Source organism: Microbacterium sp. 10M-3C3 (genome assembly GCF_003931875.1).
In the GTDB taxonomy this organism is placed as follows: Bacteria; Actinomycetota; Actinomycetes; order Actinomycetales; family Microbacteriaceae; genus Microbacterium.
The window spans coordinates 1,247,355-1,360,250 of sequence record NZ_CP034245.1; the positions used below are offsets into that span (position 1 = coordinate 1,247,355).

Annotated in this window: 107 protein-coding genes, 2 tRNA genes and 1 pseudogene (2 of these 110 running past the window's edge); 71 read left to right on the plus strand and 39 right to left on the minus strand. The window is 72.0% G+C overall.

Annotated elements, in window-relative coordinates:
• Positions 1–777, plus strand: partial view of a LacI family DNA-binding transcriptional regulator gene (locus tag EI169_RS05940; RefSeq protein ID WP_125131512.1) — the 3' portion only. The gene continues 234 nt to the left of window position 1, outside the view; the window shows 777 of its 1,011 coding nt (coding positions 235–1,011); its start codon lies beyond the left edge, outside the window; it ends in the stop codon at positions 775–777.
• Positions 778–857: 80 nt separating this feature from the next.
• Here the strand turns inward: EI169_RS05940 and EI169_RS05945 are convergent, their stop codons facing one another.
• The 5 genes from EI169_RS05945 to EI169_RS05965 form a co-directional block, all read right to left on the minus strand.
• Positions 858–1,322 carry a histidine phosphatase family protein gene (locus EI169_RS05945; protein WP_125131513.1) on the minus strand — a complete coding sequence of 155 codons (465 nt, stop codon included), beginning with the start codon at positions 1,320–1,322 and terminating at the stop codon, positions 858–860.
• Entirely contained in the window at positions 1,319–1,669 is a 351-nt protein-coding gene (locus tag EI169_RS05950; protein ID WP_125131514.1) for a gamma-glutamylcyclotransferase family protein, read from the minus strand. The genes EI169_RS05945 and EI169_RS05950 overlap by 4 nt, the downstream gene beginning before the upstream one ends.
• Positions 1,670–1,685: 16 nt before the next feature.
• Entirely contained in the window at positions 1,686–2,957 is a 1,272-nt protein-coding gene (locus EI169_RS05955; RefSeq protein ID WP_125131515.1) for a DUF445 domain-containing protein, read from the minus strand.
• A gap of 4 nt (positions 2,958–2,961) precedes the next feature.
• A complete protein-coding gene (locus EI169_RS05960) occupies positions 2,962–4,125 on the minus strand; it encodes an acyl-CoA dehydrogenase family protein (RefSeq protein ID WP_125131516.1) in 1,164 nt (387 codons plus the stop codon).
• Between the two features lie 207 nt (positions 4,126–4,332).
• Positions 4,333–5,082, minus strand: coding sequence for an alpha/beta hydrolase (locus tag EI169_RS05965; protein WP_125131517.1), 750 nt, complete (start codon positions 5,080–5,082; stop codon positions 4,333–4,335).
• Between the two features lie 177 nt (positions 5,083–5,259).
• Here EI169_RS05965 and EI169_RS05970 point away from each other — a divergent pair, with 177 nt between their 5' ends.
• Positions 5,260–5,664 carry a pilus assembly protein CpaE gene (locus tag EI169_RS05970; RefSeq protein WP_125131518.1) on the plus strand — a complete coding sequence of 135 codons (405 nt, stop codon included), beginning with the start codon at positions 5,260–5,262 and terminating at the stop codon, positions 5,662–5,664.
• 1 nt (position 5,665) lies between these two features.
• Here EI169_RS05970 and EI169_RS05975 read toward each other — a convergent pair whose 3' ends face one another.
• A complete protein-coding gene (locus tag EI169_RS05975) occupies positions 5,666–6,871 on the minus strand; it encodes an MFS transporter (RefSeq protein WP_125131519.1) in 1,206 nt (401 codons plus the stop codon).
• Positions 6,872–7,243: 372 nt separating this feature from the next.
• On the opposite strand from EI169_RS05975, the gene nrdH reads away from it, so the two are divergent.
• The 4 genes from nrdH to nrdF all read left to right on the plus strand — a co-directional run bounded on the left by nrdH (position 7,244) and on the right by nrdF (position 11,158).
• Positions 7,244–7,477: a glutaredoxin-like protein NrdH gene (nrdH, locus tag EI169_RS05980; RefSeq protein ID WP_125131520.1), complete on the plus strand. Its 234-nt coding sequence runs from the start codon at positions 7,244–7,246 to the stop codon at positions 7,475–7,477.
• A 79-nt stretch (positions 7,478–7,556) separates the two neighbouring features.
• On the plus strand, positions 7,557–7,997 hold the full coding sequence (nrdI, locus tag EI169_RS05985) for a class Ib ribonucleoside-diphosphate reductase assembly flavoprotein NrdI (RefSeq protein ID WP_125133343.1): 441 nt from the start codon (positions 7,557–7,559) through the stop codon (positions 7,995–7,997).
• The gene (nrdE, locus tag EI169_RS05990; RefSeq protein ID WP_164515449.1) at positions 7,979–10,147 is read left to right on the plus strand and encodes a class 1b ribonucleoside-diphosphate reductase subunit alpha; all 2,169 of its coding nucleotides are present in this window, start codon (positions 7,979–7,981) and stop codon (positions 10,145–10,147) included. Before nrdI ends, nrdE begins: the two co-directional genes overlap by 19 nt.
• Before the next feature lie 36 nt (positions 10,148–10,183).
• The gene (gene nrdF, locus EI169_RS05995) at positions 10,184–11,158 is read left to right on the plus strand and encodes a class 1b ribonucleoside-diphosphate reductase subunit beta (RefSeq protein ID WP_125131521.1); all 975 of its coding nucleotides are present in this window, start codon (positions 10,184–10,186) and stop codon (positions 11,156–11,158) included.
• Between the two features lie 88 nt (positions 11,159–11,246).
• On the opposite strand, the gene EI169_RS06000 is transcribed toward nrdF, so the two are convergent.
• On the minus strand, positions 11,247–12,359 hold the full coding sequence (locus EI169_RS06000) for a methyltransferase (protein WP_125131522.1): 1,113 nt from the start codon (positions 12,357–12,359) through the stop codon (positions 11,247–11,249).
• Positions 12,360–12,579: 220 nt separating this feature from the next.
• On the opposite strand from EI169_RS06000, the gene EI169_RS06005 reads away from it, so the two are divergent.
• Positions 12,580–13,044 carry a DUF3817 domain-containing protein gene (locus EI169_RS06005; protein ID WP_125131523.1) on the plus strand — a complete coding sequence of 155 codons (465 nt, stop codon included), beginning with the start codon at positions 12,580–12,582 and terminating at the stop codon, positions 13,042–13,044.
• Between the two features lie 102 nt (positions 13,045–13,146).
• Here EI169_RS06005 and EI169_RS16545 read toward each other — a convergent pair whose 3' ends face one another.
• The gene (locus EI169_RS16545; RefSeq protein WP_164515450.1) at positions 13,147–13,302 is read right to left on the minus strand and encodes a hypothetical protein; all 156 of its coding nucleotides are present in this window, start codon (positions 13,300–13,302) and stop codon (positions 13,147–13,149) included.
• A gap of 110 nt (positions 13,303–13,412) precedes the next feature.
• Between EI169_RS16545 and nhaA the strand changes: the two are divergent.
• Positions 13,413–15,260, plus strand: a pseudogene (gene nhaA, locus EI169_RS06010) (Na+/H+ antiporter NhaA).
• Here nhaA and EI169_RS06015 read toward each other — a convergent pair.
• The gene (locus EI169_RS06015) at positions 15,214–15,981 is read right to left on the minus strand and encodes an EI24 domain-containing protein (RefSeq protein ID WP_240640677.1); all 768 of its coding nucleotides are present in this window, start codon (positions 15,979–15,981) and stop codon (positions 15,214–15,216) included. The pseudogene nhaA and the gene EI169_RS06015 overlap by 47 nt on opposite strands.
• Before the next feature lie 41 nt (positions 15,982–16,022).
• Positions 16,023–16,394: a VOC family protein gene (locus EI169_RS06020; RefSeq protein ID WP_125131524.1), complete on the minus strand. Its 372-nt coding sequence runs from the start codon at positions 16,392–16,394 to the stop codon at positions 16,023–16,025.
• A gap of 67 nt (positions 16,395–16,461) precedes the next feature.
• On the opposite strand from EI169_RS06020, the gene EI169_RS06025 reads away from it, so the two are divergent.
• From EI169_RS06025 to EI169_RS06045, 5 genes are all read left to right on the plus strand, one after another.
• Complete coding sequence (locus EI169_RS06025) at positions 16,462–17,301, plus strand: hypothetical protein (protein ID WP_125131525.1); 840 nt, start codon at positions 16,462–16,464, stop codon at positions 17,299–17,301.
• An 88-nt stretch (positions 17,302–17,389) separates the two neighbouring features.
• Entirely contained in the window at positions 17,390–19,942 is a 2,553-nt protein-coding gene (locus tag EI169_RS06030; protein WP_125131526.1) for an ATP-dependent Clp protease ATP-binding subunit, read from the plus strand.
• A 110-nt stretch (positions 19,943–20,052) separates the two neighbouring features.
• Positions 20,053–20,943: an LLM class flavin-dependent oxidoreductase gene (locus EI169_RS06035; protein ID WP_125131527.1), complete on the plus strand. Its 891-nt coding sequence runs from the start codon at positions 20,053–20,055 to the stop codon at positions 20,941–20,943.
• The gene (locus EI169_RS06040) at positions 20,940–21,710 is read left to right on the plus strand and encodes an LLM class flavin-dependent oxidoreductase (RefSeq protein ID WP_164515451.1); all 771 of its coding nucleotides are present in this window, start codon (positions 20,940–20,942) and stop codon (positions 21,708–21,710) included. Before EI169_RS06035 ends, EI169_RS06040 begins: the two co-directional genes overlap by 4 nt.
• Positions 21,707–22,117, plus strand: coding sequence for a hypothetical protein (locus EI169_RS06045; protein WP_125131528.1), 411 nt, complete (start codon positions 21,707–21,709; stop codon positions 22,115–22,117). The genes EI169_RS06040 and EI169_RS06045 overlap by 4 nt, the downstream gene beginning before the upstream one ends.
• Before the next feature lie 31 nt (positions 22,118–22,148).
• Here EI169_RS06045 and EI169_RS06050 read toward each other — a convergent pair whose 3' ends face one another.
• The gene (locus EI169_RS06050; protein WP_125131529.1) at positions 22,149–22,556 is read right to left on the minus strand and encodes a DUF6157 family protein; all 408 of its coding nucleotides are present in this window, start codon (positions 22,554–22,556) and stop codon (positions 22,149–22,151) included.
• Positions 22,557–22,640: 84 nt separating this feature from the next.
• Here EI169_RS06050 and EI169_RS06055 point away from each other — a divergent pair, with 84 nt between their 5' ends.
• Together EI169_RS06055 and EI169_RS06060 are read left to right on the plus strand one after the other, a co-directional pair.
• Positions 22,641–24,182: an ATP-dependent DNA ligase gene (locus tag EI169_RS06055; protein WP_125131530.1), complete on the plus strand. Its 1,542-nt coding sequence runs from the start codon at positions 22,641–22,643 to the stop codon at positions 24,180–24,182.
• A gap of 5 nt (positions 24,183–24,187) precedes the next feature.
• Positions 24,188–24,832, plus strand: coding sequence for a hypothetical protein (locus EI169_RS06060; protein ID WP_125131531.1), 645 nt, complete (start codon positions 24,188–24,190; stop codon positions 24,830–24,832).
• Positions 24,833–24,903: 71 nt separating this feature from the next.
• Here the strand turns inward: EI169_RS06060 and EI169_RS06065 are convergent, their stop codons facing one another.
• From EI169_RS06065 to EI169_RS06085, 5 genes are all read right to left on the minus strand, one after another.
• Positions 24,904–26,178 carry an ABC transporter permease gene (locus EI169_RS06065; protein WP_125131532.1) on the minus strand — a complete coding sequence of 425 codons (1,275 nt, stop codon included), beginning with the start codon at positions 26,176–26,178 and terminating at the stop codon, positions 24,904–24,906.
• Complete coding sequence (locus EI169_RS06070) at positions 26,175–26,966, minus strand: ATP-binding cassette domain-containing protein (protein WP_125131533.1); 792 nt, start codon at positions 26,964–26,966, stop codon at positions 26,175–26,177. The genes EI169_RS06065 and EI169_RS06070 overlap by 4 nt, the downstream gene beginning before the upstream one ends.
• Before the next feature lie 71 nt (positions 26,967–27,037).
• Complete coding sequence (locus EI169_RS06075; protein WP_125131534.1) at positions 27,038–28,114, minus strand: substrate-binding domain-containing protein; 1,077 nt, start codon at positions 28,112–28,114, stop codon at positions 27,038–27,040.
• Between the two features lie 145 nt (positions 28,115–28,259).
• Positions 28,260–29,123, minus strand: coding sequence for an NYN domain-containing protein (locus EI169_RS06080; protein WP_125131535.1), 864 nt, complete (start codon positions 29,121–29,123; stop codon positions 28,260–28,262).
• 17 nt (positions 29,124–29,140) lie between these two features.
• Positions 29,141–30,124 (minus strand): Gfo/Idh/MocA family oxidoreductase, encoded by a 984-nt coding sequence (locus tag EI169_RS06085; protein ID WP_125131536.1) that lies wholly within the window; start codon positions 30,122–30,124, stop codon positions 29,141–29,143.
• A 79-nt stretch (positions 30,125–30,203) separates the two neighbouring features.
• Between EI169_RS06085 and EI169_RS06090 the strand changes: the two genes are divergently transcribed.
• A complete protein-coding gene (locus EI169_RS06090; RefSeq protein ID WP_125131537.1) occupies positions 30,204–31,544 on the plus strand; it encodes a M20/M25/M40 family metallo-hydrolase in 1,341 nt (446 codons plus the stop codon).
• On the opposite strand, the gene EI169_RS06095 is transcribed toward EI169_RS06090, so the two are convergent.
• Entirely contained in the window at positions 31,531–32,085 is a 555-nt protein-coding gene (locus tag EI169_RS06095) for a hypothetical protein (protein WP_125131538.1), read from the minus strand. The genes EI169_RS06090 and EI169_RS06095 overlap by 14 nt on opposite strands.
• Before the next feature lie 135 nt (positions 32,086–32,220).
• Between EI169_RS06095 and EI169_RS06100 the strand changes: the two genes are divergently transcribed.
• The 5 genes from EI169_RS06100 (at position 32,221) to mmsB (ending at position 38,124) form a co-directional block, all read left to right on the plus strand.
• Entirely contained in the window at positions 32,221–33,240 is a 1,020-nt protein-coding gene (locus tag EI169_RS06100) for a LacI family DNA-binding transcriptional regulator (RefSeq protein WP_125131539.1), read from the plus strand.
• Between the two features lie 119 nt (positions 33,241–33,359).
• Positions 33,360–34,094, plus strand: coding sequence for an L-ribulose-5-phosphate 4-epimerase (locus EI169_RS06105; RefSeq protein WP_125131540.1), 735 nt, complete (start codon positions 33,360–33,362; stop codon positions 34,092–34,094).
• A gap of 43 nt (positions 34,095–34,137) precedes the next feature.
• Positions 34,138–35,262, plus strand: coding sequence for a multiple monosaccharide ABC transporter substrate-binding protein (chvE, locus tag EI169_RS06110; protein ID WP_125131541.1), 1,125 nt, complete (start codon positions 34,138–34,140; stop codon positions 35,260–35,262).
• A 91-nt stretch (positions 35,263–35,353) separates the two neighbouring features.
• Entirely contained in the window at positions 35,354–36,880 is a 1,527-nt protein-coding gene (gene mmsA, locus EI169_RS06115; RefSeq protein WP_125131542.1) for a multiple monosaccharide ABC transporter ATP-binding protein, read from the plus strand.
• Positions 36,881–36,903: 23 nt separating this feature from the next.
• The gene (gene mmsB, locus EI169_RS06120) at positions 36,904–38,124 is read left to right on the plus strand and encodes a multiple monosaccharide ABC transporter permease (RefSeq protein ID WP_125131543.1); all 1,221 of its coding nucleotides are present in this window, start codon (positions 36,904–36,906) and stop codon (positions 38,122–38,124) included.
• A 57-nt stretch (positions 38,125–38,181) separates the two neighbouring features.
• Here mmsB and EI169_RS06125 read toward each other — a convergent pair whose 3' ends face one another.
• Both EI169_RS06125 and EI169_RS06130 read right to left on the minus strand, forming a co-directional pair.
• Positions 38,182–39,123, minus strand: a complete 942-nt coding sequence (locus EI169_RS06125) for an NADP-dependent oxidoreductase (RefSeq protein ID WP_125131544.1) — start codon at positions 39,121–39,123, stop codon at positions 38,182–38,184.
• Entirely contained in the window at positions 39,120–39,773 is a 654-nt protein-coding gene (locus EI169_RS06130) for a TetR/AcrR family transcriptional regulator (RefSeq protein WP_125131545.1), read from the minus strand. The genes EI169_RS06125 and EI169_RS06130 overlap by 4 nt, the downstream gene beginning before the upstream one ends.
• A 136-nt stretch (positions 39,774–39,909) precedes the next feature.
• Here EI169_RS06130 and EI169_RS06135 point away from each other — a divergent pair, with 136 nt between their 5' ends.
• From EI169_RS06135 to EI169_RS06145, 3 genes are read left to right on the plus strand one after another with little or no spacing between them, the layout of a single operon-like run.
• Positions 39,910–40,503, plus strand: coding sequence for a DUF6230 family protein (locus tag EI169_RS06135; RefSeq protein ID WP_125131546.1), 594 nt, complete (start codon positions 39,910–39,912; stop codon positions 40,501–40,503).
• Entirely contained in the window at positions 40,503–40,871 is a 369-nt protein-coding gene (locus tag EI169_RS06140) for a DUF6114 domain-containing protein (RefSeq protein WP_125131547.1), read from the plus strand. Before EI169_RS06135 ends, EI169_RS06140 begins: the two co-directional genes overlap by 1 nt.
• On the plus strand, positions 40,868–41,596 hold the full coding sequence (locus EI169_RS06145; RefSeq protein ID WP_125131548.1) for a hypothetical protein: 729 nt from the start codon (positions 40,868–40,870) through the stop codon (positions 41,594–41,596). The genes EI169_RS06140 and EI169_RS06145 overlap by 4 nt, the downstream gene beginning before the upstream one ends.
• A 123-nt stretch (positions 41,597–41,719) precedes the next feature.
• Here EI169_RS06145 and hrpA read toward each other — a convergent pair whose 3' ends face one another.
• A complete protein-coding gene (gene hrpA, locus EI169_RS06150; protein WP_125131549.1) occupies positions 41,720–45,727 on the minus strand; it encodes an ATP-dependent RNA helicase HrpA in 4,008 nt (1,335 codons plus the stop codon).
• Between the two features lie 67 nt (positions 45,728–45,794).
• On the opposite strand from hrpA, the gene EI169_RS06155 reads away from it, so the two are divergent.
• The 3 genes from EI169_RS06155 to EI169_RS06165 all read left to right on the plus strand — a co-directional run bounded on the left by EI169_RS06155 (position 45,795) and on the right by EI169_RS06165 (position 49,775).
• Positions 45,795–47,030, plus strand: coding sequence for a M23 family metallopeptidase (locus EI169_RS06155; RefSeq protein WP_205783883.1), 1,236 nt, complete (start codon positions 45,795–45,797; stop codon positions 47,028–47,030).
• Between the two features lie 65 nt (positions 47,031–47,095).
• Positions 47,096–47,929 carry an aldo/keto reductase gene (locus tag EI169_RS06160; protein ID WP_125131550.1) on the plus strand — a complete coding sequence of 278 codons (834 nt, stop codon included), beginning with the start codon at positions 47,096–47,098 and terminating at the stop codon, positions 47,927–47,929.
• Between the two features lies 1 nt (position 47,930).
• Positions 47,931–49,775 (plus strand): DUF255 domain-containing protein, encoded by a 1,845-nt coding sequence (locus EI169_RS06165; protein WP_125131551.1) that lies wholly within the window; start codon positions 47,931–47,933, stop codon positions 49,773–49,775.
• Positions 49,776–49,856: 81 nt separating this feature from the next.
• Here the strand turns inward: EI169_RS06165 and EI169_RS06170 are convergent, their stop codons facing one another.
• Positions 49,857–51,440: a phospholipid carrier-dependent glycosyltransferase gene (locus EI169_RS06170; protein WP_240640687.1), complete on the minus strand. Its 1,584-nt coding sequence runs from the start codon at positions 51,438–51,440 to the stop codon at positions 49,857–49,859.
• A gap of 22 nt (positions 51,441–51,462) precedes the next feature.
• Here EI169_RS06170 and rsmI point away from each other — a divergent pair, with 22 nt between their 5' ends.
• From rsmI to EI169_RS06185, 3 genes are all read left to right on the plus strand, one after another.
• The gene (rsmI, locus tag EI169_RS06175) at positions 51,463–52,281 is read left to right on the plus strand and encodes a 16S rRNA (cytidine(1402)-2'-O)-methyltransferase (protein WP_125131552.1); all 819 of its coding nucleotides are present in this window, start codon (positions 51,463–51,465) and stop codon (positions 52,279–52,281) included.
• Between the two features lie 50 nt (positions 52,282–52,331).
• Positions 52,332–53,909 (plus strand): methionine--tRNA ligase, encoded by a 1,578-nt coding sequence (gene metG / locus EI169_RS06180; RefSeq protein WP_125131553.1) that lies wholly within the window; start codon positions 52,332–52,334, stop codon positions 53,907–53,909.
• A 79-nt stretch (positions 53,910–53,988) separates the two neighbouring features.
• The gene (locus EI169_RS06185; RefSeq protein WP_240640688.1) at positions 53,989–54,948 is read left to right on the plus strand and encodes a TatD family hydrolase; all 960 of its coding nucleotides are present in this window, start codon (positions 53,989–53,991) and stop codon (positions 54,946–54,948) included.
• Between the two features lie 15 nt (positions 54,949–54,963).
• On the opposite strand, the gene EI169_RS06190 is transcribed toward EI169_RS06185, so the two are convergent.
• Positions 54,964–56,424 (minus strand): sugar porter family MFS transporter, encoded by a 1,461-nt coding sequence (locus EI169_RS06190; protein WP_125131554.1) that lies wholly within the window; start codon positions 56,422–56,424, stop codon positions 54,964–54,966.
• Between the two features lie 70 nt (positions 56,425–56,494).
• Here EI169_RS06190 and rsmA point away from each other — a divergent pair, with 70 nt between their 5' ends.
• Together rsmA and EI169_RS06200 are read left to right on the plus strand one after the other, a co-directional pair.
• Positions 56,495–57,373, plus strand: coding sequence for a 16S rRNA (adenine(1518)-N(6)/adenine(1519)-N(6))-dimethyltransferase RsmA (gene rsmA, locus EI169_RS06195; protein ID WP_125131555.1), 879 nt, complete (start codon positions 56,495–56,497; stop codon positions 57,371–57,373).
• Between the two features lie 103 nt (positions 57,374–57,476).
• Positions 57,477–58,412, plus strand: coding sequence for a phosphodiesterase (locus EI169_RS06200; RefSeq protein WP_125131556.1), 936 nt, complete (start codon positions 57,477–57,479; stop codon positions 58,410–58,412).
• On the opposite strand, the gene EI169_RS06205 is transcribed toward EI169_RS06200, so the two are convergent.
• Positions 58,363–59,946 carry a stealth family protein gene (locus EI169_RS06205; RefSeq protein ID WP_125131557.1) on the minus strand — a complete coding sequence of 528 codons (1,584 nt, stop codon included), beginning with the start codon at positions 59,944–59,946 and terminating at the stop codon, positions 58,363–58,365. The genes EI169_RS06200 and EI169_RS06205 overlap by 50 nt on opposite strands.
• Positions 59,947–60,087: 141 nt before the next feature.
• Between EI169_RS06205 and EI169_RS06210 the strand changes: the two genes are divergently transcribed.
• The 8 genes from EI169_RS06210 to EI169_RS06245 all read left to right on the plus strand — a co-directional run bounded on the left by EI169_RS06210 (position 60,088) and on the right by EI169_RS06245 (position 67,673).
• Complete coding sequence (locus EI169_RS06210; protein WP_276312931.1) at positions 60,088–61,152, plus strand: aldo/keto reductase; 1,065 nt, start codon at positions 60,088–60,090, stop codon at positions 61,150–61,152.
• Positions 61,149–62,078, plus strand: a complete 930-nt coding sequence (locus EI169_RS06215; protein ID WP_125131558.1) for a 4-(cytidine 5'-diphospho)-2-C-methyl-D-erythritol kinase — start codon at positions 61,149–61,151, stop codon at positions 62,076–62,078. The genes EI169_RS06210 and EI169_RS06215 overlap by 4 nt, the downstream gene beginning before the upstream one ends.
• A gap of 141 nt (positions 62,079–62,219) precedes the next feature.
• A complete protein-coding gene (locus EI169_RS06220) occupies positions 62,220–62,522 on the plus strand; it encodes a DUF427 domain-containing protein (RefSeq protein ID WP_125131559.1) in 303 nt (100 codons plus the stop codon).
• A 16-nt stretch (positions 62,523–62,538) separates the two neighbouring features.
• On the plus strand, positions 62,539–63,363 hold the full coding sequence (locus EI169_RS06225) for an ATP-binding cassette domain-containing protein (protein WP_125131560.1): 825 nt from the start codon (positions 62,539–62,541) through the stop codon (positions 63,361–63,363).
• The gene (locus EI169_RS06230) at positions 63,360–64,049 is read left to right on the plus strand and encodes an ABC transporter permease subunit (RefSeq protein WP_125131561.1); all 690 of its coding nucleotides are present in this window, start codon (positions 63,360–63,362) and stop codon (positions 64,047–64,049) included. The genes EI169_RS06225 and EI169_RS06230 overlap by 4 nt, the downstream gene beginning before the upstream one ends.
• Positions 64,046–64,792, plus strand: a complete 747-nt coding sequence (locus EI169_RS06235) for an ABC transporter permease (RefSeq protein ID WP_125131562.1) — start codon at positions 64,046–64,048, stop codon at positions 64,790–64,792. The genes EI169_RS06230 and EI169_RS06235 overlap by 4 nt, the downstream gene beginning before the upstream one ends.
• 31 nt (positions 64,793–64,823) lie before the next feature.
• A complete protein-coding gene (locus EI169_RS06240) occupies positions 64,824–65,747 on the plus strand; it encodes an ABC transporter substrate-binding protein (RefSeq protein WP_125131563.1) in 924 nt (307 codons plus the stop codon).
• 120 nt (positions 65,748–65,867) lie between these two features.
• Positions 65,868–67,673 (plus strand): ABC-F family ATP-binding cassette domain-containing protein, encoded by a 1,806-nt coding sequence (locus EI169_RS06245; RefSeq protein ID WP_125131564.1) that lies wholly within the window; start codon positions 65,868–65,870, stop codon positions 67,671–67,673.
• Positions 67,674–67,679: 6 nt separating this feature from the next.
• On the opposite strand, the gene EI169_RS06250 is transcribed toward EI169_RS06245, so the two are convergent.
• Entirely contained in the window at positions 67,680–68,198 is a 519-nt protein-coding gene (locus EI169_RS06250; RefSeq protein WP_125131565.1) for a hypothetical protein, read from the minus strand.
• The gene (locus EI169_RS06255; protein ID WP_125131566.1) at positions 68,195–68,692 is read right to left on the minus strand and encodes a MarR family winged helix-turn-helix transcriptional regulator; all 498 of its coding nucleotides are present in this window, start codon (positions 68,690–68,692) and stop codon (positions 68,195–68,197) included. Before EI169_RS06255 ends, EI169_RS06250 begins: the two co-directional genes overlap by 4 nt.
• Positions 68,693–68,759: 67 nt before the next feature.
• Here EI169_RS06255 and EI169_RS06260 point away from each other — a divergent pair.
• The 6 genes from EI169_RS06260 (at position 68,760) to EI169_RS06285 (ending at position 74,303) form a co-directional block, all read left to right on the plus strand.
• Positions 68,760–68,831 (plus strand) — tRNA-Gln (locus EI169_RS06260).
• 1 nt (position 68,832) lies between these two features.
• Positions 68,833–70,293 (plus strand): bifunctional UDP-N-acetylglucosamine diphosphorylase/glucosamine-1-phosphate N-acetyltransferase GlmU, encoded by a 1,461-nt coding sequence (gene glmU, locus EI169_RS06265; RefSeq protein WP_125131567.1) that lies wholly within the window; start codon positions 68,833–68,835, stop codon positions 70,291–70,293.
• Positions 70,268–71,302, plus strand: coding sequence for a ribose-phosphate diphosphokinase (locus EI169_RS06270; RefSeq protein ID WP_125131568.1), 1,035 nt, complete (start codon positions 70,268–70,270; stop codon positions 71,300–71,302). The genes glmU and EI169_RS06270 overlap by 26 nt, the downstream gene beginning before the upstream one ends.
• Before the next feature lie 112 nt (positions 71,303–71,414).
• Positions 71,415–71,879 carry an FMN-binding protein gene (locus EI169_RS06275; RefSeq protein ID WP_125131569.1) on the plus strand — a complete coding sequence of 155 codons (465 nt, stop codon included), beginning with the start codon at positions 71,415–71,417 and terminating at the stop codon, positions 71,877–71,879.
• Positions 71,880–71,883: 4 nt separating this feature from the next.
• Positions 71,884–72,750, plus strand: a complete 867-nt coding sequence (locus tag EI169_RS06280) for an FAD:protein FMN transferase (protein WP_125131570.1) — start codon at positions 71,884–71,886, stop codon at positions 72,748–72,750.
• Positions 72,747–74,303, plus strand: a complete 1,557-nt coding sequence (locus EI169_RS06285; protein ID WP_125131571.1) for a flavodoxin reductase — start codon at positions 72,747–72,749, stop codon at positions 74,301–74,303. The genes EI169_RS06280 and EI169_RS06285 overlap by 4 nt, the downstream gene beginning before the upstream one ends.
• Positions 74,304–74,396: 93 nt before the next feature.
• On the opposite strand, the gene EI169_RS06290 is transcribed toward EI169_RS06285, so the two are convergent.
• From EI169_RS06290 to EI169_RS16915, 5 genes are all read right to left on the minus strand, one after another.
• Positions 74,397–75,803, minus strand: coding sequence for a HAMP domain-containing sensor histidine kinase (locus EI169_RS06290; RefSeq protein WP_240640689.1), 1,407 nt, complete (start codon positions 75,801–75,803; stop codon positions 74,397–74,399).
• 59 nt (positions 75,804–75,862) lie between these two features.
• Positions 75,863–76,597, minus strand: a complete 735-nt coding sequence (locus EI169_RS06295; RefSeq protein ID WP_125131573.1) for a response regulator transcription factor — start codon at positions 76,595–76,597, stop codon at positions 75,863–75,865.
• A 76-nt stretch (positions 76,598–76,673) separates the two neighbouring features.
• A complete protein-coding gene (locus tag EI169_RS06300) occupies positions 76,674–77,666 on the minus strand; it encodes an NAD-dependent epimerase/dehydratase family protein (RefSeq protein WP_125131574.1) in 993 nt (330 codons plus the stop codon).
• 84 nt (positions 77,667–77,750) lie between these two features.
• Positions 77,751–79,154, minus strand: coding sequence for an NADP-dependent phosphogluconate dehydrogenase (gene gndA, locus EI169_RS06305; protein WP_240640720.1), 1,404 nt, complete (start codon positions 79,152–79,154; stop codon positions 77,751–77,753).
• A gap of 174 nt (positions 79,155–79,328) precedes the next feature.
• On the minus strand, positions 79,329–79,451 hold the full coding sequence (locus tag EI169_RS16915) for a hypothetical protein (RefSeq protein ID WP_276312932.1): 123 nt from the start codon (positions 79,449–79,451) through the stop codon (positions 79,329–79,331).
• Positions 79,452–79,690: 239 nt separating this feature from the next.
• Here EI169_RS16915 and EI169_RS06310 point away from each other — a divergent pair, with 239 nt between their 5' ends.
• Positions 79,691–80,347 (plus strand): 50S ribosomal protein L25/general stress protein Ctc, encoded by a 657-nt coding sequence (locus tag EI169_RS06310; RefSeq protein WP_125131576.1) that lies wholly within the window; start codon positions 79,691–79,693, stop codon positions 80,345–80,347.
• Between the two features lie 77 nt (positions 80,348–80,424).
• Positions 80,425–81,006, plus strand: a complete 582-nt coding sequence (pth, locus tag EI169_RS06315) for an aminoacyl-tRNA hydrolase (RefSeq protein ID WP_125131577.1) — start codon at positions 80,425–80,427, stop codon at positions 81,004–81,006.
• Between the two features lie 2 nt (positions 81,007–81,008).
• Here the strand turns inward: pth and EI169_RS06320 are convergent, their stop codons facing one another.
• Complete coding sequence (locus tag EI169_RS06320; protein WP_125131578.1) at positions 81,009–81,554, minus strand: hypothetical protein; 546 nt, start codon at positions 81,552–81,554, stop codon at positions 81,009–81,011.
• A 119-nt stretch (positions 81,555–81,673) separates the two neighbouring features.
• Between EI169_RS06320 and mfd the strand changes: the two genes are divergently transcribed.
• Positions 81,674–85,261: a transcription-repair coupling factor gene (gene mfd / locus EI169_RS06325; RefSeq protein ID WP_164515452.1), complete on the plus strand. Its 3,588-nt coding sequence runs from the start codon at positions 81,674–81,676 to the stop codon at positions 85,259–85,261.
• A gap of 90 nt (positions 85,262–85,351) precedes the next feature.
• Here mfd and EI169_RS06330 read toward each other — a convergent pair whose 3' ends face one another.
• Positions 85,352–86,305 carry an NAD(P)-dependent alcohol dehydrogenase gene (locus EI169_RS06330; protein WP_205783885.1) on the minus strand — a complete coding sequence of 318 codons (954 nt, stop codon included), beginning with the start codon at positions 86,303–86,305 and terminating at the stop codon, positions 85,352–85,354.
• Between the two features lie 99 nt (positions 86,306–86,404).
• On the opposite strand from EI169_RS06330, the gene EI169_RS06335 reads away from it, so the two are divergent.
• Positions 86,405–86,839, plus strand: a complete 435-nt coding sequence (locus EI169_RS06335) for a hypothetical protein (RefSeq protein WP_125131579.1) — start codon at positions 86,405–86,407, stop codon at positions 86,837–86,839.
• Positions 86,839–87,054 (plus strand): helix-turn-helix transcriptional regulator, encoded by a 216-nt coding sequence (locus tag EI169_RS06340; protein WP_125131580.1) that lies wholly within the window; start codon positions 86,839–86,841, stop codon positions 87,052–87,054. Before EI169_RS06335 ends, EI169_RS06340 begins: the two co-directional genes overlap by 1 nt.
• Before the next feature lie 514 nt (positions 87,055–87,568).
• Here EI169_RS06340 and EI169_RS06345 read toward each other — a convergent pair.
• Positions 87,569–90,238: a phosphoenolpyruvate carboxylase gene (locus EI169_RS06345; protein ID WP_125131581.1), complete on the minus strand. Its 2,670-nt coding sequence runs from the start codon at positions 90,236–90,238 to the stop codon at positions 87,569–87,571.
• A 129-nt stretch (positions 90,239–90,367) separates the two neighbouring features.
• On the opposite strand from EI169_RS06345, the gene EI169_RS06350 reads away from it, so the two are divergent.
• The 13 genes from EI169_RS06350 (at position 90,368) to EI169_RS06410 (ending at position 103,025) form a co-directional block, all read left to right on the plus strand.
• Positions 90,368–91,540: a Na+/H+ antiporter NhaA gene (locus EI169_RS06350; RefSeq protein WP_125131582.1), complete on the plus strand. Its 1,173-nt coding sequence runs from the start codon at positions 90,368–90,370 to the stop codon at positions 91,538–91,540.
• A gap of 41 nt (positions 91,541–91,581) precedes the next feature.
• Positions 91,582–92,235: a MazG family protein gene (locus EI169_RS06355; protein WP_240640721.1), complete on the plus strand. Its 654-nt coding sequence runs from the start codon at positions 91,582–91,584 to the stop codon at positions 92,233–92,235.
• 31 nt (positions 92,236–92,266) lie between these two features.
• Entirely contained in the window at positions 92,267–93,517 is a 1,251-nt protein-coding gene (gene hisS / locus EI169_RS06360) for a histidine--tRNA ligase (protein ID WP_240640722.1), read from the plus strand.
• Between the two features lie 43 nt (positions 93,518–93,560).
• Positions 93,561–94,391, plus strand: coding sequence for an SGNH/GDSL hydrolase family protein (locus tag EI169_RS06365; protein WP_125131585.1), 831 nt, complete (start codon positions 93,561–93,563; stop codon positions 94,389–94,391).
• A gap of 31 nt (positions 94,392–94,422) precedes the next feature.
• On the plus strand, positions 94,423–95,136 hold the full coding sequence (locus EI169_RS06370) for an O-methyltransferase (protein ID WP_125131586.1): 714 nt from the start codon (positions 94,423–94,425) through the stop codon (positions 95,134–95,136).
• 61 nt (positions 95,137–95,197) lie between these two features.
• Positions 95,198–96,478 carry a phosphopyruvate hydratase gene (eno, locus tag EI169_RS06375; RefSeq protein WP_125131587.1) on the plus strand — a complete coding sequence of 427 codons (1,281 nt, stop codon included), beginning with the start codon at positions 95,198–95,200 and terminating at the stop codon, positions 96,476–96,478.
• A gap of 33 nt (positions 96,479–96,511) precedes the next feature.
• The gene (locus tag EI169_RS06380) at positions 96,512–97,060 is read left to right on the plus strand and encodes a septum formation initiator family protein (protein ID WP_240640690.1); all 549 of its coding nucleotides are present in this window, start codon (positions 96,512–96,514) and stop codon (positions 97,058–97,060) included.
• 371 nt (positions 97,061–97,431) lie between these two features.
• Positions 97,432–98,661: a type II toxin-antitoxin system death-on-curing family toxin gene (locus tag EI169_RS06385; RefSeq protein WP_164515453.1), complete on the plus strand. Its 1,230-nt coding sequence runs from the start codon at positions 97,432–97,434 to the stop codon at positions 98,659–98,661.
• Positions 98,662–98,895: 234 nt separating this feature from the next.
• Positions 98,896–99,333: a Fic family protein gene (locus EI169_RS06390; protein WP_125131589.1), complete on the plus strand. Its 438-nt coding sequence runs from the start codon at positions 98,896–98,898 to the stop codon at positions 99,331–99,333.
• Positions 99,334–99,613: 280 nt separating this feature from the next.
• Positions 99,614–100,132 carry a DUF501 domain-containing protein gene (locus EI169_RS06395; protein ID WP_125131590.1) on the plus strand — a complete coding sequence of 173 codons (519 nt, stop codon included), beginning with the start codon at positions 99,614–99,616 and terminating at the stop codon, positions 100,130–100,132.
• Positions 100,129–101,415 (plus strand): S8 family serine peptidase, encoded by a 1,287-nt coding sequence (locus tag EI169_RS06400; protein WP_125131591.1) that lies wholly within the window; start codon positions 100,129–100,131, stop codon positions 101,413–101,415. Before EI169_RS06395 ends, EI169_RS06400 begins: the two co-directional genes overlap by 4 nt.
• Before the next feature lie 27 nt (positions 101,416–101,442).
• Positions 101,443–102,849, plus strand: coding sequence for an FAD-dependent oxidoreductase (locus EI169_RS06405; RefSeq protein ID WP_125133354.1), 1,407 nt, complete (start codon positions 101,443–101,445; stop codon positions 102,847–102,849).
• A gap of 103 nt (positions 102,850–102,952) precedes the next feature.
• Positions 102,953–103,025: transfer RNA gene (locus tag EI169_RS06410), tRNA-Leu, on the plus strand.
• Between the two features lie 63 nt (positions 103,026–103,088).
• On the opposite strand, the gene EI169_RS06415 is transcribed toward EI169_RS06410, so the two are convergent.
• The 3 genes from EI169_RS06415 to EI169_RS06425 form a co-directional block, all read right to left on the minus strand.
• Positions 103,089–103,925, minus strand: a complete 837-nt coding sequence (locus tag EI169_RS06415) for an alpha/beta hydrolase (RefSeq protein WP_125131592.1) — start codon at positions 103,923–103,925, stop codon at positions 103,089–103,091.
• 67 nt (positions 103,926–103,992) lie between these two features.
• Positions 103,993–104,706: an alpha/beta hydrolase gene (locus EI169_RS06420; RefSeq protein WP_125131593.1), complete on the minus strand. Its 714-nt coding sequence runs from the start codon at positions 104,704–104,706 to the stop codon at positions 103,993–103,995.
• Positions 104,707–104,803: 97 nt separating this feature from the next.
• Positions 104,804–105,763, minus strand: coding sequence for a helix-turn-helix domain-containing protein (locus tag EI169_RS06425; protein WP_125131594.1), 960 nt, complete (start codon positions 105,761–105,763; stop codon positions 104,804–104,806).
• Between the two features lie 68 nt (positions 105,764–105,831).
• Here EI169_RS06425 and EI169_RS06430 point away from each other — a divergent pair, with 68 nt between their 5' ends.
• Genes EI169_RS06430 through EI169_RS06440 form a run of 3 tightly spaced genes read left to right on the plus strand, consistent with a single transcriptional unit; the run spans position 105,832 to position 107,020 of the window.
• Positions 105,832–106,356 carry a TetR/AcrR family transcriptional regulator gene (locus EI169_RS06430; protein ID WP_125131595.1) on the plus strand — a complete coding sequence of 175 codons (525 nt, stop codon included), beginning with the start codon at positions 105,832–105,834 and terminating at the stop codon, positions 106,354–106,356.
• Between the two features lie 5 nt (positions 106,357–106,361).
• Entirely contained in the window at positions 106,362–106,721 is a 360-nt protein-coding gene (locus EI169_RS06435) for a hypothetical protein (RefSeq protein WP_125131596.1), read from the plus strand.
• Positions 106,712–107,020: a hypothetical protein gene (locus EI169_RS06440; RefSeq protein ID WP_125131597.1), complete on the plus strand. Its 309-nt coding sequence runs from the start codon at positions 106,712–106,714 to the stop codon at positions 107,018–107,020. The genes EI169_RS06435 and EI169_RS06440 overlap by 10 nt, the downstream gene beginning before the upstream one ends.
• Positions 107,021–107,058: 38 nt before the next feature.
• On the opposite strand, the gene EI169_RS06445 is transcribed toward EI169_RS06440, so the two are convergent.
• The 3 genes from EI169_RS06445 to EI169_RS06455 are packed head-to-tail and all read right to left on the minus strand — an operon-like array spanning position 107,059 to position 108,670.
• Positions 107,059–107,358 (minus strand): DUF6510 family protein, encoded by a 300-nt coding sequence (locus EI169_RS06445; protein WP_125131598.1) that lies wholly within the window; start codon positions 107,356–107,358, stop codon positions 107,059–107,061.
• Complete coding sequence (locus EI169_RS06450) at positions 107,358–108,080, minus strand: ferredoxin reductase (protein WP_125133355.1); 723 nt, start codon at positions 108,078–108,080, stop codon at positions 107,358–107,360. Before EI169_RS06450 ends, EI169_RS06445 begins: the two co-directional genes overlap by 1 nt.
• Positions 108,077–108,670 (minus strand): sulfite oxidase-like oxidoreductase, encoded by a 594-nt coding sequence (locus EI169_RS06455; RefSeq protein WP_125131599.1) that lies wholly within the window; start codon positions 108,668–108,670, stop codon positions 108,077–108,079. Before EI169_RS06455 ends, EI169_RS06450 begins: the two co-directional genes overlap by 4 nt.
• A gap of 213 nt (positions 108,671–108,883) precedes the next feature.
• On the opposite strand from EI169_RS06455, the gene EI169_RS06460 reads away from it, so the two are divergent.
• The 4 genes from EI169_RS06460 to EI169_RS06475 form a co-directional block, all read left to right on the plus strand.
• The gene (locus EI169_RS06460) at positions 108,884–110,041 is read left to right on the plus strand and encodes an alanine racemase (protein ID WP_240640723.1); all 1,158 of its coding nucleotides are present in this window, start codon (positions 108,884–108,886) and stop codon (positions 110,039–110,041) included.
• Entirely contained in the window at positions 110,038–111,351 is a 1,314-nt protein-coding gene (locus EI169_RS06465) for a D-arabinono-1,4-lactone oxidase (protein ID WP_125131600.1), read from the plus strand. The genes EI169_RS06460 and EI169_RS06465 overlap by 4 nt, the downstream gene beginning before the upstream one ends.
• An 83-nt stretch (positions 111,352–111,434) precedes the next feature.
• Complete coding sequence (locus EI169_RS06470) at positions 111,435–112,004, plus strand: LemA family protein (RefSeq protein ID WP_125131601.1); 570 nt, start codon at positions 111,435–111,437, stop codon at positions 112,002–112,004.
• A gap of 70 nt (positions 112,005–112,074) precedes the next feature.
• Positions 112,075–112,896 carry the 5' portion of a crosslink repair DNA glycosylase YcaQ family protein gene (locus EI169_RS06475; protein WP_125131602.1) on the plus strand. The gene runs 270 nt beyond the window's last position, so only the first 822 of its 1,092 coding nucleotides appear in the window; it begins with the start codon at positions 112,075–112,077; its stop codon lies beyond the right edge, outside the window.

Sequence of the window (112,896 nt, forward strand, 5' to 3'; positions counted from 1 at the left end):
GTCGTGCTCGACCGATTCGTCCACGCGCTGACCGAGCGCGCGAGCGAGCGGGGCATGCGGATGCTGCTGTACGCGGCGCGCACGCCGGAGGAGGAGATCGCCCGCATGGGGGAGCTCCTGGACGGCGGCGAGATCGACGCGACGATCGTCACGGGCACGTTCCACGGCGACCCGCGCACCGGGTGGCTCACCGCCCGCGCGCTGCCGTTCGTGTCGTTCGGGCGCCCGTGGGGCGAGGACGACGTCGCGGCGCCCGCGCACCTGTGGGTCGACGTCGACGGGGCGGCCGGCACCGCCGCATCCACGCGTCACGCGCTCGGCGCGGCCGGGCCGCGCATCGCGTTCCTCGGGTGGCCGGCGGGCTCGGGCACCGGCGACGAGCGCGAGCGCGGGTGGCGCGAGACGATGACCGCGCACGGGCTGGCCGCTCCCCGGTGGACCGTCGAGGAGCACGTGCCGGCGGCCCGTGCCGTCGTCGCCGACGCCCTCGCCGCAGGGGCGGAGGTCGACGCGATCGTGTGCGCGAGCGACTCGCTCGCGATCGGCGCGCACCTGGCCGCCGTCGCCGCCGACCGACACGACCTGCTCGTGGTGGGGTTCGACAACACCCCCGCCGTCGAGGCGCTCGGCATCTCGAGCGTCGAGCAGCTGCCCGAGAAGGTCGCCGCCGGCGCGCTCGACCTGCTGATGGGGCCGACGGGGAGCGTCGTCGCGCCGCGGCCCGCCGCATCCGGATCGGCCCACGTGCTCGTGGAGCCGCGCCTCATCGTCCGCTGAGCCGGCCGTCCGGCTCGCGAGAACGCGGCCGTGCACGCTTTCTCGGACGCAGAGCGTGCACCCGCGTGTTCTCGCGAGGATCAGGGGGTCGTGAGCTCGAACGAGTCGGGCGGCGTCGCGCCGATCTCGTCCCACGTCGCGCTCTCCCACGTGAAGACCGCGACGGCGGCCGTCGTCATGCGCACGTCGTCGCCGGCCAGCTCGCTCACGACCTCGCTCATGCCCGGGTCGTGGGCGACCACCATGACCTCGTCGACGCCGCTCGCACGCGCCGCGGCGAGCAGGACGTCCGGATCCGCGCCGTAGAGCTCCGGGTCTTCGCGCAGCTCGGCGTCGAAGACCTCGGCGAACACCTGCGCGGTCGTGCGCGCGCGCAGCGCGGTCGAGGTGAGCACGACCTCGGGACGCACGCCGCTGCGCAGCAGGCGCTTGGCGACCTCGGGGGCGTCGCGCCGGCCGCGGTCGTTGAGCGGTCGGTCGTGGTCGTCGAGTCCGTCGTCGGCCCAGTCGGACTTGGCGTGGCGGGCGAAGGCGATCTGGATCATGCCGGCACGTACACCCATGCGTCGCGGCCGCTGCCGAGGGTGACCCGGGCGCGCCGGTACAGCGCGACCTCGTACTCGTCGGCCGCCTCGAGCTCGGCCTCGCTCAGCCAGAGCACCATCCCCACCACCTTGTCCCTCGCATCGCCGGTCTCCCGGAGTATCGGATGCACCGCCGTCGCCGAGAGCGCGACGACACGCGGGTCGTCGATCTCGACGTAGTCGATCCGGTAGCCCGGCAGCACGTCCTCCTCGCCCGTCACGAGGCGTCCGAAGGTGTCCTGCTGGACGGCGGGGGACTGCAGCGTGCCGTACGTGAAGAGCGCCTGGTCGCCCCGCGCATCGTCCACGACTCCAGGCTATCGCTCAGCCCAGGAGAAACTCGGCGATCGAGAAGATCGCCACGCCCGCGAGCGCGCCCACGATCGTGCCGTTCAGGCGGATGTACTGCAGGTCGCGCCCGACGAGCAGCTCGATCTTCTCGGTCGTCTCGGCCGGATCCCACCGCTCGACGGTGTCGGTGATGATCGAGGCGATGTCGTGGCGGTAGCGCTCGACGGCGAAGACCGCCGCATCCGTCACCCACCGGTCCACGCGCTCCTGCAGCGCGGGCTCGGTGCTCAAGCGTTCGCCGATCTCGACGAGCGCCTGGGTGGCGCGGCGGCGCAGGCCGCTCTCGGGGTCGGCGAGCGAGCGCAGCAGACCCGACTTCGCCGTCGCCCACGCCTCGGCCGCGAGCGCGCGCACCCGCGGGCTGTCGAGCACGGCCGCCTTCGCGTCTTCGAGCCGCCCGATCGTCTCGGGGTCGTGCTGGAGGTTGTCGGCCAGGCGCGCGAGGTAGCCGTCGATCGCATGGCGGGCCGGATGCTCCGGATCGGCGCGCACGGCGTCGACGAACGACACCGCCTGACGGTAGAGGGCGTCGTCGACGAAGCGGTGTGCAAGGCTCGGCACCCACGACGGGAGCCGGCGGGACACGAGCCCCGTGAACGCCTCCTGGTTGGCCGCGAGCCACGTCGCCACGGAGTCGGCGGCGAGGTCGACGGCGCCGGTGTGCGCGCGCGAGGCCACGACGCGCTCGAGCCACACGCCCACCGACGGCCCCCAGTCGGGCGCGAGCAGGTGCTCGCGGGCGAGGTCTTCGATGACGTCGCGCACGTCGTCGTCGGACAGCGCGCGCAGCACCCCGGATGCGGCGGTCGCGGCCTCGTCCGAGACGCGCGCGGCGTGCGCGGGGTCGGACAGCCACGCACCCAGCCGCGCGGCGATCGCGGTCGACTCGAGCTTGCCGCGCACGACGGGGGCCGAGAGGAAGTTCGACTCGACGAACTCCCCGAGGCTGCGGCCGATCTCGTCCTTGCGCCGCGGGATGATCGCGGTGTGGGGGATCGGGATCCCCAGCGGGTGGCGGAACAGCGCCGTCACGGCGAACCAGTCGGCGAGCGCGCCGACCATGCCGCCCTCGGCCGCGGCACGCACCCACTGCAGCCACGCGATGCGCTCCTGCAGCGCGAACGACACCGCGAACAGCACCGCCATGAACACGAGCGCGCCGAGGGCGACCGCCTTCATCGTGCGCAGGCCCCGGCGCCGAGCGCGGTCGGCCGGCGTCAGGAGGGCGTCGGGGGTGCGAGGCATCCGCTCAGCCCCCGACCGGGCCCAGCCACGCGGTCGCCGACGCGGCGTGGGCCGACTCGGGGTCGGAGGGGTGGAACATCCCCGCGAGCACGTCGCGGTACAGGCGCGACAGCTCGGTGCCGGCGAAGTACGACGAGCCGCCCGAGACGAGGATCGCGTCGTCGACGATGCGCTTGGCGGTCGTCACGGCGCGATGCTTGACGCCCGAGAGCAGCGCGAACCAGTGCGCGCCGTGGTCGACCCGCGCGTCGACGTCGTGCGCGAGGGCAGCCAGCTGCGGCGGCAGGGCCTCGTAGGCGATGCCCATGTCGGCCACGCGCCACCGGATGTCGGGGTCGTTCGCGAGGGTCGTGCCCGACCGCTTCGACCGCCGTGTCGTGGCAGCGTGCACGGCGAGGTCGATCGCGCGGCGCGCGACGCCGGTGTACACGGACGCGAGGAGGATCTCGAACACCGCGAAGATGCCGAACACGAGCGGATCGGGCTGCGGCCCGGGGGCGACGCGGCGCACCACGCGGTCGGCCGGGGCGAGCGCGCCGTGCAGCTCGGTCGTGCGGCTCTGCGTGCCGCGCATGCCGAGCGTGTCCCAGTCGTCGCGCGTGACGACCGCCTCGGTGCGCGGCACGAACCCGTACACGATGCGCGGCGCGTCGGGCGACGTCGTGTCGAGTCCGTGGACGCCGAGCTGTGTCCAGACCGGCGCGAGGCTCGTGAAGATCTTCGTGCCCGTGAACGCGTAGCCGCCGTCGCCGGTGGGCACGGCGGCGGTGTCGCTGCCGAACAGCACGAGGTCGTTGCCGGCCTCGCTGATGCCGAACGCGAAGACCTCGCCGGACGCGGCGCCGGTCTGCACGAACGCGAGGTCGTCGATGCCGCGATCCTGCAGCACCTTGGCGACCCCGGTCCATACGAGGTGCATGTTGACGGCGAGGGCGGTCGCCGGCGCGGCGGTCGCGAGCCGCTGCTGGAGCACGGATGCCTCGGCGAGACCGAGGCCCGCGCCGCCGCGCGCGCGCGGCACGAGGATCGCGAGGTACCCCGCATCCCGGAGCTCGGCGAGATCCTGCTCGGGGAACGTGTTCTCGCGATCGTGCGCCGCGGCGCGCTCGCGGATGCGCTCGAGCAGCTCGTCGGGGAGGTGGTGCGCAGGGTCGAACGCGGCCGTCATGTCCCCATTCTCGCCCGCGTCCGCCTGGCCCAGGGCCGCCGTCCCGCTCGGCGCGCCGCCCCTCCCGACGCGGCCGCTCCCCGCGCGGCACGACGCGCTCCGGCGCGTGGGGACCGGGCGAATCGGTCGGATGCAGCATCGGACGAGCGCGAAGGTACTGCATCCGCCTGATTCGCCTGTCCTCGCGGCGGCGGCGCGGCGGGGTGCTCAGCCGAGCGCGGCGAAGAACGCGGCGATCGTGTTCTCGGGACGATCGCGGTGGGGCGAGTGCCCGGCGCCGGAGACGACCGACATCGTCACGTGCGGGTTGCCGAGCACTTCCTCGGCGAGGGCGCCGCGGAAGATCGAGTACACGGCGGGGTCGGCGGCGAGCACGTGCGTGGGAACAGTCAGCCGCGCGGCCGCCTCGCGCACGTCCCATGCCGCGTTCTGCGCGCTCGTCTGCTCGACCGCCCAGCGGCTCGCCTGCTGGGCCGACAGCGCCTTCAGCTCGATGTCGTGCGGATGCCACGTCGGGTGCTCGGCCCGGACGGCCGTGACGGACGGGTCGGCGAACGCGCGCTCCTGGCTCGCGCGCACGATGTCGCGATCCCGTGGCGACAGGTGGATCGCCGGGTCGACGAGGACGAGCCGGTGCGTCCACGCCGCATCCGCCGCCGCAGCGACGGTCGCGGCCGCGCCGCCCAAGGAGTGCGCCACGACGAGATCCCATCCGTCGTCCGCGCGCACCTCGGCGAGATCGGCCGCGTACGCGTCGATCGTGTAGTCGAGAGCGCGGGGCGCGGTGCCGTGCCCGCGCAGGTCGACGGCCTCGGCCCGCCACCCCGCATCCGCCAGGGCGACGCCGTAGCGCCACATGAGGGCGCCGTTGGAGCCGAGGCCGTGGACGAGGAGGGCGCGGCGAGGGGCGGACGCGGCGCCCCATGAGAGTCGGGGCAGCTCGACGGGGGAAGGCATACATCCATGCTAGGGAGCGGCGGCCGTGCCGCGGTCTCCTCCAGTCCGGCCGGTGGCGAGCGTGCGGAGGTGGATGTGGCCCGCATCGGCTCGATCAGGAGGAGTTCGGAACCGATGGGTGCCGCCGTCGTCGCCGAGCGGCCCTCGGGTGCGCCCGGCGCCCGCACAATAGGACGCATGATCTCCACGGAAGCCGCCCTCGCGCTGCGCGAGGCGGGACTGGTGTGGCGGCCGCGATCGGGCGATCGCTTCCAGCTGGACGAGCCGGAGTTCGACGCCGACGTCTTCACGGTGAGCGAGATGACGATCGAGGCGCGCGACTACCCGACCGGGACGATCCTCGCCTTCAACGGCACCACCGAGTGGGCGCTCGACTCGGTCGCGCTCGCGGACGCGCTGTGGCTGCCCACCGAGGAGCAGCTGCGCGAGATGCTGCGCGGCGGGTTCCGGGCGCTGCGCCGGCTCGCCGACACGTACGAGGTCGAAGTCGCGGTGGGAGACGAGGTGCGCCGGCTCCAGCATCCGGAGCCTTCGGACGCCTACGCGCAGGCGGTCCTCGCGCTCCTCGCCCGCATCGCGTGACTCACGTGATCGTCGGAACGGGCTCCGTGTCGGGGATGGGGCTCGCGTCACGGCCGCGGAGGTCGGGGAACCCGCGCACGCACGCGACGGCCACCAGCGCGCCGATCGCGGCGAACCCGAGCGCCGCGACGTAGGCACCCTGCGGCCCGACACCGTCGATGAGGAAGCCCGCGACCGCCGAGCCGGCCGCCGCGCCGATGAGCTGACCCGTGCCGATCCACCCGTAGGCCTCGGCGGTCTCGCTGAAGCGCACGCTCGCAGACGTGATGGCGAAGATGACGGCGAGCGCCGGGGCGATCCCGATCCCCGCGACGAACAGCGATCCGCCGAGCCACCACACGTTCAGCGACACGAGGGTCAGCAGCAGGCCGCCGGTGACGATGGCCATGCGCCGGGCCATCGCCCAGCGCCCGATCGGGATGTGGCCGAAGGAGAGGCCGCCGGCGAGGCTTCCGATCGAGAAGACCGCGAGGACGAGGCCCGCCTCGGCGCCGCCGTGGCCGAACGTCGCGACGACCCCGGCCTCGACGGCGGAGCACGCCGCGATGAGGAGGAAGCCCGACACCGTGGCCAGGAGCACGGCGGGCTTGGCGAGCACCCGACCGAACCCGCGGCGGCTGCGCGGGATGCGCACACGCCCCACCTCGGGGGAGAGGATGAACCACGCGCCGCCCGCGAGGAGGATCGCAACGATGAGCAGGAGCGCCTCGACCGTGCCGATCTGCGTCGCGACGAACGTGATCACCACGGGCGCGACGATCCAGATGATCTCCTGCAGCGACGCGTCGAGGGAGAACAGCGGCGTGAGCTGGCGCGACGACACCATCTTCGGGTAGATCGTGCGGACCGCCGACTGCACCGGCGGCGTCGACAGGCCCGCGACGAGTCCGAGCGCCATGTAGCCGGGGACGGGGAGGGCCACGAGAGCCAGCAGGGTGATCGCGATCGCGCACACCGTCAGGGTGAGGGTCAGCACGCGACGCATGCCCCAGCGGCCCATCCACCGGCTCGTGATGGGGCCGGCGATCGCCTGGCCGATCGAGGTCGCGGCCAGGACGAGGCCGGCCGCGCCGTACGAGCCGGTCACGTGCTCGATGTGCAGGAGCACCGCGAGGCTCGTCATGCCGTTGGGGAAGCGGGCGGCCAGCTGTGCCGCGATGATGCGCGCGACCCCGCGCGTTCGCAGGAGATCTCCGTAGCCGGCCACGACATCCCACGGTAGCGACTGCCGCCGACGCCGGCGACCACGTGCGCGCGTCGCGCGACACGCCGGGGCGCCGAATTCCACAGGCGCCGGCGTGTCGGAGGGTGCCCCTAGCGTGCGGTCTGTGGACAGGGCGACGGGGGCGGCCGGAAAAGCGCGTGATTCAGCCTTTTTCCAGTCTTCTCCGACACCCGCCGCCTGTGGATGAAACGGTGGACAACGTGTGTTGTATCTGGGGAGAGCGGTGCAAAACTACACGAATGTAACTACTACCCCTTGTGGTGCCTTCCAATGTCGGCACCCATATGTAGTATTGAGCTCCCGGTGCACCGCGGTGGCCGGAATGACAGACCTTGAGGGGAGAAACGGGTAATCATGGCGATCACGGTGTACACCAAGCCCTCGTGCGTGCAGTGCACGGCGACCTACCGCGCGCTGGACTCGAAGGGCATCGAATACGAGGTCCACGACCTCTCGCAGGACCCCGCCGCGCTCGAGCAGGTCAAGGCCCTCGGCTACCTGCAGGCGCCCGTCGTCATCACCGACGAAGACCACTGGTCGGGCTTCCGCCCCGACAAGATCGACGAGCTCGCCGGCCGCCTGGCCTGAGCTCCGAGGCTCTCGGCCGGCCGGGACCGATCGTGCTCCCGGCCGGACCGACTCGGACATCGAGGTGAGCGAGACCGACATGAGCGCCCTCATGACCGCGTCGCAGACGCCGCTCCTGGTCTACTTCTCGAGCGTGTCGGGCAACACCGCGCGTTTCATCGAGAAGCTCGGTCGTCGCTCCGTCCGCATCCCGCTCCACTCCACCGACGCACCGCTCGTCGTCGACGAGCCGTACGTGCTCCTGACCCCCACCTACGGCGGCGGTCAAGGACGCGGCGAGGAGAAGGGTGCGGTGCCCAAGCAGGTCATCCGGTTCCTCAACGATCCGCGCAACCGGAGCCTGATCCGCGGGGTCATCTCCGCAGGCAACACCAACTTCGGCGAGCACTTCGGTCTCGCCGGCGACATCATCAGCCGCAAGTGCTCCGTGCCGCACTTGTACAAACTCGAGCTTTTCGGCACGCCGGACGACGTCGCACGCGTCAACGAAGGACTGGAACGATGGTGGACACAGCACTAGAGGCGGCACTGACCGCGAACGATTTCAAGACCGACCTGCGCTTCGAGGGCATGGACTACCACGCCCTGAACGCGATGCTGAACCTGTACGACGCGAACGGGAAGATCCAGTTCGACGCCGACAAGCGCGCGGCGCGGGAGTACTTCCTGCAGCACGTCAACCAGAACACGGTGTTCTTCCACTCGCTCAAGGAGCGCCTGGACTACCTCGTGGAGAAGGAGTACTACGAGCCCGAGGTGCTCGCGAAGTACTCGTTCGAGTTCATCCAGCAGCTCAACGACTTCGCGTACGGCAAGAAGTTCCGCTTCGAGACCTTCCTCGGCGCCTTCAAGTACTACACGAGCTACACGCTCAAGACCTTCGACGGGAAGCGCTACCTCGAGCGTTTCGAGGACCGCGTCGTCATGACAGCCCTCGCCCTCGCGGACGGCGACGAGGAACTCGCGACCTCGCTCGTCGACGAGATCATCTCGGGCCGCTTCCAGCCGGCCACCCCGACCTTCCTCAACGCCGGCAAGGCGCAGCGCGGCGAGCTCGTGTCGTGCTTCCTGCTGCGCATCGAGGACAACATGGAGTCGATCGCCCGCGGCATCAACTCCGCGCTGCAGCTGTCCAAGCGCGGCGGCGGCGTCGCGCTTCTGCTGTCGAACATCCGCGAGGCCGGCGCCCCGATCAAGCAGATCGAGAACCAGTCCTCGGGCATCATCCCCGTCATGAAGCTGCTCGAAGACAGCTTCAGCTACGCCAACCAGCTCGGCGCGCGGCAGGGTGCGGGCGCGGTGTATCTCAGCGCCCACCACCCCGACATCATGCGGTTCCTCGACACCAAGCGCGAGAACGCGGACGAGAAGATCCGCATCAAGACGCTCTCACTCGGCGTCGTCGTCCCCGACATCACCTTCGAGCTCGCCAAGAACGACGAGGACATGTACCTCTTCTCGCCGTACGACGTCGAGCGCGTGTACGGCGTGCCCTTCGGCGACATCTCCGTCACGGAGAAGTACCGCGAGATGGTCGACGACCCGCGCATCAAGAAGACGAAGATCAACGCGCGCGAGTTCTTCCAGACACTCGCCGAGATCCAGTTCGAGTCGGGCTACCCGTACATCATGTTCGAGGACACGGTGAACAAGGCCAACCCGATCAAGGGCCGGATCAACATGTCCAACCTGTGCTCGGAGATCCTCCAGGTCAACACGCCGACGACCTTCAATGAGGACCTGTCCTACGACCAGATCGGCAAGGACATCTCGTGCAACCTGGGTTCGCTCAACATCGCTCTGGCGATGGACGGCGGCGACCTCGCCAAGACGGTGGAGACCAGCATCCGGGCCCTCACCGCGGTCAGCGACCAGAGCCACATCCGCTCGGTGCGCTCGATCGAGGACGGCAACGACCGCTCGCACGCGATCGGTCTCGGGCAGATGAACCTGCACGGCTACCTCGCCCGCGAGCACGTCTACTACGGCTCGGAGGAGGGTGTCGACTTCACGAACATCTACTTCTACACGGTGCTGTTCCACGCGCTGCGCGCGTCGAACAAGATCGCGATCGAGCGGGGCACGACCTTCGACGGGTTCGAGGACTCCACGTACGCGTCGGGCACGTTCTTCGACAAGTACATCGAGCGGGAGTGGGCGCCCAAGACCGACAAGGTCAAGGAGATGTTCGCCGGCCACCACATCCCCACGCAGGACGACTGGCGCGAGCTGAAGGCCTCGATCCAGGCCCACGGCATCTACAACCAGAACCTGCAGGCGGTGCCCCCGACCGGTTCGATCTCGTACATCAACAACTCCACGAGCTCGATCCACCCGATCGCCGCGAAGATCGAGATCCGCAAGGAAGGCAAGCTCGGCCGCGTCTACTACCCGGCGGCGTTCATGACGAACGACAACCTGGAGTACTACCAGGACGCGTACGAGATCGGCTACGAGAAGGTCATCGACACGTACGCCGCCGCGACGCAGCACGTGGACCAGGGCCTGTCGCTGACGCTGTTCTTCAAGGACACCGCCACCACGCGCGACATCAACAAGGCCCAGATCTACGCCTGGCGCAAGGGCATCAAGACGATCTACTACATCCGCCTGCGGCAGATGGCGCTCGAGGGCACCGACATGACCGAGTGCGTCTCCTGCACCCTGTGACCCGTCGACAAGCTCAGGGACCGAGAGAGAAGAACAATGGCTGAGAAGCTCCAGCTCCTGAACCAGGTTCAGGCGATCAACTGGAACCGCATCCAGGACGACAAGGACCTCGAGGTGTGGAACCGCCTCGTGAACAACTTCTGGCTGCCCGAGAAGGTGCCGCTGTCCAACGACATCCAGTCGTGGAACACGCTCACCCCGCAGGAGCAGACGCTGACGATGCGCGTGTTCACGGGCCTGACGCTCCTGGACACGATCCAGGGCACCGTCGGCGCCGTGTCGCTCATCCCGGATGCGCTCACCCCGCACGAGGAGGCGGTGTACACGAACATCGCCTTCATGGAGTCGGTGCACGCTAAGAGCTACTCGTCGATCTTCTCGACACTGTGCTCGACGAAGGAGATCGACGAGGCCTTCCGGTGGTCGGTGGAGAACCCAAACCTCCAGAAGAAGGCGCAGATCGTCATGGAGTACTACCGGGGCGACGAGCCGCTCAAGCGCAAGGTCGCCTCGACCCTGCTGGAGAGCTTCCTCTTCTACTCGGGGTTCTACCTGCCGATGCACTGGTCGTCGCGGGCGAAGCTCACCAACACGGCCGACCTCATCCGCCTCATCATCCGTGACGAGGCCGTGCACGGGTACTACATCGGCTACAAGTTCCAGCGGGGGCTCGAGAAGGTCGACGAGGCGACGCGGCAGGACATCAAGGACTACACGTTCTCGCTGCTGTACGAGCTCTACGACAACGAGGTGCAGTACACGCAGGACCTCTACGACGAGGTCGGCCTCACCGAGGACGTCAAGAAGTTCCTGCACTACAACGCCAACAAGGCCCTCATGAACCTGGGCTACGAGGCGATGTTCCCCTCGAGCGTCACCGACGTGAACCCGGCGATCCTGTCGGCCCTGTCGCCGAACGCGGACGAGAACCACGACTTCTTCAGCGGGTCGGGCTCGTCGTACGTGATCGGCAAGGCCGAGGCCACCGAAGACGAGGACTGGGACTTCTGACCCACCCCCGACCGTCGGAGCATCATGCGAACGTCGGAGGATCCCCGCCGGATCCTCCGACGTTCGTCGTTTGACCCGACGGTGGGCGTCAGCGGGCGACGGAGGCCGTGAGGGTGAACTTCGGCGTGCGGGCGATCTGGCGCGTGGGGCCGACGAGACGCGCGAGCGCGGGGCGATAGGCCAGCGCCGAGTTCCACACCGCCCACAGCTCGCCGCCCGACCGGAGCACGCGCGCCGCATCCGCGAAGAGGTCGCGCGCGATGCGCTCGTCGATCGCGGCGCCGCGGTGGAACGGCGGATTCAGCAGCACGACGTCGACGCTGTCGTCGGCGAGGCGCGACAGCGCGTCGTCGCGCGCGACCTCCACGCGGTCGGCGACGCCGTTGGCCGCGGCCGTCGCGCGCGTGGACGCGACCGCGGCGGCCGACACGTCCGATGCGTACACCTGAAGCTCCGGATACCGGAGCGCGAGCGTCGCCGCGACGACGCCGTTGCCGCACGCGAGGTCGACGACGCGCGTGCCCGGCGCGAGAGCGGGCGCGTGCACGAGCAGCACGCGCGTGCCGATGTCGAGCGCGGCGCCCGCGAACACGCCGCCGAAAGCGCGCACCTCGACGCCGTCGACGACGGATGCCGCGGGCACCGGGTCGCCGCCGCCGTGGGGCTCGCGCGCCACGAGCACCCGCGACTTCTGGCGCGCGTGCGTGACGTCCACGCGTCCGAAGACCTCGCGGAGCACGTCATTCATCGCGGGCGTCATGTGCTTGATCCGACCGCCCGCGAACACGACCACGTCGGGGGCGGCGTACGCCGCGACGACCCCGGCGATATCGCGCAGCGCGTCGAGCGAGCGGGGGAGTCGCGCCAGGACGACACGTGCGCCGCGCACGAGCTCCGCATCGAGCGGGAGCGACAGCGTGCGTCCGACGAGGCCCACGCGAGCGGCGTTGTGCCCGAGGGCGAGCTCGCCGGTGAGAAGGTCCTGGTGCACGCGCACGGCACCGCCGCCGCCGGCGTCATGCGCGGCCGCGAGCGCGAGCGCGCCCGACTCGTCGCCGATCACGGCGATCGCGCCGGCGTCGACGCCCCTTCGCGCGGACGCGGATTCGTCGAGGATCAGCCGGTCGGCGGCATCGTGACCGGCCGCGCCCGAGGCCGCGGCATCCGGATGAGCCAGCACCGCGTCGAGCGAGAAGTCCACCGCCCCACGCTACCCGCCCCGACCGCGACGGCTCGGCGGGGAGCGTTCAGGCCGCCCCGACGTCGACGCCGTGCGCGAGGCGGGTAAGCCGACGCTCATCCGCCCCGTCATCGTGCCGCGGGCGCGCGCACCGCTGCGGGTCTCTCGACGCCGAGCCATGTCGCCGGCTCCGGGTGGTCGGGCTTCGTAGGCTGAAGAGGCACCGACCCGGAGGAGAGACGTGTTCCGCACGCCCCGCGCCCTGTTCCGCACGCTCGCCGTCGCCGAGGCGGTGTCGTGGACGCTGCTGATCGCCGGCCTCGTGCTGCGCGCCGTCGCCGACCTGCCGCTCGCCGTGACGATCGGCGGCGGCATCCACGGGCTCGTCTTCCTCTCCTACGGCGCCACCGCGGTGCTCGTCGCGGTGAATCAGCGGTGGCGCTTCGGGCCGACCGCTCTGGCGATCGTGAGCGCCGTCATCCCGTACGCGACGGTGCCGACGGAGATCTGGCTGCAGCGGTCGGGCCGGCTCGACGGCCCGTGGCGCGTCGCCGAGACGGACGACCCCCGCGACCGTCGTCCGATCGACCGGATGCTGCGGTTCTTCCTGCGCCGCCCGTGGGTGCTGGGCGCCCTCATCGTGCTCGCCGTCGTCGCGATCTTCGTGGCGCTGCTCGTCATCGGCCCGCCCGGCGGCAAGGGCTGACCCGCGCCCGAACAGATGAGAAACCACGCCTGCGCCGAAACGGCACTCCAGGCGTGGTTTCTCGACGCACGCGTGGTTTCTCGTGCGGAGACGGGCGGGTCGCTAGGCGCGGTTGCCGAGGTGGACCGGGATGGCCAGCGCGGCGGCGACGCAGAGGATACCCAGGATGAACACCAGCGCCTGGATCGGGGCGATCGAGAACGAGATGCCGATCAGGAAGATGCCGCCGACGAACAGGATGAGCGCGATGAGATACATGGAACCTCCAGCGTCCAGGGTACAGTGCCCCGTGCCGTCCTCCGGGACGGGACGCCGCGGATGACGACGCGGACGCGACAGCGCCCGCGCGGGCACGCCAGGATGGTGGGGTGACCACGATCCAGCTGCAGCGGCCGGGGGCCGCGCGCCCCGCCGGACGGCCGAAGAAGAAGCTGCGCGGAGACCGCCTCTCCGCCGCCCTCCTGCTGGCGGGCGTCGCGATCGCGATGGTGTGGGCGAACCTCCCCGGCGACACCTATCACGAGGTGTGGGAGCTGCCGATCTCCGTCGCGGTGGGGGAGGCGTCGTGGACCTTCCCGCTGCACGCCCTCGTCAACGAGGGCCTCATGACACTGTTCTTCTTCCTCGTCGGTCTCGAGGTGAAGCAGCAGCTCACGGTCGGCGAGCTGACCGACCGCTCGCGCGCGATGGTGCCGATCGCCGCCGCCGTGGCGGGGCTGGCGATCCCCGCCGGCATCTTCGTCCTGTTCAACCTGCAGAGCGGCCAGGCGCACGCGTGGGGCGTAGTCATCTCCACCGACACCGCGTTCCTCCTCGGCGCCCTCGCCCTTATCGGTCCGCGCTTCTCCGCGCGCCTGCGCACGTTCCTGCTCACGCTCGCCGTCGTCGACGACATCGGTGCGCTGCTGGTGATCGGGCTGTTCTACAACAGCGGACTGAACCTCGCTCCGTTCGCGTGCGCGGTCGCACTGCTCGTCCTCCTCGGCGTCGTCCGCTTCCTGCCCGCTGCGCTGCGCGGTCTCGCGTACACGGTGCTCGGGGCGGCGCTGTGGGTGGCGGTCTTCCTCGCGGGGGTGCATCCGACCCTCGCGGGTGTCGCCGTCGCGCTGCTCATCCCCGTCTTCCCGCCCCGCCGCGGCGATGTCGAGCGGGCCGCCGAGCAGGCCCGCGCCTTCCGCGAGTCGCCCAACCCGCGCTACGCCGCGGCGGTGGCGCGGAGCCTGCGCGAATCGATCTCGATCAACGAGCGCGTGCAGGACGCGTGGCGGCCGTGGATCTCGTACGGCGTCCTGCCGGTGTTCGCCCTCGCCAACGCCGGCGTGCACATCACCGGGGAGACCCTCGCCGCCGCGTGGACGTCACCCGTCGCGTGGGGCATCCTCGCGGGCCTCATCGTGGGCAAGTTCGTCGGCATCACCGGCGCGACCTGGTTCGTGCGGCTGATCGGCAAGGGGCAGCTGGCCCCCGGCCTCAGCCTGCACCGGGTCGCCGGCGGTGCGGCGCTGTCGGGCATCGGCTTCACGATCGCGCTCTTCCTCGTGCCGATCGCGATCACCGACCCCGAGGTGCAGGACATCGCGCGCGTCGCCGTGCTCGCCGCATCCGTCCTGGCGTTCGCGCTCGGCTGGGCGATCCTCACGATCGGCGACCTCGTGAGCCCGCCCATGGCCGTCGGCCTCAAGCTCGCCCGGCGCGTCGACCCCGATCGTGACCACGTCAAAGGCTCGATGGACGCGCCGTACGAGATCGTCGAGTACGGCGACTTCGAGTGCCCCTTCTGCAGTCGCGCGACGGGCTCGGTCGACGCCGTGCGCGAGCGCTTCGGCGACGACCTGCGATGGGTCTGGCGCCACCTGCCGCTGGACCACGTGCACCCGCACGCACAGGAGGCTGCGCAGGCCGCCGAGGCGGCGGGACGTCAGGGATAGTTCTTCGAGATGAGCCGCAAGCTCTTCGCGCATCAGGACCACCTCGAGCGCGACGACCTGTTCCGCTACGCGGAGATGCTGGGCCTGGACCCGGATCGTTTCGCCGAGGACTTCGCGTCACCCAAGGTGCTGCGCCACATCCAGGACGACCGGCTCGACGCCGAGCTCATGGACCTCGGCTCCACCCCGACGTTCTTCCTCAACGGCTACCGGCACATCGGCCCCTACGACTCCGCGTCGCTCATCCGCGCGGTGCAGGCGCCGCCGCCGGTGAAGAAGCAGGGCTGAGCTCGAGCAGGCGGCGCGCGAGGAGCGTCGATCCGGCCACCGCCGCGGGCATCACGGCGACCGCGCCGAGGGGGATGAGGAAGCACAGCTGCGTGGCGACCCCGAAACCGAGCACGCGCGATCTGTTCGCGCGGAGGAGTCGCCGCCGCGCGGCGCGGTCGTAGCCGCGCGCGGACAGCGCGCGAGAGGAGAGCTCGTCGGCGAGCAGCCGGCCCGTGAGGATCACACCCACGACCGTGCCGGCGATGCCTCCCACGATCGGGACGAGCCCGACGAGCCACGCGATGACCGCGACGCCGACGCCGCGCACCACGAGGACGACTCCGTCGCCGGCCGACCGCCAGAAGCCCGGCCCCTGTTCGGGCACATCGCCGCCGGCGTCCTGCTCGACGGCGCGCCAGACGCGATCGTAGAACGGCTCGCCGACGATCAGCGTGACGGCGGTGAAGGTCACGGCGGCGAGGATGAGCGCGCCCCCGACGGTCGCGATCGCCACCCCCACCCGCAGCAGCGTCGACCAGAAGGGCGGCCACCCCTCCGCGAAGGGGGTGACGGCCGTCGCGATCGTGGGGACCGCGATCACGAGGGCCACGAGCGCGGCGGCGAAGACGGCCGCCACGACGAGCGCCGGGACCAGCCCGAGCGCCATCACGCCGGGGCGGCGGCTCCAGAATCCGAAGCCGCGCAGGAGATCCCTGACACCCTCGCCGACGTCGCGCACGCCTCCAGTGTGGCAGGGCGACGCGCCCCGCCCCGCGGGTGTCAGGACCGCGCGGGCAGCTGCTGCAGCGTCCAGGAGTTGCCGTCGGGGTCGTCGAAGGTCACGAAGCGCCCCCACGCCTGCTCGTCCACGCCCTGGGCGTCCACGCCCGCCGCACGCAGGTCGGCGAGCGCGCGATCGGCGTCGGGGACGACGACCTGGATGGCGTCGAGCTGACCTGGCTGCAGTCGATGGCCGAGGTTCGTGCCGAACGCGATCGAGCAGGCCGAGCCCGGCGGCGTCGCCTGCACGAACCGCAGCCCGTCGTAGGGGGTCTGATCGTGGTCGATCGTGAAGCCGATGCGCGCGTAAAACTCCTTCGCGCGGTCGACGTCGGAGACCGGCACGAAGATGAGCTCGATCTTCCAGTCCATGGCGACATCCTCTCCTCGGTGCTGTCAGGGTAGGACGAGGCACCGACACGAGGAAGAGAGGCGCCGCATGCGGCTTCGCTCGACATCGACGCAGCGCACGTACCGGTACGTGAGGATCGGCCTGCTCGTCGTCGTCGTGGCGATCGGCATCGCCGTGGCGATCCAGCTCGCGTCGGGGGTCGCGCTCGCCTCCATCAGCGCGACGTACTACACGCCGGGCCGGAGCGTGTTCGTGGGCGGTCTGTGCGCGGTCGCACTCGCGCTCCTGGCGCTCTCCGGCCACAGCCTCGAGCAGGCGCTGCTGGATCTCGCGGCGGTGCTGGCCCCCGTGATCGCGCTCGTGCCGGTGCCTGCGTCCGCGGCTGCGGCCTGCCCGGACGGGAGGTGCCTGCCGGCGGCGGCGCTGGCCGACCTCGACGCGGGCATGCTGACCCTCGCGATCCTCGCGCCGGTCGTGCTCGCCGCGATCGTCGTCGTCGCGGCGATCCAACGCACGCTCACGCGGGGTGTGATCGTCACCGCCGCGATCGGCGCGGGCCTGCTCATCGCCCTCGTCGGGTGGTGGCGGCTGGATGCGGCGTCCTTCGCCCGTTCGGGCCACTACACCGCGACGGTCGCGTTCTTCCTGCTCATCGCGGCCGTCGCCGTGCTCGCGGCACTCCGGCCGTCCGCCGCCTCGCGCCGGCGGCGGACGGGGCTGCGGGTCGTCTACATCGCGGTCGCGGCCGGAATAGTGGCCGCGCTGGCCTTCCTGCTGGCCGCCGTGACCGGCATCGCGGCGCTGCCGGGTGCCGTCCTCACCGGGGAGGCCGCCGCGCTCGGACTCTTCGCGGTGTTCTGGCTCGCGCAGAGCGTCGAGTTCTGGAACGAGGTCGATCCGGCACTGCGCGGCCCTCGCCGGGAATAGCCCGACAACTCCTGCGTTGAAGTTGATATCGATGCACTCAAGTCGTGAAACTTGATAGTGCAGGACTCACGTATCACAGGAGACGGGAATGCCCGAAGGCTTCACCCCCGACACCGGCGACAGCGCGAACTCGTTCGACGAGTTCCTTGCGCGGTACCTCGCCGGTGAGCGCGCCCGCGCCGAGCGGTCGATCGACCTCTCGCGCTTCCTGAGCGCGCGCACCCAGGCCCTCCTGCAGCACGCGGGCCGCTTCGCGCTCGAGCGCGGTCAACGCGAACTCGACGCGCTGCACGTGCTGCGCGTGCTCGTCGCCGAGGCTCCGGCCCGCGACGCCGTCACGCGCGTCGGCGCCGACCCCGAGCGGATCATCCGCGCCGCCGAGGACCGGCTGCCCGCCGCATCCGCGCCCGCCGACGTCGACGGCGCCGTCGTGACGCCGTCGGTGTCGCGCGCGCTGTTCCACGCGTACCAGGTCGCCCGTTCGTCGGGCTCCACGTACGTCGACCCCGAGCACCTCTTCTTCGCGCTCGTGCTCGCGCAGGACGCCCCCGCCGGGCAGATCCTTGCGCAGTCGGGCGTGACCGCCGAGGCGCTCACGCAGGGCATGCGCGAGACGGTGCCCGCCGGCGCGGAGGCCCCCACGGCCGACGCCGGCGAGCAGGGCTCGACCACGCCGAACCTCGACAGGTTCGGCACCGACCTCACCGCGCGCGCCACGGCCGGCGAGCTCGACCCGGTCATCGGCCGGGCCGACGAGATCGAGCAGACCATCGAGATCCTCAGCCGCCGCACGAAGAACAACCCCGTCCTCGTGGGCGAGGCCGGGGTGGGCAAGACCGCGATCGTCGAAGGCCTCGCGTCCGCGATCGTCGCCGGGGACGTGCCCGAGCAGCTGCTCGGCAAGCGCGTCATCGCGCTCGACCTGCCCGCGATGCTCGCCGGAACGCGCTACCGCGGCGACTTCGAGGAGCGCCTCACCCAGACGATGGACGAGATCGCGCAGCACAAGGGCGAGCTCATCGTCTTCATCGACGAGGTGCACACGGTCGTCGGTGCGGGTGGCGCGGGTGACGGCGGCATGGACGCCGGCAACATCCTCAAGCCGCGCCTGGCCCGCGGTGAGCTGCACCTCGTGGGCGCGACGACGCTCAAGGAGTACCGCACGATCGAGAAGGACCCGGCGCTCGAGCGCCGCTTCCAGCCGGTGCGGGTGGGCGAGCCCTCGCTCGAGGACGCCGTCGAGATCCTGCGGGGTCTGCGCGCCGCGTATGAGGAGCACCACGGCGTGACCTACACCGACGACGCGCTGCGTGCCGCCGTCGAGCTGTCGGACCGGTACCTCACCGAGCGCGTGCTGCCCGACAAGGCGATCGACCTCATCGACCAGGCGGGCGCCCGCCTGCGCCTGCGCCTGGGCGTGCAGGTCGACGTGTCGGCGCTCGTCGAGCACCTCGCGACGCTCGAGGCGGACAAGAACGCCGCCGTCTCGGCCGAGCACTACGAGGAGGCCTCGCGCATCCGCGACGAGATCTCAGCGGTGCAGGACAAGCTCGCCGCAGCCACCGCTGCGGGTGCCCGCCCGACCACGGCCGTCGTCGACGAGCCGGAGATCGCCGCGGTGATCAGCCGGGCCACCGGCATCCCCGTGAACCGGCTCACCGAGACCGAGCGCGAGCGCCTCGCCGCCCTCGAGGACGAGCTCCACGAGCGCGTCGTCGGACAGGACGACGCGGTGGTCGCCGTCGCGAAGGCCGTGCGCCGCAACCGCACCGGCATGGGCGATGCGCGGCGTCCGGTCGGGTCGTTCCTGTTCCTCGGTCCGACCGGCGTCGGCAAGACCGAGCTCGCGAAGGCGCTGGCCGCCTCCCTCTTCGACGACGAGGGCGCGGTGGTGCGCTTCGACATGAGCGAGTTCGGCGAGCGGCACACGGTGTCGCGCCTGGTCGGCGCCCCTCCCGGATACGTCGGCTACGACGAGGCCGGGCAGCTGACCGAGCGCGTGCGGCGCAACCCGTACTCCATCGTGCTGTTCGACGAGATCGAGAAGGCGCACCCCGACGTGTTCAACCTGCTGCTGCAGGTGCTGGACGACGGGCGCCTGACCGACGGTCAGGGCCGCACGGTCGACTTCCGCAACACCGTGATCGTCATGACCTCGAACCTGGGCAGCGAGTTCCTCGCGTCGCGGTCGGGCGCCATGGGGTTCATCGCGGATGCCGGCGGCCCCACGGGCTTCGGCTCCGAGAAGGATCTGCGCGACCGCGTGATGGGCAAGCTGCGCGAGGCGATGCGGCCGGAGTTCCTCAACCGCATCGACGAGATCGTGCTGTTCCGCAAGCTCGACCAGCCGCAGCTGCGCGAGATCGTCCGGCTCATGCTGGGCGCCACCGAGGCGCGGCTGACCAAGCGCGAGGTGCGCCTGCAGGTCACGGATGCCGCGGTCGACGCGCTCGTGGCCGAGGGCTACGAGCCCGAGTACGGTGCACGGCCCCTGCGACGCGTCATCCAGCGCCGCGTCGACGACCGCATCGCCGACCTGTTCGTCACGGGCGAGCTGGTCGACGGCGGCGCGGTCACGGTCGACGCCGTCGACGGCGCGATCACCGTCCGTGCGGCGGAGGCGTTCGCCGCGGCGGCCTGACGCCGCATCCGCCCGACGGGCCCGGGTCTCCGCGTGAGGCCGGGCCCGTCGCCGTCTCCGGGGCGCAACGCGAGGTTCCGCGGCCCGTGCGCGTGGGGCAGAGTGGGGGGATGCGCCGCCTCGGAACGATCTTCAGTCCGTATCCGCATCCGCCCGAGGACCTGCGTGACGCGGTCGTCGCCGCCGAGGCGGCGGGCCTGGCCGAGCTGTGGATGTGGGAGGACTGCTTCCGCCAGTCGGCCTACGCCGTCGCCGGCGCCGCGCTCGCGTGGACCGAACGGCTGCGCATCGGCGTCGGCATCTCGCCGCTGCCGCTGCGCAACATCGCCGCCACGGCGATGGAGATCGCGACCCTCGAGCGCATGTTCCCGGGGCGGCTACTGCCGGGCCTCGGCCACGGCGTGCAGTCGTGGATGGCGCAGGTGGGCGCGCGCCCGGCGTCTCCGCTGACCCTCATGACCGAGCACCTTCCGGCCCTGCGCGCCCTGCTGGCCGGCGAGCGCGTGTCGACGGAGGGCCGCTACGTCCGGCTGCGCGACGTCGCGCTGGACTGGCCCCCGGCCTCCGCGCCGCGCGTGTACGCCGCGGCGGAAGGGCCGCGCACGCTGCGGCTGGCCGGCGCCGTGGCCGACGGCGTCGTGCTCGACAGCCGGCACACCCCCGACGAGCTCGCCGCGATGATCGCCCTCGTCCGCGACGGCCGGGCTGAGGCGGGGCGCGAGGGCTCCGCCGACGTCGTCGCATACGTCGTGACCGCCTTCGGGGACGACGCGGCAGCGCGCGCCGCGGCAGCGCTCGGCGACGCCGCGTCCCGCGAGGACGCGTCGGAGCGCGCGCTGGCGGGATCGCGGGACGCGGTCGCGGAGCAGGCGGAAGCCTTCTATGCGGCGGGGGTCGACGACCTCGTGCTGCTGCCGACTCCCGACGCCGTCCTCGCCCCGTTCTTCACCGCGGCTGCCGAGGTCGCCCGCCGCGTCGGCGCGCAGGGGGTCGGCGCGTGACCGGCGCGATGTCGATCGGCGTCGCCGGCGCGCTCGGACCCGACGCGATCGCAGACATCGCCGCAGACGTCGAACGCCTCGGCTTCTCGGCCCTGTGGGTCAACGACACGCCCGACGGCGACGCAGTGGCGGCCCTCGCCGCCGCCGCTGCCGCGACCGAGCGGCTCGTGCTCGCGACCGGCGTCGTGCCGGTGGACCGCGTCGACCCCGACACGCTCGCCCGCCGGGCCGCAGCGCTGCCGCCCGAGCGGTCGATCATCGGGATCGGGTCCGGCGCCGCGCGCGAGGGCGCCCTGGGGCGGGTCGCGGACGCCGTGGCCCGGCTGCGCGGGGGCGGCGTCCGCCGCGTGTACGTCGGCGCCCTCGGGCCCCGGATGCGGCGGCTCGGCGCCGAGCGGGCCGACGGCGTGCTGCTGAACTGGGTGACCCCGGCGCGCGCCGCGGAGCAGCGATCCGAGCTCCGCGAGGTTGCGGAGGGCGCCCGGCTGGCGGTGTACGTGCGCACGGCGCTCGACGATGCGGCACGTCCCCGGCTCGCCGTCGAGGCCGCCCGGTACGCGTCGTATCCGAACTACGCCGCCCATTTCGCGCGGTCCGGCACGACCGCGATCCAGACGGCGTTCGACGGCGTCGAGGCGCTGCGATCCGGGCTCGACGCGTATCGGCGGTCGGCGGACGAGGTCGTGCTGCGCGCCATCACGCCGACCGACGACGCCGCGGCGTACCGCGACTTCGTCGAGCGCGCGGCCCGCGAGACGTTCGCATGAGCCGCCGTACGCGCGCTCGGGCCGTCGCGGCGTGGCTGCTCGCGGCCGTGTTCGCCGCGGCCGGCATCTCGCACCTCACGTGGGGACGGCGCGGCTACCGCATCGTGGTCCCGGCGTGGGCGCCGCGTGCGACCGGCCTCGACGTCGACGGGATCGTCGTCGCCTCGGGAGCGGCCGAGCTCGCGCTGGCCGCCGGCCTCGTGGGCCTCCCGGCGGAGCGACGCCGCGTCGGGGCGGCCGGCGCGCTGTTCCTCCTCGCGGTCTGGCCGGGCAACGTGCATCAGTGGCGGACGCGCCGCAGTGCGCCGCTGCTGCGCACCGACCGGGCGCGCCTGATCCGCGTGCTGCTGCAGCCGCTGCTCGTCGCGTGGGCGCTGTGGAGCACAGGCGGCCCGGGAGGCCGCTGAAGGCCTCACGTGCGCCGCGGGCGCTGCCGCGTCACGCGCGCCGGGAGCGCATCGCCCGCGTGTGGGCGAGCGCCGGATCGTCGCGCAGCCGCGCGTAGTCCGCCGACTCCACGGGTACGAGGGCCACGCGGCCGTCGGCATCCGCGTGCACACCCCACCCGTACCGCTTGCCGAGCGGCGACGAACGCAGGCACGGCTGCCCTTTGGAGAAGAACTCGGCGCGCGCCCGCTCCCGCTCCTGGGGAGCGATGCCGGCACGGCGCGCGTGCGTCTCGAACACGACGTCGTCGCTCGTGAGCGCGTACGGCCGGGCGCTGATCAGCTCCCAGTGCAGGCGCGCGATCGTCGGCGAATCGGTCGCGGGCGGGACCTGGGCCGTCGCGGCCGGGCAGTCCTCGGCGACCTCGATGAAGGTGCTCACATAGTCGGTGGTGTGCATCGTCGGCCTCCCGCCAGGAGAGTACTCCCACGCGCGGACATGCAAGCCCCCGGCGGTGTCGCGGGGGAGTGACATGATGCGTTCATGCTGCTCGCCGAGATCGTCGACGCGGTCGCGGAGGTCTCGGCGACGCGCTCGCGACGCGCGAAGGTCGATGCCCTCGCTGACCTGCTCGGGCGGACGCCGCCCGCGCAGATCGAGACCGTCGTCGGCCTCCTCACCGCGCAGCCGCGGCAGGGCCGGCTCGGCGTCGGCTGGCGCTCGCTGCAGGCTCTGCGCCCCACGCATGCCGCTGCGTCCGCCCTCGACGTCGCAGACGTCGACACCGCGTTCTCCGCGCTCGCCGCGACCTCGGGCTCCGGATCCGCAGCCCGCCGCACGGCACTCCTCGACGACCTTGCCGCCCGCGCCACGGCACCCGAGTGGGATCTGGTGACGCGCATCGTGCGCGGCGAGCTGCGCACGGGCGCCCTCGAAGGCGTGCTCGTGGACGCCCTTGCGCGTTCCAGCGGACAGCCGCTCGATCGGGTGCGCCGCGCCGCGATGCTCGTCGGCGACCTGGGTGAGACGGCGCGGATCGCGCTCACCGACCCCGGCGCCCTCGCCTCGGTCGGCCTGCGCGTAGGCCGTCCGGTGCTGCCGATGCTCGCCGCCACCGCCGAATCCGTGACCGCGGCGCTCACGGACGGCCGCGCCGCCTCCGTCGAGTACAAGCTCGACGGCGCCCGCATCCAGGTGCACCGGGGCGGCGACGACGTGCGGGTGTTCACGCGCAGCCTCGCCGACGTCACGGCGCGCGTGCCGGAGATCGTCGCGGCCGTGCGCACGCTCCCGGCCGGCCGGCTCATCCTCGACGGCGAGACCCTCGCCCTCGACGAGGACGGCGGGCCCCGCGCGTTCCAGGACACGATGGCGCGCTTCGGCGCGGAGTCCGGTGACATCGTGCTGCGGCCGTGGTTCTTCGACGTGCTGCACGTCGACGGTCGCGATCTGCTCGACGAGCCCCTGTCGGTGCGGCAGGCCGAGCTCGAGCGGGTGGCCGGCGCCTTCCGCGTGCCCGCGCGCGTGACGACGGATGCAGCGGAGGGGGAGGAGTTCGCGCGCGCGGCGCTCGCCGCCGGTCACGAGGGCGTCATGGTGAAGGCGCTCGATGCGCCCTACGCCGCCGGCCGCCGCGGCGACACGTGGCGCAAGGTCAAGCCCGTGCACACGTTCGACCTCGTCGTGCTCGCGGTCGAGCGCGGCTCGGGCCGCCGCGCGGGCTGGCTGTCGAACATCCACCTGGGCGCGCTCGATCCCGCCGGGCAGTACGGGCCGGCCGGCGGCTTCGTCATGGTGGGGAAGACCTTCAAGGGCATGACCGACGAGATCCTGCGGTGGCAGAGCGAGACGTTCCCGGCGCTCGCGACGGACGATGACGGCTACGTCCTGACCCTGTCGCCGGTCACGGCCGTCGAGGTCGCGATCGACGGCGTGCAGCGCTCGCCGCGATATCCCGCCGGGCTCGCGCTGCGGTTCGCGCGGGTGAAGCGCTATCGCCCCGACAAGCGCGCCGCCGACGCCGACACGATCGGGACGCTCCGTGCGATGCTGCCCGGCCGCGCCGACGTCGCCGTGTCAGGATGACGCCCATGACGCGCGCGCAGGGCCCCGACGGCGAGATCGAGTACCGCGTGGTCGGCGCGCCGGGCGCGGCGAGGGCGGTGCTCGTGCTGCGCACCGGCGCGCTCGCCACCACCGATCCCGCGCCGGCGATCACGGCCCGGTGGCCGGTGCGGCTGCTGCTCGTCGACCTCGACGGGAACGACCTCGACGATCCTCCCGCGTACGGCGGCGAGACCCCCGCGGGGGCGACCGCGACGCAGGTGGAGCGGATCCTCGACCGCGAGACCCCCGGCGCCGTCGTCGGGCTCGTGGCCGAGCGCGCCGCCGTGGCGTTCGCGGTGTCGCTCGCGGCAGGCCTCGGCGATCGCGTCGACCGTCTCGCCCTGGTCTCGCCGCCCGCCCCCGAGACCCCGCTCGCGCGCGACGTCCTCGAGCAGCGCATCGGCGCCGTCCGAGCGCGGACGGTCGTCTTCGACGGCGGGCCGGATGACGGCGCGCCGGGCGAGGGCGGCCCGGGCGACGGCGATGCGCCCGACGGCTGGGGTGCGTGGTACGCCGCGCGATTCCTCGACGGCCGGATGCAGCGGCGCGATGCCCGGTCGTCCCTCGGCGGCGCGCTGACGCTCACGGCGGTGTGGCCGGACGTGCTGTCGCACGTCGCATCCGACTGAGCGGCCGCGCACGACACGAGCCCGGGGGCGGACCGGTCGGCCCGCCCCCGGGCTCGTGTCGGAGGCCGCGGTCAGGTGCGCGTGAACGACCCGCCCGACCGGAGCCGCGACAGCGCGTCGACGGTGGCGGCGAGGATCAGGACGCCGCCGGTGACGAGCAGGTTGATGCCCGCGGGCAGGTTGAGCAGTCCGAGCCCGTTCGTGATCACCGCGATCACGAGCGCGCCGATCGCCGCGTGCAGCAGCCGCCCGCGGCCGCCGAACAGGCTCACGCCGCCGACCACCGCCGCTGCGACGCCGCTGAGCACGATGTCCCGGCCGACCGTCGCATCGACGGAGCCGACACGGGAGACCGAGAGCAGGCCCGACACCACCGCGAGCGTCGAGCAGATGACGAACGCCCACCACTTCACCCAGCGCACCTTCACACCCGACCGGCGGGCGGCCTCGGCGTTGCCGCCGATCGCGTAGATGTAGCGGCCGAAGCGGGTGCGGTCGAGCACGAACGTGCCGATCCACAGGATCGCCAGCACGACGGGCACGATGATCGGCACGCCCTGCACCGCGTTGACGGACTGGCCGCGGTCGAGGTTGAGGATGTAGACGAGCACGCCGCCGATGACGGCGATCACCGCGAGCTTGATCCACACGAGGGAGATCGCCCGGTTGGGAACCCCCGCCCGGCGGCGCCGCGCGCGGTCCCACATCGAGGTGCCGGCCGAGACGACGAGCATGACCACGAGCATGACCCAGCCGCCCCACACCGGCAGGTTGCCGTTCTGCAGGGCGAGGAGCTCGGGCACCTCGAGGCGGTAGAGCCCGCCGTCGCCGATGATGAGCAGCGCGAGGCCCTGATATCCGAGGAAGAGGCCGAGGGTCACGACGAACGAGGGGATCCCGACGCGCGCCACGAAGAATCCGATGAGGGCCCCGGTGCCTATGCCGACGGCGAAGCCGATGAGCAGCGCCCAGGGCCAACTCACGCCGAACTGCGCGTTGAGCACGACGAACAGCGCCATCGCGACGCCGCCGGTCACACCCGCCGACAGGTCGATCTCGCCGAGGAGCAGGACGAAGACGAGCGCCATCCCGAGCATCACGAGCGTCGCCGCCTGGTTGAGCAGATTCGCGAAGTTGCGCTCGGTGAGGAAGAACGGGCTCAGCGAGGCGAACAGGAGGCTCAGCACCACGAGGCCGCCGATCGCGGGCAGGGCGCCCATGTCGCCGCCTCGCACGCGCTGCCACCACGCGGCGACCTGGTCGCGCAGACCGCCCTCCACGCCGCTGCCGATGAGGTCGCCCGACACCGGGTCGGGAGACGCCTGGGTGCGCGCCGCGTCGCTCATGCCTGGTCCTCCGAAGTGATGATCGTGTCGGTCGTGAGCAGCGGCGCCCCGGTCTGCGTGCGCGTGCCCGTGATGTAGCCGACGACGTCGTCGCGCGTCGTCTCGGCGGCCTTCAGCTGCGCGACCATCTGGCCGAGGTAGAGCACCGCGATGTCATCGGCCACGGCGAAGACGTCCGCGAGGTTGTGGCTGATGAGGATCACCGCGACGCCCTGCTCGGCCAGGCGCGTCACGAGGTTCAGCACCTGCTCGGTCTGGGCGACGCCGAGCGCCGCGGTCGGCTCGTCGAGGATCACGACGCGCGCCTTCTTCAGCACCGCGCGGGCGATCGCGACGGTCTGCCGCTGGCCGCCCGACAGCGACGAGACGCGCTGGCGCACCGACTTGACGGTGCGCACCGAGAGCGAGCGGAGCGTGTCGGAGGCTTCGCGCTCCATGCGGCCCTCGTCGAGGGTGCCGCCGGAGAGCTCCTCGCGGCCGAGGAACATGTTCTGGACGATGTCCAGGTTGTCGGCGAGCGCGAGGTCCTGGTACACCACCTCGATGCCGAGGGCGGCGGCCTCGCGCGGCGTCGTGAGCGCGTGCGGCTCGCCGTCGACGAGGACCTCGCCGTCGTCGTAGGGCTGCACGCCCGCGAGGCCCTTGATGAGGGTCGACTTGCCGGCGCCGTTGTCGCCGACGAGCGCGGTCACCGTGCCCGGACGCACGGTGAGGTCGACGCCCTTGAGGACGTTGACGGGGCCGAAGGACTTCTTCACGCCCCGCAGTTCGATGATCGGATCTGGCATTCCCGCCTCCTTGCTGACGGACAGGACGAGGGCGCCGCGTCACACGGACGCGGCGCCCCCGTCGGGCAGGGTCACTTGACGCCGTACTCCTGGCACTTGGCTGCGACATCGGCCGTGCAGATGTCCGACGCGGAGGCGTCGCCGGCGGCGACCACGTCCTTGACCTGGTCCGGCCCGACGAGCTTGGGCGTCACCGCGATGTACGGCGTGCCGTCGTCGAGCTTCTGGTCGGCCGAGGGCGTCTCGCCGCTGAGGAGCTTCGTCGCCACGTCGACCGCCGCATCCGCCTCCTCCTTGACCGGCTTGTAGACGGTGGCCGTCTGCCAGCCGAGCAGGATGTTCTGCAGACCCGCGACGTTCGCGTCCTGACCCGACACGGCAACGCCGGTCAGGTTGTTGTTCTGCAGCACCTTGATGACGCCCGCGGCGTTGGTGTCGTTGGCCACCCACACGCCGTCGACCTTGCCGCCGAGCGACGTGAGGGCCTGCTCGAAGTTCGTCTGCGACTTGGCCTGGTCCCAGACCCCGGGAGGCTCGGCGGCCGGCTTGATGCCCGCGGCCTCCATGACCTCGACGGCGCCCTCCTTGAACATCGCGGCGTTGCCGTCGGTCGGGTCACCGCCCATGTACACCACGACCGCGGTGGCCGGGTCCTTGCCCGCCGCCTTCAGGCCGTCGAGCACGGTCTGGCCCTCGAGACGGCCGACCTCGACGTTGTCGAACGACACGTAGTAGTCGGCGCCCTCGAACGGGCGGTCGTACGCGACGACGGGGATGCCCTCGCCCTTCGCCTTCGCGGCCACGGCCTCCGCCGCGCCCTGGTAGTCGACGAGCATCATCACGCCGCAGCCCTTCGTCAGCTGCTGGTCGGCGATCGTGGAGTACTTGTTCGTGTCGCCCTGCGCGTTCTGGATGTCGACCTCGAACCCGGCGCCCTCCAGACCCTCCTGGAGGTACTTGCGGTCGAAGTTCTCCCAGCGCGGCGAGGACGCCGCATCCGGGAGGATGACGCACGCGCGCTTGCCGGCGGCGTCCCCTCCGTCGCCGCCGCCCGACGCGGAGCCGCCGCTGGAACCGGCGCACCCTGCGAGAAGCACCGCAGCGGCGCCTGAGAGCGCTACCACGGCGGCCAATGAGCTTCGCTTCATTTCTCACCCTTCGTTGGTGTGAGGATCACCCTCATGGGCCGAGGTCGTCTGCGACCTCGGCCCATGAATCATGCCCCCGCATGGAGGCCATCCGCACGCGCCGAATATCACGTTTCGGTAAAGGCTGCCGATGCAGCCCCTGTGCTCAGGCCTTGGCGGGCACGAGCCGTACGCGCACGATGTGCTCGGACTCGTCGATCTCGGCGACCTCGGGGTGCGCCTTGAGGAAGTCCGAGAAGCTGCGCGCGCCGTACGCCTTCTCGCTGAACGCGGGATCGAGGCGCTTGATGAGTCCCTTCACGGCCGACGCGTGCTGCCACTCGTCCTCGTCGCGGTCGGTGCCCAGCCGCAGTGCCCGCTCGAGCAGCTCGGCGGCGGGGTCGGAGGTGCGCTTGCGCGAACGCGGGCGCGTCGGCGCGTTCTCCTTCTTGGCCGTGACGGGCAGCGCGATGCCGGGGAGCGCGTCGTAGTTGTCGAACTGATCGCACGCCGCGGCGAGCGACTTGGCCGTCGAGCCGGCCACGCCGACGCCCACGACGTAGCGGCCGAGGCGCTTGCACCGCTGGGCGAGCGGGACGTAGTCGCTGTCGCCGGCCACGATCACGACGTGCGTCAGATCGGGCAGGCGGAACATGTCCTCGACGGCGTCGACGGCCAGACGGATGTCCGCGCCGTTCTTGGCGTAGGCGGCCGCGGGGAACAGCTGCACGAGGTCTACTGCCCGTGCCACCAGCTGGGAGCGGTACTCGGCGTTCACCGGGGCCGACCAGTCCGCATACGCGCGCGTGAGGACGAGCGTGCCGAAGGAGGCGGCGTAGTCGATGATCGCGCCGACGTCGATCGTGGCGGCGGCCAGGCGTTCGGCGATCTCGGTCTCGGCGGCGTTCTCGGCGATGCGGGCGCGGTCGCGCGCGTAGGCGTTGCGCCCGTGGACGCGGTCGTACCACGACATCACGATGTTGTCGAAGTCGAGGTAGACGGCGACGCGGGCGCTCTGGGAGTCGGGCATGCGGTCAGTCTCTCGTGTCAGTGTTCGTGGGGGTAGCGGACGCCGATCTGCGCGCGGATGTCGTCGAGCACACGCATGATCGCGACCGATTCGTCGATCGGCAGGATCTCGCTCGAGGTGCGGCCGGCGCGCACGAGCGCCTCGGCGTGCAGCGCCTGGTACTGCATGCCGCGCCCGGCGACGTCGGACACGAAGTCCTCGCGCACGGCGCCGTCGGGGCCGATGACGCGGAACGACGTGGGGGTGTACCAGACGCGGTCGATCTCGATCCGCGCGTCGGTGCCGATGATCGCGGCGGTGTTCGGACCGGCCGCGCGCGAGGACGACAGGGTGGTCGACACCGCGCCGCCGGGGTGGGTGAAGACGGTGGCGATCTCGGTGTCGGCGCCCGTGTCGGCCAGACGCGCCCGCGCCGTGGTCGTCTCGGGCAGGCCGAGCACCGCGATCGCGAACGACACCGGGTACACGCCGAGGTCCAGCAGCGCGCCGCCGCCGAGTGCGAGGTCGTTGAGCCGGTGGCCCGGGTCGGACGTGATGCGCTGGGTGTGATCGGCCGTGACGGCGCGGATCTCCCCGAGTGCCCCCTCGGCGAGGAGCTCGCGGATGCGGACCATGTGCGGCAGGAAGCGCGTCCACATCGCCTCGAGGGCGAGCAGTCCGCGCTCGGCGGCGCGCTCGCGCACGCGCTCGGCCTCGGCGCCGGTGAGGGTGAAGGGCTTCTCGACGAGCACATGCTTGCCCGCGTCGAGCGCCGCCAGCGCGTTCTCGGCGTGCGCGGGATGCGGCGTGGCGATGTAGACGATGTCGACCTCGGGGTCGGTCACGAGCTCGTCGTACGAGCCGTGCGCCCGCGGGATGCCGAACTCCCGCGCGAACGCGGTCGCCGATTCGAGGCTGCGGGAGCCGACGGCGGCCGCGGTCAGGCCGGCGACGGCGAGATCGGCGGTGAAGGCGCGGGCGATGCCGCCCGTGGCGAGGATCCCCCAGCGAAGCGCACTCATCCTCACGAGCGTACCGGCCGCGCCCGCACCGCCGGGCGGGCGCACCGCCCCGGCCGGTCGCGGCCTCTAGGCTCGTCGCGTGGACGACCTCGAGCGCTTCCGCGCCCTGCTGCGAATTCCGACGGTGTCGCACGCCGACGCGGCGCAGACGGATGCGGCGGCGTTCGCCGAGTTCCGCGACACGCTCGCGCGCCTGTACCCGCGCACGCACGAGGCGCTCGAGCGCGTGCCGCTGGGCGAGGGTGCGGGGGAGCCGGCGACGCTGCTGCTCCGGTGGCCCGGCCGCGTCGCCGAGGAGCCGCTCGTGCTCATGGCCCACCAGGACGTCGTGCCGGTCGTCGCGGACGAGTGGGCGCATCCTCCGTTCGCGGCGACGATCGTGGCCGGCCCCGACGGCGACGAGATCCATGCCCGCGGTGCGCTCGACGACAAGGCCGCGCTCGCCGCGATCCTCGAGGCCGTCGAAGGCCTCCTCGCGGCGGGCGTCGTCCCCTCCCGCGACGTGTGGCTGCTGTTCGGGCACGACGAGGAGACGCACGGATCCGGCGCCCGCGCCGCCGTCGCGGAGCTCCGCCGCCGCGGCGTCTCGCCGGGCCTCGTGCTCGACGAAGGCGGTGCCGTGGTCGACGGCGTGCTCCCCGGGCTGCGCGCCCCGGCGGCGATGATCGGCGTCGCCGAGCGCGGCATCGCGACCGTCGTCCTCACGGCCCGCGAGGCGGGCGGCCACGCGTCGACGCCGCCGCGCATGCCGGCCACCGCCCGGCTCGCGCGCGCAGTCGACCGGCTCCGCCGACGCCCCTTCCCGGTGCGGCTGGCCGCCCCCGTGCGGGCGATGCTCGCCACGGCCGCCCGGCACGTGCCGCCGCCGCTTCGAACGGTCTTCGCCGCGGCCGGCCCGCTCGCACCGGTCGTGACGCGCGTGCTCGCGGCGCTCGGGCCCGAGACGAACGCGCTCGTGCGCACGACCGCGGTGGTGACCCGGCTCGAGGGCTCGCCCGCGCGCAACGTCCTCGCCACGTCGGCCCGCGCGTGGGTCAACGTGCGACTCCTGCCGGGCGACAGTCTCGCCGGCGTGCTCGCGCACGTGCGGCGGGCCGTCGCCGATCCGCTCGTCGAGGTGGAGCTCGAATCGGGCGACGAGCCGTCGCCGGTGTCGCCCTGGCGAGGGGCGCCGTGGCGGAGGCTCGCGCGCACCGTGGCCGAGACGCTCGGCGACGACGTCGTGGCGCTGCCGTACGTGCAGCTGGGCGCGAGCGACAGCCGCGCGTTCGCCGGCGTGGCCGAGCATGTCTACCGCTTCACGCCGTTCCGGATGACCCGGTCGGAGCGCGACGCGCTGCACGCCCCGGACGAGCGCATCCGGGTCGCCGCGTGGCGGGAGGGGATCGGCTTCTACCGCGCGTTGATTACCGCTGCGTGAGGTCTGCGCCGGGCACGGGCCGCGGCGGCTCGTCGCTCACGCCCAGCAGGAAGGCCGCGATGTCGGCGGCGGGGGCGACGATCGCCGGGCCGGAGCCGAACGACCACAGCGCGTCGCTCGCGCGCACGGTGTGACCGGCGATCGCAGCGCGCCGGTCGGCCGGCGCGTGCGCCGAAGCCCAGAACGCGACGACCCCCGCTACGGCGGGATCCAGCTCCGGGTCGGCGTCGCGTTCGCGCGCCAGCGTCAGGAGCGCTCGCACGGTGCGCGCGAGGGCGCGCGTGCGGCGACGCCCGCCGCCGCGCACGGTCGCGGCGGCCGTGGCGAGGGCGGAGGCGGCGTCGTCGCCGGTGAGCGGCACGTCGTCGAGCCCCGCGTCGTCGAGGAAGCTGCGCGCCCGCGTCGCCCCGCCCTGCGCGGGCAGGAGCGCGATGGCGCGCTCGACGCAGTCGGCGACGGCCGCGCGGCGATCGGACGTGAGGCCGGACTCGTCCGCGCCGCTGCGCTGACTGAGCGGCAGGAAGCGTGCGAAATCGGCCACGCGGTCAGTGTAGGCGCGCACCGTCCGGATGTGACAGAGATGTGACAGAATCCGAGAGCCGCGCCCCGATCATGTGACAGTCACACGGAGCCGGTCGCCGCGCCGCGAGACGAGCGGGCCGGCAGGGGAGAGGCCATGAGCGAGGACGCGGGAGCGCGACGCCCCAGCATCCGCGATGTCGCGCGCCTGGCCGATGTGTCGCACCAGACCGTCTCGCGCGTGCTCAACGACCACCCGAGCATCCGCCCGGAGACCCGTGCGCGCGTGCTCGAGGTCATGGCGCAGCTGCAGTACCGCCCCAACCGCGCCGCGCGCACGCTCGTGACCGCGCGGTCGCAGACCATCGGCATCCTCGCCGCCTCCAGCACGCAGTACGGCCCTGCTTCGAGCATCGCCGCGATCGAGGCGGCGGCGCGGGCGCGCGGGTACTGGGTGAGCACGGCGAACATCGAGGCGCGCGACCCCGACTCGCTCGCGCAGGGCCTCGCCCACCTCATGGCCCAGGCGATCGAGGGCCTCGTCGTGATCGCGCCGCAGGTGCGCGTCATCCGGGCGATCGCCGCGCAGCAGCTGGACGTGCCCTACGTCACCCTGCAGTCCGCCGAACTCGATCCGGGGCACACGCTCTCCGTCGACCAGATCGCCGGTGCGCGGCTGGCCACGCGGCACCTCATCGAGCTGGGCCACCGCCAGATCTACCACCTCGCCGGGCCGCAGGACTGGGTCGAGGCGGAGGCGCGCATGCGCGGCTTCCTCGAGGAGATGGCCGCGAGCGACATCCCCACCACCGCGCCGATCCTCGGGGACTGGACGGCGGACTTCGGCTACTACGCCGGCCGGGAGCTGCTGCGGGTGCGCGATTTCACCGCGATCTTCTCGTCGAACGACCAGATGGCCCTCGGTCTCCTCCACGCCATCCGCGAGGAGGGCCTGGACGTGCCCGGCGACATCTCGATCGTCGGATTCGACGACATCCCCGAGGCCGCGCACTTCTCGCCGCCGCTCACGACCGTGCGCCAGGACTTCTCCGAGCTCGGACGCCGCTGCGTCGACCTGCTGCTCGGACCGGCGGATGCCTCGGCGCCCCCGGTGACGGGGTCGATCACCCCGGAGCTGGTCGTGCGGCTCTCGACCGGCCCCGTCGCGGCCCGCTGACGGGCCGTTACCAAGCCGCAACCAACGCGAGTTGACAGCGGCGTCCCGGCCGCCGCTATAGTTGCCCGATGTGAACGGTCACATGGCCGGTCCGCGAACCTGACGAAGGAGTCCATCGCATGAGCACCAGCGCGGAGGCGGAGCGTCCCGACGCATACGTGGCGGGCGTGAAGACCGAGGTCGCCGTCGCCCGCACGCGCTCCGAGGTCGCCGCCCTGCACGCCGAGCTCGTCCGCTACGGCCTCGTCGTGTGGACCGGGGGCAACGTCTCCCAGCGCGTCCCCGGCGCCGACCTCTTCGTCATCAAGCCGTCCGGCGTCTCGTACGACGACCTCGCGCCGGAGAACATGATCCTGTGCGACCTCGACGGCGTCGTCATCCCGGGGACCCCCGGCAGCGACCGCTCGCCGTCGAGCGACACCGCCGCGCACGCGTACGTCTACCGCAACATGCCCGAGGTCGGCGGCGTCGTGCACACGCACTCGACGTTCGCGACCGCGTGGGCCGCGCGCGGCGAGGAGATCCCGTGCGTCATCACCGCGATGGCCGACGAGTTCGGCGGCCCGATCCCGGTCGGCCCGTTCGCGATCATCGGCGACGACTCGATCGGGCGCGGGATCGTCGAGACCCTCCGCGGCCACCGCTCGCGCGCCGTGCTGATGCAGAACCACGGCCCCTTCACGATCGGCTCGAGCGCGCGGGACGCGGTGAAGGCCGCCGTGATGCTCGAGGACGTCGCCCGCACCGTGCACCACGCGCGCCAGGCGGGCGACCTCATCCCCCTCCCGCAGGACGCGATCGACCGGCTCTTCGACCGGTACCAGAACGTCTACGGCCAGCAGACCCACAACTGAATAACGCACACCAAGACGAAGACGTCCCACGAAAGGAAACACAGTGAAAGCCAAGAAGGTCCTGTTCGCGGCTGTCGCCGCGGGTGCCCTCATGCTCAGCGCGTGCAGCGGCGGCGGCGGAACCGGCAGCGGCGGCGACGGCGGGGGAGACGGCGGCCTCATCGGCGTCGCGATGCCCACCAAGAGCTCCGAGCGCTGGATCCAGGACGGCGACGCCGTCAAGAAGACCCTGGAGGACCAGGGCTTCACCGTCGACCTCCAGTACGCCGAGGACGACATCCCCACGCAGGTGTCCCAGATCGAGAACATGATCACCAAGGGCGCCAAGGCCCTGATCATCGCCTCGATCGACGGCACCACGCTGTCGGAGGTGCTGCAGAACGCCGCCGACGCCGACATCCCGGTGATCGCGTACGACCGCCTCATCCGCGACTCGGAGAACGTCAACTACTACGCGTCGTTCGACAACTTCCTCGTCGGCCAGCAGCAGGCGTGGACGGTCCTCAACGGCCTGGGGCTCACGGAGCTGGACGGCACCGAGATCTCCGGTGCTCCGGCCGGTCCGTTCAACATCGAGCTGTTCGCCGGTTCGCCCGACGACAACAACGCCACCTTCTTCTGGAACGGCGCGATGGACGTCCTCGAGCCCTACATGGACAAGGGCGTGCTCAAGGTCAAGTCCGGCCAGACCGACTTCCAGCAGGCGGCGACGCTGCGCTGGGACGGCGAGACCGCGCAGAGCCGCATGGAGGACATCCTGACGGCGAACTACTCGGACGGCTCGAAGGTCAACGCGGTGCTGTCGCCCTACGACGGCATCTCGCGCGGCATCATCTCGGCCCTCACCGACGCCGGCTACACCGTCGGCCCGGAGTGGCCGATCATCTCCGGTCAGGACGCCGAGGTCGACTCGGTCAAGGCGATCCTCTCGGGCGAGCAGTACGCGACGATCTTCAAGGACACGCGTGAGCTGGCGAAGGTCGCCGCCGACATGGCCGTGGCCGTGCTCAACGGCGACGAGCCCGACACCAACAACACCACCGACTACGACAACGGTGTGAAGGTCGTGCCTTCGTACCTGCTGGCGCCGGTCCCGGTCGTGAAGGACAACGTCCAGGAGACGCTGGTGGACACCGGCTACTGGACCAAGGAGGAGCTCGGCCTCTGAGGTCGCACTCTCCACGCGGCGGTGGACGGGGGCTCCGGCTCCCGTCCACCGTCGCGGCCCGCCCCACCCATCCCACGAGGAAGCGGAGAACGTGTCACACAACATCCTTGAGATGCGCGACATCACCAAGACGTTCCCGGGCGTGAAAGCCCTCTCCAACGTCAACCTCGCCGTGCGCAGCGGTGAGATCCACGCCATCTGCGGCGAGAACGGCGCCGGCAAGTCGACGCTCATGAAGGTGCTGTCGGGGGTCTACCCGCACGGCAGCTACGACGGGCAGATCGTCTACGCCGGCGAAGAGGTGCAGTTCCGCAACCTCCGCGACAGCGAGGCCAAGGGCATCGTGATCATCCACCAGGAGCTGGCGCTGAGCCCGTACCTGTCGATCGCGGAGAACATCTTCCTCAACAACGAGCGCTCCAGCGCCGGCCTCATCGACTGGAACAAGACGAACTTCGAGGCGAAGAAGCTTCTGGACCGCGTGGGCCTGCGCGACAACCCCACCACCAAGATCAACCAGATCGGCGTCGGCAAGCAGCAGCTCGTCGAAATCGCCAAGGCGCTGTCGAAGGACGTCAAGCTCCTCATCCTCGACGAGCCGACCGCGGCGCTGAACGACGAGGACTCCGCTCACCTGCTCGAGCTCATCCTGCAGCTGAAGGCCGAGGGCGTGACGTCGATCATCATCAGCCACAAGCTGAACGAGATCAAGCGCGTCGCCGACACCGTCACCGTCATCCGCGACGGCAAGACGATCGAGACGATCGCGAAGGACGACGTCACCGAGGACCGCATCATCAAGGACATGGTGGGTCGCGACCTCGAGCACCGGTACCCCGACCATGAGCCGCACATCGGCGAGGAGCTGCTGCGCGTCGAGGACTGGACCGCGCACCACCCGCAGGACCCGTCGCGCGTCATCGTCGACCACGTCTCGATCAACGTCCGCGCCGGCGAGATCGTCGGCATCGCGGGCCTCATGGGCGCCGGGCGCACCGAATTCGCGATGAGCCTGTTCGGGCACAGCTACGGCAGCCGCATCTCGGGCAAGGTCTTCATGCGCGGCAAGGAGATCAAGACGCGCACGGTGGCCGAGGCCATCGAGAACGGCCTCGCCTACGCCACCGAGGACCGCAAGACCTACGGCCTGAACCTCATCGAGGACATCAAGCGGAACATCTCGATGGCGTCGCTGCGCAAGCTCGAGAAGGCCGGCCTCGTCAACGACAACGAGGAGTACAAGGTCGCCAACGACTACCGCCGCGACCTGAACATCAAGGCGCCCAACGTGCTGGTCAAGACCGGGAAGCTCTCCGGCGGCAACCAGCAGAAGGTCGTCCTGTCGAAGTGGATCTACTCCGATCCCGATGTGCTCATCCTCGACGAGCCCACCCGCGGCATCGACGTCGGCGCGAAGTACGAGATCTACACGATCATCAACAAGCTCGCCGCATCCGGGAAGGGGATCATCGTGATCTCCTCCGAGCTGCCCGAGCTCCTCGGCATCTCCGACCGCGTGTACGCCCTCTCGGAGGGACGCATCACCGGCGAGCTGCCCATCGAAGAAGCCACCCCCGAGTCCGTCCTCAAGCTCATGACCATGGAGAACCCCCGCTGAGCGGGGGTTCGGGAGACACACCAATGACGAACACCACCGAAGCCGTCGGCGCGAAGGTCAACCCGCCGGAGAACAAGTTCACGAACTGGTTCACGCACGTGCTGTCCGACCTCGGCCGCAACGGCATCTTCATCGCCCTCATCGCCGTCGTGGCGCTGTTCGCGATCCTCACCAACGGCATCCTGCTGCGCCCGCAGAACATCTCCAACCTCGTCGTGCAGAACGGGTACATCCTCGTTCTCGCGATCGGCATGGTGATGGTCATCATCGCCGGCCACATCGACCTCTCGGTCGGCTCCGTCGCCGCCTTCGTCGGCGCCCTGTCGGGCGTCTTCGCGGTGAAGATGGGCATGCCGTGGTGGCTCGCGATCCTGCTCTCCCTCCTCATCGGCGCCGCCGTCGGTGCGTGGCAGGGCTTCTGGATCGCCTTCGTGGGCATCCCGGCGTTCATCGTGACGCTCGCGGGCATGCTCATCTTCCGAGGGCTCGCGCTCGTCGTGCTCGGCAACGCGAACATCGGCTCGTTCCCCACCGAGTACCGCGCCCTGGGCAACGGATTCCTCTCCGGGGTGTTCGGCGAGAGCGACCTCGACGTCTTCACGCTCGTGATCGGCGCCGTCGCGATCGTCGCGCTCTTCGTGCAGTCGTTCCGCACGCGCGCCGGCCGGCGCAAGTACGGCCAGGACGTCGAGCCGATCGTGTGGGTCATCGCGAAGCTCGTGCTCGTGTCGGCGGCCATCGCGTTCTTCACCTATTCGCTCGCGGCGTACAAGGGCATCCCGGTGACCCTCATCGTGCTCGCGGTGCTCGTGCTCGTGTACGGCATCGTCATGAACCGCACGGTGTTCGGCCGTCACATCTACGCGATCGGCGGCAACCGCCACGCCGCGGAGCTGTCGGGCATCAAGACCCGCCGCGTGGACTTCTGGCTGTTCGTGAACATGGGCTTCCTGGCGGCCCTCGCCGGCCTCATCTTCACGGCGCGCCTGAACCTCGCCGGCCCCAAGGCCGGTGACGGCTTCGAGCTCGAGGCGATCTCGGCCGCGTTCATCGGCGGTGCCGCGGTGCAGGGCGGTGTCGGCACGATCGGCGGCGCGATCATCGGTGGTCTCATCATCGGTGTCCTGAACAACGGCATGTCGATCCTCGGCATCGGCATCGAGTGGCAGCAGGCCGTCAAGGGTCTCGTGCTGCTGCTGGCCGTCGCCTTCGACGTCTACAACAAGCGGCGCTCGGGCAACTGATCCCGTACGCACGACGCCCCCGTCCGGACTCCGGGCGGGGGCGTCGTCGTGCGCGGGTCAGGGGAGGAGGATGACCTTCCCATCCACACCGCTCTCCACGAGCCGGTGCGCTTCGGCGGCCTCCGCGAGCGGCAGGGACGGGCCGACCTCGACCGAGAACGCGCCGGCAGCCAGCAGCGGCAGCGCGACGGCGATCCCCTCACGGCGCCATGCCAGCTCCTGCAGAGTCAACGGATGCGGACTGCCGCCGCCGAACGCGCGGATTCCGACGCCGTCCGCGTCGGCGCCGCGCACGATCGTGGCGATGCGCGCACGGTCGGGCACGAGCTCGATCGACGTGCGGAGCGCCTCGTCGGTGCCGGCTGCGTCCAGCGCGACGTCGACGCCGCCGGGCGCGAGCGTGCGGACGCGTTCGGCGAGGCCGACGCCGTAGCGGACGGTCTCCGCCCCGAGCGCCTGGAGGTCGCCCGCCCGACGGTCGGAGCACGTGGCGATGACCCGCGCGCCCCACAGCACGGCGAACTGCACGGCGGCGCGGCCGACGGCACCTGAGCCGCCGTGCAGGAGCAGCGTGTCGCCCGGGCCGACAGCAAGCGAGCGCAGCGACTGATACGCCGTGCTCGTGGGCACGCCGACGGCTGCCGCGTCGACGGCGGACACCGCGGGCGGCCGCACGAACACGGTCGCGGCATCGGTCGTCACCTCCTCCGCGTACGTGCCCAGGGCGCCGCTGACGGCGACCGGCATGCCCGGGCGCCAGCCCGCCGCATCCGGGCCCACCGCGACCACGACACCCGCGCCGTCCGACCCGACCCGGCGATGGCCGTCGATCGGCGGCGACGGCCGCCGTCCGCCGCGCAGTTTGGCATCGATCGGGTTCACGCCCGCCGCCTCCAGCCGCACCCGAACCTGCCCCGGGCCGGGCTCGCCGGGGTCGATGTCGGCGATCTCGAGCACGTCGGGTCCGCCCAACTCTCGATAGACGACGGCTCTGCTCATCGTTCCTCCTCGGGGTCGAAAAGGGCGCACTCGGCGCCCGGCTGGGTGCGCTCGGTGACCGCGTGCAGGCACGTCACGAGCAGCGCGACGATCTCGTCGGTGGGGAGGTCGGATGCAAGCGCCGCGTCGACGAGCGTCTGCTCGACGAAGGCGACCCACGCCCGCACGACGATCCGCAGCGCGGGGGATGGGACGACCCCCGCTTCGGCGAAGAGCGTCAGGACGCGCGCCGTCTGGGCCACGCGCGCGTCCTCGACGAGCGCGCGGGTGCGGGCGTCGCCGCTGGCCGGGCCCCGGACGAGCGAGAAGAAGATGCCGCGATGGGCGCGGACGAACTCGACGGTGCGCACGAGCGTGTCGGACAGGCGCGCGGCGGCCGGCAGCGCGTCATCCGGTGCCGTGGCCGACAGCATGCTGCGGGTCGCCGCCTCGAGCACCGCGAGGTGGAAGCCGGAGCGCGAGCCGAAGTAATGGGAGAAGAGCGCGCGCGACACCCCCGCGCGTGCGGAGAACTCCTCGAACGTCAGATCGTCGAGCTCGTGGTCGGCGAGCGCGGCGACACCGAGGGCGACCAGCTGCGCCCGGCGGTCGTCGGGGCTCAGTCGTGTCCGCCGGTCGCGCCGGTGCCCGGCCGTGGGGGATGCGGACATGCCCCGACCCTACCCGGACGGCCGGATGAGAGTGTTGTCATCTCGTCAACAGCGTATTGACGCGCTGTCAACACCCGATCTAGCCTCGCCGAGGACGCGGCACCGGACGCCGCCGCTTCGGCATCGAGGAGGATCCATGAAGCTCACCCGACTGACCCGCACCCGGTGGGGCCGGGTAGCCCTCACCGCCGTGCCCGCCGGCGTGGTCGCCGCGGTGCTGGCCACGAGCGTCGCCCAGGGCGCCGTGCCCGTGTCGTTCGCGGTGTCGGGCGGGCAGTTCAAGATCTCCGCCTCCCACCTCGAGGGCACCGGCTTCTCGCAGTACGGTGGCGTCACGCAGGACACGTCCGGGGCGTCGCATCCGGTCGCGGTCTCGAACATCGCCTCGGCCTCTCTCACCGACCTCTGCCAGTCGGTCGTGACGCAGACCCCGCTCGGCCCAGTCGGCGTGAAGATCACCGCGGGCGGCGACGGCGCACCCGCCACGGCGACCGACCTGCAGATCGGGCTCACCGACCTGCAGGGTGACGCGTCCTTCGGCAACATCCGCATCGGGGTCGACGCGTCGACGGTCGCGACCGCGGAGAAGGGGTCGGCCGGCGACTTCGCGCAGGACTCCGACACGATCTCGATCGACGGGCTCAAGCAGACGGCGTGGAGCACCCAGGCGGGCGTGTTCACGCTGACGGGCCTGCACCTGCAGCTCACCGACGGCGAGGAGTGCTACTGATGCGCCGCGCCCTGGCGTGGCTGCGCGCCCGGCCCTCGATCGGCAGCGCCCTGATCCTCGCCGGCGCCTGCGTGCTGTTCTTCTCCGGACGGCTCGAGGTCGGCGGCATGGCCGTCCAGCTCGGGATGCCGGGGCTGCAGAGCACGATCCTGCCCGCCATCATCGCCCTCTCGGGCGTGCTCGCGGCGGTGCATCCCGCCCAGCACGTGTTCTACGGGCTGGTCGCGCTCGCCGGCTCGCTCTACTCGCTCGTTGCAGTGAACCTCGGGGGATACGTCGTCGGCATGCTTCTCGGATGCATCGGCGGCGTCGTCGTGGTGTCGTGGCTGCCGCGCCGGGCCGGAGTCGAGGCGCCGGAGGCGGCGTGAGAGCCCGGGCGCGCGCGATCGCTGCGGCGGGCGCCGCCGTCGTCGCCGCGTCGCTGCTGACGGCGACGCCCGCGAGCGCCGCCGAGGGCGACGGCTGCTTCCTGGGCTCGGTGGGGCAGTGGCTGCATCTTCCGGGATGCGGCGAGTCGGGCGGCCCGGTGCCCTCTCCGACGCCGTCCGGCTCGTCGTCCGGGCTCCCCGCGATCCCCGTCGTGCCGGGACTGCCCGTCGACCCCGCGGCTCCTGTCCCGGCGCCGTCGGCGACGCCCACCGCGCCGCCGGCCGCGACGCGCGACGACGGTGCGCCGGTGTTCACCGCCGACCCGCCGGTGCTCTCAGGGTCGGCGATCGGGCTCGAGGGGCTCCGCGACATCCGCATCGTGGAGGTCGCGCACGCCGACGGCTCGACCGCCCGCGTGCTGCGCATCAGCGCCGACCGGGTCGTGGTGGAGGGCTTCCACCTGGACGTGCCGTCGGGCGAGGGCGGCCTGGCCAACGACGACGAGCGGATGATCGCGAGCGGCAACGTCGTCGTGTACGCCGACTCGCTCACCGGCATCCTCGCGACCGGGGCCGAGGTCGTCGTCGACACGCTCTCGGAGCCGCCGTCGGTGGAGTCGCTGCGCGAGCTCACGCGCATCCATCTGCCGCTGGTCGGCATGACCGCCGACTCGGTCGTGCACGTCGGCTCGCACCAGCGCATCCACGAGGGCGCCAAGCCCTGATCCGCCGGCCGCCGCATCCGCCGCGCTGAGCGGGCGAATCGGCCGAATGCAGCACGATCCGGCCGCATTCGTCCTGATCTCGACCGATTCGCCCGCAGCGGGCGCGCGGGTCGCGCACGGGGGTCAGCCGCGAAGGGTCTTGGCGATGCGCTGAAGCGACACCGGCTCGGCGGTGCCGCGCTGCTGGGCGAACAGGCTCACGCGCAGCTCCTCGAGGAGCCAGCGCGCGTGGACGAGACCTGCGGGCGCGTCCGCGGCGGGCGGGATCGTGCCGCCGGCCTCCGCATACAGCACCGCCGCGCGCTCGTACTCGGTCATGCGCTGACGATCGCGGCCTGGATTGTCGGGCAGCTGCTGCACGCGATCGAGCGCGGCGCCGAGGTAGCGGGGCACGTGCGCGAGGCGCTGCAGCCCGATCGCGGTCACGAACCCGGGGAAGACGAGGCCCGACAGCTGCGCGCGCACATCGCCGAGCGCGCCCAGGAGCGCCATCGAGGTGTGCGCCTTGAGCTCGCGCTCGACCTCGCGCGCGGCGGTGAGCACCCGCGCGGCGAGGCCGACGGCGGCGAACGTGTCGTCGACGATCGCGGCCGACAGGGCGTCGCGCGCGCGGTCGAAGGCTGCGCGCGTGCGGATGCCCTCCGGCGCCTCGCGCGCCACGACATCGGCGGCGACCGCCCGGCGGGCGTCTTCGATGAGCGCCTTGGCGTTCGGGTAGGGTGACGCGGCCAAGGCCAGCTTCTCGGCCGACGTGAGGTGCTCGAGCACGTACGACGCGGGCGAGGGCACGGCGAGGAGGAGGAGCCGCAGCACGCCCGCCCGCGTCGCGCGCGCGGCGTCCTCCGGCGTCGCCTCGACCCGCAGGGACACGGATGCGCCGTCGTCGACGATCGCCGGATAGCCGCGCACCACTCCGCCCGCGACGCGCGTGTCCACCACGTCGGGCAGGTCGTCGAAGGTCCACGCCGTCAGCCCCGCGCGCGCCGTGAATCCGGGCGCGCCGGCGGCGGGGGACGCGGCCGCCACGGCGGCGGCGCCCCGGTCGATCGTGGCCGCGACGCTCGACCGCGCGCGATCGGCCAGCCGTGCCTGCAGGGCGGCGAGGTCGCGGTCGGAGCCGACGGCCCGACCCCGGGCGTCGACCGCGCGGAAGGTCGGCCGCAGGTGCGCGGGCACGCGATCGAGGTCGAAGTCGGCGGCCGACACCGGCTGGTTGGCCACACGCTGCACCAGAGCGGCGAGCGCAGCGGTCAGCGGTGCATCCGGGAGCCCCCCGGTGTCTTCGGGGCCGCGGCCGGCGAGGTCGGCGGCGAAGCGCTCCGCCCAGTCGGCGGCGGGCACGACGTTGCGCCGAATGGTCTTCGGCAGGGCGCGCAGGAGGGACGTGACGAGCTCGTCGCGCAGGCCCGGCACCTGCCAGTCGAAGCCGTCGGGGCGCAGCTGCGCGAGCAGGGCGAGCGGCACGACGACGCTGACGCCGTCGTCGGGGGCGCCGGGCTCGAACCGGTACGCGAGCGACAGCGTCTGGTCGCCCTGCGTCCACCGTGAGGGGAAGCCGCGGTCGTCGCGCCCGCCGGTCTCGCCGGTGAGGTCGGCCTCGGTGAGGTCGAGCAGGTGCGGCGTGCGGGCGGATGCGTCGCGCCACCACCGCTCGAACGAGCGCACGTCGAACACGTCGGCCGGGATGCGCGCGTCGTAGAACGCGAACACGGCTTCGTCGCCGACGAGGATGTCGCGGCGGCGCTCGCGCTCCTCGATCTTCTCGAGGCGCCGCCGCTGCTCGGTATTGCGCCGCACGAAGGCGGTGAGGCGCTTGTCGAGGTGATCGGCGTTCCATTCGCCCTCGACGAGGGCGTGCCGCACGAACATCTCGCGGGCCAGCGGCCGGTCGTAGCGGGCGAGCTGCACGCGCCGGCGCGCGACGATCTCGACACCGAACAGCGTGACCTTCTCGTACGCCGATGCCGCGCCGGCGGACTTCGACCAGTGCGGCTCGCTGAGCGAGCGGCGCGCCAGGTCGCCGGCGAGGCCTTCCGCCCACGCCGGGTCGATCGCCGCGACGGTGCGCGCGAACAGCCGCGAGGTCTCGACGAGCTCGGCGGCCATCACCGCCTGCGGCCGGCGCTTGCGCACCCCCGAGCCCGGGAAGATCGCGAAGCGGGCGCCGCGCGCGCCGACGTACTCGCCCTTCGCCGGGCGGGCGTCGCCCGCGCCACGGCGGTCCTTCGGCGGGTTCGCCGTGCGCGGGTCGAGGATGCCGATCTGCGACAGCAGCCCCGCGAGGATCGCGCGGTGGATCGCGTCGCCGCGGGCGTGCCCGCCCTCGCCGGACGCCGCATCCGCCCCGTGTCCCGCTTCCCGCGGGGCGCGTCCCACTCCCTGCGGCTTCGACCCGTCCGCAGCCGCAGGATCCGGGACACGCTCGCCCTGGCGTGAGCGGCGGGCGCCGCGCTCCCCGGAGCCGACGAGCGAGCGCAGCTGCCGGTGGACGTCGACCCATTCCCGCACGCGCACGTAGTTGAGGAACTCCTCGCGGCACAGGCGCCGGAACGCGCTCGATCCGAGCTCGTCCCGCTTCTCCCGCAGGTGCTCCCACAGGTTCAGCAGCGTGAGGAAGTCGCTCGTGGGATCGACGAAGCGCGCGTGCGCGCGGTCGGCCGCCTCGCGCCGCTCCTCGGGGCGCTCGCGCACGTCCTGGATCGACAGCCCCGCGACGATGGCGAGCACGTCGGCGAGCACCCCGGTCTCGCGCGCCTCCAGGAGCATGCGCGCGAAGCGCGGGTCGATCGGCAGGCGCGCGATCTCGCGGCCGACGTCGGTGAGGCGCGCGCCCCGGTCGGCGCCCGCGCCGGTGCGCACCGCGCCGAGCTCGACGAGGAGGTCGAACGCGGCCTTCACGCCGCGCGAGTCGGGCGGGGTCAGGAACGGGAACGCCGCGATGTCGCCGAAGCCGAGGGCGAGCATCTGCAGGATCACGGAGGCCAGCGACGTGCGGAGGATCTCCGGCTCGGTGTACTCCGGCCGGCGCGCGAAGTCGTCCTCGGAGTAGAGCCGGATGGCGACGCCCGGGGCCGTGCGCCCGGCGCGGCCCGATCGCTGCTGCGCGGATGCCTGCGACACCGCCTCGATCGGCAGCCGCTGGATCTTCGAGCGCGCGCTGTAGCGCGAGATGCGCGCGGTGCCGGTGTCGACGACATAGCGGATGCCGGGGACGGTGAGGCTCGTCTCGGCGACGTTCGTGGCGAGGATGACGCGCCGGCGCACGCCCGCGACGCGCGACGGCTCGAACACGCGATGCTGCTCGGCCGCCGACAGCCGCCCGTACAGCGGCAGCACCTCGGTCGGTGCCGCGTCCTTCGCGTACGCGCCGCGCACCGCGTCCGCCGCATCCCGGATCTCCGCTTCGCCGGGCAGGAAGACGAGCACGTCGCCGCGCGGCTCGCGGTCGAGCTCGCGCAGCGCGGCGACGATGCCGCCGACCTCGTCGGCGTCCTCGGCGGCCGCCGCGGGGGCGTCGTCGGCCACGAGCGGGCGGTAGCGCACCTCGACCGGATACGTGCGCCCCGACACCTCGATGACGGGCGCGGGGGTGCCGGATGCGTCGGCGAAGTGCTTCGCGAAGCTCTCCGGGTCGATCGTGGCCGAGGTCACGACCACCGTGAGGTCGGGGCGCTTCGGCAGGATGCGGCGGAGGTAGCCGAGCAGGAAGTCGATGTTGAGCGAGCGCTCGTGCGCCTCGTCGATGATGATCGCGTCGTAGCGGCGCAGCATCCGGTCGCGGTGGATCTCGTTGAGGAGGATGCCGTCGGTGACGAGGGCGAGGCGCGTGTCGTCGGAGACGTTGTCGGTGAAGCGCACCTTGTAGCCGACGGTGGTGCCGAGCGGGACCTCGAGCTCCTCGGCCACGCGCTCCGCGATCGTGCGCGCGGCGATACGTCGCGGCTGCGTGTGCGCGATGCGCGTGCGGCCGAGCTCGAGGAGGATCTTCGGCAGCTGCGTCGTCTTGCCCGAGCCCGTCGCGCCCGCGACGATGACGACCTGGTTCGCCTCGATGGCGCGCGCTATCTCGTCCCGCGCCGCGCTGACGGGCAGCTCGGGCGGGTAGGCGATCACGGGTTCGGGCGAGGACACAGCCTTCCATCGTATCCGGCCCGCCCGGCGTCACGCCCGGATCTCTTGCCGTGGCGGCACATGCACGTTGATACTGACCTCGCGCAAACCCCGCAGTGCGCTCGTCGCACTCCTGCTGCTTCCGGTGCTCGCGGCGTGCACGGCCGGGCCGCCGGCACCGGAACGCTCGTCGTCTGCATCCCCGAGCGCGCCGGATGCGGCGGGCGCTGCGACGGAGGACTTCACGCCCGTCGTGGGACGTGTCCTGTCCATCCCGGAGGCGTACCCCGCGACCGACGGCAGCGTGCACATCGCCTACGAGCTGCTGCTGTCCAACGTGCTGAGCCAGCAGATCACGCTGGACGCCGTGACCGTCGTCGCCGACGGCGCCACGCTGTCGCAGCTGTCCGGCGATGACCTGACGTCGTGGATGAAGGTCTACGGCGCCGATGGGGCGACGCGCGCGATGGGACCGGGTCAGCAGGCGCTCGTGTGGCTGGACGTCACCGTGCCGAGCATCGCGGAGGTGCCTTCGACGCTCTCCCATGAGATCGCCATATCGCCCGAGCGGGCCATCCCACCGGTGGTGCAGACGCAGATGACGGAAGTCGTCGCGAGCACCGAGGTCGACGCGTCCGGGCCCGTCGTCATCGGCGCCGCGGTATCCGGGGAGAACTGGCTCGACGGCAACAGCTGCTGCGCCGTGACCCCGCACCGCGCCGCGGTGAATCCGATCAACGGCGGCCTGCACGTGCCCGAACGCTATGCGATCGACTTCGTGCAGCTCGATGACAGCGGGCGCGTGTTCGACGGGCCGGTGGACGACATCTCCAGCTATGCGTACGAGGGAGCGGACATCCTCGCGGTCGGCGACGGGCCTGTCGTGTGGATGGTGTGGGATCTGCCCGAGCAGAAGCCCGGCGCCAACCCGACCGGTCTCACCGTGCAGCAGTATGGCGGGAATCACATCGTGCAGGACCTCGGCAACGGCGTCTACGCGTTCTACGCGCACCTGCAGCCGGGCAACCCCGAGGGCCTGGAAGTCGGGCAGCGGCTCACCAAGGGGCAGACCATCGCCACGTTGGGCAACTCCGGCAACACCGATGCGCCACACCTGCACTTCCACCTCATGGACTCGCCGCTGCCGCTCGCGTCGAACGGCGTGGCCTTCGCGTTCGAGCGCTTCCAGCTCCAGGGCACCGTCCCGGCGGAGGGCGTCTTCGCCTGCGCGGCCGACGGCACCCCGTGTGCCCTGAGCGATCAGGGGGCCGGTGAGCGCTCGGCGGTCGGACCGCTGTGGGGGGATGTCCTGCGTTTCGAGTGACGTCGTCGCTGTTGCGGTCGTCAAGCCCCCGCGCGCCTCGCGGCCGCCGCTCCTACGCTGGAGCCATGAGCATTCCTTCTGTCACCCTCAACGACGGACGCTCCATCCCCCAGCTCGGCTACGGCGTCTTCCTCGTCCCGCCGGAGGACACCGAGCGCGCCGTGAGCGAGGCGCTCGAGGTCGGCTACCGCCACATCGACACCGCCGCGATCTACCGCAACGAGGAGGGCGTGGGCGCGGCCATCGCGAAGTCGGGCATCCCGCGCGACGAGCTGTTCATCACCACGAAGCTCTGGAACGACCGGCAGGGCGGCGACGAGCCCGACAAGGCCATCGACGAGAGCCTCGGCAAGCTCGGGCTCGACCACGTCGACCTGTACCTCATCCACTGGCCGGCCCCCCAGCGCGGCACGTACGTGCACGCGTGGGAGAAGCTCGTCGACATCCGCGACGCCGGCAAGGCGCGCTCGATCGGCGTGTCGAATTTCCTCGTGTCGCACCTCGAGGAGGCGATCGCGGCGACCGGCGTCACCCCGGCGATCAACCAGATCGAGCTGCATCCGGCCTACCAGCGCCGCGACATCACCGACTGGGCGCAGGCCCACGACGTGCACATCGAGGCGTGGGGCCCGCTCGGACAGGGCAAGTACGACCTGTTCGGGCTCCCGGCTGTCGCCGACGCCGCGAAGGCGCACGACGTCTCGCCCGCCCAGGCGGTGCTGCGCTGGCACCTCCAGAAGGGCTTCATCGTCTTCCCGAAGTCGGTGCGCCGCGAGCGTCTGGAGGAGAACTTCGACCTATTCGGCTTCGAGCTCACGGCGGACGAGGTCGCGGCGATCGACGCCCTCGACCAGGGCGCCGAGGGTCGTGTCGGCGCCACTGTCGACGAGGTGAACTGACCTGAACCGCCTCGCGAACGCCTCCAGCCCCTACCTGCGCGCCCACGCGGGCAACCCCGTCGCGTGGTTCCCGTGGGGGCCGGAGGCGTTCGCCGAGGCACGGCGGCGCGACGTGCCCGTGCTCGTGTCGATCGGGTACGCCACGTGCCACTGGTGCCACGTCATGGCGCGGGAGTCGTTCGACGACGACGCCACCGCCGCGCTCATCAACGACGGTTTCGTCGCGGTGAAGGTCGACCGCGAAGAGCATCCCGACGTGGATGCGGCGTACCTCGACGCCGCGTCGGCGTTCACGCCGCACCTCGGATGGCCGCTCACGGCGTTCGCGACGCCCGAAGGTCGGGTGTTCTACGCCGGCACGTACTGGCCGCGCGACGCGCGCCCGCCCCTGGCGGCGTTCCGTGACGTGCTCGCCGCCGTCCGTGAGGCGTGGACGCAGCGCCGCGAGGAGGTGGAGCGCACCGGCGACGCGCTGCGCGACGCGCTCGCCGCCGCCGCGCCGTCGCCCGGCGATCTGCCGGACACCGCCGCGCTCGCCGAGGCGGTGCGCGCGATCGTCGCCGCCGAGGACGGCGAGCACGGCGGGTTCGCCGCGGCCACGTCGCTCGAGTCGCCGAAGTTCCCGAACGTGCCCGTGCTGCGCCTGCTCCTGGCCGACGGGCTCCGCGACGCGGTGCCGGATGCTGCGCCCGTGGCCGCGCGCGCGATCGCGGCGATGGCGGCCTCCGAGCTCCACGACCCGGTCGACGGCGGCTTCTTCCGCTACGCGACGCGCCGCGACTGGACCGTGCCGCACTACGAGCGCATGCTCACCGACAACGCGGGGCTCGTCGAGGCGGCCCTGGACGCGGACGACGCGGCGACCGCCGCCGACGCCGCGCGGTTCCTTGTCGACGTGCTGCAGCAGCCGTCGGGCGGGTTCGCCGCCGCGCAGGACTCGGAGTCGATCATCGACGGCGAGCGCAGCGAGGGCGGCTACTACGCGCGGGCCGCCGACGAGCGTGCCGAGCTGGATCCGCCCGCGATCGACGGCAAGGTCGTCACGGGCTGGAACGGTCACGCGATCGCCGCCCTCGCCCGTGCCGGCGCGGTCCTCGGCGACGCGCGCTTCGTCGAGGCGGCGCGGTGGGCGGCCGACGCGGTGCTCGAGACCAACGTCGACGCCGACGGAGGGCTGCGGCGCGCGTCGCTCGACGAGATCGTCTCGCGGGCGCCGGCGACCCTCGAGGACTACGGCGGGCTCGCCCGCGGCCTGCTCGTGCTCGCGCTCGTGACGGGCGAGCCGGTGTACGCCGTGCGCGGCCGGGCGCTCCTGGACGCGTGCCTCGGCGCCGACGACGCGGTCGTCGTGCCCGGTGGCGGGGACGCCGTGCTCACGGCGCAGGGCATGGCCGCCGCGGGCACGCCGAGCGACGGCGCGACGCCCTCGGGGCCCTCGGCGTTCGCGGCCGCGGCGCTCCTCGCGTGGCAGCTCGGCGCGGGGGAGCGGTACCGCGCCGCGGCCGCGTCGGTCGTGCACGCGGGCGCGGAGGCGGCGAGGAACGCGCCGCTCGCCCACGGCGCCCTTCTGCATGTCGCGCTGGGCCTCTCGACCCCGCCGCACCAGCTCGTCGTGGTGGGCGACGCCCAGGCGCCGGTCGCCGAGCGCGCGCGCCGCCTCCGCGCCGACGTCACGGCCGTCGTGACCGCCGCCGAGGCCGCGGCCTTCGCGTCGGCGGGCTTCACGCTGTTCGAGGCGAAGACGACGCGCGACGGCGCCACCACGGCGTACGACTGCCGGGGGTTCGTGTGCCGCCTCCCCGTCACCGACCCGGACGCGCTGAGCGACGACCCGCCGGCGCGATAACCGCCTGCGCCGACGAACGCCGCGAGGCGCGGTCTCTCGACGCGGGCGGCATCTACGGCCGCGGCGCCGGGGGCGGGTGCGTCAGACCCACGTGGGCAGCCAGTTGTGCAGCCGCCAGAACTCGTACGGCACGGGCAGCGCCGTCCACACCGGGTACCAGAACGCCGACATCAGCGCCACGACCACGAGGAACACGATCACAACGGCCCGGCCGGTGCGGCGACGACCGGCGTCGGATGCGGCGCCGCCCGCGATCTCGCGCAGCGCGAAGGCGAGCGCCAGCACGAGGAATGGCAGGATCGCGATCGTGTAGAACTGGAAGATCGTGCGCTCGGGGTACAGCAGCCACGGCACGTACGTCGCCGCCGTACCGGTCAGCACGAGCGCGGCCCGCCCGCTCCGGCGCCGGATCGCCCACACGACGAGGAAAACGATCGCCGCGACGCCCGCCCACCACAGCAGCGGATTGGGGATGCTCGAGATGGCCTGCGTGCACCCTGCGGGCAGGCTGCATCCGTTCACGCCCGCCGCGTCCTGCTGCCAGTACATCGAGGTGGGGCGGATGAGGAACGGCCACTGCCACGCGGGACTCTGATAGCCGTGCGGCGTGCTGAGGCCCACGTGGAAGCGGTACATCGCCTCGTGATACGCCCACAGGTTCTGCAGCGGCAGCGGCACCCACGCCCACACGCCGGTCGCGGGCGAGGCGTCGACGGTGTGACGGCTGTAGCCGCCGTCGGTCGCGAGCCATCCGGTCCACGACGCGAGGTAGACCACCGCAGCCACGGGGACCAGCTGCAGGAACGACGCCGGGCCCTGCCGGAGGACGGCGTCGGCCGGCCAGACGCGGACGCCCGCGGCGCGGCGGTCCAGCGCGTCGGTCACGACCACGTACAGCCCGATCGCCGCGAGCACGTAGAGCCCTGACCACTTCACGGCGGTCGCCGCGCCCGCCGCCGCGCCCGCGGCGACGAGCCAGGGCCGGGCCCACAGGACGGGACCGAAGCGCGGCGGCGCGTCGTGCGCGAGCACGAGCTCGGCGAGCCGCCCCGGTCGGCCCCGCCGGTCGAGGGCGACGAACAGGAACGCCAGCACGATGAAGAACGTGAGGATGCCGTCCAGCAGCGCGATGCGGCTGAGCACGATCGCCAGGCCGTCGATCGCGAAGAGGAACGCCGCGACGCCCGCCCACAGCCGCGACCCGAGCAGGAGCCGCGCCAGGTGGTACAGGACGAGCACCGTCGCCGTGCCGAACGCGGCCACCGCCACGCGCCAGCCGAACGACGAGTCGGCGCCGAAGAGCGCCATTCCCGCACCGATGAAGATACGCCCGAGAGGCGGATGCACGACGAAGCTGCCGACGGTCTGGAAGATGTCGGTGTCGCCGGCGACGAAGCTCGCATCCGCGCCGTCCGGCCACGTCGCCGGGTAGCCGAGGTTCCACTGGCTCCACGCATCCTTCACGTAATACGTCTCGTCGAAGACGATCGCGTGCGGAGTGCCCAGGCCGATGAAGCGGACGAGACCCGCGAACAGCGTCAGGAGCGTCGGAACGACCCACGCGTACAGGCGCTGCCGGCGCGGATCGCCCGTCACCCGCGCCCGCCAGCGGTCCACCCACGCATCGCGCACGAGAAGAGTGTTCTCCGCTGCCGACGCCGTCACGGCTCCAGCCTAAGCTGGCCGGGTGATCATCCTCGGTGCGACGCCGATCGGCAACCTCGGGGACGCCACGCGGCGGCTCGTCGACACCCTCGCGCGCGTCGAGGTCGTCGCCGCGGAGGACACCCGCACCACGCAGCGCCTGCTCGCGGGCCTCGGTGTCGAGAACCGTCCGCGCCTGATCGCGCTGCACGACCACAACGAGAAGCAGCGTGCGGCCGAGATCGTCGAGCTCGCGCGCGAGCGCGACGTGCTCGTCCTCAGTGACGCGGGCATGCCCACCGTCAGCGACCCCGGCTACGGCGTGGTCGCCGAGGCGGCGCGTGCGGGCGTCGCCGTGACGGTGCTCCCCGGCCCGAGCGCCGTGCTGAGTGCGCTCGCCGTGTCGGGGCTGCCGACCGACCGCTTCGCGTTCGAGGGGTTCCCGCCGCGCAAGCCCGGCGAGCGGCGGGCGGCGTTCGCCGCGCTCGCCGCCGAATCCCGCACGCTCGTGTTCTTCGAATCGCCCACGCGGCTCGCCGCGACCCTCGCCGACCTCGCCGACGCCTTCGGCGCCGCGCGGCCGGCGGCGGTGTGCCGCGAGCTCACGAAGCTGCACGAGGAGGTGCGGCGCGGCACGCTCGGCGAGCTCGCCGACTGGGCGGCCGAGGGCGTGCGCGGCGAGATCGCCGTCGTCGTGGACGGCGCGGCGGGGCGCGCCGTCCCGTTCGCGGATGCAGCGGCGCAGGTCGTCTCGCTCACCGCCGACGGCGCGCGGCTGAAGGCCGCCGCCGCCGAGGTCGCGGCGCAGACCGGTCACTCCTCGCGCGCCCTGTACCAGGCGGCGCTGTCGCAGCGCGGCTGACGCGGCGTCACACGGGCGGCGGGCCGCATCCGCCCCCGTAGAATTCTCTGGTGACAGACGGCCGATCCTTCTACATCACGACGCCGATCTACTACCCGAGCGACGTGCCCCACATCGGCCACGGATACACCACCGTGGCCGTGGACACGCTCGCGCGCTGGCACCGCCAGGCGGGCGATGACACGTGGATGCTCACGGGCACCGACGAGCACGGCCAGAAGATGATGCGCGCGGCCGCCGCGAACGGCGCGACACCGCAGGAGTGGGTCGACAAGCTCGTCAGCGAGTCGTGGTTCCCGCTGCTGAAGACGCTCGACGTCGCCAACGACGACTTCATCCGCACGACGCAGCCTCGGCACGAGGAGCGCGTGAAGCAGTTCGTGCAGGCCATCTACGACCGCGGCTACATCTACGCCGGCGAGTTCGAGGCGCTGTACTGCGTGGGCTGTGAGGAGTTCAAGACCGAGGCGGAGATCGTCGACGGCACCGGGCCCTTCGAGGGCCTGAAGGTGTGCGCGATCCATTCGAAGCCGCTGGAGCTGCTGCAGGAGAAGAACTACTTCTTCAAGCTGAGCGAATTCGAGGACCGCCTCCTCGAGCTCTATCGCGACGTGCCCGACTTCGTGCGCCCGGACTCGGCGCGCAACGAGGTGGTGTCGTTCGTGAAGAACGGCCTGAAAGACCTGTCGATCTCGCGCTCGACGTTCGACTGGGGCATCCAGGTGCCGTGGGATGAGACCCACGTCATCTATGTGTGGGTCGACGCGCTGCTGAATTACGCGACCGCCGTCGGGTTCGGCACCGACCCCGACGAGTTCGCGCGGCGCTGGCCGGCGTACCACGTGGTCGGCAAGGACATCCTGCGCTTCCACGCCGTCATCTGGCCGGCGATGCTCATGGCCGCCGGCGTCGAGGTGCCGCGGGGCGTCTTCGCGCACGGGTGGCTGCTCGTGGGCGGCGAGAAGATGTCGAAGTCGAAGCTCACCGGCATCGCGCCCACCGAGATCACCGACATCTTCGGCTCCGACGCCTACCGCTTCTACTTCCTCTCGGCGATCGCGTTCGGGCAGGACGGGTCGTTCTCGTGGGAGGACCTGTCCGCTCGGTACCAGGCCGAGCTCGCCAACGGCTTCGGCAACCTGGCCTCGCGCGCGGTCGCGATGATCGGCCGGTACTTCGAGGGCATCGTGCCGCCGCCGGCGGAGTACGCCGAGTCCGACCTCGCCATCCAGCGGATCGTCGCGGACGCCGCGACGACGGCGGATGCGGCGATCGAGCGGTTCCGTCCCGACGAGGCGATCAAGCACGTCTGGACGATCGTCGAGGCGCTGAACGGCTACATCACGGAGAACGAGCCGTGGGCGCTCGCGAAGGATGACGCGCAGCGCGCGCGCCTGGGCACGGTGCTGTACACGGCCGCGGAGGGGCTGCGTGCGCTCGCCGTGCTGCTGTCGCCGGTCATGCCCGTCGCGACGGAGAAGCTGTGGGTCGCCCTCGGCGCGGCCGAGACGCTCGGCCGCCTCCAGGACCAGCCGCTGCGTCGCGCCGGCGAGTGGGGGGCGCTGCGCCCCGGCACGTCCGTGAACGGCCTGTCGCCGCTGTTCCCGCGCGTCGAGCAGGACGCGTGAGCGCCCTCGTGTTGCGCGAATCGGCTGTCTCACGGGCTCGTGCAGCCGCCGAATCCCGCAAGACGCGGGGGGACGAGCGGTGAGCGAGCCCGTCGAGCGCCCGCGCGGCACGATCGACGGCGGCGACCCGAGCCAGTACGTGCGCGAGCGGACGGCGGAGGGCCGCCGCGACATCAGCTACCCGCCCGCGCCCGAGCCGCTCGCGGTCCCGGTGTACGACAACCACTGCCACCTCGAGATCGCCGACGGCGCGGTCCCTGAGGGTGTCGAAGGGTCGGCAGGCTCAGGAACCGGGGGGCTCTCGCTCGACGAGCAGCTCGAGCGCGCCGTCGCCGTCGGAATCGCGGGCGTCGTGCAGGCCGGCGGGGACGTGGACTCGTCGCGCTGGTCGGCGTGGGCCGCGGCGCAGCATCCGCGGGTCCTCGCCGCCGTCGCGATCCACCCGAACGAGGCGCCGGCCTACGCTGCGGCCGGCGGGCTCGACGACGCCCTCGCCGTGATCGACGTGCTCGCCGCCGAGCCGCGCGTGCGGGCGATCGGCGAGACCGGGCTCGACTTCTTCCGCACCGACGACGACGGGCGTCCCGCGCAGTTCGCGTCGTTCGAGGCGCACATCGCGCTCGCGAAGAAGCACGGCATCGCGATGCAGATCCACGACCGCGACGCCCACGACGACGTGCTCGCCACGCTCGAGCGGGTCGGGGCGCCCGAGCGCACCGTGTTCCACTGCTTCTCGGGCGACGAGGAGATGGCGCGGATCGCCGCCGACCGCGGCTACTACCTCTCCTTCGCCGGCAACGTGACCTTCAAGAACGCGCAGAACCTCCGCGACGCCCTGGCGGTGACGCCGCGCGAGCGGATCCTCGTCGAGACGGATGCGCCGTTCCTCACGCCGACGCCCTTCCGCGGTCGACCGAACGCGCCCTACCTCGTGCCGGTGACGATGCGCTTCCTGGCCGCCGAGCTCGGCGCCGACCTGGACGAGCTGTGCGCCCAGGTCGCCGCCAACACGCTCGAGGTCTACGGCTCGTTCGACTGACGCGCGCCGCGCCGGTCAGCGGCGCGCAGGCTCCTTCGCCTTGCGGACGAACAGCGTCTCGGTCTGCTCGAGCTCCATGCCCTTGGTCTCCGGCACGCGCCACGCGACGTACGCGAACGACAGCGCGGCGAACAGCGCGTACATGCCGTACGTGAGCGGCAGCGACCAGGCCGACATCGCCGGGAACGACACCGTGATGAGGAAGTTCGCGACCCACTGGGCGGCGGCGGCGACGCCGAGCGCCTTGCCACGGATGCGGCTCGGGAAGATCTCGCCGAGGAGCACCCAGACGAGCGGCCCCCACGACGCGCCGAAGCCGACGACGAAGAGGTTCGCCGCGATGAGCGCGATCGGACCCCACGCCCCGGGCAGCGTCGGCTCGCCGTCCACGTTCTCCGCGAACGCGAACGCGAGCGCCATCGTGGCCAGCGACAGCGTCATGAGCACGGAGCCGGTGAGCAGGATCGGCTTGCGGCCGACGCGATCGACGAGCCAGATCGCGATGAGGGTCACGACGACGTTCGTGACGCTCGTGATCACCGAGATCAGCAGCGAGTTGCTCTCGTCGAACCCGACGGCCTTCCAGAGGGTCGTGGAGTAGTAGAAGATCACGTTGATGCCGACGAACTGCTGGAACGTCGACAGGATGATGCCGACCCACACGATGCCCTGGAGGCCGAGGACCGGGCCGCGCAGCGACGCGCCCTTGTTCTTGCGGTCCTCCTCGATCGCGGTGCGGATCTCGTTGACCGACTTGTCGAGGTCCGCCTCGGGCACGAGGCGCGCGAAGATCTCGCGCGCCTCGTCGTTGCGGCCCTTGGCGAGCAGGTAGCGCGGCGACTCGGGCATCACGAAGGCGAGCAGGCCGTACACGGCGGCGGGGATGACGCCCACGAGGAACATCCAGCGCCACGCCTCCATGCCCCACCACAGCTGCTCCGACGCGCCGCCGGCGACGCCCGCGAGGAGGGCGTCGGACAGCAGCGCGGCGAAGATGCCGAGCGTGATCGCGAGCTGCTGCAGCGACGCGAGGCTGCCGCGGATCTGCCGCGGTGCGATCTCGGCGATGTAGGCCGGAGCGACGACCGACGCGATGCCGATGCCGATGCCGCCGATCACGCGCCACACGATGAGGTCGGGAACGCTGAAGGTGAGCCCCGATCCGATCGAGGACACCAGGAACATCACCGATCCGAGCATCATCGTCTTCAGACGCCCCCACCGGTCCGACAGGCCGCCGGCAATGATCGCCCCCACGGCGCAGCCGAGCAGCGCGACGGCGACCACGAATCCGGTCAGCACGCTGTTGAGCTCGAAGTTGCCCGAGATCGAGTCGACGGCGCCGTTGATGACCGACGAGTCGAAGCCGAAGAGGAAGCCGCCCACCGCGGCGGCGACGGACAGGCCGATCGCGCGGCGGCCGAAGGGGCTGCGCAGCGAGAAGGCGTCCGCCGGAATGGTTCCGGTTGTGCTCATGCTCGAAACGGTACTCCGGGTCCTGTCCGCGGGAGCCGGGCTTGCCCGCGCGTCTGGCTACAGTGAAGGGATGCCCGTGTCCCTCCTCGGCGCCGCCGACATCCGACGCCTCGCCGCCGATCTCGACGTCGTGCCCACCAAGAAGCTCGGGCAGAACTTCGTCGTCGACGCCAACACGGTGCGCAAGATCGTCGCGGTCGCGGGTGTCACCCCGGATGACCGCGTGGTCGAGGTCGGGCCCGGCCTCGGGTCGCTCACGCTCGCCGTGCTCGAGACGGGAGCGCACGTCGTGGCGGTCGAGATCGACCATCGGCTCGCGGCGCGCCTGCCCACCACCGCCCGCGACCGGGGCGTGCCCGACGGCGCGCTCACCGTGGTCGCCGCCGACGCGCTGCGGGTGGCCGAGCTCCCCGGCGATCCCGACGTGCTCGTGGCGAACCTGCCCTACAACGTCTCGGTGCCGGTGCTGCTGCACTTCCTCGAGACCTTCCCGCACCTGCGCCGCGGCGTGGTGATGGTGCAGGCCGAGGTGGGGGAGCGGCTGGCCGCGCCGCCCGGCTCGAAGGTGTACGGCGCGCCGAGCGCGAAGGCCGCGTGGTACGGCCCGTGGCGACTCGCGGGCACCGTGTCGCGCCAGGTGTTCTGGCCTGTCCCCAACGTCGACTCGGTGCTCGTCGGGTTCACGCGCGATCCGCAGCCCCGCGGCGACGAGGACGAGCGCCGACGCACCTTCGCGATCGTCGATGCCGCGTTCCAGCAGCGGCGCAAGATGCTCCGGCAGGCGCTGTCGGCGATCCTCGGGGGCAGCGCGGCCGCCGCATCCGAGGTGCTCGACCGCGCCGGCGTCGCGCCGACCGCGCGCGGCGAGGAGCTCTCGATCGACGATTTCCAGCGCATCGCGCGGGTCGTGGCGGAGTCGGGCGCGGATCCGTACCCGGCGGATTCATAGCGCGTCTGCGCCCCGTTCACGAAACATCCCCGTAACATTTGCCTCCAGCCGGAAAACTGGAAGGCTCACCGCCCCATCCCGCGGGGCGGCCCGAAGGGGGATCATGCGGTACGCCGAGTACCCGAGCGCCGAACGCGTTCTGCTCCATCTCAGCGACACCCACCTGCTCGCCGCCGGCGGTCGGCTCTACGACTCCGTCGACGCCGACGCCCACCTCGCGCGTGCGCTGCGGGCGATCGAGGACTCGGGTGTGCGACCCGACGCCCTCGTGTTCACGGGCGACCTGGCCGACCACGGCGAGCCCGACGCCTACGGGCGCGTGCGCGCCCTCGTCGAGCCGCTCGCCGAGCGCCTCGACGCGCGCGTGATCTGGGTCATGGGCAACCACGACGACCGCGCCGCCTTCCGTGCCGGGCTGCTCGCGGGCGACGAGGCGACGGGCCGCGCGCCGGTCCACCGCGTCGACGAGCTCGACGGCCTGCGGATCGTCACGCTCGACACGACGGTGCCCGGATTCCACCACGGCGAGGTCTCCGACGCGCAGCTGCGCTGGCTCGCCGATCTGCTGCGCACGCCCGCGCCGCTCGGCACGATCCTCGCGCTGCACCACCCGCCGGTTCCGAGCGTGCTGGCCCTCGCCGCGACCGTCGAGCTGCGCGATCAGCATCGCCTCGCGACGGTCCTGCGGGGCACCGACGTGCGCGCGATCATCGGCGGGCACCTGCACTACTCGACGTTCGCGACGTTCGCCGGCATCCCGGTGTCGGTCGCCTCGGCCACGTGCTACACGCAGGACCTGACGGTCCCCGTGGGCGGCACGCGGCCGCGCGACGGCGCGCAGGGCTTCAACCTCATGCACGTCTACGACGAGACGATCGTCCATTCCGTCGTGCCGCTGGACGCGGCGCCGGCGCTGCAGTACGTCGACGCGGCCGAGTCCACGCAGCGCCTGCGCGACGCGGGCATCCAGGTGCCCGCGACGAGCCGGGTCAGCGGGCGGACATCGCCGCCGACGGCTCCGCTTCCGATCCTGCACTGAGCTCGGCGCGCTCCCACGGCGCCCGGATCGGGAACGCGCGTTCCAGGCACGAGCGCAGCGCCCGCACGCGCATCTCCTCCGGCATCTCCGGCACGCTGCCGTCGTTGAGGCAGAACATGTCGGTGTCGCGGCGGGTGACGAGGCGCTCCATGATGCGCAGCGACTCCAGCTGCGTGGTCTGCACGTACTGCACGCGCGGCTCGCGCGTGACCACCGCGCGGCCGGTGAGCAGCGCGTAGTAGTGGTACAGGCTGTTGGTCACCGAGATGTCCGTCGCCGAGCGGAAGCGGCTCGCGGCCGTGCGCGCGTAGTCGTCGGCGAACTCGCGCTCGAGCTCGGCCGCGATCGAGCGCCGCATGGGAGCGGCGCAGTGCTCGAGGTCGTGCGTGATGACGCGCCCGAAGCGCTCCTGCAGCAGCGCGCGGTTCACGCGCAGTCCGTTGTCATGCCCCGAGCGCCCGGCGTGGGCCGGTCCCGACCCGATGCGGATGCCGCTCTCGACGAAGCGGCTCACACCGCCGCCGGAGAAGAACAGCTCGGGGGAGACGGGGCGCCCGAAGAACATGTCGTCGTTGCTGTAGAGGAAGTGCTCGGCCAGGCCGGGGATGCGGTGCAGCTGCGCCTCGACCGCGTGGGAGTTGTGCGTCGGGAGCACCGCGGGGTCGGCGAAGAACTCCTCGCTTCGGACGATGGTCACCTTCGGGTGGTCGGCGAGCCACGCGGGGCGCGGCGAGTCGGTCGCGATGAAGATGCGGCGCACCCACGGCGCGTACATGTGGACGCTGCGCAGCGCGTAGCGCAGCTCGTCGATCTGCCGGTAGCGGGCGGGGGAGTCGTCGCCGTCGCCGACGACGTAGCCCTGCATCCGCGCGGCCCGCTGCCGCTGGAACTCGCTCGAGGAGCCGTCCACCCACGAGAAGACCATGTCGATCTCGTCGACGACCTCGTTGGGGTGCGGGTCGAACATCCCCGCGATGGTCCGCCAGCGGCGCCCGTGCCTCTCGACCTCGACGTACGTCACGTCCTCGACGGCCATGACGCGTCGCGTGAGCGCGGTGGGGCGCGGCGCTTCGACGAGCGTCGCGCCGAAGCGCCAGAACTCCAGACGCGGCGCGAGAGACGCGCCGTAGCGGTACGCGCCGTTGCCGCTCGTGCGGGGACGGTACACCGCGTACGACGCGAGCGCGCCGGCCGCCGCATCCGCACTGTGCGCGGGCACGGGGTCCTCACCGCGCGCCTTGACGTAGAACGGGTCGCCCGGACGCGCGGCCGTCAGGGCGGCGAGGGCCGCCGGGGCGCGATCGGCGTCGACGACGAGCTTGGGGCGGCGGTTTCCGTCGCGCACGAGCAGCACCTCGACGTCGGCCGCCTCGAGCGCCGCGGCGATGTCGATGAGATCGGCTGCGAGCGCCTCGGCGGGCGACACCTCGTCGCTGACGAGATGGAGGACACCGTCGAGCAGCCGGACGTCCTCGCGCGCGAGCAGTGCCCGCCACGGGTCGGACTCGGCGGGGAGGGGAACGATACGACGCACTGCGTTCTCCTTCCTGTTGTCGGCCGCAGCCGGGTTCGGGGGCGGCGCAGGTCGCGCTCGCCTCACCGTACGGACTCCCCGTTACGAGGGCATTTCGCCGAGGGGAGTTCGCACGGGACGGCTGAGCGCTAGGGTCGGAGAGTGACCGACCGACCGCGTTTCCGCCCGGACGTGAAAGACATCCATCGCCCGTACGCCGCTGCCGGGGATCGCTATGACGCGATGGACTACCGGCAAGTGGGTACGAGTGGATTGTATCTGCCCGCCGTGTCGCTCGGGCTCTGGTGGAACTTCGGGGACAACATCCCCTTCGATCGCCAGCGCGAGCTCCTGCGGCACGCGTTCGACCGGGGCGTGACGCACTTCGACCTCGCCAACAACTACGGACCGCCCTACGGCTCGGCCGAGACGAACTTCGGCCGCATGCTGCGCGAGGACTTCGCGCCCTACCGCGACGAGCTCATCGTCTCGTCCAAGGCCGGCTGGGACATGTGGCCGGGCCCCTACGGCGATCTCGGCTCGCGCAAGTACATCCTCGCGAGCGCCGAGCAGTCGCTGCGCCGGCTGGGCCTGGACTACGTCGACATCTTCTACTCGCACCGCCCCGACCCCGAGACCCCGGTCGAGGAGACCATCGGCGCGCTGGACACGCTCGTCCGGCAGGGCAAGGCGCTGTACGTCGGCATCTCGCAGTACGACGAGAAGCAGACGGCGGTCGCCGCGGCCGTCGCGCGCTCGCTCGGCACGCCGCTGGTCATCCATCAGCCGTCCTACTCGATCGTCGACCGCTGGATCGAGGACGGCCTGACCGGCGTGCTCGCGCAGGAGGGCATGGGCGCGATCGCGTTCGTCCCGCTCGCGCAGGGTGTGCTCACCGACAAGTACCTCGGCGACGGCCGGGCGCAGCGCGCGCAGAAGCGCTCGTCGCTGCCGGAGAACCCGCTGCCGCACACCGCGATCTCGGCGCTGCGCAGCCTCAACATCATCGCGAAGGAGCGCGGGCAGACCCTCGCCCAGATGGCGATCCAGTGGGTGCTGCGCGAGCCGACCGTCGCGTCAGCCCTCATCGGCGCATCGCGCATCGAGCAGCTCGACGACAACCTCGCCGCCGTGACCGGTCCGGCGTTCGACGTTGAGGAGCTCGAACGGATCGACGCCCTCGCCGAGAACATCGACCTGAAGCGCTGGGCGGACGGGGGCTCGTGAGCCTCGCCGCCTCCTCCGACGGCGTCCGCGTCCGCGCTCCCGGGAAGATCAACGTCTTCCTCGAAGTCGGCGATGTGCAGGAGGACGGCTACCACGAGGTGGCGACCGCGTATCAGGCGGTGTCGCTCTACGAGGACGTGTGGGCGACCCCGGCCGACGACGTGACCCTGCGCGTCGAGGGCGACGTGCCTCTCGGCGACGTGCCCACCGACGAGCGGAACCTCGCCGTCCGCGCCGTCCGGCTGCTGCAGCGCACGACCGGCGTCACCGACGGCGTGCGGCTCGACATCCGCAAGTCGGTGCCCGTGGCCGGCGGCATGGGCGGCGGATCGGCGGATGCGGCGGCAGCACTGGTCGCGTGCGACGCGCTGTGGGGCACCGGCCTGTCGACGACGGAGCTCCTGCGCCTGGCCGCGCTCCTCGGCGCGGACGTGCCCTTCTCCCTCCAGGGCGGCACGGCGGTGGGCACCGGCCGCGGCGACGAGCTGAGCCCCGCCCTCGCGCGCGGGCGCTTCGACTGGGTGCTCGTGCCGCACGGCGAGGGCATGTCGACGCCCGTCGTCTACCGGGCGCTCGACGAGCACCGCGAACGGCACTCGGGCGACATCGCGCCGATCTCGCGCCGGCCCGCCGTGGACGCCGACGTGCTGCACGCGCTGCGGCAGGGCGACGCCGGCATGCTCGCAGCCGCCGTGCGCAACGACCTTCAGGCGCCCGCGCTCCGCTTGCGCCCCGACCTCGCCGGCGTCCTCGAGACGGGGGAGCGCGCGGGCGCTCTCGCGGGCATCGTGTCGGGCTCGGGGCCTACGCTCGCCTTCCTGGCCGCCGACGAGGCGGCCGCGATCGACGTGCAGGTGAGCCTCAGCGCGGCGGGGCTTCGGGCGATCCACGTGCACGGACCCGTGCCCGGGGCCCGCGTGGTGTGAGCGCGCGGGAATGTACACGCGGCGTCGGACGATGACAAGTTGTGACGTGGCACCCGCTCGTGTCCGACCGCTCGGGTAGCGTGTCAACCCCCTGTGGCCTGTGATCCGCTGCGCGCGGGCCGCCCCGGAACCGGAGGAATCATGAAGGCAATCGTGGCCGGCGAGGTCATCGCCGAGGCCGACAAGGCCGATCTCATCTCGATCGAGGGGAACTGGTACTTCCCGCCGCAGAGCGTGCGCGAGGGCGTGCTGACCGACAGCCCCACGCCGTACACGTGCCCGTGGAAGGGCGTGTGCCAGTACTACACCGTCACCGTCGGCGGCCAGGAGCTGCCCGACCGCGCGTGGGCCTACCCGGAGCCCTATCCGACCGCCATCGAGCGCGTCGGGAAGGACTTCTCCGGCTACGTCGCCTTCTGGAAGGAAGTCGAGGTCGTCGACTGAGTCGACGGACCCGCCCATGATCGAGTTCCGCAACGTCTCGAAGGTCTTCCCCGACTCCACGCGCGCGGTCGACGACTTCAGTCTCGTCATCCCCTCGCGCAAGACGACGGTGCTCGTCGGCTCGTCCGGATGCGGCAAGACCACCCTGCTGCGCATGATCAACCGCATGGTCGATCCGACCTCCGGCACGATCGCGATCGACGACGAGGACATCGCGCAGCGCCGACCGGTCGAGCTTCGCCGGAGCATCGGCTACGTCATGCAGAACTCCGGGCTCCTGCCGCACTTCACCGTCGCCGACAACATCGCAACCGTGCCCGTCCTCGAGGGCGCCAAGCGCAAGGACGCCCGCGCACGGGCGCTCGAGCTCATGGACACCGTGGGCCTGGACCGCGCGATGGCCGACCGGTATCCGAGCCAGCTCTCGGGCGGTCAGCAGCAGCGCGTGGGCGTGGCCCGCGGTCTCGCGGCCGACCCCAACATCCTGCTGATGGACGAGCCGTTCGGCGCGGTCGACCCGATCGTGCGCGCCGAGCTCCAGGAGGAGCTGCTGCGCCTGCAGCGCGAGATCGGCAAGACGATCGTGTTCGTCACGCACGACATCGACGAGGCCTTCCTCCTGGGCGACCAGGTCGTGATCCTGCAGAGGGGCGCGCACAAAGCGCAGGTGGGGACGCCCGAGGAGATCCTCGCCGACCCCGCCGACGACTTCGTGGCCAGCTTCGTCGGGGCCGACCGCGGCAAGCGCGCGCTCCACCTGAAGCGCACCGGGGCGCGCACCGTCGTCGTGGACGGCGACGGCCGGCCGCAGGGAGCGCTCGTGGAGGACACGGCGACGTGAACTGGATCGCCGACAACCTCGACGTGATCGGGGAGCTCACGCTCGTGCACCTGCAGCAGAGCGTGCTGGCCGTCGTGATCGGGTTCGTGCTGTCGATCCCGCTCGGCTGGGTGGCGTGGCGCTACCAGCTCGTGCGCAGCGGCGTCATCACGATCACGGGGCTGCTGTACACGATCCCCTCGCTCGCGATGCTGATCCTGCTGCCGTCGGCCACCGGCTGGTACTCGATCATCAGCCCGGCGAACCTCATCGTCGCGCTGACCATCTACGCCATCGCGATCCTCGTGCGCTCGGTCGCCGACGGGCTCGACTCGGTCGACGACGGCGTGCGGCAGGCCTCGACCGCGCTGGGCTACGGCTCCTTCCGGCGGTTCTGGGCGGTCGAGCTGCCCCTGGCCGGTCCGGTCATCCTGGCGGGCCTGCGCGTCACGGTCGCGAGCACGATCGCGCTCGCGACCGTCGGCATCCTCGTCGGCATCACGAACCTCGGCTACCTGTTCACGAACGGGCTCCAGCGCCGCATCATCCCCGAGGTGCTCGCGGGCGTCGTCGCGGTCGTGGTCCTCGCGATCGTCGTGGATCTCCTGCTCGTGCTCCTCGGCCGTGCCGTCATGCCGTGGACGCGGCGCGCGCTGCCGGATCGCGCCGCGCGTCCGCGTCCCGCGCCGATCGGAGCGGACGCATGAACCTGTTCGCCGACGCGATCGCGTGGATCCTCGGGGGCGGCTCGGCCTCGGCGCCCATCGGGGTCGCGCTCCTCCAGCAGCTCGCCTACACCGGCGTCTCCGTGCTCGTCGCCGCCGTCATCGCGGTCCCGATCGGCTGGTACATCGGCCACACCGGGCGCGGACGCGAGATCGCGGTGTCGATCTCCGGTGCCGCGCGCGCGATCCCGTCGTTCGGTCTGCTGATCCTGCTCGTCCTGCTCCTGGGCGTGCTGCTGAAGCCGCAGGCCGCGGTCATCACGTTCGTCATCCTCGCGATCCCCTCGCTCCTGGCCGGCGCGTACACCGGCTTCGAGGCGATCGACCGGCGCGTCATCGACGCCGGGCGCGCGATGGGCATGACGGAGTGGCAGGTCCTGTGGCGGATCGAGGTGCCCCTCGGGCTGCCGCTGCTGGTCGGCGGCATCCGCGCGGCGACGCTCCAGGTCGTCGCCACCGTCACGATCGCCGCCTACATCGGGCTCGGGGGCCTCGGGCAGTACATCATCACGGGCCTCGCCCTGCGCCAGCTCGAGGTGATCATCGGCGGAGCGCTGCTGGTCGCCCTGCTCGCCCTGGTCCTCGACGGCATCTTCGCGATCGTGCAGCACGCCGTCGTCCCGCGCGGCGTCAAGGTCGGCATGGCACCGCGCGGCGCCCCCCGCGCCGCGGGCCGCCGCGTGCGCGCGACCGTCGCCACCGCCACGGAACCCGACCCCGCCTGACCCCACGTCCCCACCCAGAAAGAGGAAGCACATGTTCACAGCACGAGCACGCCACGGCCTCGTCGCCGCGGCCGGCCTCGCCGCCGCTGCCGTCGCCCTCGCCGGCTGCGCGTCGAGCAACCCGCTCGACGACAACGCCGGCGGCGGCGACGGAAGCACGCCCGACGCGAAGCAGATCGTCATCGGCTCGCAGGCGTATCCGTCGAACGAGATCATCGCCGAGATCTACGCGCAGGCGCTCGAAGGCGCCGGCATGGAGGTCGAGCGCCAGTTCAACATCGGTCAGCGCGACGCCTACATCCCGCTGCTCGAGGACGGATCGGTGACGCTGTTCCCCGAGTACACCGGCAACCTGCTGCAGTACTTCGAGCCCGACACCGAGGCGCGCACGTCCGACGACGTGTACGCGGCACTGCAGGAGGCGCTCCCGGACGGACTCGAGGTGCTCGACCAGTCCTCGGCCACCGACCAGGACTCGTACACCGTGACGAAGGCGTTCGCCGACCAGTACGGCCTCACCACGATCGCCGACCTCGCCAAGGTCGACGTGCCGCTGACCCTCGGCGGCAACGCCGAGCTGGCCGAGCGCCCCTACGGCCCCACCGGCCTGAAGAGCACCTACGGCGTCGACGTGAACTTCTCGGCGACGGGCGACACGACGGTCGAAGACCTCGTCGCCGGCACCGTGAACGTCGCGAACGTGTACACGTCCGACCCGCGGATCGAGACCGACGACCTCGTCGTACTGGAAGACCCCAAGGGCCTGTTCCTGGCGTCGAACGTCGTGCCGGTCGTCAACGAGGCGATTGCGGCTGATGTCGCCGACATCATCAACTCGGTGAGCGCGAAGCTCACGCCGGAGGGCCTCGTGTCCCTCAACGTGCAGAACACGGTCGACCAGAAGTCGGCCGAGGAGATCGCGAAGGCGTGGCTGAAGGAGAACGGCCTGGTCTGATCCGGCCGCTTCCGGCGACGGGCGGGCTCCGAGCGATCGAGGTCCGCCCGTGCCGCATCCGGCGGCTGCCGCCTCGACATGGCCGCGGCGACCGGCCGGCCTGCCTAGGCTGGAGAGGACATGGCGCATCTTCTCGGGGCCGAGGCCCTGCATCTGGAATACCCGACCACCGTCGTCTTCGACTCCGTCACGCTCGGCGTCGACGAGGGCGACCGCATCGGCATCGTCGGCCGCAACGGCGACGGCAAGTCGAGCCTGCTGGCGATGCTGGCGGGGCGCCAGGAGCCGGATTCGGGCCGCGTGACCGTGCGCGGCGGCGTGACGATCGGCGTGCTCGACCAGGCCGACACGCTCGCCGATGACGAGACCGTCGGCCATGCCGTCGTCGGCGACCGGCCCGAGCACGAATGGGCGGGCGATGCCCGCGTCCGCGACGTCATCGCGGGGCTCCTCGCCGACCTGCCGTGGGAGGCCGCGCTGGGCACGCTCTCCGGCGGTCAGCGCCGCCGCGTCGCGCTCGCCCGGCTCCTCACCGGCGACTGGGACGTGCTGTTCCTCGACGAGCCGACCAACCACCTCGACGTCGAGGCGATCACGTGGCTCGCGGAGCACGTCAAGCGGCGCTGGGCCGCCAACGCCGGAGCGCTCCTGGTCGTCACGCACGACCGATGGTTCCTGGACGAGGTGTGCACCGTCACGTGGGAGGTGCACGACCGCATCGTGGAGCCGTTCGAGGGCGGCTATGCGGCCTACATCCTGCAGCGCGTCGAGCGCGACCGGCAGGCGGTGGCCGTCGAGGCGCGGCGCCAGAACCTCGCGCGCAAGGAGCTCGCGTGGCTGCGGCGCGGCGCGCCCGCCCGCACGTCGAAGCCGAAGTTCCGCATCGACGCCGCCAACGCCCTCATCGCAGACGTGCCCGAGATCCGCGACCGCGTCGCCCTGCAGTCCCTCGCCGTCTCGCGGCTCGGCAAGGACGTCGTCGACCTCCTCGACGTCTCCGTCGCCTTCGACGAGCGCGTCGTGCTGCAGGACGTGGAGTGGCGGATCGCGCCGGGCGAGCGCACCGGCATCCTCGGGGTGAACGGCGCGGGAAAGTCGACGCTCCTCGGTCTCGTCGACGGCTCCGTCGCGCCGACGAGCGGGCGGGTCACGCACGGCAAGACCGTGCGCGTGGCGACCCTCACGCAGCGTCTCGACGAACTCGAGGAGCACCTCGACGAGCCGGTCCGTGTCGTGGTGTCCCGTCTGCGCACGAGCTACACGTTCGGCGCCGGCTCGAAGACGCAGGAGCTGACACCCGGGCAGCTGCTCGAGCGCCTCGGGTTCGCCAGCGCGCAGCTGTCGACTCCGGTCAAGGACCTGTCCGGCGGCCAGAAGCGGCGCCTGCAGCTCCTGCTGATCCTCCTCGACCAGCCGAACGTCCTCATCCTCGACGAGCCGACGAACGACCTCGACACCGACATGCTCGCCGCGATGGAGGATCTGCTCGATTCGTGGCCGGGCACCCTCCTGGTCGTCAGTCACGACCGGTACTTCCTCGAGCGCGTCACCGACCAGCAGTTCGCGATCCTCGACCGGCGGCTGCGCCACCTCCCCGGCGGCGTCGACGAGTACGTGCGGCTCCGCCGGCTGCAGGAGGATGCGGCGCCGACCGCGCGCACGACCGCTGCTGCCGCATCCGCCCCGGCCCCCGAAGCGGGCCTCAGCGGCGCGGAGCTGCGGGCCGCGCAGAAGGAGGTGGGCGCCCTCGAGCGCCGGATCCAGCGCCTGGAGGCCGACATCGCCGCCGCGCGCACGGCGCTGGCCGACCACGACCAGTCCGACTACGTCGGGCTCGGCGAGGAGATGCGGCGGATCGGCGAGCTCGAGGCCGAGCGCGACGAGCTCGAGCTGCGCTGGTACGAGCTGGGCGAGCTCATCGGCTGACCCGCTTCAGTGGATGGCGTACTCCAGCATGATGATGAGGACACCGAGCGCGGCGGTTCCCGCCGAGCCGAGGAGCCGCACGAGCACGTGGGCGCCGCGCCGCCAGTAGGCGACGTAGCCGAGCACCGCGAGCACCGCGACGGTCACCCACATCGCCGCGCCGTAGGCGTCGTCGACCGACCACTCCTGCAGCGCTGCGAGGACGAGCACGACGGATGCGGGCAGGGCCGCGTACAGCATGCCCGCCGCGTGCTGCACGGCGTCTCCGGTCGCGCGCGCGAGACCCCGCTCGCCGTGGTCGGTGAGGGTATGGGCGAACACGTGCGCGAGGAAGAAGATGAGCAGCGACAGCAGCGCGGTGCGCAGCAGCTCCCACACGTCGTGCGCGTCGTCGCTGTCGACGCTCAGGAACGCCGCGAAGACGATGAGGCCGTAGATCGCGGCCGGGCTGCGAAACCGCGTGTCGAGCCAGCGCGTGACGCCGCGCAGGCGCGGCGCGGCGGCGGGGTCGCGGCGGTCGCTCATCGGTCGAATCCGATGCTGAGCTTGCGTAGGAGCCCGGCCAGCCGGTCGCGATCGCCGCGCGAGAGGGTGTCGAGGAGGATCGCCTCGGCGTCGACGAGTCGCGTGATCGCGGCGTCCACTCGCGTGCGGCCGTCGGCCGTGAGGGTCACCAGGACGCTGCGGCCGTCGCCGGGGTCGGCCTCGCGGCGCACGAGCCGGCGCCCCACGAGACGGTCGATGCGGTTGGTCATGGTGCCGCTGGAGACGAGCGTCTGCTGCAGCAGCTGCTTGGGGCTCAGCTGGAAGGGCTCGCCGGCGCGGCGCAGCGCCGAGAGGACGTCCCACTCCCACGGCTCCAGCTCGCTGCGGCGGAACGCCTCCTTGCGCGCGCGGTCGAGGTGGCGCGAGAGCCGGTCCACGCGCGAGAGCACTTCCAGCGGCGAGAAGTCGAGGTCGGGACGCTGCCGCGTCCAGGCGTCGACGATCCGGTCCACCTCGTCGCTGGCCGCAGTCACGCGTCCATTATCCCGACCGGCCGGCCCGGTGCGTGTCTGGCAGACTGAAGCGGCGCCTCGGGCGCGGTCCGCCGTGGTGTAACGGCAGCACGACAGCCTTTGGAGCTGTGAGGTTCAGGTTCGAATCCTGGCGGCGGAGCATGAGCACTGCTGAACTCGCCGTCATCGTCCTCGCCGCCGGTCAGGGCACGCGGATGCGCTCGCGCCTGCCCAAGGTGCTGCATCCGCTCGGGGGACGCCCGCTCGTCGGCCACGTCCTCGACACCGCCGCCGCGCTCTCGCCCGCGCGCATCGCGGTGGTCGTGCGGCACGAGCGCGATCTCGTCGTGCAGACCGTGCAGGACCTCGCACCCGACGTCCGCGTCGTCGACCAGGACGACGTGCCCGGCACCGGCCGCGCGGTGCAGGTCGCGCTCGAGGACCTCGGCGACTTCGACGGCGACGTGCTCGTGCTCAGCGGCGACGTGCCGCTCCTGGAGGCCGAGACCCTGCGTGCGCTCCTGGACGCCCACCGCGCCGCGGGTGCGGCGGCGACCCTCCTCAGCGCCGAGGTCGACGACCCCACCGGGTACGGACGCATCCTGCGCGACGCGGACGGCGGCGTGCGCCGCATCGTCGAGCAGAAGGATGCGGCGCCCGAGGAGGCGGCGGTGCGCGAGATCAACGTCGGCGTGTACGTCTTCCAGGCGGCGCCGCTGCGCGAGCACCTCGCGCTCGTCGGCACCGCGAACGCGCAGGGCGAGCTGTACCTCACCGACGTCGTGGCACTGCTGCGCGACGCCCGGCACACGGTCGCGGTCTCGACCGCCCCGGATGCGACCGCGGCGCTCGGGGTGAACGACCGCGTGCAGCTCTCGGAGGCCGCGCGCACGCTCAACGCCCGCACCGTCCGCCGCTGGCAGCTCGAGGGCGCGACGATCCTCGATCCCGCCACGACGTGGATCGACGTCGACGCGACCCTCGCACCCGACGTCACGGTGCTCCCCAACACGCACATCCTGCGCGCCACGACCATCGCGTCGGGCGCGACCGTCGGGCCCGATACGAGCCTCGTCGGCTGCGAGGTGGGGGAGGACGCGACCGTCACCCGCGCCGACGCGACGTTCGCCGTCATTGGCGCCGGGGCGACGGTCGGCCCATTCGCCTACCTCCGCGCGGGCGCGCAGCTGGGGGCGCGCGGCAAGGTCGGCACCTTCGTCGAGATCAAGAACTCCCGAATCGGCGAGGGCAGCAAGGTGCCGCACCTCTCCTACATCGGCGACACCACGATCGGACGCGGCGTGAACCTCGGCGCGGGCGCCATCACCGCCAACTACGACGACATCACCAAGCACCGCACCGAGATCGGCGACGAGGTGCACTCCGGCTCGCACAACGTGTTCGTCGCGCCGGTTAGGATCGGAGACGGCGCGAAGACCGGCGCCGGTGCGGTCATCCGCAAGGATGTGCCCGCCGGAGCCCTCGCGCTGAGCGTCGCCCCCCAGCGCAACGTCGAGGGGTGGGTGGAGAAGAACCGACCGGGCACTTCCGCGGCCGCCGCCGCCGCACGCGCCCGGTCCGCACAGGAAGCGGGCGATGGGCTCGAAGAAGAAGACGGTTGACCTCGACCGCGACAACGACATCGCCCCGGGCCTGGTCGCCAAGACCAAGAAGCGGCTCGTCGTCGCGGCCGGCCGCTCCCACCCCGAGCTCGCGCAGCAGGTCGCCGCACAGCTCGGCATCGAGCTGGCGCCCACCGAGCACCGCACCTTCGCATCCGGCGAGATCTACACGCGCTTCGAGGTGTCGATCCGCGGCTGCGACGTATTCGTCGTGCAATCGTTCGGCCCGCCCGTCAACGAGTGGCTCATGGAGCTGCTCATCATGCTCGACGCGCTCAAGCGCGCGTCCGCCAAGCGCATCACGGTCGTCGCGCCGTACTTCCCCTACTCCCGGCAGGACAAGAAGGGACGCGGTCGCGAGCCGATCAGCGCGCGCCTGGTCACCGACCTGCTCATGACCGCGGGCGCCGACCGGGTCATGAGCGTCGACCTCCACGCGGCGCAGATCCAGGGCTTCTTCGACGGTCCGGTCGACCACCTGTTCGCCAAGCCGGTGCTCCTGGAGTACTTCCGCGCCCATCTGAGCCAGGAGGATCGCGACACCCTCACCGTGGTCTCGCCCGACATGGGGCGCGTGCGCGTCGCCGACACGTGGTCCGACAGCCTCGACGCGCCGCTCGCGATCATCCACAAGCGTCGCGATCCGAAGGTCGCCAACCAGGTCACCGTGCACGAGATCGTCGGCGAGGTCGCCGGGCGCACGTGCCTGCTGGTCGACGACATGATCGACACCGGCGGCACGATCCAGAAGGCGGCGCAGGCGCTCAAGGCCAACGGCGCGCGCAAGGTCATCGTCGCCGCCACCCACGCGATCTTCAGCGACCCGGCCACCCAGCGTCTCCAGGACGCCGCGATCGACCAGGTCGTCGTCACCGACACCGTCCCGATCCCGGCGGAGCGGCGCTTCGCGGGTCTCACGGTCCTGCCGATCGCGCCGCTGCTGGCCCGCGCCATCCGCGAGGTCTTCGAGGACGGCTCGGTCACGAGCATGTTCGGCGGCGAGGCCTGATCCGTCTCACAGGCGACGCACAGGCTTCCGAGAATCTGAACCGGCACGCTGGCCTTCTCGTGTCACTCGTGTGACGAGCCCGAGGCCGGGCGCTGCAGAAGGAGGACCCCCCATGATCCGCACCACCGCCGTACCTCGTCCCGTCCGCGTCGGAGCAGCCCTCGTGGGCGTCGCCGGCATGATGGCCCTCGCCGGATGCGCCGGCACGACCGACGCGCAGGCCGAGCCCGCGGCGACCACCGGCTCCGGCTCGTCGGACTCCGGCTCGTCCACGGCGGCGGCCTACAAGGACGGCACCTACACCGCCGACGGCACCTATCGCACGCCCGAGACCACCGAGCAGATCGAGGTCACGATCACGCTCGCCGACGACAAGATCACCGCCGTCGAGGTGACCGGCGACCCGCAGGCGCCGCAGTCCGAGCAGTACCAGGGCCGCTTCATCGGCGGCATCAGCGACGAGGTCGTCGGCAAGGACATCGACGAGATCGACGTCAGCCGCGTCGCCGGCAGCTCGCTCACGAGCGGTGGGTTCAACGACGCGGTCGAGAAGATCAAGTCCGAGGCGAAGGCCTGACCGGATGCCGGCGCTCGCGCGGGAGGCGTGGACCTTCGACGCGATCGGCACGACGTGGAGCGTCGAAGCGCGCGACGGGTTCACCGAGGCCGCTCGCGCCGACGTCGCGGCCGCGATCGACGGCTTCGACCGCGCGTGGTCGCGCTTCCGCGGGGACTCGACGGTCGCCGCGCTGGCGTCGGGCGGCGACGCCCCCGCGCCGCCCGACGCCGAGGCGATGCTGTCGCTGTACGCGCGCCTGGACGACGCCACCGACGGCGCCGTGAACCCGCTCGTGGGCGAGGCGCTCGCGCGACTCGGCTACGACGCCGCGTACACGCTCGCGCCGAGCTCGCCCCGGTCCGCGCCGCGGCGCTGGCGCGAACTTCTGACGTGGCACGCGGGCCGGCTCCGGCTGCACGAACCCGCGACGATCGACGTCGGCGCGCTCGGCAAGGGTCGCCTCGTCGACCGCGTGCTGGAGGTGCTGGCGCGCCACGGCGTGACCGACGTCGTCGTCGACGCGAGCGGCGACATGGCGGTGCGGGGGCGCACCGAGCGCGTCGGTCTGGAGCATCCGTACCGTCCTGGGGCGGCGATCGGGATCGTCGAGGTGACGGATGCGGCGCTGTGCGCGTCGGCGGTCACGCGCCGCGCGTGGGGCGACGGCCTGCACCACGTGCTGGATGCGCGCAGCGGCACGCCCGTGCGCGCGTATGCGGCGACGTGGGCGATCGCGCCCACCGCGATGGTCGCCGACGCGCTCGCGACGGCGCTGTTCTTCGACGGCGGCCCGGCCCTGGCCGCCGATGTCGGTGTCGAGTGGGTGCGCATGCGCACCGACGGCGCCGTCGAGTGGTCTCCGGGCAGTAAGGCGGAACTCTTCACGTGATCGGCGCTCTCACCGCGGGGTGGACCCGCGGCCTCGCTGTCCTCGGCCGGCTGTCGATGTACCGGCTCGTGCTCGCATCGCTGGGTGCGCTCACGATCGTCGCGCTCGTCCTGTCGCTGTTCGGCCTCGTCGGCCCCCGGCCGCTCGAACTGCTCGCGACGGCGGCCGTGCTCGCAGCCGTGTGTCTCGTCGTCGACGCGATCGCGCAGCGCATCCTGCGCCTGCCGGTGCGCATCGAGTCGTCGCTCATCACCGCGGCGATCCTGCTGTTCGTGCTGTTCCCGACCACCGAGCCGACCTACCTCGCCGGCATCGCGCTCGCCGGTGCCGCCGCATCCGCGTCGAAATACGTGCTCGCGTGGCGCGGCCGGCACATCTTCAACCCCGCCGCCACCGGCGCGGCCGTGCTCACGCTCGTCAGCCTCGCGGTGCCCGCGCTCGGCGCGTCGGCGTGGTGGGTGGGGACCCCCGCCCTCGCCCTGCCGGTGCTCGTGCTGGGCGTCGCGGTGCTGTGGCGCACCGAGAAGCTCCGGATGATCGCGGGCTTCGTCGTGATCGCGGTGGGCGTGGCGTTCCTGCGGACCGCGGCGCAGGACAGCGCCGCCGGCCTCGCGGTGGACGCCCCCTCGATCCTGGGCCAGGTCGTGCTGTCGTCGCCGTTCCTGTTCCTCGGCGCGTTCATGCTGTCGGAGCCGCTCACGATGCCGCCGCGTCGCTGGCAGCAGTACACGGTCGCCGCGGTCGTGGGCGTGCTCGCGGGCTGGCCGATCAACGTAGGTCTGTTCACCCTCGGCCAGGAGTTCGCGCTGCTCCTGGGCAACCTGCTGGCGTTCGTGTTCACGTGGCGCGCAGCCGTGCGCCTCGTGCTCGAGCGGCGTCGCGAGATCACGCCGACCGTGCGAGAGCTCACCTTCCGAGCCAAGCGCCCGTTCGCCTTCCGGCCGGGGCAGTACCTCGAGCTCGAGGTGCCGCACCGTCGTCCCGACGCGCGGGGCACGCGGCGCGAGTTCTCGATCGTCTCGGCGCCGACGGATCTGCCGACCGTACGCATCGCCTTCAAAGAGGGCTCGAAGTCGTCGTACAAGAGGGCGCTCGCCGAGGTGCCGGCCGGAGGCGTGCTGGCCGTCACGGGCGTGTGGGGCGACTTCCTGCTGCCCACGCGTGCCGGGGCGCCCATCCTGCTCGTCGCGGCGGGCATCGGGGTGACTCCGTTCGTGTCGCAGCTGCGCAGCCTCGCGGCCACCGGTGAGGAGCGCGACATCGTGCTCGTCTACGTCGTCTCGGAGGCGTCCGAGCTCGCCTTCCGCGACGACCTCGAGGCCGCCGGCATCCCCGTCGTCGTCTTCAGCCGCGACGAGCCGCGCGACCTGCCCGCGCACTGGCGGTGGGCCGGGCGCGGGGTGCGGCTGGATGCCGACGGCCTCGTCGCCGTCGTGCCCGACATCGGCGCGCGCCACGCCTACATCTCCGGCCCGCCGCGCCTCATCGCCGACCTCGCCCCCGCGCTCGAGAAGGGACGCTCGCTCACGACCGACGCGTTCGCCGGCTACTGAGCGGGGTGAGGAACCAACCCTCGCCCGAAAAACCGCGGGCCACGCGTCGCCTCAGCGCGCGCGTGGTCTCTCGCGACCCGCGGATGCCGCGGCTCAGGCAGGGTCGGCGGGCTTGGCGGGCAGGCGCACCTCGAAGGTCGTGTCGCCCGGGCGGCTGCGGACCGTGATCGTGCCACGGTGCCCGTCGACGATCGCGCGCGCGATCGACAGGCCGAGGCCGGTGCCGCCGGTCTTCCGGGCCCGCGACGCGTCGCCACGGGCGAAGCGCTCGAACAGCTGCTCCGCGACGCCGGGATCCACGCCCGGTCCGTCGTCGTGGACGCGCAGGACGGCGGTGTCGCCCTCCCGGTGCACGCTCACGGTCACGACGGTGCCCGGGGGCGTGTGGGTGCGGGCGTTCGCGAGCAGGTTCGCCACGACCTGGTGCAGCCGCGACACGTCGCCGGCTAGGAGCACCGGCTCGTCGTCGACGTCGATCACCCACTCGTGGTCGCGGCCGGCGGCCTGCGCGTCCCTGACGGCTTCGACCGCGAGGCGCGTGAGGTCGACGGCGCCGTAGACCAGTTCCGTGCCCTCGTCCAGCCGCGCGAGCAGCAGGAGGTCCTCCACGAGCGCGCTCATGCGCAGCGACTGCGCCTGGATGCGCTCGAGCGCGGCGTGGGAGGTGTCGCTCAGCGTCGCGTCGCGCAGCGACAGCTCGGAGTAGCCGCGGATCGAGGCGAGAGGCGTGCGCAGCTCGTGGCTCGCGTCGGCCACGAAGCGCCGCATCAGCTCCTCGTTGCGCTGCCGCGCGCTCAGCGACGCGTCGATGTGGTCCAGCAGCGCGTTCAGTGCCGCGCCGACCTGCCCGATCTCGGTGTGGTCGTCGGTCTCGCTCTCGGGCACGCGCTCGGTGATCGACACATCGCCGGAGTCCATGCGCACGCGGGCGACACGCGTGGCGGTGTCGGCCACCGCGCGCAGCGGACGCAGCCCGATGCGCACGACGACCGCGATGATCGACGACAGCAGAAGGAGCCCGCCCGCCGTGACGAGCCCGACCGTGAGCAGGATCTGCGAGACGGTGCCCGTCACCTCGGACAGCGGCAGTCCGATGATCGCGAGCACGTCGGGGGAGGGCGTGGGGGCGACCGTGACGCGGTAGTCGCCGAGACCGGGGAGATCGACGGTGAGCGACGGCGCCGACGTCGAGGGCGCGTCCGAGACCGCCTGGAGGATGTCGGCGACCTGCTCGGCCGTGAGGACGCGAGCGGTGTTGCCGTCGACGTAGGCGCCGGTCGTGCCGCTCGTGGGCGTGCGCAGCACGAGCACCGTGCCGTCGGTGTAGGGCCCGGTCGAGAGCACCCGCACCGCCGTGCTCTCGTTCGTGAACAGCACGTTCTCGGCGGTCTCGCGCACCTTGCCGTCGAGGTTGTCCTGGAGCACGTTGCCCAGGATCGCGCCGGTGGACAGCGCGATGATCGCGAGGATGACGGCGATCATGCCGATGATCGCGGTCATCAGCCGCGCCTGCAGACTCCAGGGGCGGCGCCGACGGGTGTTCGGTCGGGGCGCGTCGGTCACTGCGGGGCTTTGATCATGTAGCCCACGCCTCTGACGGTCTGGATGAGGGGCTCGCGCCCCGCGTCGATCTTCTTGCGCAGGTACGAGATGTAGAGCTCGACGACGCTCGAGCGGCCGCCGAAGTCGTAATTCCACACGCGGTCGAGGATCTGCGCCTTCGACACGACGCGGCGCTGGTTGCGCATGAGGTAGCGCAGCAGCTCGAACTCGGTCGCCGTCAGCTCGATCGACTCGCCGTCGCGGAACACCTCGTGGCTGTCCTCGTTGAGCGAGAGATCGCCCACGCGCAGGATCGGCTCGGACTCGCCCGAGGTCGCCGTGCCGGCGCGGCGCATGAGGCCGCGCAGCCGCGCCACGACCTCCTCGAGGCTGAACGGCTTCGTGACGTAGTCGTCGCCGCCCGCGGTGAGGCCGGCAACCCGGTCGGCCACCGCGTCCTTGGCCGTGAGGAAGAGCACGGGCACGTCGTTGCCGGAGTGGCGCAGGCGCTGGAGCACCGCCATGCCGTCGAGGTCGGGCATCATGACGTCGAGGACCATCGCATCGGGGTCGAAGTCGCGCGCGGCCTGCAGCGCCTGCAGCCCCGAGGAGGCCGCGCGCACGTCCCAGCCCTCCATCCGCAGCGCCATCGAGAGCAGGTCGGTGAGCATCTGCTCGTCGTCGACCACGAGCACGCGCAGCGGCGAGCCGTCGGGACGGGTCAGCGAGGGGGCGGTCGCGGTCGCATTCATGGTCCTCATTGTGCGCGCATGGCTATGAGCTTCCTATGGGAGAGGCTATGCGCACGCTGGGAATGCGCTCGCTCGTCTAGCGTGCGGCGACGTGGGCGACCATCCGGTCGAACAGCGCGCCCTTCTCCGCGTCGACGCGCTGCCACTCGGGGTGCGCGTCGTAGAAGGCGAGGATGCGGCGGGCACCCTCGTCGAACGTGATGGTCGTGCCGAAAGCCGGCGCGAGCGCGCGCACCTTGGCGGAGTCGAACACCATCGAGTGGGACTTGTCCCCGAGCAGGCCCGGCCCGAGATCCGGCGCGGTCGCCGCGATCGTCTCGCTCGCGACGTGGACGAGTTGCGGATCCTCGACGCCCGCCGCCGCGGCGAGCCAGCCGTAGATCGCGTTCCACGTCGGCGCGTGATCGCCGGTGATCGTGAACGCCTCGCCGATCGCGGCCGGGGCACCCAGGAGTGCGGTGAACGCGACGGCGAAGTCGTCGGCGTGCGTGAGGGTCCACAGGCTCGTGCCGTCGCCGTGGACCACGACGGGCCGGCCCGCGCGCATGCGGGCGATGTCGGTCCAGCCGCCCATCGTGGGAAGGAGGGTCTCGTCGTAGGTGTGGGAGGGGCGCACGATCGTGGCGGGAAGGCCCTGGTCGCGATACGCGGCGACCAGGAGGTCCTCGCACGAGATCTTGTCGCGCGAGTACTGCCAGAAGGGATTGCGCAGCGGCGTCGACTCGGTGACGGGCAGGCGCGCGGGCGGCTTCTGGTACGCCGAGGCCGAGCTGATGAAGATGTACTGGCCGGCCGCGCGGCCCGCCGCATCCAGCGCAGTCCGCACGTGCTCGGGCACGAACGAGAGGAAGTCGGCGACCACGTCGAAGGGACGATCGCCGACCGCCGCGCGCACGGCGGCACCGTCGCGCACGTCCGCCTGGAGTGTGCGCACCCCGTCGGGGAGGCGCCGGATGCTTCGGCCGCGGTTGAGGACGGTGACCTCGTGGCCGGCGGCGACGGCGGCGCGTACGCACGCGGTGGAGATGACGCCGGAGCCGCCGAGGAACAGGACGCGCAGAGAGCTCATGCGCCCGACCCTAGCGGGGCGGGCGGCGACGGCCGCGGGGGATTGCGCGAGGGCGCCGCCGTCGAGTGCGACGCCCTCGCACGATCAGTGCGTGTCCTCGGCCTCGACCTCGGTGCGGTCGCCCGACCACAGCGTGTGGAAGGTCCCCGGCTTGTCGATGCGCTTGTAGGTGTGCGCGCCGAAGAAGTCGCGCTGACCCTGGATGAGGGCGGCGGGGAGGCGCTCGGCGCGCAGGCCGTCGTAGTAGGCGAGCGACGACGAGAACGCCGGCGACGGGATGCCCACGCGCGCGGCGGTGGCCACGACGTCGCGCCACGCCTGCTGAGCGCGCTCGAGCGCCTCGACGAAGTAGGGCGCGGTCAGCAGCACCGGCAGGTCGGGGCTGTCGGCGTATGCGTCGGTGATGCGGTTGAGGAACTGCGCGCGGATGATGCAGCCGCCGCGCCAGATGGACGCGATCGCGCCCAGGTCGATGTTCCAGCCGTACTCGGCGGCGCCGGCGCGGATCTCGTCGAAGCCCTGCGAGTACGCGACGATCTTCGACGCGAACAGGGCGAGGCGGATCTTCTCGACGAACGCATCGGCGTCCTCGACCGTGAAATCCTCCGACGGGCCGGGCAGCCCACGCGAGATCTCGCGCTGCTCGGGGTGCGACGACAGCGAGCGTGCGAACGTCGCCTCCGCGATGCCCGACACGGGCACGCCGAGGGACAGCGCGGTCTGCACGGTCCAGGCGCCGGTGCCCTTCGCGCCGGCCTGGTCGACGATGACGTCCACGAGCGGGCGTCCGGTCGCCGCATCCGTCTGCCGCAGCACCTCGGCGGTGATCTCGATGAGGTACGACTCCAGCTCGCCGCGGTTCCACTCGGCGAAGACGTCGGCGATCTCGGCAGGCGACTTGCCCGTGCCGCGGCGGATGAGGTCGTACGCCTCGGCGATCAGCTGCATGTCGGCGTACTCGATGCCGTTGTGCACCATCTTCACGAAGTGGCCGGCGCCGTCGTGGCCGACGTGCGTGACGCACGGCTCGCCTTCGGCGATTGCGGCGATCGACTTCAGGATCGGGCCGAGGGTCACCCACGACTCGTCTGAGCCGCCGGGCATGAGCGACGGGCCGTGAAGCGCGCCCTCCTCGCCGCCCGAGACTCCCATGCCGACGAAATTGACACCCGTCTCGCGAACCGCCTTCTCGCGGCGGATCGTGTCGGTGAACAGCGCGTTGCCGCCGTCGACGATGATGTCGCCCGGCTCGAAGACGCGCAGCAGCTCCTCGATGACCGCGTCGGTCGGGCCGCCCGCCTTGACCATGATGATCGCGGTGCGAGGCGTGGTGAGGGAGGCGGCGAACTCCTCGTAGGAGAACGCGGGGACGAAGCCGGCCTCGGGGTGCGCGCCGACGAGTTCGTCGGTCTTGGAGCGCGAACGGTTGAACACCGCGACCGTGTTGCCCTCGCGGCTGGCGAGGTTGCGGGCGAGGTTCGACCCCATCACGGCCAGGCCGACGACACCGATGTTGGCGCGGGCCGTGGCGGCGGAGGGGGCAGCGGGCGAGGACTCGGATGCGGACACGCGCTCTCCTGGATCGTTTCGACGGATTCGCGCGGCGCAGCGTCTCGCGCGTCGTGCCCAGCCTATCGCCGGGCGACCGTCGCGATCGGGCGCTCAGTCCTTGCGGTAGCCGGCGCGTCCCATCGAGAACAGCGCGCCGACGACACCGACACCGCCGACCAGGGCGATCGCTCCGACGATCCAGAGCATGAGGTGGGAGAGAATATCGGCGGGCATGGATCCTCCGTAGGGTGCGTCCTCATCGTATCGGGGCCGCTGGTAGACTCGTCACCGAACTTCGGCGAGGGATGCGCGTGCGCGTCCGTGATCGACGCGGTGATGCAGGCTCCCGGCTTTCCTCACGCGCGCGCGTTCGAGTCGAATCCAGACCCCCACACGTGCGGCCGCGTGCCGCGAAGATCCGCGGGCATCCGTCCGCCCAGGCAGAGGGCCGCGTGCCCGCAAGGAGAATCGACATGTCGGAAGACAACAAGGTCCACGCCGAGGTGCGCGAGAGCTTCGGCAAGGGCCACGCCCGCCGTCTGCGCGCCGCCGGCAAGATCCCGGCCGTGCTCTACGGTCACGGCACCGACCCGCAGCACCTGGCGCTGCCGGGCCACCAGATGTCGCTGCTCGTCCGTCGCGCCAACGCGCTGCTCGAGCTGGACCTCGCCGCCGGCACCCAGCTCGCGCTCGTGAAGGACGTGCAGAAGGACCCGGTGCACCAGATCATCGAGCACATCGACCTGCTCGTGGTCCGGCGCGGTGAGAAGATCGCCGTCGACGTGCCCGTCGTGATCGTGGGCGAGCCGCAGTCCGGCACGATCGCGACTCTCGACAGCGCCACCGTGTCGCTCGAGGTCGAGGCCACCCACATCCCGGAGAACATCGAGGTCGACGTCGAGGAGAAGGAGGACGGCTACCGCGTGACCGCCGGCGACCTCGTCCTCCCGCGCGGTGCGACGCTCGTCACCGACCCCGAGGCGCTCATCGTCGCCGTCGCGATCCCGCTGGCGACCCTCGCCGCCGAGGAGGAGATCGCCGAGGCCGACGCCGCGGTCGCCGAGGAGCAGGCCGAGGAGTCCGCCGAGGAGACCGAGGGCGGCGAGTCCGAGGCATCCGACTCGGAGTGATCCCGGTCGTCATGATCAACCCGGAGGGGCGCCGCGTGCGCCCCTTCGGCGTCTGAGCGAGCGAGAGGAACGCGCGCATGCCCGACACGTGGCTCGTCGTGGGACTCGGCAACCCGGGGCCGCGCTACGCCGCCACGCGGCACAACGTCGGCCAGATGGTCGTCGACGAGCTGGCGTCCCGGCGCGGCGAGTCGTTCTCGTCGCACCGCGCCAACGCGCGCGTCGCCGAGACGTGGCTGCGTCCCGGCGCGGCCAAGCTCGTGCTCGCGAAGCCGAACAGCTTCATGAACGTGTCGGGGGGTCCCGTCACCGGCCTCGCGCAGTACTACGGCGTCGACCCCGAGCGCGTCGTGGTCGTGCACGACGAGCTCGACATCCCGTTCGACACCCTCCGGCTGAAGGCCGGCGGCGGCCACGGCGGCCACAACGGCGTCCGCGATGTGGCGAAGGCGCTCGGCACGCCCGAGTTCCCGCGCGTGCGCGTGGGCATCGGTCGCCCGCCGGGGCGGCAGGATCCCGCCGACTGGGTGCTCGATCCATTCGCGGCCGTCGAGCGCACCACCCTGCCGATCCTCGTCGGCGATGCCGCAGACGCCGTGGAGCTGCTGGTCGACGAGGGCCTCCTCGCCGCCCAGCAGCGCTTCCACGCGCCGCGCTGAGCTCAGCCGGCCGGCAGCGGGACGGTCGCCGTCGACGCGGTCCCGACGGCCAGCAGGATGCTGACGGGGATGACGGCGAGCACGGCGAGCACGATCGCGGCGATGCCCCAGCCGCGGCCGCGGTTGCGCACCGCCGCGACGATGCCCTGGATCAGCGCCCACAGGCCCAGCACCGCCATGACCGTGTAGCCGACGACGACGAGGATGCCGCCCAGGGCCGCGTTCGCCTGCGCTTCCGGCGGCACGTTCGTGGCGTCGAGGGTCGCGCCCTCGGAGGTCACCTGGGCGTACTGCGCGAGGGCGCCCAGCCGCGTACCGCCGATGTAGGTGAGGATCGAGCCGACGACGATCGCCAGCAGGGCGACGACGAACGCCACGACGCCCAGCGTCGCACGGCCCTTCTCGCGGCGACGCGGCGCCGCGTCGACGGGCGGCGGAGCAGCGTACGAGGGGGCGGGCGCCGGGGGCGGCGTGGCGCGGCGCTCGTCGTAGCCGGGCGCGTCCGCCGTCCGGCGCTCGGGGGGCTCGGGCGGGGTGGTGCTGCTCATGGACCGCTCCTTCGGTGCTGCGCCGACGCGGGCCGCCGACGGCTGGCGGTCAGTTTAGGGGCGGCCCCGGGCGCGGTCCATCGGGTCCCGACGTCGGCGGCCGCCGGTAGACTTCTGCGGTGACAATTCCCGGGATCGTGCGCGCCCTCGAGCAGGCTGACTCGTTCCGGGAGGCGGCTTCGCTGGCCGTCGCAGACGTCGACCTCTCTCTCGTCGACGGCCTCGACGCCCCCGCGCTCGCGGGTCTGCTGGAGCGACGGCGCGCCGGTGGTCGACCGGCGGCGCTGCTGGTGATCGCCCCGACCGGGCGGCGCGCCGAGAGCATCGGGCCCGCGCTGTCGGCCGTGCTCCCCGGCGCAGAGGTGCTGCACTTCCCGGCGTGGGAGACGCTGCCGCACGAGCGGCTCAGCCCGAGTCCCGAGACGGTCGGCCGGCGCATCGCGGTGCTCCGTCGCATCGCCACGTGGGACGGCGCGACGCCACTCATCGTCACCGCGTCGGTGCGCAGCGCCCTGCAGCCCGTCGCCGCGGGCCTCGGCGACGTCGAGCCCGTCGACCTGCGGGTCGGCGCACGCGGATACGACCTCGAGACGGTCGTCGCGCGCCTCGTCGAGCTCGCGTACCACCGCGTCGACATGGTCTCGCGCCGTGGCGAGTTCGCCGTCCGTGGCGGCATCCTCGACGTCTTCCCGCCGACCGCCGACCACCCGCTGCGCGTGGATTTCTTCGGCGACGAGGTGGACGCCATCCGCGCCTTCTCCGTCGCCGACCAGCGCTCGCTCCCGGGCGAGGTGCCCGCGGTCACGCTCATGGCGAGCCGTGAGCTGCTGCTCACCGACGACGTCCGCGCGAGGGCGGCGCAGCTGCGCGACGAGTTCCCGGGCCTGCGCGCGATGCTCGAGAAGATGGCGGAGGGGATCCCCGTCGAAGGCATGGAGTCGCTCACACCGATCCTCCTCGACACGCTCTCGCCCCTCGCGGACTTCCTCCCGGAGGGCGCCGCGGTCGCACTCGTCGACCCCGAGCGTGCCGTCACGCGCGCCATGACGCTCGGCGAGACCAACCGCGAGTTCCTCGACGCGGCGTGGTCGGCCGCGACCGCCGGCGCACGCGTCCCGATCGATCTGGACTCGGGCGACTTCCTCACCCTGCCCGAGCTGCGCGACGCCGCGCACGCGCGCGGCGGCGTGTGGTGGACGCTGTCGGCATTCGACTCCGGCGCGTCGGATGCGGCGGCCGAGGGCCTGGAGGTCGCCGAGGGCAGCGCCGTGCGCATCCGCGCCCGCGCGGTGCCGTCGTTCCAGGGCAACGTCGACGGCGCGACGGCCCACATCGGCGAGCTGCTCGCCGACGGGTGGAGCGTCGTGGTCGCCGCATCCGGCTCGGGGCTCGTCGACCGAGCCCGCGACGTGCTCGCCGACCGCGGCATCGCCGCGCGGCGCGTCGACGACGTCCGCGGCGTGCCCGAGCCGGGCGTCGCGCACGTCGTCGCCGCCTCGCTCGAGCGCGGCTTCGAGCTGCCCGAGGTGCGGTTCGCCGTCCTCACCGAGACGGAGTTCTACGGCCGCACGATCGGCGGCGACTCGCGCGTTGTGAAGAAGCTCGCGTCGCGCCGGCGGAACGTCGTGGACCCGCTGCAGCTGAAGCCCGGCGACTTCGTGGTGCATGCCACGCACGGCATCGGCAAGTTCGTCGAGCTCGCGCAGCGCGAGGTCTCCAGCGGCGGTCGCAACCCCACGAAGACGACGCGCGAGTACGTCGTGCTGGAGTACGCGCCCTCCAAGCGCGGGTATCCGGGCGACAAGCTCTTCGTGCCGACCGACCAGCTCGACCTGCTGTCGCGCTACGTCGGCGGCGAGGCGCCGACCCTCTCGAAGATGGGCGGCAGCGACTGGGCCGCCGCGAAGGGACGCGCGCGCAAGGCCGTGCGCGACATCGCGGTCGAGCTCGTGAAGCTCTACTCCGCCCGCATGGCGTCGAAGGGTCACGCGTTCGGCCCCGACACGCCGTGGCAGCGCGAGCTCGAAGAGGCGTTCCCGTTCGCCGAGACGCCCGACCAGCTGCAGACGATCGACGAGATCAAGGCCGACATGGAGAAGCCCATCCCCATGGACCGGCTGCTCTCGGGCGACGTCGGGTTCGGCAAGACCGAGGTGGCGGTGCGTGCCGCATTCAAGGCCATCCAGGACGGCAAGCAGGTCGCGATGCTCGTGCCGACGACACTGCTGGTCAAGCAGCACCTCGAGACCTTCACGGAGCGCTTCGCCGGCTTCCCCGTGAAGGTGCGCCCGCTGTCGCGGTTCCAGACCGACAAGGAAGCGCGCGACACGCTCGCGGGGCTCACCGACGGCACCGTCGACATGGTCATCGGCACGCACCGCATCCTCACCGAGAAAGTGATCTTCAAGGATCTCGGGCTCATGATCATCGACGAGGAGCAGCGTTTCGGCGTCGAGCACAAGGACGCCCTGAAGAAACTGAAGACGAACGTCGACATCCTCGCCATGAGTGCGACGCCCATCCCGCGCACGCTGGAGATGGCCGTCACCGGCATCCGCGAGATGTCGACGCTGCAGACGCCGCCCGAAGACCGGCACCCGATCCTGTCGTATGTCGGGCCGCGCAACGACAAGCAGATCGCCGCCGCCATTCGTCGCGAGCTGCTGCGCGAGGGCCAGGTGTTCTACGTGCACAACCGCGTGTCCTCGATCCAGCGCGTCGCCGCGGAGCTGGCCGAGCTCGTGCCCGAGGCGCGCATCGCCGTCGCCCACGGGCAGATGGGGGAGCACGCGCTCGAGCAGGTCGTCGACGACTTCTGGGAGCGGCGCGCCGACGTCCTGGTCTGCACGACGATCGTGGAGACGGGCCTGGACATCTCCAACGCGAACACGATCATCATCGACCGCGCCGACAAGTACGGTCTGTCGCAGCTGCACCAGCTGCGCGGGCGCGTCGGCCGCGCTCGCGAGCGCGCGTACGCGTACTTCCTGCACGACGACACCAAGCCGCTGTCGGAGACGGCGGCAGACCGCCTCGAGACGATCGCGGTGAACAACGACCTCGGCAGCGGCATGCAGGTGGCGCTGAAGGACCTCGAGCTGCGCGGCGCGGGCAACCTCCTCGGTGCCGAGCAGGCCGGTCACATCGCGGGCGTCGGGTTCGACCTGTACCTGCGGATGATCGGCGAGGCCGTCGCGACGTTCCGCGGCGAGGAGACCGAGGGCCCGACCGAGCTGCGGCTCGAGCTGCCCGTCGACGCGCGCCTCCCCGAGGCCTACATCGACAGCGAGCGGCTGCGCCTCGAGGCGTACCAGAAGCTCTCCGCCGCGGCATCCGCGACGGCCAAGGACGACGCGATCGACGCGGTCGTCGATGAGCTGCGCGACCGCTACGGCGAGCCGCCGAGCGACGTCGAGGGGCTCATCGCCGTCGCCCGGCTGCGCCGCCGCGCCGCGCAGGCGGGCCTCGCCGACGTCGTCGCGATGGGTCCGAACCTGCGCATCGCCCCGGCGCATCTGCCGGATTCGATCCGCGTGCGCCTGCAGCGGCTGCATCCGAAGGCCAAGATCGTGGCCGGCGGCGACGCGCTCGTCGTGCCGCTGCCTGCGCACGAGAGCGACGCGGAGCTCATCGCGTGGGTCGCGCAGTTGCTTGACCAGATCTTCCCGGTGCCGACCGCGGCTCCCGCCGAGGCCGCGTCGGCCTGACGCGCGGAGTTCGTTGCGCGAGAGTGCATCCTCGCGGCGAGAGTGCACCGCCGAACGAGCGGTTTCGCCGCAGTGGTGCACCCTCGGCGATCAGGGGCGGACCAGGACGGTGCCGACCTTGCGACCGGAGTCCACGCGCGCGTAGGCCTCGGCGATGCGGTCGAGCGGCACGACGGCGTCGACGAGCGGTGCGAGCGTGCCGTCGGCGACCCACGCGAGGAGGTGGGCCACGAGCGCGGGCGATTCGCTGGCCGTGCCCGTGATCGTGGGGCGACGCGCGAAGAGGGTCTCGGCGAGCGTCGCCGCGGCGAGGATGAGCCGGCCGTCCGGACGCAGCAGGGTCGACGCCGCGGACGGATGCAGCACCCCGGCCGTGTCGAACACGACGTCGAAGCGCGCGCCGAGGCCGCCGAGCGACGCGTGCGTGCGGTCGATGACCTCGTCGGCGCCGAGCGCGCGGACGACCTCGACGTTGCGCGTGCTCGCGGTCGCCGTGACGTGTGCCCCCAGGGCACGCGCGACCTGAACGGCGTGCGAACCGACGGCGCCCGCGCCGCCGACGACGAGCACGCGTTCCCCGGGCGCGACGCTCGCTCTGTCGCGGAGGAACCACAGCGCGGTCGTGCCGCCGAACAGCACCGCCGCAGCCTGCTCGTCGTCGACGGCATCCGGGATCAGGCTCAGCCGCCGCGCGGCGACGGCGACCTGCTCGGCGTGGGCGCCGAAACGCGCGCCGGTCATCCCGCACACGCGCTGCCCGACGGCGAGGTCGGCGACATCCGGTGCGACCTCGCGCACGGTGCCTGCGACCGCGACGCCGAGGATGCCGCGGCGCGGCCCGCGGAGACCGAGCGCGAGGCGGGCCGGGGTCGCGAAGCCGGGGGGGAAGTGCGCGCCGCGGATGCGCGCGTCGCCGGAGTTCACGGAGGCCGCCGAGACATCGACCACGACCTCGCCCGGGCGCGGGCGGGGTGCGGGCACGCGTTCGATGCGGACGACGTCGGGGGCGCCGTATCGGTGGACGACAGCAGCGGTCATGGTCATGGCGACTCTCCTAGGTGTCAAAGATTCTTGACATCGCATCGTGCCCGCCGTAGGTTCGCTGTGTCAAGTTTTCTTTACACCAGGATTGCGGAGGGCGCGATGTCGTACGAGGAGCGCAACACGTGGGCGGGGCTCATCGCATCGGTGCCCGCGATCGTCGCGTATGTCGTGTGGATGCTGGTCGAGGGCGCGCGCACCCCCGTCGCGGAGATCGTGTGGGTCTGGCCGATGCTCGGGACGATCGTCGTCGGTCTCGTCGCCGCGATCCTCATCGCGATCGTGTGGGGGATGATCGCCGGCGCGCGCGACCCCGATCTCGAGCACCGCGCCGACGTGCGCGACCGCGAGATCGCGCAGCGTGCCGAACGGGTCGGCCAGGCGTTCCTCGTGATCGGCGGTCTCGTGGCGCTCGTGCTGTGCGCCGTCCAGGCGCCGTGGTTCTGGATCGCCCAGGCGCTCTACGCGGGGTTCGCCGTTTCGGCGGTGATCAGCAGTCTGACCCGTCTCGCGCTGTACCGCGGGGGGATGCCGTGATGGCGCGTCCGACCCGGGTGGTCAACAGCATCCGCACGCATCGAGAGCGGCTCGGCCTCACGCAGGCGGAGCTCGCGCGACGGGTGGGCGTGACGCGGCAGACCCTCATCGCGATCGAACTGGGCCGCTACTCGCCGAGCCTCGAGCTCGCGTTCCAGATCTGCGCCGAGTTCTCCGCCCGGCTCGATGACGTGTTCGCGTACCACCCGGACTGACGCGCCCTTCGTGCACGACCCGCCGCCCCCGGTTCGTTTCTCAGGAGAATCGTGCGGCGGTCAAGCGAAGAACCGTGAAATCGCGCGGAACTCGCAACCAGCGGTGCGCACATCTCCTGAGAAACGAGCAGGAGCGGTGTGGAGCCCCGACCCCACGGGCCTCTCGCGGGCGTATCCCGGGGGAGTTCCACGCGCGGCGCGCGCACCGCCGCGGGCCGGTGCCCTGGCGCCCCGGTGCGCCGGTGCGCTCGTGCCCTGGCGCCCCGATGGTTCGTCTCTCAGGAAAATCGGATGGCGCTCGTGTCGAGATCCGCGGAATTCCGGGGCAGCCGCGAAAGCCCGCGCGCGATTTTCCTGAGAAACGAACGCAGCGCACGCAGCGCGCACGCAACGCTCGCACGCAGCGCGGACGCAGCGCGCACGCGAGAGACCGGACGCAGCGCACGCAGCGCGCACGCACGCAGCGCGGACGCACGCGCCGCGCACAGCGCGGACGAGGCCGGATGCGGCGGGGTCAGCCCGTGTTCTGCAGGCCGGCCGCGACGCCGCTGACCGAGAGCAGCAGCAGGCGCTCGTGCTCGGGGTCGGCCGGAGCGTCGGCGTCCGCATCCCGGAGCGCCCGCAGCGCGCGCAGCTGCAGGAGCGAGAGCGCGTCGACGTAGGGGCTGCGCATCTTCACGGCGCGCTGGAGCACGGGCTTCGTGGAGAGGAGCTCCTCGCCGCCGGTCACGCGGATCACCCACGAGCGCGTGAGCTCCATCTCCGACATGACGAGGTCGGCGAGGTCATCGCGATCGCCGAGCGCGAGGTAGCGCCGCGCGATCCGGGCGTCGGCTTTCGCGAGGCTCATCGCCACGTTGTCCACGAGCGTCCGCAGGAGGGGCCACTCGCGGTACGCGGCGCGCAGCTTCTCCTCGTCGCCCACGGCCTCCAGCGCCGTTCCCAGGCCGAACCAGCCGGCGAGGTTGATGCGCGCCTGCGTCCACGCGAACACCCACGGGATCGCCCGCAGGTCGGCGAGCGACTCGACCGACAGCCCGCGGCGGGCCGGGCGCGAGCCCAGCGCGAGGTGCCCGAGCTCCTCCATCGGCGTGACGCGCGCGAACCATGGCGCGAAGCCCGGAGCCTTCACGAGCGAGAAGAATCGGTCGCGGGAGGCGGCGTCCATCGTCGCCGCGACCTCGGCGTAGCGCTCGGCGGCGGCGCGGTTGCGCTCCTCGATCGACGCCGCCGAGGCCATGAGGATCGCGGCGGCGACCTGGTCGATGTGCCGCATCGCGATGGCGGGGTCGCCGTAGCGGGCGAAGATCACCTCGCCCTGCTCGGTGAGCTTGAACCGGCCGTCGACGGAGTGCGGGGGCTGGGCGAGGATCGCCGAGTTCGCCGGCCCGCCGCCGCGCCCGAGGGCGCCGCCGCGGCCGTGGAAGAGCGTCAGCTCGATGCGCTCGCGGCGCGCCCATTCGGCGATCTCGGCCTGCGCCTCGTACAGCGCGAGGTTCGCCGCGACCGGCCCGACGTCCTTCGACGAGTCGGAGTATCCGAGCATGACCTCCAGCCGCCGGCCGGTGACCTCCAGCCGCGACGCGAACTCGGGGTGATCGACGATCTCGGCCATGATCCCGGGGGCCGCCCGCAGGTCGGCGAACGTCTCGAACAGCGGGACGACGTCGAGGACCGGGGGCGTGCCGTCGGGCCCGACCGCGTGCCGCGCGAGGCGGTGCACGTTCGCGAGGTCCTCGGCCGACTGGGTGAACGACACGATGTAGCGGCCGGCGGCGCGGGGCCCGAAGCGCTCCTGGACGTATGCGATCGCGCGGAAGACCTCGAGCACCTCCTCGGTCTGCTCGGTCGTCTTGCCCGCTTCGAGGTCGGCGAGGACGGCCCGGTGCACGGCGGAATGCTGGCGCACCTCGAGCTCGGCGAGGTGGAAGCCGTAGGTCTGCACCTGCCAGATGAGCTGCTGCAGGTGTCCGTACGCCTGCCGTAGCGCGCCGGCCGCCGCGAGCGAGGACTGCACGACGCGGAGATCGGCGAGCAGCTGCTCGGGGTCGCGGTAGGCGAGGTCGGCGTCGCGGGTCCGGGTCGCCGCGATCTTGCGGGCCAGCAGCAGCAGCACGCGGCGGTGGGGCTCGTCGGGGGAGCGCTTGGCGATGTCGGCCGCCGCGTCCTCGTCAGCTGCGCGCAGCCGCCGCCACAGTGCGGCCAGCTCGTCGCTCGGCGGCGTGGTCGAGGCGTCGAGCGTGAGCCCGCGACCGATCCGCAGCGCGGTGCGCTCGAGGCCGAGGAGGATGTGCTCGCTCGCGATCGCGGCCGCCTTGCGCGTGACCTTCGCGGTGACGAACGGGTTGCCGTCGCGGTCGCCGCCGACCCACGACCCCACGCGCACGAACGGCTCGACGATCGGCGGCTTCGCGCCGGCGCCCTCGCCCTGGAGGACGTCGTCGATGCGCCGGTAGACGTGCGGCACGGCGGTGTAGAGCGTCTCGTCGAACACCGCCATGACCGCGCGCACCTCGTCGGTGGGTGAGGGCTTCTCGGCGCGCAGCGGAGCGGTGCGCCACAGCACGTCGATCTCCTCGAGCATGCGACGCTCAGCGCGGCGCTGCGCCGAGCCGGCGCGGTCGGGCGCGTCGTAGTCCTCGAGGAGTTCCGAGAGCCGGCGGATGCTGGAGGACACGGCGCGGCGGCGGGCCTCGGTGGGGTGGGCCGTGAAGACGGGGTGGAAGCGCAGATTGCGCAGGCGCGCGAGCGCGGTGTCCTCGCCGATCTCCTCCGAGAGCCGTGCGAGGGCGGCGGGGAGCGAATCGGTGGCGTCGGCGGGCCGCGAGGCGGTGTCGCGCTCGCGCAGCACCCGCACGCGCTGGTGCTCCTCGGCGAGGTTCACGAGATGGAAGTAGCACGTGAACGCGCGCGCGACCTCGTCGGCACGGGAGATGGAGAACCCGTCGGCGATCGCCGCGGCGCGCTCGAAGGCTTCCGGGGTCTCGTCCGTGTAGGCCTGGATGGTCGCGGACCGCAGCCGCTCGACGTCTTCGAAGAGACCGGGGGAGCCGCTCTCGCGCAGCACGCGGCCCAGGAGCGAGCCCAGCAGGCGCACATCGGCGCGCATCCGCTCGGGGAGTTCTTGGCCGGCTTCGAAGCGGCCGACCAGGTCGATCGCCTCGGTCGGGGTCAGTTCGCGCATTCGACCAATTTATCGTCGCGACGTTTCGCCGCCGTGACACGGGGCGGTGTGCGGCCTCACGTTACGATGGACGCTCTGGTGTGCCGGGAAGCCTGGTCGGCGTCCGTCCGTCGACCCCGGAGGCCGCCCGTGTCCCTGCTGCGTTCCGCCCGTTTCCCCGCCGCCGTCCTGCTCGCCGCCGCGGCCGTCGGCCTCGTCGTGGCGAATTCCCCGCTCGGTGCCTCCGTGGACGCCGTCATGCACGCCGAGGTGGGCGTCCCGGGCGTCTTCGCGCTGTCGGTCGAGCACTGGATCGCCGACGGCCTGCTCGCGCTGTTCTTCTTCGTGGTGGCCGTCGAGCTTCAGTACGAGCTCACCTCCGGCCAGCTCAACTCCGCGCGCCATGCGCTGCGCCCCGCGATCGCCGCGGCCGGCGGCGTTCTCGTGCCGATCGCGGTCTTCGCGGCGATCGCGGGCGGGTCGGATGCGGCGCGCGGATGGCCGATCCCCACGGCGACCGACATCGCGTTCGCGCTCGGGGTGCTCGCGGTGTTCGGACGCGGCCTGCCGTCCCGCATCCGCGTCTTCCTGCTGGCACTGGCGATCCTCGACGACATCGTCGGGATCGTCTTCATCGCCGTGCTGTTCACCGCCGACGTGCAGCTGCCGCTCCTGCTCGCCGCCCTGGCGTGCGTCGCGGTGTTCGCCGTCCTGAGCCGCCAGCTCGGCGGACGCGGGCACCGCGCCCTCATCGTCGCGCTCGTCGTACTCGGCGTCGCGACGTGGGTGCTCGTGTACCTCTCGGGCGTCCACTCCACGATCGCCGGCGTCGCGCTCGGCCTCGCGATGGCGCAGCAGCCCGCGCTCGTGGCCCGGCACGTGCTCGAGCCGTGGGTCAACGCGATCGTGCTGCCGCTGTTCGCGTTCGCCGCCGCCCTCGTCGCGGTCCCGACGGTGTCGGCGTCGGAGCTGTCGCCGGGTCTGTGGGGCGTGCTCATCGCGCTGCCGGCCGGGAAGGTGGTCGGGATCACCTTCGCCGGCTGGATCGCGCAGCGCGTGGCCGGCGGCGACGGGCCGCGACTGCCGCTGGCCGACCTCGTCACGGCCGGGTCGCTCGGCGGCATCGGCTTCACCGTGTCGCTGCTGCTGTCCGAGCTCGCCTTCGCCGACCACCCCGAGATCCGTGACCAGACGACGCTGGGCGTGCTCGGCGGTTCCGCCATCTCGCTCGTGCTGGCGGTGATCCTCGTATCGTGGCGGGCATGGCATTACCGGAAGACGCCGCAGGCCGACCCCCGCACCGGCGCGGCGAGCCCGTCGTGACGGACGGCGGCGCCGACGCGCTGCGCGCCGCCGCCGACACGATGCGCGCCGTGCGCGACCGGTGCGTGTGGTCGCAGGCGATCGACCACCGGGCGCTCGTGCCCTACCTCCTCGAGGAGAGCGCCGAGCTCGTCGACGCGGTCGAGGACGGCTCGCGCGACGACCTTCGTGAAGAGCTCGGCGACCTGCTGTGGCAGGTGCTGTTCCACGCGGAGATCGCCTCCCGCGACGCCGACGACCCGTTCGATATCGACGACGTCGCGCGCGGTCTCACCGAGAAGATGGTGCGCCGTCACCCGCACGTCTTCGGCGACGCCGTCGCCACGACGCCCGAGGAGGTGCTCGTCCACTGGAACGCGGCCAAGGCCGCCGAGAAGCGCGCGCGCACGAGCGTCCTCGACGGCGTCTCGGCGCACATGCCCTCGCTCGCGCTCGCGCAGAAGCTCGTCGGCAAGGCCGCGCAGGTCGGCGTGGCTGCGGCGGCAGAGCGCGCCGAGGTCGGGGCAGCCGCCGGCGCGCTGCCGGCTTCGCACGCGCCGGCGAGCGAGGCCGAGCTCGGCGACGCGCTCCTCGCCCTCGTCGCCACCGCGCGGGAGCGCGGCTGGGACGCCGAACGGGCGCTGCGAGAGCGGCTGCGGATGCTGACCGCCGACGTGCGCGCGGCCGAAGGCGCCGCATCCGGGCTGGAAGAATAGACACGTGCCCTCCGTCACCCCTCCGCGCGGCATGCGCGACTTCCTGCCCGCCGACAAGGCCCGCCGCGAGCGCGTGCTGGGCGTCATCCGCGACCGCTACCGCGCCCACGGCTTCGACGAGATCGAGACGCCGGTCATGGAGGAGTACCCGCGGCTGCACGCCGGCATCGGCGGCGACAACGAGAAGCTCGCGTTCAACGTCCTCAAGCGCGGGCTGACGGCCGACGACATCCGAGCGGCAGCAGATGACCCCGCCGCGCTCACCGACCTCGGCCTGCGCTACGACCTCACGGTGCCGCTCGCGCGCTTCTACGCGACCCACCGTGCGGAGCTGCCGACCGTCTTCCGCGCGATCCAGATCGCGCCGGTGTGGCGCGCCGAGCGGCCGCAGAAGGGCCGCTACCGACAGTTCGTGCAGTGCGACATCGACATCATCGGCGACGCGTCGGTGCGCGCCGAGGCGGAGCTCATCGTCGCGACTCTCGACGCCGTCGACGCCCTCGGGCTCGCTGGCGCATCGGTGCGCGTCAACGACCGACGGGCGCTGGACGGCATCCTCGCGGCATTCGGCTTCGCCGAGGCGGAGCGGCCGGGCGTGCTCATCACGATCGACAAGCTCGACAAGATCGGGCCCGACGGCGTCGTCGCGGAGCTCCGAGAGCGAGGCGCCTCGTCCGACGCCGTCGCCGCCTTCGAGGCGTTCCTGAGCCGTCCCGCCGCCGAGGGCGCGGGCCTCGACGCCGACGTCGTGCGCGCGGCGCTGCCGGACGCCGTCGACCCGGCCGTCGTGGATCACCTCGCCGCGCTCGGCGCCGCCGTCGCAGCCGCGCGCGGCGGAGCGGTGCCGCTGGTCTTCGACCCGTTCCTCGTGCGCGGCATGGGCTACTACACGGGCACGATCTTCGAGCTCGCGCACCCGTCCGTGTCGTACTCGCTGGGCGGTGGCGGTCGCTACGACGGCATGATCGGGCGCTTCCTCGGGCAGGACGTGCCGGCCGTGGGCTTCTCGATCGGCTTCGAGCGCATCGTCGACCTCGTCGCCACCGAGGCCGACGGCGCCGCGGATGCCGTCGTGCTCGTGCACGACCGCGACATTCCCCCGGCCGAGCTCGTCGCCCTCAAGGCAGCGCTCGTCGCGGGCGGCCGCCGCGTGCGGCTCGAGGCCCGTACCAAGAACCTCAAAGCGCTGCTGGATCGGGCCGCCGCCGACGGCTACACCGCGTTCGCCGCCGTGTCTCCCGGCACCGCGGCCGACGCGCTCGAGCTGCGCCCGCTCGGCTGACGGGGTTCACCCGCGGTTCACCCGTCCGGGGTGGGATCGCGGCATGGCCCGTCTCCGCGCGGTGCGCGTCGCCGCATCCGCCGCCCTGCTCGTGGCGGGGAGCGCGTGGGGGCTCGGCGCGCTGCTGCGGCGTCAGGCGGCGATCGCCCGCCGTCGCATCGGCAAGCCGCTCGGCGAGGACGCGCTCGACGCCGATCGCGTGTGGCGGCGGAGCCTGCCCGGGGCGCCGCTGGAGCTGCTCGTGGTGGGAGACTCGATCGCCGCAGGACTCGGCGCGCACCGACGCAAGGACACGCTCGGCGCGCGCGTCGCGAAGGGCCTCGCCGATGCGCTCGGACGGCCGGTGCGGCTGCGCACCGCCGCCGTCGTGGGTGCGGAGTCGTCGCAGCTCGCAGGCCAGCTCGACGCCCTGCCCGGCGCCTACGCGCCCGATGTCGCGCTGGTCGTGGTCGGCGGCAACGACGTGACCCACCGCATCCCCGTCGCCACCGCCGTCGCCCACCTCTCCGCGGCGGTCGGGCGGCTGCGGCAGCGCGGCGCGGCGGTCGTCGTCGCCACGTGCCCCGATCTCGGCGCCCTCCGCGCGGTGCCGCAGCCGCTGCGGCGGCTGGCGTCGGCGGCGTCTCGGCGCCTGGCCGAGGCGCAGGCGGATGCGGCGGCCGCCGCCGGCGCGCGGGTCGTGTCGCTGCGCGACACGGTCGGGCCGATGTTCCTGTCGGCTCCGGAGGAGATGTTCAGCCTCGACCGGTTCCACCCGAGCGCGCTCGGATACCGCCGGACGGCAGCGATGCTCGTGCCCGTCGCTCTCGACGCGCTGCGGGCGGCGCCCGCCGGCAACGGCGCTGCCGCCGGGCGCGGCGGCGGCGGTGCTTGACCCCGCCGCCACCGCCCGCGAGGCTGGCGGCATGGCCGAGCTGACGCCGACGTCCTACCGGGCCCTCGATTCCTACCTCGCCGACACGCTCGTCGGCCGCGATCCCGACCTCGAAGCGGCCGTGGCTGCGCAGGAGGCCGCAGGACTGCCCGCGATCGAGGTCGCCCCCGCGGCCGGTAAGCTCCTCCACCTCCTCGCGCGCGTGGCCCGCGCCCGCCGCATCCTGGAGGTCGGCACGCTCGGCGGGTACTCGACCATCTGGCTCGCTCGCGCGCTCGCGCCCGGCGGCGTGGTGATCTCGATCGAAGCGGAGCCCCGGCACGCCGCCGTCGCCCGCGAGAGCATCGCCCGCGCGGGGCTGGCCGGTCGGGTCGAGGTGCGCGAGGGGCGCGCCGCCGACGTCCTCCCGACGCTCGCGGGCGACGAGCCGTTCGACCTCGTCTTCATCGACGCCGACAAGGAGTCGAACACGGTCTACCTCGACTGGGCCGCCCGGCTCGGTCGCCCCGGCACCGTCGTCGTGGTCGACAACATCGGCCGCTCGGGCGAGGTGGCGCGGGCCGACACCGGCAATCCGCAGGTGGACGGGGTGCGCCGCGGTCTCGAAATGCTGGCATCCGACCCGCGCTTCGACGCCACCGCGCTGCAGACCGTCGACCGCAAGGGCTGGGACGGCATCGCCATCGCGCTGCTCACCGACGCCGTCGCGGATGCTGCTCCTTCGCCGCCGGCGGCAGATCACTAGACTCGACGCGGACCGACGACGCTCCGCACAAACCTCACCCCGAACCTTTAGGGAGTCCTTCGTGGCACTTATCGAGGCCGTCAACGCGCGCGAGATCCTGGACTCGCGCGGAAACCCGACCGTGGAGGTGGAGGTGCTGCTGGACGACGGTATCGTCCAGCGCGCCGCGGTGCCCTCCGGAGCCTCCACCGGCGCCTTCGAGGCGTACGAGCTGCGCGACGGCGACAAGGGCCGCTACGGCGGGAAAGGCGTGCTGAAAGCCGTCGCGGCCGTCGTGGACGAGCTCGGCCCGGCGATCGAGGGCGTCGAAGCGAGCGAGCAGCGCATCATCGACGAGATCCTCATCGAGACCGACGGCACCGAGAACAAGTCGCGCACCGGCGCGAACGCGATCCTCGGCGTCAGCCTCGCCGTCGCAAAGGCCGCCGCCGACAGCGCCGACCTGCCGCTGTTCCGCTACCTCGGCGGACCCAACGCCCACCTCCTGCCCGTGCCGCTGTTCAACGTCATCAACGGCGGCGAGCACGCCGACAACGGCATCGACTTCCAGGAGTTCTTCCTCGCGCCCATCGGCGCCGACACCTATGGCGAGTCGCTGCGCTGGGGCACCGAGGTCTACCACGTCCTCAAGGGCGAGCTGAAGGCCGCCGGCTTCGCGACCGGCCTCGGCGACGAGGGCGGCTTCGCCCCCGACCTCCCCAGCAACCGCGAGGGCCTCGACTTCCTCATGAAGGCGATCGAGAAGGCCGGCTTCACTCCCGGCCGCGACATCGCCGTGGGCCTCGACGTCGCCGCGACCGAGTTCTTCGCCGACGGCGTGTACACCGTCGAGGGCAAGGCGTGGAGCGTCGACGAGCTCATCTCCTACTTCACGGGCCTGGTCGCCGACTACCCGATCGTCACGATCGAGGACGCGCTCGCCGAAGACGACTGGGACGGCTGGAAGAAGCTCACAGACGCGATCGGCACGAAGGTGCAGCTCGTGGGCGACGACCTGTTCGTCACCAACCCCACGCGCTTGGCGGAGGGCATCAAGAAGGGCGTCGCGAATGCGCTGCTGGTGAAGGTGAACCAGATCGGCACGCTCTCGGAGACGCTCGACGCCATCGCCCTGGCGACGCGCTCGGGCTACGCCTCGATGCTGTCGCACCGCTCCGGCGAGACCGAGGACACCACGATCGCCGACCTCGCGGTCGCCGTGAACGCGGGTCAGATCAAGACCGGCGCGCCCGCTCGCAGCGAGCGCATCGCGAAATACAATCAGCTTCTGCGCATCGAGGAGGAGCTGGGCGACGCGGCGGAGTTCGCGGGCCGCTCGGCCTTCCCGCGGTTCACCGCGTAAGGCGCATCCGACGCGAGACGAGAGGGGGGAGCCGTGGCCAGACCGACGGTTCCCCCCTCTCGCACGTCCGCGCGGCCCGCGCAGACGGGCGCGGCGCGCGTCGATGTGCGCGGGTGGCTCGGCGGCGTGCGCCTGTCGGGCTTCATGGTCATCATGCTCGGGCTCGTGGTGCTCGCCGCCTTCGTGCTCGTCCCGACCGTCGGCACGTACCTCGACCAGCGTCAGCAGATCGCCGCGCTCCAGCACGCGGTGGCCGTGAGCCAGAGCGAGGTCGACGACCTCGAGGAGCAGCAGAAGCGCTGGACCGATCCCGCCTACATCACCACGCAGGCGCGCGAGCGGCTGTACTACGTCACGCCCGGCGAGGTCGTGTACCTCGTCGACGACGACCTGCCCGACGCGCAGGCCCCGCAGGATGCCGCGCCCGTGAGCGACGAGGTCGCCCAGACGCGCACCGACTGGATGTCGCAGCTCGTCCGCTCGGTCGCGACCGCGGGTCTCGCGCAGACCGCCGCCCCCGTCGACCCCCTCGCGCCGCTCGACCCCTCGACCCCCGTCGACGGCACCACTCCCGCGCCGTAGCAGGCCGCGCGGCCCTCCGCGCTCGCGGACCATCCGGAGGAGATCCGCCGAGGGGAGAACCCGAGCGGCTGGACGCGTCCTCCCGTGACCGGATGTCCTCCGCTGAGGCGCGCAGGTGAAGTGGAGACGCACGGAGAAGCCGACCCTCCGCTCCAAGTGTCGCGAATGCAGGAGTGAGCTGCCTCGCCCCGGAGGGAGTCCCAAGAGGTGCGTCAAACGCCTGCCGAGGTGAACTGCTCGGAAGCAACCGTAGGCGCGTCCGAACCTGGCACGACACTCATTGCGCGTACGCCGATGATTGTCGCAACCGTGCGCAAGGATGAACGGATGAGGACTGCCTGCGTGTGATGCAGACGCTCACTAGGAACTCCATGGCAAAGAAGACTGTTACTCCCGCAGCGCTGGCGCGTGACCTAGGCCTTGAAGTTGACGATGTCCTCCTAATGCTTTGGGACAGTGGGGTCGACTACCCAACCTCGCCTGATGCGCTCATTCGACCGGGGGATCATCAGAAGGCGTATGAAGCGTGCGGCGTAGCCTCGCTCAAAGATCGTCTCCTCGTTGATTACTGGTCGAGAACACTTGGAATGAGCCGCGTCGAACTTCAGACATGGGCCGGCCAACACGGGGTGACCATTGGTCCAAACGCGCGGCGCCTGCCGAAGGGTGCGCTCGCGCGGTTCGAGAGGGCAATGCGCTCCAACGCGGTCAGCCGCGCAGAGCGCCGAGGTGCGGGCGAGGTACCCTCCTCCACATCGCCGCGCAGTCCAATGCAATGGCGAGACGTTGGACATATGCGAGACGACATGCGCTATCTAAGCGCAGATGAGATCGAGCAGATCCACCATCAGATCGCTCAGGATTTTCGAGACACTGCAGATCCCATCGCGCCGGCGGGTGTTAGGAGCCGAGAGCTACTGGAGAGCGCCGCTGGGAGACCCGGCACTGGGCTCGGCGGCTATCGCAAGTATCCAACGATCGAGATGGCGGCCGCAGCGTTGGTTCACTCCGTGATTCACAATCACCCCTTCTATAACGGGAACAAGCGAACAGCGCTTGTCTCAATGCTTTCGTTTATGGATGAGAACGGGTTGGTCCTAACCTCCTCGCAGGACGAACTCTTCAGGTGGACAGTCCGAGTGGCAGGGCACAAGCTTGGGGCGGACAAGTACACGGGCGATAAGAGCGACGTCGAGCTGCAACTGATGGCGCAATGGCTTCTGCAGCACAGTCGTGCAATCGAAGCCGGGGAGCGGGTCATTACGTTTGCGGAGTTGCGACGTCGACTCGCTACCTTCGACTGCTCGGTGCACATCACCAGTAACCGCGGCGGCCGAGCGATCGTGGAACGGCAAGTTGCCGTGACGCAACGATCCTTACTCGGATCACGCCGCAAGGTGGAGACCCGCCGCGTCAACTTGCCCTATGGGGGAGAAGGACGCCAAGTCGCTCGCAACCGGATCAAGGAGTTGCGACGCGAACTACAGCTTTCGGACGAGTTTGGGATCGATTCGGCAGCGTTCTATGGACTAGACAAGCGCCCGATCGATGCGTTCATCGCTGAGTATCGAAAGACCCTTCGACGGCTTGCGAGAGTGTGAGCAACGCCACGGAGCCGAGCAGAGTAGTTCTTTCGGTGCGCCACATCCGCTTCGTGTGGACCTGAGCTAGCTTGGTGATGTGGCGAGCGACAGCAAGCGTAAGCATCGGGACGACGCGCCGAGACGGATCGCTTCGACTCGGGATGGATCGTTCGCGACGATTCCAAAGAACGAGGCGGTTGCTCGGGCGTCAAAGTTGGCTCGGAGTTATTCGGAATTGATGCGCCGGCTCGAATGATCGTCAGATATCTCGATTTCGAGACCATCTGCCTTATAAATGAGCGGTTCTGCGGGCAGGGCGCGGGGGTACGCGACCGGAATGGCGTCCGGTCCGTGGCCCTACGACCACAAGCCACATGGGAGGGAGCTGACCTCTTCCCACGCGTTGTCGATAAGGCGGCGGCCTACCTCCACGGGTTTGCAACAACACAATATTTTAGGGACGGGAACAAGCGGACGTCGTTTCTGTGCGCAACCGTCTTCATCGAGGGGAACGACCTTATCTTCGATGGCCCGACGATCGACGAAGCCGAAGCGTTTCTGCTTTCAGTAGCGGCCAAGGAGCGGTCGATTGCCGACGTAGCGTTGTGGCTTGACCGTTACTCCTTTGGCCGCCGCGCCTGGAAGCGACTCCAGGCTTGGCAGGATCTGGAGGACTACGGACATTTGTAGAGGTGCTCCGTTGGGCACCTGGACCGAACCCTCGCGCCGCTCGACCCCTCGACCCCCGTCGATGGCGCCACCCCGTCCCGTAGGAGGTCGCGCGATCCTCGCCCGCGCGAACCATCCGGAGGAGATCCGCCGAAGGGAGGACCGAAGAGTCGAATCCGCCCTCCCGCGGCCGGATCTCCTCCGCTCGGCGCGCGGCCGAGGCACCGCCGGATGCGGCAGATCCCGCCGCATCCGCCCCGCGCCGACCGTCCGCCCAGGCAACACCGGTACCCTGGCACGGATGAGCACGCCGCCCCTGCCGCCCGCGACCGAGGCCGATCTGTCGGTGCTGCGCGAGCAGCTCGGCCGTCCCGCCCGCGACGTCGTCGGCATCGCCGCGCGCTGCGTGTGCGGCAATCCGACGGTCGTCGCGACGTCCCCGCGGCTCTCCGACGGGTCGCCCTTCCCGACGTTCTACTACCTCACCCACCCCGGTGCGACCGCGGCCATGTCGGCCCTGGAGGCCGGGCATGTCATGCGTGAGTTCACCGACGAGCTCGCCGAGGACGAGGAGCTGCAGGCCGCCTATCGACGCGCACACGAGGCGTACCTGCGCGACCGCGCGGCGTACGGCGAGCCCGACGAGATCGCGGGCATCTCCGCGGGCGGCATGCCGACGCGCGTGAAGTGCCTGCACGCTCTGGCCGGGCACGCGCTCGCCGCCGGTCCCGGCGTGAATCCCATCGGCGACCGGGCGCTCGCGCGTGCCGACTGGTCGCCGAGCCGCTGCACCTGCGCGAACCCCGGGGCGACGGGATGAGGCGCGTGGTCGCGGCATCCGTCGCGATCGCACTGACGGTGCTGCTGGCTGGCGCCGCCTCGCCGCCTCCGCCGGTCGCGGAGGACCCGACCGACCCCGTGCGCGCGGGGGAGTACTGGCTCGACCAGTACGGCATCCGCCAGGCCTGGCAGACCACGCGCGGCGCGGGCGTCAAGATCGCCGTCATCGACACCGGCGTGGGGCGCACGCCGCCGGAGTTCGCCGGCGTCGTCGGCGGCACCGATGTGTCCGAGCGCGGCGCGCCCGACGGCCGCACGCCGGTGGGCACGGGCTCCGAGAGCAACCACGGCAGCTGGGTGGCCTCCCTCGCCGGCGCGCGCGGCTCGGCGGACGGGCGCGGCATGGTCGGCGTCGCCCCCGAGGCGGAGCTGCTGTCGGTGTCGATCGACATCGAGGGCGAGAAGGTGCCGGTGAGCGACCAGATCGCCGATGCCATCCGGTGGTCGGTCGACGCCGGGGCCAAGGTCATCAACATGTCGCTGACGACCAACACGCTCGAGTGGGACCCGTCGTGGGACGACGCGTTCTCGTATGCCTTCGAGAAGGACGTCGTCATCGTCGTGGCCGCGGGCAACCGCGGCAGCGGCACGACACGCGTCGGCGCCCCCGCGACCATCCCCGGCGTCCTCACCGTCGGCGGTGTCGACCCCGACGGCGTTGCGAGCGTGGAGGCGTCCACGCAGGGCATCACGATCGGCGTCTCTGCGCCGAGCGAGCGGCTCATCGGCGTCTCGGCCGACGGTGCGCTCGTGCAGTGGAACGGCACGAGCGGTGCCGCGCCCATCGTCGCCGGCATCGCCGCGCTCGTGCGGTCGGCGCATCCCGAGCTCGACGCGAACAATGTCCTCAACCGCCTCATCAGCACTGCCAGGCCGCCGGCAGGCGCGACGCAGCGGCCCGACGTGCTCTACGGGTACGGTCTCGTGGATGCGGCGGCCGCCGTGTCGGCGACCGTGCCGTCGATCTCGAGCAACCCCATGGGCGACCTCGCGGAGTGGATCCGGCTCTACCGGCGGGCCGATGCGGCGCCCGCGCCCGCGCCGACGGCCGGACCTGCCGAGATCGCTCCGCTGCCTGCCGCGGACGGCCCGTCGGCGGCCGGCAGCCCGCTGCTGCCCAGCGCCGAGACGCTTCGGTACGGCACGGTTCCGCTCGTCGCCCTCACGGTGGCCGCTATAATGGTGGTGCTCGGCCTCACCGCTGCTGCCCGGCGAATCCGTTCGGCCCGCGAGTCTCGCTCGCCGAGTTCTCCATCCATCTGAGGAGTGCGTCCCACCGTGACCACCACCGTGCCCCGAATCCTCATCGTCGGCGGCGGCTACGCCGGCTTCTACACCGCGTGGAAGCTCGAGAAGCACCTGCGCCGCGGCGAGGCCGAAGTCACGATCGTCGACCCGCTGCCGTACATGACGTACCAGCCGTTCCTCCCCGAGGTCGCCGCCGGCTCGATCGAGCCGCGTCACTCGGTGGTCGCGCTCCGTCGTCACCTCGACAAGACGTCTGTCGTCGCGGCGAAGGTCACCGGCATCGACCACGCCAACAAGGTCGCCACGATCACGCCCATCGTGGGTGAGCCGTACCAGCAGGAGTACGACCAGATCGTCGTCACCGCCGGCGCCGTCTCGCGCACCTTCCCGATCCCCGGCATCGCCGAGAACGCGATCGGCCTGAAGACGATCGAGGAGGCCGTCGCCATCCGCGACCGCCTGCTCTCCAACTTCGACAAGGCGTCGGTGCTGCCCCCCGGACCCGAGCGCGAGCGCCTGCTCACGGTCGTCGTCGTCGGCGGCGGCTTCGCGGGCATCGAGGTCTTCGCCGAGCTGCGCTCGTTCGCGTCGTCGCTGCTGAACAAGTACCCGTCGCTGTCGTTCGACGAGACGCACTTCCACCTCATCGAGGCGATGGGGCGCATCATGCCCGAGGTGTCGCTGAAGACGAGCGAGTGGGTGCTGAAGGACCTCGCCAAGCGCGGCGCCTACGTGCACCTCGACACCCAGGTGACCGGTGCGATCGACGGCAACGTCGAGCTCTCCACCGGCGAGGTCATCCCCACCGACATCATCGTGTGGACCGCGGGCGTCATGGCCAACCCCACCGTCGTACGCGGCGGCGACCTGCCCGTCGAGGAGCGCGGCCGGATCCGCACCCGTCCCGACCTGCGCGTCGGCACCGCCGAGGAAGCGGTCGAGGGCGCGTGGGCCGCCGGTGACGTCGCGGCCGTGCCCGACCTGTCGGGTGGCGGCGTCGGCGGCTACTGCGTGCCGAACGCGCAGCACGCCGTGCGTCAGGGCAAGCTGCTCGCGAAGAACATCGTCGCCGTGCTCCGGGGTGAGGAGCCCAAGGAGTACTTCCACAAGAACCTCGGCGCCGTCGCCGGTCTCGGCGTGTACGACGGGGTCTTCCAGTCGGGCAAGATCGCGGTCAAGGGTCTCATCGCGTGGTTCATGCACCGCGGCTACCACGGCCTCGCGATGCCCACGTGGGAGCGCAAGCTCCGCGTCGTCGGCGACTGGATCGGCGGCTTCTTCCTCGGGCGCGACATCGTGAACCTCGAGGCGGTCCAGACGCCCCGCGCCGTGTTCGAGGAGTTCGCCGCGCGCCCGCGCCCGACCGCTCCCGCCCCGGTCGAAGAGGCTAAGCCGGCCGCCAAGCGTCCCGCCAAGGCCAAGACCGAGAAGGTCGCCGCCCAGGGCTGACGCTCACTCGTCAAGAACCCCTGCCCCGTGTCGGGCAGGGGTTCTTGCATGTGCACGGGCGGTAGCGTGGATGCGGCGGCGTCGACGTCGCCCGCGACCGCGAGCCCCCGTAGCCCAATGGCAGAGGCAGGCGACTTAAAATCGCTTCAGTGTGGGTTCGAGTCCCACCGGGGGTACGGCCGGCCACTCGGCCGCGAGCCCGCGCGGGGCGGCCGGACCGGCCGCCCCGCGCACAGGCGCTAGGACTGGATGAACGCCAGCAGGTCGGGATTCAGCACGTCCGCGTGGGTCGTGAGCATCCCGTGCGGGTAGCCCTCGTAGATCTTCAGCGTCGAGTTCTGCAGGAGCTCGTGCTGCTTGAGCGCCGCGTCCTTGTAGGGCACGATCTGGTCATCGTCGCCCTGCATGACCAGCACCGGCACCGTGATCGCCTTGAGGTCCTCGGTCTGGTCGGTCTCGGAGAACGCCTTGATGCCGAGATAGTGGGCCAGTGCGCTGCCGGTCATGCCCTGGCGCCACCAGTTGTCCACCACCGGCTCCGACACCGTGGCGCCCTCGCGGTTGAAGCCGTAGAACGGACCGGACGCGACGGCGCGGAAGAAGTCCGCGCGATTGGCCGCGAGGGCCTCGCGGAAGCCGTCGAACACGGAGATGTCGGTGCCCTCGGGGTTGGCGTCGGTCTTCACCATGAGCGGCGGCACGGAGGCCACCAGCACAGCCTTCGCGACCCGGCCCTGCGGCTGGCCGTACTGAGCGACGTAGCGGGCGACCTGGCCGCCGCCGGTGGAGTGTCCGATGTGCACCGCGTTGCGCAGGTCGAGGTGCTCGACGACGGCGCTCACGTCGCTCGCGTAGTGGTCCATGTCGTGGCCGGTGTCGATCTGCGACGAGCGTCCGTGTCCGCGGCGGTCGGACGCGACGACGCGGAACCCCTTCGAGAGGAAGTAGAGCATCTGGGCGTCCCAGTCGTCAGAGGACAGCGGCCATCCGTGATGGAAGACGATCGGCTGGGCGTCCTTCGGACCCCAGTCCTTGAAGAAGATCTCGGCGCCGTCGGCGGTCGTGATGAAGGGCATGGTGGAACCTTTCGTTGCGGGTGGTGTCCGGGGGATCCCGGACGTGGGGGAAGGTGACGGGGGAGGGTCAGCCGAGCTCGGCGATCGCGTCGGTGATGACCTTCGTCACGTCGGCGGGGTTCGAGTGCATGAGCAGGTGCGGGCCGTCGATCTCGACGACCGAGCGCAGGCCGGCCCGCTGGTAGCCGAACCGCTCGACGTCGGGGTTGATCGTGTGGTCGGCGGCGGCGACGATGCCCCACGCGGGCTTCGTCTTCCACGCCGCGACCGGTGCGTTCTCGCCGAACGCGAGCGCGGCGAGGGGACGCTGCGATACGGCGAGCACCTCGGCATCCGCGCGGTCGATGCCCTTGGCGAAGATGTCAGGGAACGCCGACACGTTCACCGACACGTCGGTGCCCGGTTCGGCCCCCTCGATGGGGAAGGGCGTGTAGATGAGGTTCGCGGCCAGGTCGGAGTCGGGGAAGCCGCCCTGCAGCTGTCCGAGACTCTCGCCCTCGTCGAGCGCGTAACCCGCGATGTAGACGAGCCCCACGACGTTCTCCGCCGCGCCGGCGACGGTGATGACCGCGCCGCCGTAGCTGTGACCGACCAGCAGCACCGGCCCGTCGATCTCCTCGACGACGGAGCGGATGTACGCGGAGTCGCCGAGGAGGCTCCGGTTGGGGACGGCCGGCACCGAAACGCGGAAGCCCCGGTCCAGGAGCATGCGGGTGACGGGTGCGAAGCTCGCCGCGTCGGCGAACGCGCCGTGGACGAGGACGACGGTGGGGGAGGGCATCGGCGGAGGGCCTTTCTCGAGGGGTGACGATCGTCACGCTACGAGCCTCGGGTCGCGCTGTCGTGGCCCTCCCCGGCCCCCTCTCGAGGTCGGTCGCTCAGCGCGCAGACGTGCGCGGATGCGGTGCCGCATCCCTCGGGCCGGTGCCGCGGTATCTCGCCAACCGAGTGCCCGACGTCGGGGTGGGCGGGTTCTCGGGCAGCTCGATCGTGCCGGCCGCGAGCGCATCCTGCAGCTCTTTGAGCGCGCGCTCGCCGAGGGTTCCGGGTGCGCCGTAGCAGATGACCGTGTACAGCCCGGGGTGTGCCTCGAGCACCTGCCAGCTCATGTCGACCCAGCCGTGCTGCGCGAAGTAGTTGGGAGAGACTCCGAAGCTCAGGGGGAACTGCTGGTGCTCCTCCCACATGCAGCGGAAGTCCACGTCTTCGAGGAGCAGCTCGACGATCTCCTGCCAGCGCGCGTCCGACGGGTTGCCGTAGTAGCGCAGCCGGGAGATGGTCGCCCGGCTGCCGTTCAACCACGACGGCAGCGCGCGCACCTCGGGCGTCGCCTCGAAGTGCATGAGGGCGAGGTTGTTGCCGACCTCGACGTAGCCGGGCGCGAGCGCGCGGATCAGGTCGTTCACGACGAGGATGTCCTGGTTGCGGTCGATCATGTACGCCGCCGTGTGGTCCCAATGCGTGATCATCTCGACGAGCCCCGGCGGGGGCTCCTCGCCCTCGTGCACCTCGAACGGCGCCTCCGCGTCGGGCAGGGCGAGCCGGAGGAGGTACGCCGTGCCGGCGCGGTCGAGCTGCAGCGCGTGGGCGAGCGACTTGCACACCTGCAGCGAAATCTGATGCCCGCTGCCCTGCTCGAGGCGGCGGTAGTAGTCGGAACTGATGCCCGCGAGCCGAGCGACCTCTTCGCGGCGCAGCCCCTGCACGCGCCGGCGGTCGTCGGTCGGCAAGCCCGCCATCTCGGGCGTCAGCGCGGCCCTGCGAGCACGGAGGAAGCGTGCCAGAGCGCTCTTTTCGGGGGGATGCGGGAGCGGTTCCACGCCTCCATGATGCCTCATTTGCGCAGCGTCCCTGGCGCCGTGACGGGGACAAACCGACTGGTCGGTCGGTACGCTAGTATCAGCTGATGCGCGACCATGTCCTCGCCGCCGCCCGCGCCCTCACCATCGCGACCGGCGTCGTGCCGTCGCTGAACGCGGTGGTCGCTGCGGCGGGGGTGTCCAAAGGCGGACTCATGCATCACTTCCCGACGCGCACCGACCTGATCGTCGGCCTCGCACGGATGTCGCTTCATGAGATCGACGCGGCCATGACGGATGCGGCCGCGCGAGGCGACGCCGCGCCGACCTGGCTCCGATTGTCGCGCCCGGATGCGTCCGAGCGGGCACTTCTGCAGGCCCTCGCCGTCTCGTTCCGTTCGAGCGATCCCAAGTCCGCGGTTCTGCTGGACGAGGCCCGTTCGGCGCTGGCGAGGTGGGAGCGCATGATCGAGGAGGAAGTGGGCGACGCGATGCGTGCGCGAGTGATCCGGCTGGTTGGCGACGGCCTCGTCGCCAACGCGATCGCCGGGGTCGAACCGGAACCCGTCGATCTCGTGACCCTGTCCGCCTCCCTCATCGGTCCAGCCGCAGCCCCCGGACGGCACGGGTGACCGGGGTGCTCCTTCTCGGAATCGCCGGGCTCGCGCTCCTCGACTCGCTGAATCCGGCGACGATCGTCGCCGTCACGCTGATCCTCATCGCCGCTCCCCGCCGCGCCGCGCTCGTTGCCGGTATGGCCGTGAGCGGTGCGGCGATCACCGTCTTCGCGGTCGGCGCAGCGCTCTTCCTCTCCGCCGGAGCCGCGGCCGGTGCGGTCGCGGGCATCACCGTCGCGCTGCGCTTCCTCGCCTTCGGCGCGGCGGCGGTCGCACTCGTCGTCGCAGGCGTGCGTCGCCTGCGCGACCGACCCCGTCGGCCGATCACCCTGCCGGCCTGGTTCTCGGGTGGACCGCACTCCCGTTCGGGGTGCTTCTGACGGGAGCCGATCTGCCCAACGCGTTCCCCTACTTCGTCGCGATCGAACGCCTCCTGTCGATCGGCGTGCCGCCAGGGCGCGGCCTCCTCATCCTGGCTGGGTACGCGGTCGTCTATTGCCTGCCGTGCGTGGTCCTCCTCATCGTGGGGCTCTCTGCACGGACGGCGGTTCGCGCTCGCCTCGAGGCGCTCGTCGCCCGGTTCGGCACCGGCACGGTTCGCCGCTCCGTGCCGACCGCGGGAGGCTTGATGCTGCTCGGGTTCGCCGTCGGGTCCATTCCATTCTGGCTGCTCGCATGACCTGGCCCCGGCCGGAGGGTCCGCGGGCCGCCTGTCGCTCAGCGGGAGAAAGTCAGGTCGACCGTGCCCGTGCGCACGACGAGCGCCCCGCGGGACCGCTGCGCGACGAAGAGTGTGTGCGTGCAGGAGCGGCAGCGCACGAGCGCCGAGTTCTGCTCGAGCTCGACGACCGCCTGCGCGAGCACGTAGGCGTCGGAGCAGTGCGCGCATTCCAGGCGCACCATCGTCGGGTCGGGACCCAGTGCGTCCTGCAGCAGACCTGCGAGCGCGTTGCCGTCGACGATGCTGACGACGGCGTGCTCGGTGGTCGGGTGACCCGCGGCCGCGTGCTCAGCCATCATGCACCTCCGAATCGTTCGGTCTTCACGCGCGCCGGGTCGTGCCCGAGCGCCACCAGAGCGGATGCCACGGCCTCGACGAAGCCCGTCGGGCCGCACACGAACACGGCGGGGCGCTCGTCGGGCGCGAACGTCCGGGCCGTCAGCACGTCGCGGCCCACGCGGCCGACAGGACCGCTCCAGCCCTCCGGCCCGCGCCGCGTGTACACCCAATCCACCGTCACCCCGGCATCGGCCAGGCGTTCCACCTCGTCGCGGTAGATCGCGTCCTCGGGAGAGCGGACGGAGTACAGCAGGCGGAAGGGCGCGGTTGAGCCAGAGGCGGCGCGGGCGCGCGCCATCGCGAGCAGCGGCACGATGCCCGAGCCGCCGGCGATCAGCTGCACGGGGGAGGGGTCGTCGTCGTGCCACACGAAGAAGCCGCCGAGCGGACCCTTCACCTCGAGCTGATCGCCCGGCTGCACGTCCTCGACGAGGTACGGCGAGACCTCGCCGTCCGGCACCTCGTCGACCGCCAGCTCGACGCGATCGCCCGCACCGGAGGAGGCGATCGAGTACGACCGCACCGCCTGGTAGCCGTCCTCCGCGGTCAGGCGCAGGTCGAGGTGCTGGCCGGGGAGGTTGCCCGGCCATCCCGGCACGTGCAGCCGCAGGATCCGGGCCGTGGGGGTGGCCGGCTCGACCTCGGCGACCGACGCCGGTGCCCAGCCGCCGACGATCACCAATACCGCTCCTCGCGCCACGGGTCGCCGTGCAGGTTGTAGCCGTTCTGCTCCCAGAATCCCGGGTCGTCACGCTCCTGCATCACGAGCCCACGCACCCACTTGGCGCTCTTCCAGAAGTACAGGTGCGGCACGAGGAGGCGCGCTGGTCCGCCGTGCTCGGGCGCGAGCGGCTCGCCGTCGAACTCGAAGGCCACCCACGCCTTGCCGCCGCGGAGGTCGGCCATCGGCACGTTCGTCGTGTAACCGCCGTACGAGTGCGCCATGGCGTACTCCCAGTCGGTGTCGACGTCGGCGAACAGCGTGTCGATCGACACGCCCCGCCACGACGTGCCGAGCTTCGACCAGCGGGTGACGCAGTGGATGTCGGTGGCCACGTCCTCGATGGGCAGCGCCATCAGCTCGTCCCACGACCACGAATGGGTCGCGCCCTTCTCGGTGCGGATGCTGAAGCTCCACTCCGCGGTGTCGATGCGGGGAGTCGGGCCGGCGGAGAGCACCGGGAAGTCCTGCGTCAGATACTGCCCGGGCGGCAGGTCGGCGTCGGACTCGCGGCGACGGGAACCGAACCCGCGGGAGAACACGGCCATGGCGAACCTCCGGATGGTCTCGGTGCCCTCCGAGCGGGGCGACCTGTCGTTCAGCGTAGGGCGCATCGCGGCGGCGTCGGTAGCCCCGCCGGTGCCACGCTGAGCGTCGCAGCCCTAGGCTGACCGCATGCGCGCGCATCGGAGTCACCCGTGAGCCTGGACCTCCTCGCCGGCGCGGCCTCCGCCGCCCGGGACGCAGCCCACTGGCAGGGGATCACGGCGGCCACCGGCGGCCTCTCCGGGCCCGTGGCGGTCCTCAGTGCCGAAGCGCTGCGCTACAACGCTGCCGACATGCTCGTGCGGGCCGGGGGCGTGCCTATCCGCGTCGCAAGCAAATCGGTCCGCGTGCGCGAGGTCGTCGATGCCGTGCTCGCGCTTCCGGGGTACGCCGGCATCCTCGCGTTCACGCTGCCCGAGGCGCTGTGGCTGGCCGCCGACCACGACGACGTCGTCGTCGGCTATCCCACCGCCGACCGGGCGGCGATCGCGGCGCTCGCCGCCGACGAGTCCGCGGCCTCCCGTGTCACGCTCATGGTCGATGACATCGCCCAGCTCGATCTCGTCGACGCCGTCGCCCCACCGGGACGGCGTGCGGTCCTCCGCGTCGCCATCGACGCCGACGCGTCGTGGCGCGCGGCGGTGCTCGGACACATCGGCGTCCGCCGCTCACCGGTCCACGATCCCGCCGAGGTCGTCGCCCTCGCCCGGCGCATCGCCGCACGCCCGGGCTTCGCGCTCGTCGGCCTGATGATGTACGAAGCGCAGATCGCCGGGCAGCCGGATGCGGCGGGCCCCGGCGACCCCGTGATCCGGTGGATGCAGCGGCGATCGGCCGCCGAGCTCGCCGAGCGCCGCTCGCATGTCGTCGCCGGCGTCCGCGGCGTGGCCGACCTCGCCTTCGTGAACGGCGGGGGCACCGGCTCGCTCGAGGTCACGGCGTCCGAATCGGCCGTGACGGAGCTCACCGCCGGCAGCGGCCTGCTCGCGGGGCATCTGTTCGACGGCTACCGCGCGTTCACGCCGGCCCCCGCGGCCGCGTTCGGGCTGGAAGTCGTCCGCAAACCCCGGCCCGACATCGCGACCGTCCTCGGCGGCGGGTGGATCGCGTCCGGGCCGCCCGTCGCGTCGCGCCAGCCGCGCCCGGTGTGGCCCGAGGGGCTCACCACGCTCGGCCGCGAGGGCGCCGGCGAAGTGCAGACGCCGCTGGAGGGCGCCGCCGCCCGCGACCTCGCGATCGGCGACCGGGTGTGGTTCCGCCACGCCAAGAGCGGCGAGCTGGCCGAGCGGGTCGACCGGTACCACCTCGTCGACGGCGGTGCGCTCGCCGGCGAGCTGCCGACGTACCGCGGCGAGGGGAAGGCGTTCCTGTGACCCGCCCGGGCGGTGTGTGGCGCAACTGGGGCCGCAATCAGCACGTGCGTCCGGTGCGCGTGGAGCGCCCCGCATCCGTCGACGCGGTGCGCCGGGCCGTGACGGCCGCGGCCGCGCGCTCGCTGCGCGTGAAGGCCGTCGGATCCGGCCACAGCTTCTCGGGCATCGCCGTGGCGCCGGATGTGCTGCTCGACCTCGGGGAGCTCCGCGGTGTCGTCGACGTCGACCGGGATCGCGCGCGAGTGACGCTGCGGGCCGGCACCCCGCTGTGGGACGTGCCGCGGCTGCTCGCTCCCTACGGTCTCGCGATGGCGAACCTCGGCGACATCGACCGCCAGACGATCGCGGGCGCCATCTCGACGGGCACCCACGGCACGGGGGCGCGTTTCGGCGGCCTGTCGACGCAGGTGGTCGGCGTGACGCTCGTCACCGCCGGCGGCGAGCTGCTCACGATCGACGACGAGGCGCAGCATCCGGAGCTGCTCGCGGCCGCGGCGCTGGGCCTGGGCGCCCTCGGGGTGCTCGTGGAGGTCACGCTGCAGTGCGTGCCGGCGTTCCTCCTGGAGGCGGTCGAGAGGCCCGACCCGCTCGAAGACACCCTCGCGGCGCTCGACGCGCGGGCCGCGGCCGACCATTTCGAGTTCTACTGGTTCCCGCACACCGACATCGCCGTCACCAAGACCAATACGCGACTGCCCGAGAGCGCTCGGCGCGCGCCGATTCCGCGAGCGCGCCGGTTCCTCGACGAGAGCGTCATGGCCAACGGCGTGTACCGCGCGACATGCGCCGTGGGCGCGGTGGTGCCGGCGGCGGTGCGGCCGGTGAACGCGCTCGCCGGGCGCACGTTCGGCAATCGCACCTACGTCGACCACGCGCCGCGCGTGTTCACCCAGCGGCGCACGGTTCGGTTCCGGGAGATGGAGTACGCCGTGCCGGTCGAGACGCTGCCGGCCGCGTTCCGCGCCGTGCGGGAGCTCATCGATCGCAGCGGCTGGCGGATCTCGTTCCCCATCGAGGTTCGCGTGGCCGCGGGAGACGACCGCTGGCTCTCGACCGCGCACGGCCGCGACAGCGGCTACATCGCCGTCCACCGGTACTGGCGGGAAGACCCGACGGCGTACTTCGGCGCGGTGGAGGAGATCCTCGCCGGGCTCGGCGGTCGCCCGCACTGGGGCAAGGAGCACGGTCTCGACGCCGTCGCGCTGCGCGAGCGCTACCCGCGCTTCGACGACTTCGTGGCGGTGCGCGACCGGCTCGACCCCGACCGCGTCTTCGCCAACCCCTACCTCGACCGGGTGCTCGGTGAATAAGCACTGGGAGTCGTCGCAACCTTCCGGACCGCGCGTCCAACCCCCGTTAGGATGAGGGGCACTCGTCGAACGGAGACCCTCGCATGTGGGAGTGGCTGATCCCTGTCCTCATCGTCGTGGCGGTCATCGTCATCGGCGGGATCTATCTGTGGGCCACGTACAACTCGCTCGTGCAGCTGAACGTCCGCGTCGACGAGGCGTGGAGCGACATCACGGTGCAGCTCAAGCGTCGTGCCGACCTGCTTCCGAACCTCATCGAGACGGTGAAGGGCTACGCGGCGCACGAGAAGGCGGTCTTCGAGAACGTCACGCGCGCTCGCGCCGAGACGCTCTCGGCGACGGGCCCCGCGGAGGCGGGCGTGGCCGAAGGGCACATGCAGCAGGCGCTCAAATCGATCTTCGCGGTCGCCGAGGCTTACCCCCAGCTGCAGGCGAGCCAGAACTTCCTGCAGCTGCAGCAGTCGATCGTCGACACCGAGGACAAGATCCAGGCGTCCCGCCGGTTCTACAACGGCGGAGTGCGCGAGCTGAACACGAAGATCAAGGTCTTCCCGAACAACCTGTTCGCCCGTCGCCTCGGCTTCACCGAGCGCGAGTTCTTCGAGGTCGTCGACGGCGCGGCCATCTCAGAGCCGCCCCGCGTGCAGTTCTGACTCTTGCGACGACGTCCCCGCCGCATTCGCCGGCGGGGACGTCGTCGCATGCGGCGGCTAGGCTCCGGGCATGACGCTGCGGCTGCATCCCGCCGACGCTCGACGCATCGCCGTCCGTGCGCAACGACTCGACGACGACCGGCCCGCCGACATCGTCGAGACGCTCGACGCGCTGGTCGTGGTGAACATCGATCCGACCGCCGCGATCGCGCCGAGCGCCGATCACATCCTGTGGAGCCGCATCGGCTGGCCGTACCAGCCCGCCGATCTGGCGCGCGCCGTCGAGGTCGATCGCACGGTGTTCGAATGGAGCGGCTACTACCGGCCGATGGCCGACCTGCCGCTGTACCGCGCGCGGATGGCGGCGTCACCGGCCTCTGCGCAGGCCCGCGAATGGCTGCAGCTCAACGCCGCCTTCCGCGACGACGTGCTCGCGCGGCTCGCTGCCGAGGGAGCCCTCGCGACCGGCGACATCCCCGACACGAGCGCCGTGCCGTGGGCGTCGACGGGCTGGACCGACGCGAAGAACGTCTCGCGCATGCTCGAGCTGCTCGCCCTGCGGGGCGAGGTCGCCGTGTCGAAGCGGCGCGGGCGCGAGCGGGTATGGGATCTCGCCGAACGCGTCTTCCCCGACGACTCCGAAGTGCCGGCGAGCGAGGCCGAGCGCATCCTGGCCGAACGTCGGCTGCGCGCGCTCGGCATCGCGCGCGCGTCGACGACGGCCCTTCCGGGGGAGCCCGCCGACGTCGGCGAGATCGGCGTCGAGGTGGAGGTCGAGGGGGTCGCGGGTCGCTGGCGCGTCGACCCGGAGGCGCTCGATGACGCCGCGGCGCCGGGCCGCGTCGCGCTGCTCTCGCCGTTCGATCGGCTGGTGTTCGACCGCAAGCGCGCG

Excerpts from the sequence above, each read along its gene's own strand:
- EI169_RS06070 (WP_125131533.1), bottom strand. The coding sequence starts at position 26,966 with ATGCCAGATCCGATCATCGAACTGCGGGGCGTGAAGAAGTCCTTCGGC.
- EI169_RS06245 (WP_125131564.1), top strand. The coding sequence starts at position 65,868 with ATGGCGCATCTTCTCGGGGCCGAGGCCCTGCATCTGGAATACCCGACC.
- EI169_RS06390 (WP_125131589.1), top strand. The coding sequence starts at position 98,896 with ATGATCGTCAGATATCTCGATTTCGAGACCATCTGCCTTATAAATGAG.
- EI169_RS06140 (WP_125131547.1), top strand. The coding sequence starts at position 40,503 with ATGCGCCGCGCCCTGGCGTGGCTGCGCGCCCGGCCCTCGATCGGCAGC.
- EI169_RS06075 (WP_125131534.1), bottom strand. The coding sequence starts at position 28,114 with ATGAAGCGAAGCTCATTGGCCGCCGTGGTAGCGCTCTCAGGCGCCGCT.
- EI169_RS06190 (WP_125131554.1), bottom strand. The coding sequence starts at position 56,424 with ATGAGCACAACCGGAACCATTCCGGCGGACGCCTTCTCGCTGCGCAGC.
- gndA (WP_240640720.1), bottom strand. The coding sequence starts at position 79,154 with ATGGGGTCGAACCTCGCCCGCAACCTCGCCAGCCGCGAGGGCAACACG.
- EI169_RS06025 (WP_125131525.1), top strand. The coding sequence starts at position 16,462 with ATGCGGCTTCGCTCGACATCGACGCAGCGCACGTACCGGTACGTGAGG.
- EI169_RS05945 (WP_125131513.1), bottom strand. The coding sequence starts at position 1,322 with ATGATCCAGATCGCCTTCGCCCGCCACGCCAAGTCCGACTGGGCCGAC.
- EI169_RS06160 (WP_125131550.1), top strand. The coding sequence starts at position 47,096 with ATGAGCATTCCTTCTGTCACCCTCAACGACGGACGCTCCATCCCCCAG.
- pth (WP_125131577.1), top strand. The coding sequence starts at position 80,425 with ATGCCCGACACGTGGCTCGTCGTGGGACTCGGCAACCCGGGGCCGCGC.
- EI169_RS06275 (WP_125131569.1), top strand. The coding sequence starts at position 71,415 with ATGATCCGCACCACCGCCGTACCTCGTCCCGTCCGCGTCGGAGCAGCC.
- rsmA (WP_125131555.1), top strand. The coding sequence starts at position 56,495 with ATGCCCGTGTCCCTCCTCGGCGCCGCCGACATCCGACGCCTCGCCGCC.
- EI169_RS06065 (WP_125131532.1), bottom strand. The coding sequence starts at position 26,178 with ATGAGCGACGCGGCGCGCACCCAGGCGTCTCCCGACCCGGTGTCGGGC.
- EI169_RS06340 (WP_125131580.1), top strand. The coding sequence starts at position 86,839 with ATGGCGCGTCCGACCCGGGTGGTCAACAGCATCCGCACGCATCGAGAG.
- EI169_RS06395 (WP_125131590.1), top strand. The coding sequence starts at position 99,614 with ATGAGCACGCCGCCCCTGCCGCCCGCGACCGAGGCCGATCTGTCGGTG.
- EI169_RS05960 (WP_125131516.1), bottom strand. The coding sequence starts at position 4,125 with ATGACGGCCGCGTTCGACCCTGCGCACCACCTCCCCGACGAGCTGCTC.
- EI169_RS06385 (WP_164515453.1), top strand. The coding sequence starts at position 97,432 with ATGGCAAAGAAGACTGTTACTCCCGCAGCGCTGGCGCGTGACCTAGGC.
- EI169_RS06235 (WP_125131562.1), top strand. The coding sequence starts at position 64,046 with ATGAACCTGTTCGCCGACGCGATCGCGTGGATCCTCGGGGGCGGCTCG.
- EI169_RS06365 (WP_125131585.1), top strand. The coding sequence starts at position 93,561 with ATGGCCCGTCTCCGCGCGGTGCGCGTCGCCGCATCCGCCGCCCTGCTC.
- EI169_RS06295 (WP_125131573.1), bottom strand. The coding sequence starts at position 76,597 with ATGAATGCGACCGCGACCGCCCCCTCGCTGACCCGTCCCGACGGCTCG.
- EI169_RS06355 (WP_240640721.1), top strand. The coding sequence starts at position 91,582 with ATGCGCGCCGTGCGCGACCGGTGCGTGTGGTCGCAGGCGATCGACCAC.
- EI169_RS06270 (WP_125131568.1), top strand. The coding sequence starts at position 70,268 with ATGGGCTCGAAGAAGAAGACGGTTGACCTCGACCGCGACAACGACATC.
- EI169_RS06330 (WP_205783885.1), bottom strand. The coding sequence starts at position 86,305 with ATGACCATGACCGCTGCTGTCGTCCACCGATACGGCGCCCCCGACGTC.
- EI169_RS06100 (WP_125131539.1), top strand. The coding sequence starts at position 32,221 with ATGAGCGAGGACGCGGGAGCGCGACGCCCCAGCATCCGCGATGTCGCG.
- EI169_RS06300 (WP_125131574.1), bottom strand. The coding sequence starts at position 77,666 with ATGAGCTCTCTGCGCGTCCTGTTCCTCGGCGGCTCCGGCGTCATCTCC.
- EI169_RS06020 (WP_125131524.1), bottom strand. The coding sequence starts at position 16,394 with ATGGACTGGAAGATCGAGCTCATCTTCGTGCCGGTCTCCGACGTCGAC.
- EI169_RS06050 (WP_125131529.1), bottom strand. The coding sequence starts at position 22,556 with ATGCACACCACCGACTATGTGAGCACCTTCATCGAGGTCGCCGAGGAC.
- EI169_RS06105 (WP_125131540.1), top strand. The coding sequence starts at position 33,360 with ATGAGCACCAGCGCGGAGGCGGAGCGTCCCGACGCATACGTGGCGGGC.
- EI169_RS06055 (WP_125131530.1), top strand. The coding sequence starts at position 22,641 with ATGCTGCTCGCCGAGATCGTCGACGCGGTCGCGGAGGTCTCGGCGACG.
- hisS (WP_240640722.1), top strand. The coding sequence starts at position 92,267 with ATGCGCGACTTCCTGCCCGCCGACAAGGCCCGCCGCGAGCGCGTGCTG.
- EI169_RS06250 (WP_125131565.1), bottom strand. The coding sequence starts at position 68,198 with ATGAGCGACCGCCGCGACCCCGCCGCCGCGCCGCGCCTGCGCGGCGTC.
- nrdH (WP_125131520.1), top strand. The coding sequence starts at position 7,244 with ATGGCGATCACGGTGTACACCAAGCCCTCGTGCGTGCAGTGCACGGCG.
- EI169_RS06445 (WP_125131598.1), bottom strand. The coding sequence starts at position 107,358 with ATGGCTGAGCACGCGGCCGCGGGTCACCCGACCACCGAGCACGCCGTC.
- EI169_RS06130 (WP_125131545.1), bottom strand. The coding sequence starts at position 39,773 with ATGTCCGCATCCCCCACGGCCGGGCACCGGCGCGACCGGCGGACACGA.
- EI169_RS06085 (WP_125131536.1), bottom strand. The coding sequence starts at position 30,124 with ATGAGTGCGCTTCGCTGGGGGATCCTCGCCACGGGCGGCATCGCCCGC.
- EI169_RS16545 (WP_164515450.1), bottom strand. The coding sequence starts at position 13,302 with ATGTATCTCATCGCGCTCATCCTGTTCGTCGGCGGCATCTTCCTGATC.
- EI169_RS06290 (WP_240640689.1), bottom strand. The coding sequence starts at position 75,803 with ATGACCGCGATCATCGGCATGATCGCCGTCATCCTCGCGATCATCGCG.
- EI169_RS06455 (WP_125131599.1), bottom strand. The coding sequence starts at position 108,670 with ATGGCCGTGTTCTCCCGCGGGTTCGGTTCCCGTCGCCGCGAGTCCGAC.
- EI169_RS06125 (WP_125131544.1), bottom strand. The coding sequence starts at position 39,123 with ATGAGCAGAGCCGTCGTCTATCGAGAGTTGGGCGGACCCGACGTGCTC.
- EI169_RS06135 (WP_125131546.1), top strand. The coding sequence starts at position 39,910 with ATGAAGCTCACCCGACTGACCCGCACCCGGTGGGGCCGGGTAGCCCTC.
- EI169_RS06345 (WP_125131581.1), bottom strand. The coding sequence starts at position 90,238 with ATGCGCGAACTGACCCCGACCGAGGCGATCGACCTGGTCGGCCGCTTC.
- EI169_RS06470 (WP_125131601.1), top strand. The coding sequence starts at position 111,435 with ATGTGGGAGTGGCTGATCCCTGTCCTCATCGTCGTGGCGGTCATCGTC.
- glmU (WP_125131567.1), top strand. The coding sequence starts at position 68,833 with ATGAGCACTGCTGAACTCGCCGTCATCGTCCTCGCCGCCGGTCAGGGC.
- EI169_RS06200 (WP_125131556.1), top strand. The coding sequence starts at position 57,477 with ATGCGGTACGCCGAGTACCCGAGCGCCGAACGCGTTCTGCTCCATCTC.
- EI169_RS06240 (WP_125131563.1), top strand. The coding sequence starts at position 64,824 with ATGTTCACAGCACGAGCACGCCACGGCCTCGTCGCCGCGGCCGGCCTC.
- EI169_RS06310 (WP_125131576.1), top strand. The coding sequence starts at position 79,691 with ATGTCGGAAGACAACAAGGTCCACGCCGAGGTGCGCGAGAGCTTCGGC.
- EI169_RS16915 (WP_276312932.1), bottom strand. The coding sequence starts at position 79,451 with ATGCCCGCCGATATTCTCTCCCACCTCATGCTCTGGATCGTCGGAGCG.
- EI169_RS06370 (WP_125131586.1), top strand. The coding sequence starts at position 94,423 with ATGGCCGAGCTGACGCCGACGTCCTACCGGGCCCTCGATTCCTACCTC.
- EI169_RS06280 (WP_125131570.1), top strand. The coding sequence starts at position 71,884 with ATGCCGGCGCTCGCGCGGGAGGCGTGGACCTTCGACGCGATCGGCACG.
- EI169_RS06225 (WP_125131560.1), top strand. The coding sequence starts at position 62,539 with ATGATCGAGTTCCGCAACGTCTCGAAGGTCTTCCCCGACTCCACGCGC.
- EI169_RS05970 (WP_125131518.1), top strand. The coding sequence starts at position 5,260 with ATGATCTCCACGGAAGCCGCCCTCGCGCTGCGCGAGGCGGGACTGGTG.
- nrdI (WP_125133343.1), top strand. The coding sequence starts at position 7,557 with ATGAGCGCCCTCATGACCGCGTCGCAGACGCCGCTCCTGGTCTACTTC.
- EI169_RS05955 (WP_125131515.1), bottom strand. The coding sequence starts at position 2,957 with ATGCCTCGCACCCCCGACGCCCTCCTGACGCCGGCCGACCGCGCTCGG.
- EI169_RS06415 (WP_125131592.1), bottom strand. The coding sequence starts at position 103,925 with ATGCCCTTCATCACGACCGCCGACGGCGCCGAGATCTTCTTCAAGGAC.
- EI169_RS06430 (WP_125131595.1), top strand. The coding sequence starts at position 105,832 with ATGCGCGACCATGTCCTCGCCGCCGCCCGCGCCCTCACCATCGCGACC.
- EI169_RS06425 (WP_125131594.1), bottom strand. The coding sequence starts at position 105,763 with ATGAGGCATCATGGAGGCGTGGAACCGCTCCCGCATCCCCCCGAAAAG.
- nrdE (WP_164515449.1), top strand. The coding sequence starts at position 7,979 with ATGGTGGACACAGCACTAGAGGCGGCACTGACCGCGAACGATTTCAAG.
- EI169_RS05965 (WP_125131517.1), bottom strand. The coding sequence starts at position 5,082 with ATGCCTTCCCCCGTCGAGCTGCCCCGACTCTCATGGGGCGCCGCGTCC.
- EI169_RS06320 (WP_125131578.1), bottom strand. The coding sequence starts at position 81,554 with ATGAGCAGCACCACCCCGCCCGAGCCCCCCGAGCGCCGGACGGCGGAC.
- mmsB (WP_125131543.1), top strand. The coding sequence starts at position 36,904 with ATGACGAACACCACCGAAGCCGTCGGCGCGAAGGTCAACCCGCCGGAG.
- EI169_RS06045 (WP_125131528.1), top strand. The coding sequence starts at position 21,707 with ATGAGCCGCCGTACGCGCGCTCGGGCCGTCGCGGCGTGGCTGCTCGCG.
- EI169_RS06060 (WP_125131531.1), top strand. The coding sequence starts at position 24,188 with ATGACGCGCGCGCAGGGCCCCGACGGCGAGATCGAGTACCGCGTGGTC.
- EI169_RS06420 (WP_125131593.1), bottom strand. The coding sequence starts at position 104,706 with ATGCCCTCCCCCACCGTCGTCCTCGTCCACGGCGCGTTCGCCGACGCG.
- EI169_RS06335 (WP_125131579.1), top strand. The coding sequence starts at position 86,405 with ATGTCGTACGAGGAGCGCAACACGTGGGCGGGGCTCATCGCATCGGTG.
- EI169_RS06400 (WP_125131591.1), top strand. The coding sequence starts at position 100,129 with ATGAGGCGCGTGGTCGCGGCATCCGTCGCGATCGCACTGACGGTGCTG.
- EI169_RS06220 (WP_125131559.1), top strand. The coding sequence starts at position 62,220 with ATGAAGGCAATCGTGGCCGGCGAGGTCATCGCCGAGGCCGACAAGGCC.
- EI169_RS06080 (WP_125131535.1), bottom strand. The coding sequence starts at position 29,123 with ATGCCCGACTCCCAGAGCGCCCGCGTCGCCGTCTACCTCGACTTCGAC.
- EI169_RS06035 (WP_125131527.1), top strand. The coding sequence starts at position 20,053 with ATGCGCCGCCTCGGAACGATCTTCAGTCCGTATCCGCATCCGCCCGAG.
- EI169_RS06030 (WP_125131526.1), top strand. The coding sequence starts at position 17,390 with ATGCCCGAAGGCTTCACCCCCGACACCGGCGACAGCGCGAACTCGTTC.
- nrdF (WP_125131521.1), top strand. The coding sequence starts at position 10,184 with ATGGCTGAGAAGCTCCAGCTCCTGAACCAGGTTCAGGCGATCAACTGG.